95 protein-coding genes, 9 tRNA genes, 2 pseudogenes and 1 CRISPR repeat array (2 of these 107 running past the window's edge) are annotated in these 115,343 nt (G+C 35.3%); of the genes and pseudogenes, 49 read left to right on the top strand and 57 right to left on the bottom strand.

Annotation, left to right across the window (positions count from 1 at the left end; genetic code table 11):
* The 5 genes from J3U23_RS02055 to J3U23_RS02035 all read right to left on the bottom strand — a co-directional run.
* Positions 1–441, bottom strand: partial view of a Cof-type HAD-IIB family hydrolase gene (locus J3U23_RS02055; RefSeq protein ID WP_065734362.1) — the 5' portion only. The gene continues 366 nt to the left of window position 1, outside the view; the window shows 441 of its 807 coding nt (coding positions 1–441); the start codon lies at positions 439–441; its stop codon lies off the left edge, out of view.
* A gap of 116 nt (positions 442–557) precedes the next feature.
* Entirely contained in the window at positions 558–1,862 is a 1,305-nt protein-coding gene (locus tag J3U23_RS02050; protein ID WP_267338292.1) for a secretin N-terminal domain-containing protein, read from the bottom strand.
* 29 nt (positions 1,863–1,891) lie between these two features.
* Positions 1,892–2,245, bottom strand: a complete 354-nt coding sequence (locus J3U23_RS02045; RefSeq protein ID WP_267338291.1) for a hypothetical protein — start codon at positions 2,243–2,245, stop codon at positions 1,892–1,894.
* Positions 2,242–2,715: a hypothetical protein gene (locus tag J3U23_RS02040; protein WP_267330161.1), complete on the bottom strand. Its 474-nt coding sequence runs from the start codon at positions 2,713–2,715 to the stop codon at positions 2,242–2,244. Before J3U23_RS02040 ends, J3U23_RS02045 begins: the two co-directional genes overlap by 4 nt.
* Positions 2,708–3,607, bottom strand: a complete 900-nt coding sequence (locus J3U23_RS02035; RefSeq protein ID WP_267330160.1) for a PilN domain-containing protein — start codon at positions 3,605–3,607, stop codon at positions 2,708–2,710. Before J3U23_RS02035 ends, J3U23_RS02040 begins: the two co-directional genes overlap by 8 nt.
* A 194-nt stretch (positions 3,608–3,801) precedes the next feature.
* Here J3U23_RS02035 and J3U23_RS02030 point away from each other — a divergent pair.
* The 3 genes from J3U23_RS02030 to J3U23_RS02020 all read left to right on the top strand — a co-directional run bounded on the left by J3U23_RS02030 (position 3,802) and on the right by J3U23_RS02020 (position 4,079).
* A tRNA-Val gene (locus J3U23_RS02030) sits at positions 3,802–3,877 on the top strand.
* Positions 3,878–3,910: 33 nt separating this feature from the next.
* Positions 3,911–3,986: transfer RNA gene (locus tag J3U23_RS02025), tRNA-Val, on the top strand.
* 17 nt (positions 3,987–4,003) lie between these two features.
* A tRNA-Lys gene (locus J3U23_RS02020) sits at positions 4,004–4,079 on the top strand.
* Positions 4,080–4,300: 221 nt separating this feature from the next.
* Here the strand turns inward: J3U23_RS02020 and J3U23_RS02015 are convergent.
* Together J3U23_RS02015 and J3U23_RS02010 are read right to left on the bottom strand one after the other, a co-directional pair.
* Entirely contained in the window at positions 4,301–6,262 is a 1,962-nt protein-coding gene (locus tag J3U23_RS02015) for a glycoside hydrolase family 3 protein (protein WP_267337460.1), read from the bottom strand.
* 254 nt (positions 6,263–6,516) lie between these two features.
* Entirely contained in the window at positions 6,517–7,140 is a 624-nt protein-coding gene (locus J3U23_RS02010) for a LysE/ArgO family amino acid transporter (protein WP_141677480.1), read from the bottom strand.
* Between the two features lie 150 nt (positions 7,141–7,290).
* On the opposite strand from J3U23_RS02010, the gene J3U23_RS02005 reads away from it, so the two are divergent.
* A complete protein-coding gene (locus tag J3U23_RS02005; protein ID WP_220224990.1) occupies positions 7,291–8,091 on the top strand; it encodes a sulfite exporter TauE/SafE family protein in 801 nt (266 codons plus the stop codon).
* A gap of 303 nt (positions 8,092–8,394) precedes the next feature.
* On the opposite strand, the gene J3U23_RS02000 is transcribed toward J3U23_RS02005, so the two are convergent.
* The 7 genes from J3U23_RS02000 to J3U23_RS01970 all read right to left on the bottom strand — a co-directional run bounded on the left by J3U23_RS02000 (position 8,395) and on the right by J3U23_RS01970 (position 19,601).
* Positions 8,395–9,741, bottom strand: a complete 1,347-nt coding sequence (locus J3U23_RS02000) for a hypothetical protein (RefSeq protein ID WP_267338290.1) — start codon at positions 9,739–9,741, stop codon at positions 8,395–8,397.
* Between the two features lie 822 nt (positions 9,742–10,563).
* Complete coding sequence (locus J3U23_RS01995; RefSeq protein WP_267330156.1) at positions 10,564–10,917, bottom strand: hypothetical protein; 354 nt, start codon at positions 10,915–10,917, stop codon at positions 10,564–10,566.
* Positions 10,918–11,168: 251 nt separating this feature from the next.
* On the bottom strand, positions 11,169–12,485 hold the full coding sequence (locus tag J3U23_RS01990) for a hypothetical protein (protein ID WP_267338288.1): 1,317 nt from the start codon (positions 12,483–12,485) through the stop codon (positions 11,169–11,171).
* A gap of 735 nt (positions 12,486–13,220) precedes the next feature.
* Complete coding sequence (locus J3U23_RS01985) at positions 13,221–14,549, bottom strand: hypothetical protein (protein WP_267338287.1); 1,329 nt, start codon at positions 14,547–14,549, stop codon at positions 13,221–13,223.
* A 714-nt stretch (positions 14,550–15,263) separates the two neighbouring features.
* On the bottom strand, positions 15,264–16,613 hold the full coding sequence (locus J3U23_RS01980) for a hypothetical protein (RefSeq protein ID WP_267338286.1): 1,350 nt from the start codon (positions 16,611–16,613) through the stop codon (positions 15,264–15,266).
* An 858-nt stretch (positions 16,614–17,471) separates the two neighbouring features.
* Positions 17,472–18,545 (bottom strand): lytic murein transglycosylase B, encoded by a 1,074-nt coding sequence (gene mltB, locus J3U23_RS01975; protein ID WP_267330153.1) that lies wholly within the window; start codon positions 18,543–18,545, stop codon positions 17,472–17,474.
* Between the two features lie 54 nt (positions 18,546–18,599).
* A complete protein-coding gene (locus J3U23_RS01970; protein WP_065562123.1) occupies positions 18,600–19,601 on the bottom strand; it encodes a 2-hydroxyacid dehydrogenase in 1,002 nt (333 codons plus the stop codon).
* Positions 19,602–19,837: 236 nt separating this feature from the next.
* Between J3U23_RS01970 and J3U23_RS01965 the strand changes: the two genes are divergently transcribed.
* The 14 genes from J3U23_RS01965 (at position 19,838) to J3U23_RS01900 (ending at position 33,865) form a co-directional block, all read left to right on the top strand.
* Complete coding sequence (locus J3U23_RS01965) at positions 19,838–21,103, top strand: AmpG family muropeptide MFS transporter (protein ID WP_267331264.1); 1,266 nt, start codon at positions 19,838–19,840, stop codon at positions 21,101–21,103.
* Positions 21,104–21,111: 8 nt separating this feature from the next.
* Complete coding sequence (locus J3U23_RS01960; protein WP_267338285.1) at positions 21,112–21,765, top strand: NAD(P)H-dependent oxidoreductase; 654 nt, start codon at positions 21,112–21,114, stop codon at positions 21,763–21,765.
* Between the two features lie 521 nt (positions 21,766–22,286).
* Positions 22,287–23,246, top strand: a complete 960-nt coding sequence (gene trxB, locus J3U23_RS01955) for a thioredoxin-disulfide reductase (protein WP_065734348.1) — start codon at positions 22,287–22,289, stop codon at positions 23,244–23,246.
* Positions 23,237–24,970: a heme ABC transporter permease/ATP-binding protein CydD gene (gene cydD / locus J3U23_RS01950; protein ID WP_267338284.1), complete on the top strand. Its 1,734-nt coding sequence runs from the start codon at positions 23,237–23,239 to the stop codon at positions 24,968–24,970. The genes trxB and cydD overlap by 10 nt, the downstream gene beginning before the upstream one ends.
* A complete protein-coding gene (gene cydC / locus J3U23_RS01945; RefSeq protein ID WP_267338283.1) occupies positions 24,964–26,589 on the top strand; it encodes a heme ABC transporter ATP-binding protein/permease CydC in 1,626 nt (541 codons plus the stop codon). The genes cydD and cydC overlap by 7 nt, the downstream gene beginning before the upstream one ends.
* A gap of 157 nt (positions 26,590–26,746) precedes the next feature.
* Positions 26,747–27,064 (top strand): ribosome silencing factor, encoded by a 318-nt coding sequence (gene rsfS, locus J3U23_RS01940; protein ID WP_065734345.1) that lies wholly within the window; start codon positions 26,747–26,749, stop codon positions 27,062–27,064.
* A gap of 4 nt (positions 27,065–27,068) precedes the next feature.
* Entirely contained in the window at positions 27,069–27,539 is a 471-nt protein-coding gene (gene rlmH, locus J3U23_RS01935; RefSeq protein WP_220225000.1) for a 23S rRNA (pseudouridine(1915)-N(3))-methyltransferase RlmH, read from the top strand.
* Positions 27,540–27,552: 13 nt separating this feature from the next.
* The gene (gene ybeY / locus J3U23_RS01930) at positions 27,553–28,011 is read left to right on the top strand and encodes an rRNA maturation RNase YbeY (protein WP_065562131.1); all 459 of its coding nucleotides are present in this window, start codon (positions 27,553–27,555) and stop codon (positions 28,009–28,011) included.
* A 77-nt stretch (positions 28,012–28,088) separates the two neighbouring features.
* Positions 28,089–28,955: a CNNM family magnesium/cobalt transport protein CorC gene (corC, locus tag J3U23_RS01925; RefSeq protein ID WP_065734343.1), complete on the top strand. Its 867-nt coding sequence runs from the start codon at positions 28,089–28,091 to the stop codon at positions 28,953–28,955.
* A 10-nt stretch (positions 28,956–28,965) separates the two neighbouring features.
* On the top strand, positions 28,966–30,489 hold the full coding sequence (gene lnt / locus J3U23_RS01920; RefSeq protein ID WP_267338282.1) for an apolipoprotein N-acyltransferase: 1,524 nt from the start codon (positions 28,966–28,968) through the stop codon (positions 30,487–30,489).
* Positions 30,490–30,715: 226 nt separating this feature from the next.
* Positions 30,716–31,624, top strand: coding sequence for a glutamate/aspartate ABC transporter substrate-binding protein (locus J3U23_RS01915; protein ID WP_065562134.1), 909 nt, complete (start codon positions 30,716–30,718; stop codon positions 31,622–31,624).
* 81 nt (positions 31,625–31,705) lie between these two features.
* Positions 31,706–32,440 carry an amino acid ABC transporter permease gene (locus tag J3U23_RS01910; RefSeq protein ID WP_065734340.1) on the top strand — a complete coding sequence of 245 codons (735 nt, stop codon included), beginning with the start codon at positions 31,706–31,708 and terminating at the stop codon, positions 32,438–32,440.
* A 1-nt stretch (position 32,441) separates the two neighbouring features.
* The gene (locus J3U23_RS01905) at positions 32,442–33,143 is read left to right on the top strand and encodes an ABC transporter permease subunit (RefSeq protein WP_065562136.1); all 702 of its coding nucleotides are present in this window, start codon (positions 32,442–32,444) and stop codon (positions 33,141–33,143) included.
* Complete coding sequence (locus tag J3U23_RS01900; protein WP_065562137.1) at positions 33,140–33,865, top strand: amino acid ABC transporter ATP-binding protein; 726 nt, start codon at positions 33,140–33,142, stop codon at positions 33,863–33,865. Before J3U23_RS01905 ends, J3U23_RS01900 begins: the two co-directional genes overlap by 4 nt.
* Positions 33,866–33,914: 49 nt before the next feature.
* On the opposite strand, the gene recD is transcribed toward J3U23_RS01900, so the two are convergent.
* A complete protein-coding gene (gene recD / locus J3U23_RS01895) occupies positions 33,915–35,765 on the bottom strand; it encodes an exodeoxyribonuclease V subunit alpha (protein WP_267338281.1) in 1,851 nt (616 codons plus the stop codon).
* 24 nt (positions 35,766–35,789) lie between these two features.
* The gene (locus J3U23_RS01890; protein WP_267338280.1) at positions 35,790–37,367 is read right to left on the bottom strand and encodes a mucoidy inhibitor MuiA family protein; all 1,578 of its coding nucleotides are present in this window, start codon (positions 37,365–37,367) and stop codon (positions 35,790–35,792) included.
* Between the two features lie 228 nt (positions 37,368–37,595).
* Between J3U23_RS01890 and nadR the strand changes: the two genes are divergently transcribed.
* The gene (gene nadR, locus J3U23_RS01885) at positions 37,596–38,840 is read left to right on the top strand and encodes a multifunctional transcriptional regulator/nicotinamide-nucleotide adenylyltransferase/ribosylnicotinamide kinase NadR (protein WP_065562140.1); all 1,245 of its coding nucleotides are present in this window, start codon (positions 37,596–37,598) and stop codon (positions 38,838–38,840) included.
* Entirely contained in the window at positions 38,833–39,537 is a 705-nt protein-coding gene (gene pnuC / locus J3U23_RS01880; protein WP_065562141.1) for a nicotinamide riboside transporter PnuC, read from the top strand. Before nadR ends, pnuC begins: the two co-directional genes overlap by 8 nt.
* Before the next feature lie 54 nt (positions 39,538–39,591).
* On the opposite strand, the gene J3U23_RS01875 is transcribed toward pnuC, so the two are convergent.
* The 6 genes from J3U23_RS01875 to J3U23_RS01850 are packed head-to-tail and all read right to left on the bottom strand — an operon-like array spanning position 39,592 to position 43,079.
* Positions 39,592–40,218, bottom strand: coding sequence for a protein-L-isoaspartate(D-aspartate) O-methyltransferase (locus tag J3U23_RS01875; RefSeq protein ID WP_065562142.1), 627 nt, complete (start codon positions 40,216–40,218; stop codon positions 39,592–39,594).
* Positions 40,218–41,234, bottom strand: a complete 1,017-nt coding sequence (truD, locus tag J3U23_RS01870; RefSeq protein WP_267338279.1) for a tRNA pseudouridine(13) synthase TruD — start codon at positions 41,232–41,234, stop codon at positions 40,218–40,220. The genes J3U23_RS01875 and truD overlap by 1 nt, the downstream gene beginning before the upstream one ends.
* Positions 41,235–41,250: 16 nt before the next feature.
* Complete coding sequence (gene ispF, locus J3U23_RS01865; RefSeq protein ID WP_324169953.1) at positions 41,251–41,736, bottom strand: 2-C-methyl-D-erythritol 2,4-cyclodiphosphate synthase; 486 nt, start codon at positions 41,734–41,736, stop codon at positions 41,251–41,253.
* A 12-nt stretch (positions 41,737–41,748) separates the two neighbouring features.
* Positions 41,749–42,450: a 2-C-methyl-D-erythritol 4-phosphate cytidylyltransferase gene (gene ispD, locus J3U23_RS01860; protein ID WP_416380119.1), complete on the bottom strand. Its 702-nt coding sequence runs from the start codon at positions 42,448–42,450 to the stop codon at positions 41,749–41,751.
* Complete coding sequence (gene ftsB / locus J3U23_RS01855; RefSeq protein ID WP_065562145.1) at positions 42,447–42,740, bottom strand: cell division protein FtsB; 294 nt, start codon at positions 42,738–42,740, stop codon at positions 42,447–42,449. Before ftsB ends, ispD begins: the two co-directional genes overlap by 4 nt.
* Positions 42,741–42,761: 21 nt before the next feature.
* The gene (locus J3U23_RS01850; RefSeq protein ID WP_065562146.1) at positions 42,762–43,079 is read right to left on the bottom strand and encodes a TusE/DsrC/DsvC family sulfur relay protein; all 318 of its coding nucleotides are present in this window, start codon (positions 43,077–43,079) and stop codon (positions 42,762–42,764) included.
* A 193-nt stretch (positions 43,080–43,272) separates the two neighbouring features.
* On the opposite strand from J3U23_RS01850, the gene J3U23_RS01845 reads away from it, so the two are divergent.
* Positions 43,273–43,360 (top strand) — tRNA-Ser (locus tag J3U23_RS01845).
* A gap of 533 nt (positions 43,361–43,893) precedes the next feature.
* Complete coding sequence (locus J3U23_RS01840) at positions 43,894–44,250, top strand: tetratricopeptide repeat protein (RefSeq protein WP_267338275.1); 357 nt, start codon at positions 43,894–43,896, stop codon at positions 44,248–44,250.
* 94 nt (positions 44,251–44,344) lie between these two features.
* Here the strand turns inward: J3U23_RS01840 and J3U23_RS01835 are convergent, their stop codons facing one another.
* From J3U23_RS01835 to J3U23_RS01800, 8 genes and pseudogenes are all read right to left on the bottom strand, one after another.
* Complete coding sequence (locus J3U23_RS01835) at positions 44,345–44,497, bottom strand: hypothetical protein (protein ID WP_267338274.1); 153 nt, start codon at positions 44,495–44,497, stop codon at positions 44,345–44,347.
* Between the two features lie 1,034 nt (positions 44,498–45,531).
* On the bottom strand, positions 45,532–46,278 hold the full coding sequence (locus tag J3U23_RS01830; protein WP_416380118.1) for a DNA-binding transcriptional regulator YciT: 747 nt from the start codon (positions 46,276–46,278) through the stop codon (positions 45,532–45,534).
* A 282-nt stretch (positions 46,279–46,560) separates the two neighbouring features.
* Positions 46,561–48,993 carry a formate C-acetyltransferase/glycerol dehydratase family glycyl radical enzyme gene (locus J3U23_RS01825; protein ID WP_267338272.1) on the bottom strand — a complete coding sequence of 811 codons (2,433 nt, stop codon included), beginning with the start codon at positions 48,991–48,993 and terminating at the stop codon, positions 46,561–46,563.
* A gap of 33 nt (positions 48,994–49,026) precedes the next feature.
* Complete coding sequence (locus tag J3U23_RS01820) at positions 49,027–49,926, bottom strand: glycyl-radical enzyme activating protein (RefSeq protein ID WP_267338271.1); 900 nt, start codon at positions 49,924–49,926, stop codon at positions 49,027–49,029.
* Positions 49,927–50,157: 231 nt separating this feature from the next.
* Positions 50,158–51,561 (bottom strand): annotated as a pseudogene (locus J3U23_RS01815) (bifunctional aspartate transaminase/aspartate 4-decarboxylase); the annotation flags it as partial.
* 29 nt (positions 51,562–51,590) lie between these two features.
* Positions 51,591–53,291: an aspartate-alanine antiporter gene (aspT, locus tag J3U23_RS01810; protein ID WP_267338269.1), complete on the bottom strand. Its 1,701-nt coding sequence runs from the start codon at positions 53,289–53,291 to the stop codon at positions 51,591–51,593.
* A gap of 298 nt (positions 53,292–53,589) precedes the next feature.
* Positions 53,590–53,988, bottom strand: a complete 399-nt coding sequence (locus J3U23_RS01805) for a hypothetical protein (protein WP_065562156.1) — start codon at positions 53,986–53,988, stop codon at positions 53,590–53,592.
* Positions 53,989–54,014: 26 nt separating this feature from the next.
* On the bottom strand, positions 54,015–55,082 hold the full coding sequence (locus tag J3U23_RS01800) for a methyltransferase (protein WP_416380117.1): 1,068 nt from the start codon (positions 55,080–55,082) through the stop codon (positions 54,015–54,017).
* 136 nt (positions 55,083–55,218) lie between these two features.
* On the opposite strand from J3U23_RS01800, the gene J3U23_RS01795 reads away from it, so the two are divergent.
* From J3U23_RS01795 to J3U23_RS01720, 16 genes are read left to right on the top strand one after another with little or no spacing between them, the layout of a single operon-like run.
* Entirely contained in the window at positions 55,219–55,938 is a 720-nt protein-coding gene (locus J3U23_RS01795; protein WP_220225017.1) for a beta-ketoacyl synthase chain length factor, read from the top strand.
* On the top strand, positions 55,920–56,708 hold the full coding sequence (locus tag J3U23_RS01790; RefSeq protein WP_267330136.1) for a lysophospholipid acyltransferase family protein: 789 nt from the start codon (positions 55,920–55,922) through the stop codon (positions 56,706–56,708). Before J3U23_RS01795 ends, J3U23_RS01790 begins: the two co-directional genes overlap by 19 nt.
* 29 nt (positions 56,709–56,737) lie before the next feature.
* Positions 56,738–56,992 (top strand): phosphopantetheine-binding protein, encoded by a 255-nt coding sequence (locus J3U23_RS01785; protein WP_065562159.1) that lies wholly within the window; start codon positions 56,738–56,740, stop codon positions 56,990–56,992.
* A 15-nt stretch (positions 56,993–57,007) separates the two neighbouring features.
* Positions 57,008–57,256, top strand: a complete 249-nt coding sequence (locus tag J3U23_RS01780; protein ID WP_065562160.1) for an acyl carrier protein — start codon at positions 57,008–57,010, stop codon at positions 57,254–57,256.
* 34 nt (positions 57,257–57,290) lie between these two features.
* Positions 57,291–57,824, top strand: a complete 534-nt coding sequence (locus J3U23_RS01775; protein WP_220225020.1) for a hypothetical protein — start codon at positions 57,291–57,293, stop codon at positions 57,822–57,824.
* Entirely contained in the window at positions 57,794–59,170 is a 1,377-nt protein-coding gene (locus J3U23_RS01770) for an AMP-binding protein (RefSeq protein ID WP_267338267.1), read from the top strand. Before J3U23_RS01775 ends, J3U23_RS01770 begins: the two co-directional genes overlap by 31 nt.
* The gene (locus J3U23_RS01765) at positions 59,167–59,517 is read left to right on the top strand and encodes a hypothetical protein (protein WP_065562163.1); all 351 of its coding nucleotides are present in this window, start codon (positions 59,167–59,169) and stop codon (positions 59,515–59,517) included. The genes J3U23_RS01770 and J3U23_RS01765 overlap by 4 nt, the downstream gene beginning before the upstream one ends.
* Complete coding sequence (locus tag J3U23_RS01760; protein ID WP_267338265.1) at positions 59,508–61,241, top strand: glycosyltransferase family 2 protein; 1,734 nt, start codon at positions 59,508–59,510, stop codon at positions 61,239–61,241. Before J3U23_RS01765 ends, J3U23_RS01760 begins: the two co-directional genes overlap by 10 nt.
* The gene (locus tag J3U23_RS01755; RefSeq protein ID WP_065562165.1) at positions 61,234–61,656 is read left to right on the top strand and encodes an acyl-CoA thioesterase; all 423 of its coding nucleotides are present in this window, start codon (positions 61,234–61,236) and stop codon (positions 61,654–61,656) included. The genes J3U23_RS01760 and J3U23_RS01755 overlap by 8 nt, the downstream gene beginning before the upstream one ends.
* Positions 61,653–62,258, top strand: coding sequence for an outer membrane lipoprotein carrier protein LolA (locus J3U23_RS01750; RefSeq protein WP_065562166.1), 606 nt, complete (start codon positions 61,653–61,655; stop codon positions 62,256–62,258). Before J3U23_RS01755 ends, J3U23_RS01750 begins: the two co-directional genes overlap by 4 nt.
* A complete protein-coding gene (locus J3U23_RS01745) occupies positions 62,236–64,563 on the top strand; it encodes an MMPL family transporter (protein ID WP_220225024.1) in 2,328 nt (775 codons plus the stop codon). The genes J3U23_RS01750 and J3U23_RS01745 overlap by 23 nt, the downstream gene beginning before the upstream one ends.
* Positions 64,560–65,126, top strand: coding sequence for a DUF3261 domain-containing protein (locus J3U23_RS01740; RefSeq protein WP_220225025.1), 567 nt, complete (start codon positions 64,560–64,562; stop codon positions 65,124–65,126). The genes J3U23_RS01745 and J3U23_RS01740 overlap by 4 nt, the downstream gene beginning before the upstream one ends.
* Entirely contained in the window at positions 65,127–66,308 is a 1,182-nt protein-coding gene (locus J3U23_RS01735) for a beta-ketoacyl-[acyl-carrier-protein] synthase family protein (RefSeq protein ID WP_267338263.1), read from the top strand.
* Positions 66,308–66,781 (top strand): 3-hydroxy-fatty acyl-ACP dehydratase, encoded by a 474-nt coding sequence (locus J3U23_RS01730; protein WP_267330130.1) that lies wholly within the window; start codon positions 66,308–66,310, stop codon positions 66,779–66,781. The genes J3U23_RS01735 and J3U23_RS01730 overlap by 1 nt, the downstream gene beginning before the upstream one ends.
* 5 nt (positions 66,782–66,786) lie before the next feature.
* Positions 66,787–67,518: a 3-ketoacyl-ACP reductase FabG2 gene (locus J3U23_RS01725; protein WP_065562171.1), complete on the top strand. Its 732-nt coding sequence runs from the start codon at positions 66,787–66,789 to the stop codon at positions 67,516–67,518.
* On the top strand, positions 67,515–68,741 hold the full coding sequence (locus J3U23_RS01720; RefSeq protein WP_220225028.1) for a beta-ketoacyl-ACP synthase: 1,227 nt from the start codon (positions 67,515–67,517) through the stop codon (positions 68,739–68,741). The genes J3U23_RS01725 and J3U23_RS01720 overlap by 4 nt, the downstream gene beginning before the upstream one ends.
* A 169-nt stretch (positions 68,742–68,910) precedes the next feature.
* Here the strand turns inward: J3U23_RS01720 and purD are convergent, their stop codons facing one another.
* From purD to araC, 3 genes and pseudogenes are all read right to left on the bottom strand, one after another.
* On the bottom strand, positions 68,911–70,200 hold the full coding sequence (gene purD / locus J3U23_RS01715; protein WP_267338262.1) for a phosphoribosylamine--glycine ligase: 1,290 nt from the start codon (positions 70,198–70,200) through the stop codon (positions 68,911–68,913).
* Between the two features lie 26 nt (positions 70,201–70,226).
* Positions 70,227–71,819 (bottom strand): bifunctional phosphoribosylaminoimidazolecarboxamide formyltransferase/IMP cyclohydrolase, encoded by a 1,593-nt coding sequence (gene purH / locus J3U23_RS01710; protein ID WP_267338261.1) that lies wholly within the window; start codon positions 71,817–71,819, stop codon positions 70,227–70,229.
* Between the two features lie 195 nt (positions 71,820–72,014).
* Positions 72,015–72,860, bottom strand: a pseudogene (araC, locus tag J3U23_RS01705) (arabinose operon transcriptional regulator AraC); the annotation flags it as partial.
* Positions 72,861–73,063: 203 nt separating this feature from the next.
* On the opposite strand from araC, the gene J3U23_RS01700 reads away from it, so the two are divergent.
* The 4 genes from J3U23_RS01700 (at position 73,064) to J3U23_RS01685 (ending at position 78,537) form a co-directional block, all read left to right on the top strand.
* Positions 73,064–74,725 (top strand): ribulokinase, encoded by a 1,662-nt coding sequence (locus J3U23_RS01700; protein WP_065734318.1) that lies wholly within the window; start codon positions 73,064–73,066, stop codon positions 74,723–74,725.
* A gap of 36 nt (positions 74,726–74,761) precedes the next feature.
* Positions 74,762–76,270, top strand: a complete 1,509-nt coding sequence (gene araA, locus J3U23_RS01695; protein ID WP_267338260.1) for an L-arabinose isomerase — start codon at positions 74,762–74,764, stop codon at positions 76,268–76,270.
* A gap of 83 nt (positions 76,271–76,353) precedes the next feature.
* Positions 76,354–77,769 (top strand): sugar porter family MFS transporter, encoded by a 1,416-nt coding sequence (locus tag J3U23_RS01690; RefSeq protein WP_065734316.1) that lies wholly within the window; start codon positions 76,354–76,356, stop codon positions 77,767–77,769.
* Between the two features lie 75 nt (positions 77,770–77,844).
* Positions 77,845–78,537, top strand: a complete 693-nt coding sequence (locus tag J3U23_RS01685; RefSeq protein WP_267338259.1) for an L-ribulose-5-phosphate 4-epimerase — start codon at positions 77,845–77,847, stop codon at positions 78,535–78,537.
* Positions 78,538–78,618: 81 nt separating this feature from the next.
* On the opposite strand, the gene era is transcribed toward J3U23_RS01685, so the two are convergent.
* The 8 genes from era to J3U23_RS01645 all read right to left on the bottom strand — a co-directional run bounded on the left by era (position 78,619) and on the right by J3U23_RS01645 (position 88,002).
* A complete protein-coding gene (era, locus tag J3U23_RS01680; RefSeq protein ID WP_267338258.1) occupies positions 78,619–79,524 on the bottom strand; it encodes a GTPase Era in 906 nt (301 codons plus the stop codon).
* Entirely contained in the window at positions 79,521–80,198 is a 678-nt protein-coding gene (gene rnc / locus J3U23_RS01675; RefSeq protein ID WP_370632544.1) for a ribonuclease III, read from the bottom strand. Before rnc ends, era begins: the two co-directional genes overlap by 4 nt.
* Before the next feature lie 2 nt (positions 80,199–80,200).
* Positions 80,201–81,199, bottom strand: a complete 999-nt coding sequence (gene lepB / locus J3U23_RS01670) for a signal peptidase I (RefSeq protein ID WP_267338257.1) — start codon at positions 81,197–81,199, stop codon at positions 80,201–80,203.
* 20 nt (positions 81,200–81,219) lie between these two features.
* Entirely contained in the window at positions 81,220–83,016 is a 1,797-nt protein-coding gene (gene lepA / locus J3U23_RS01665; protein WP_065562181.1) for a translation elongation factor 4, read from the bottom strand.
* A 139-nt stretch (positions 83,017–83,155) separates the two neighbouring features.
* Positions 83,156–84,052 carry a MucB/RseB C-terminal domain-containing protein gene (locus J3U23_RS01660; protein WP_065734314.1) on the bottom strand — a complete coding sequence of 299 codons (897 nt, stop codon included), beginning with the start codon at positions 84,050–84,052 and terminating at the stop codon, positions 83,156–83,158.
* A gap of 99 nt (positions 84,053–84,151) precedes the next feature.
* Positions 84,152–84,709 (bottom strand): RseA family anti-sigma factor, encoded by a 558-nt coding sequence (locus J3U23_RS01655; RefSeq protein ID WP_065562183.1) that lies wholly within the window; start codon positions 84,707–84,709, stop codon positions 84,152–84,154.
* Positions 84,710–84,756: 47 nt separating this feature from the next.
* Positions 84,757–85,329 (bottom strand): RNA polymerase sigma factor RpoE, encoded by a 573-nt coding sequence (gene rpoE / locus J3U23_RS01650; protein WP_065562184.1) that lies wholly within the window; start codon positions 85,327–85,329, stop codon positions 84,757–84,759.
* 201 nt (positions 85,330–85,530) lie between these two features.
* Positions 85,531–88,002: a class I adenylate cyclase gene (locus tag J3U23_RS01645; protein ID WP_267338256.1), complete on the bottom strand. Its 2,472-nt coding sequence runs from the start codon at positions 88,000–88,002 to the stop codon at positions 85,531–85,533.
* Positions 88,003–88,109: 107 nt separating this feature from the next.
* Here J3U23_RS01645 and J3U23_RS01640 point away from each other — a divergent pair, with 107 nt between their 5' ends.
* The 3 genes from J3U23_RS01640 to J3U23_RS01630 all read left to right on the top strand — a co-directional run bounded on the left by J3U23_RS01640 (position 88,110) and on the right by J3U23_RS01630 (position 91,555).
* Entirely contained in the window at positions 88,110–88,736 is a 627-nt protein-coding gene (locus tag J3U23_RS01640; protein ID WP_065562186.1) for an NUDIX hydrolase, read from the top strand.
* Positions 88,737–89,053: 317 nt separating this feature from the next.
* The gene (locus tag J3U23_RS01635) at positions 89,054–89,854 is read left to right on the top strand and encodes a YdgH/BhsA/McbA-like domain containing protein (protein ID WP_065734310.1); all 801 of its coding nucleotides are present in this window, start codon (positions 89,054–89,056) and stop codon (positions 89,852–89,854) included.
* Positions 89,855–90,145: 291 nt separating this feature from the next.
* On the top strand, positions 90,146–91,555 hold the full coding sequence (locus J3U23_RS01630; protein ID WP_141677476.1) for a hypothetical protein: 1,410 nt from the start codon (positions 90,146–90,148) through the stop codon (positions 91,553–91,555).
* 115 nt (positions 91,556–91,670) lie between these two features.
* On the opposite strand, the gene J3U23_RS01625 is transcribed toward J3U23_RS01630, so the two are convergent.
* The 7 genes from J3U23_RS01625 to J3U23_RS01595 all read right to left on the bottom strand — a co-directional run bounded on the left by J3U23_RS01625 (position 91,671) and on the right by J3U23_RS01595 (position 94,040).
* Positions 91,671–91,745: transfer RNA gene (locus J3U23_RS01625), tRNA-Gln, on the bottom strand.
* 22 nt (positions 91,746–91,767) lie between these two features.
* A tRNA-Leu gene (locus tag J3U23_RS01620) sits at positions 91,768–91,852 on the bottom strand.
* Between the two features lie 71 nt (positions 91,853–91,923).
* Positions 91,924–91,998 (bottom strand) — tRNA-Gln (locus tag J3U23_RS01615).
* Positions 91,999–92,023: 25 nt separating this feature from the next.
* Positions 92,024–92,108 (bottom strand) — tRNA-Leu (locus J3U23_RS01610).
* Between the two features lie 37 nt (positions 92,109–92,145).
* A tRNA-Met gene (locus J3U23_RS01605) sits at positions 92,146–92,222 on the bottom strand.
* A gap of 117 nt (positions 92,223–92,339) precedes the next feature.
* Positions 92,340–93,431, bottom strand: a complete 1,092-nt coding sequence (locus J3U23_RS01600) for a hypothetical protein (RefSeq protein ID WP_065734308.1) — start codon at positions 93,429–93,431, stop codon at positions 92,340–92,342.
* Positions 93,432–94,040, bottom strand: a complete 609-nt coding sequence (locus tag J3U23_RS01595; protein WP_267336779.1) for a TIGR04211 family SH3 domain-containing protein — start codon at positions 94,038–94,040, stop codon at positions 93,432–93,434.
* Positions 94,041–94,266: 226 nt separating this feature from the next.
* On the opposite strand from J3U23_RS01595, the gene J3U23_RS01590 reads away from it, so the two are divergent.
* The 3 genes from J3U23_RS01590 (at position 94,267) to J3U23_RS01580 (ending at position 101,020) form a co-directional block, all read left to right on the top strand.
* Positions 94,267–96,384, top strand: coding sequence for an alpha-galactosidase (locus J3U23_RS01590; protein ID WP_267338255.1), 2,118 nt, complete (start codon positions 94,267–94,269; stop codon positions 96,382–96,384).
* A gap of 330 nt (positions 96,385–96,714) precedes the next feature.
* Positions 96,715–97,719, top strand: a complete 1,005-nt coding sequence (locus J3U23_RS01585) for a substrate-binding domain-containing protein (protein ID WP_065734305.1) — start codon at positions 96,715–96,717, stop codon at positions 97,717–97,719.
* A 202-nt stretch (positions 97,720–97,921) separates the two neighbouring features.
* Complete coding sequence (locus tag J3U23_RS01580; protein ID WP_416380115.1) at positions 97,922–101,020, top strand: beta-galactosidase; 3,099 nt, start codon at positions 97,922–97,924, stop codon at positions 101,018–101,020.
* A gap of 52 nt (positions 101,021–101,072) precedes the next feature.
* Here J3U23_RS01580 and recB read toward each other — a convergent pair whose 3' ends face one another.
* The 3 genes from recB to J3U23_RS01565 are packed head-to-tail and all read right to left on the bottom strand — an operon-like array spanning position 101,073 to position 105,272.
* Positions 101,073–104,528 (bottom strand): exodeoxyribonuclease V subunit beta, encoded by a 3,456-nt coding sequence (gene recB, locus J3U23_RS01575; protein ID WP_267338253.1) that lies wholly within the window; start codon positions 104,526–104,528, stop codon positions 101,073–101,075.
* Complete coding sequence (gene sixA, locus J3U23_RS01570; RefSeq protein ID WP_218058379.1) at positions 104,507–104,950, bottom strand: phosphohistidine phosphatase SixA; 444 nt, start codon at positions 104,948–104,950, stop codon at positions 104,507–104,509. The genes recB and sixA overlap by 22 nt, the downstream gene beginning before the upstream one ends.
* 25 nt (positions 104,951–104,975) lie before the next feature.
* The gene (locus J3U23_RS01565; RefSeq protein ID WP_065562196.1) at positions 104,976–105,272 is read right to left on the bottom strand and encodes a YfcZ/YiiS family protein; all 297 of its coding nucleotides are present in this window, start codon (positions 105,270–105,272) and stop codon (positions 104,976–104,978) included.
* A 146-nt stretch (positions 105,273–105,418) separates the two neighbouring features.
* On the opposite strand from J3U23_RS01565, the gene J3U23_RS01560 reads away from it, so the two are divergent.
* Entirely contained in the window at positions 105,419–106,816 is a 1,398-nt protein-coding gene (locus J3U23_RS01560; RefSeq protein ID WP_267338252.1) for an MFS transporter, read from the top strand.
* Between the two features lie 29 nt (positions 106,817–106,845).
* Here the strand turns inward: J3U23_RS01560 and J3U23_RS01555 are convergent, their stop codons facing one another.
* The 6 genes from J3U23_RS01555 to J3U23_RS01530 form a co-directional block, all read right to left on the bottom strand.
* Positions 106,846–108,606 (bottom strand): DEAD/DEAH family ATP-dependent RNA helicase, encoded by a 1,761-nt coding sequence (locus J3U23_RS01555; protein ID WP_081299458.1) that lies wholly within the window; start codon positions 108,604–108,606, stop codon positions 106,846–106,848.
* Positions 108,607–108,958: 352 nt separating this feature from the next.
* Positions 108,959–109,810 (bottom strand): lipoprotein NlpI, encoded by an 852-nt coding sequence (gene nlpI / locus J3U23_RS01550; protein ID WP_065734300.1) that lies wholly within the window; start codon positions 109,808–109,810, stop codon positions 108,959–108,961.
* A 25-nt stretch (positions 109,811–109,835) separates the two neighbouring features.
* Positions 109,836–111,950, bottom strand: a complete 2,115-nt coding sequence (gene pnp / locus J3U23_RS01545) for a polyribonucleotide nucleotidyltransferase (protein WP_065562199.1) — start codon at positions 111,948–111,950, stop codon at positions 109,836–109,838.
* Between the two features lie 317 nt (positions 111,951–112,267).
* Positions 112,268–112,537 carry a 30S ribosomal protein S15 gene (gene rpsO, locus J3U23_RS01540; RefSeq protein WP_065562200.1) on the bottom strand — a complete coding sequence of 90 codons (270 nt, stop codon included), beginning with the start codon at positions 112,535–112,537 and terminating at the stop codon, positions 112,268–112,270.
* 146 nt (positions 112,538–112,683) lie between these two features.
* Positions 112,684–113,607, bottom strand: a complete 924-nt coding sequence (locus J3U23_RS01535; protein ID WP_065562201.1) for a LysR family transcriptional regulator — start codon at positions 113,605–113,607, stop codon at positions 112,684–112,686.
* A 319-nt stretch (positions 113,608–113,926) separates the two neighbouring features.
* Positions 113,927–114,320: direct repeats of the CRISPR family, unit length 29 nt; unit sequence CGGTTTATCCCTATGTATATAGGGAACAC.
* A gap of 312 nt (positions 114,321–114,632) precedes the next feature.
* On the bottom strand, positions 114,633–115,343 hold the 3' portion of the coding sequence (locus J3U23_RS01530) for a TSUP family transporter (RefSeq protein ID WP_220225047.1). It continues 42 nt past the right edge of the window; the window shows 711 of its 753 coding nt (coding positions 43–753); its start codon lies off the right edge, out of view; its stop codon occupies positions 114,633–114,635.

Genomic DNA, 115,343 nt, shown 5'->3' with positions numbered 1-115,343 from the left:
AATTTTGGCAATATCATCAGTCTCAAAATTAGTTGGATCAAAAAATTGATATTTAAATTTTGTATCAACAAAAAAGCTAAGCGAATAGGCATCAGGTTTATTAATTAGCCAATCATCGCCACGGTAAACATGGGTATAAATATATGGACTGTCTTTACAAATTACCGCCAACTCTTTAGCTAAATTAGGATCAAAACTACGGCTAAAAACTAAATTACCATTACTATCGTGAACTCTTGCCCCATTTGATGTAATCATAAAAGCATCGATTTCCATATTTTCACGCATTTGAGTAACATCAATATGGTGTCGGCCTGTCGCAAAAGCAAAATGAATACCCATTTCCCGTAATGCCTGAAGAATTTTTTTTGTAAACGGCGATAAACTATGTTCGGTATTTAACAAAGTACCATCTAGATCAGAAGCAACAAAATGAAACATGATATTCTCAACTTTTATAATAATTGGTGATTAGAATAACGACACTTTGCAGAGAATCAACTAACTCAATACAAAGTCATAAATTATGGTAGAGTATGATACAACTCCATCGCTATTTACTCAACTAATTGCGGAGTAATAAAAATCACTAATTCCCTTTTTTGATTTTTTTTAGCATTATATTTAAAGGCATTCCCAATAATTGGCACTTGAGCAAGACCAGGTACTTTCTTTTTCCCATTACTATTAACTTGCTGAAAAATTCCACCCAAAACCACGGTTTCACCATCTTTAACTTTCACTTGAGTTTTAATTTCTTGCGTTTCAATGGCTAAAGCTTCTCCCCCATCACGGCGCTTAATCGAACGACCCGTAGTATTTTGTGTGATATATAAATCCAAGATCATTTGTTTATCAGCAACAATTTTAGGCGTAACTTCTAAACCTAATACCGCTTGTTTAAATTCAATGGATGTCGAACCATTCCCCCCCGTTGACACTTCGTACGGAATCTCTGTTCCCTGCTTAATCGATGCCATATTTTGATTTGCAGTTAATAAATTCGGACTAGCAATAATTTCTAACTGATTTTCTGATTCTAATGCTGAAAGTTCCAAATTCAACAAACTACCAGAAAGTTTAGCTAAATTAAAACCCACAGAAGAAGAAGGATTAACAACCCCAAGGTCAACATCCAGCTGATTAAAAAATTGTGAAGATTTACCCAAATATCCCCATTTAATCCCTAACTCCTCCATACTCTCATCACTCATAGTGACAATATGAGCGGAGATATGGACTTGTGGAATGGGTTGATCCAAAGCCTTAACTAACTTCTTAATATCCGCAAATTGTTTGGTCATATCAGTAATAAGCACTGAATTGGTTCGCTTATCAACTATCGCCTTTCCGCGTTCAGATAATAATCCTTGTTGCTGGATGGTCTCTACTAAATTATTAGGATCGCCATGTTTAATCGGAATGGTTAACAAAGTTAACGGCTGATTTAACTCCTGTTCCTTCTGCTCTAATAACTCTCTTTGCGCAAGCACCTCCGGCTCAATAGATTTTGAAACAAACAAAATGTTGTCTTCAATTTCGGCCTGTAAATTTGCTGAATTTAACACCACCTTTAAAGCTTTTTGCCAATCAACATTCTTAAGTTTGATGGTTTGTTTAGTTGATATATCATCTATCATCACTAAATTCATCTGCTTATTATCAGCCAGCGCTTGCAAAATAATTGCGACATCCGTTTGATAAAAATTCATTGAAATAAGATCATTTGATTCTTTTTGTGCTGAAATGGAAGGCTCAGCCAAACATGGAATTGATAAAAGCATAAGCAAAATCGTCAATTGCCTTAAATTCTTTGCTAATTGACGAACTAATTGACTAAATAGTTGGCTGGCTTGATTCATTAATTACAACCTCAAATATCGATCTCATCTTATTTAGTTAACGGCATTGTCCAAAGCACTTTATCGTTACAATACTCAGGTAAACTTGCTTGCCATAAAATTTTATCGCTGAACACAGCTTCAATTTCCCAAGGAAACAAAACATGAGGAACATTATTATCAGTAATAGCTAACCAATCATTATCTGACGAAAGCCATAATTGCTGATAATTAACGCGTTGAATAGATCCTTTAAACTGCCAAGCCTGAATCTGCATATTTAAAAGATCGGTCTGTTCTTGGCAACCTAGCTCAATCTTTTGCAAAAAAGGATCGCGATGACCATCAGCATTCACTATGAAACAACACATCATCAATGCAAAAACAAATAAATAGCGACTCATTGCATACCCTTCTTAAACAACAAACTAAATCTAATCCGCAAATAATTATCTTGCTTACCGATTGATAACTGTTGAAAGTTCAAATAGTAGAAATTTTCGTTAAAATCGCCAATAAATTTCATAAAATCAAAAAATTGCCCATTTAATTCAACATCCCAATAAGTTGCTGAATCATTTTGTTCCAGTTTGAACGACATCAACTTCAAATGATGACGATCAATAGCGTTAGCAAGTTCATGCTCGGTTATCAAAGTTAGCGAACTATTTTTAGCAGCATGATAACGTTCAATTCTTGCTTGAAGCATTTCAATTTCAACTTGCTTTTCTTGATACAACGCCATTTGCTGATCAGCTTGTTGCTTTAAGTCCTGAATAAAAAATTGATAACCAATAAAAAACAGTGTTAACGGTAATAAAATACAAACTAAGTATTGTTGCCAAATCGGCCTCTCTAGAAAGTCGTTATTCATTCAACTCAATATCCATTTGAAACAACAAACTATCCTGACTTTTCTCAATATTTTTTACCTGACTTTTCGTCACATTTGCAGAAAGTTGCTGATTAAAATTGATAATATCCACATAATTGACACTACGACCGGTAATTTTAATTTTTTCAGGCTCATATTCGTACAGATTTAACCAAATCGTTGCTGGTAGTTTGTTAGAAAGCATTTGTAGCGACTGTTGGATCTGTTTTTGACTTGGTGAAGGATTAGGAATATAAGATTCAGCCAACAACTCTTGTTGCAACACTTGTTGAGCAGATAGTTGTTGAGAATAGTGTTCGATGTCTGACTGTGTGTTCATCAAAAGATAAAAAAAATAACAGGTCAACACCCCGATAAAATTAACAACAAAAAGAAGTAACTTGAATTGGTGCTGTTTTGCCTTTTGTTTTCGCCATGGTAGAAAGTTAAATGAACTATTTTCAAAATGACTACCGACAAATGTTACTCCATATTTTTGGAACAAATCTAACCAGTCATTAACCGTTTTACGCTCACAAATAGCAATCATTAAAGTTTTAGGTGAAATGGATACATAATCAAAAAAAAGCTGATTGCCAGATTGTTGGAAAAGTTTGTATAGGGATGCTTCAACATAACTAGTCAATTCGCTTACCGTCAGTTTAACATCGGGATAAGTGGTTTTTTGATACTGTACAAAATCATCACTTAAATTTAATTCAATTGACGTTAATCTTGGTAGTTTTAGATTATGCATAAACTGATCGATATCAGCCAAATCTTGATAAACGATAAAATCCTCATTCACCTTACCGCTTGATTCGACTAACTGATAGTGCAGTTTTGTGGGTTCGATATAAATTACTACGCGACTTTTATTAAAAACCATCATACTAAATAGATTGAAAAACAATATCGCCCAATCTTAATCACAATTATCTAGATTCAAACCTACAAAATCCATTTTTGCGAAGTATCATCCAAAAAATGACTAAAATTACACCGAACAGGGCTAAATTTTAGGAAAAGTAAAAAAAAAGGTTGACTGAAATAAGACACGCCTTATAATGCACATCCACACGGTAAGGGTGATTAGCTCAGTTGGGAGAGCACCTCCCTTACAAGGAGGGGGTCACTGGTTCGAACCCGGTATCACCCACCAATTCTTACCGTGAAGTTTTCGAAAGAAACATTGGGGTGATTAGCTCAGTTGGGAGAGCACCTCCCTTACAAGGAGGGGGTCACTGGTTCGAACCCGGTATCACCCACCACTTACTACTTATTTTATGGGTTGTTAGCTCAGTCGGTAGAGCAGCGGACTTTTAATCCGTTTGTCGAGCGTTCGAATCGCTCACGACCCACCATTTTTTCTCTCTTGTCAAAACATCATTAATTAAACGCATCATTCAATATATTTATTATTTACCTCAAAAAATTTCGCTGAAGCGTCCCTTCAAAAGAAAAATAAAAGAAATAAGTGAGAACTCTTAATTAAAGATAAAATCGATAGAGAAAATGATGTAACGCAAAACAGCTATTGCCCTTAGGCAATAGCATAGAATAAAACGACATTAAAAAGGAGCGACTAACGGGTTACTCCATAACCTAACGGATAGAGCGCCTTCATATCGTTTGGTAAATCAGAAGATTGTTTGATAACACTATCCATTGAATCTGGTAATGCAATTGGCAATTTAGCATTATAAGGTTTGCTATCAAATAAACGTTTAAATAGCACCTCATCTTTAACACCAAAATTTGCTACAATCGCATTAGCACTTTGCTTAATAGGTGTTAAAACGGCTGGGCGATCCAAATAAACAGTTACTACAACGGGATGTGATTTTCTCGCCTCATTGATAAATTTAATATCTTTATCATCCGCCGCAAATTCTAATGAACCTTCATGATATCTTGCGCCAAAAAAGTAGTTCTTATGAGGTTGCTCAAAAGGTGCATTTACCCTAGCCACAACTACATCAGCTTGCTCTAACTTATCGACAATGGTGACTTTACCTTTAAGGGTATTTTTAGCGTCATCGGCAAAACCGTATAAAAAGACTTTACTTTTCGCTTTCAATGGCAAAACTTTATCATTATTTTCTAGTAAAACCATTGAATTAAATTGTGCTTCATCAGCAATCTTTTGGAAATTTTTATTGCCAACAAAACGACTAGCTTGGTTTGGATCGACATAAGGATTTTCAAATTGTCCTAAAGCAAATTTTTGCGTCAAAATCGCTAACACAGCACTATCGACTGCCTTTTCGTCCAATTTATTATTTTTTACTGCTGACACAATAACAGAACTATCACTCACGCCACCAAATTGTTGAACCCCCGCTTCGATAGCTTTAATAAACCGTTGCTCGACAGTCAAATCTTCAACGCCCCAAGGCATACCTTCTGGTTTAGACGGAACATCAGGCGGATTACCATTAATACAGACTTCATTACAATCTTTAGTGATATTCCAATCACTAATAATCACCCCTTTAAATTTATAAGTATCGCGTAGCAAATCTTTCAACAAATAACGGTTAAAGCCAGCACCAACTGCTTCGATTTTATGACCATTAATTTCCGCATTTTTTAAAATCGAATATGTCGGCATAACCGCTGCCACATTCACCTCAAAAGCACCTATAAATGGAATGATATGCTCTTCCAAACTATCTTTTTTCGAATAAAGTGCATATTTACCATAAGAACTGTGACTATCAAAACCATTCTCGGCGGCACCATAGCCAACCCAATGTTTAACCACGGCTGACACGCTTTGTGAATTTAGACCAAGTTTACCATTTTGCATACCAGAGATATAACCACGAACCATGCTTTTGCTCAGCATTGGATCTTCACCGAATGTCCCCTCAAAACGAGACCATCTTGGTTCAGTTCCCAGATCAGCCATGGGTGATAATGCCTGAGTGACACCCAATGAACGGTACTCTTGTCGAATGATATTACCATACTCATTAATCACAAACTCATTACCAATCGCCGCCATCCCCAAAGTTCCTGGCCATTGGCTAAAACCGCTTTTACTGGTCACTTTATCATCATAATAAAAGGTATTTCTAGGATCGATGCTAATCGTTAAAGGAATCCCCAATCGAGAAGACTCAGCAATTTCTTGTAATTGATTATTTTGCTTAGCAAAATCCTTAGGATTGACTTCTAAACGCGTAATTAAACTATTTACCTTATCAGTAAGCACTAACTGTTTAATTTCATCTAGATTATACTTATCACCATGCCCAATCTCACTACCATAAGCTTTGGCATTACCGTGCATCATTAAGCCTGCTTTTTCTTCTAACGACAATTTGGCAAGTAGATCTTGTGCACGAACTTCGGGAGATAAGCGCCAATCTTCAAAAGGTGATAACTTACCATCACGATCAAAGTCTTTAAATTTCAGATTATCAACTACAATATTTTTTAATTGATGACTCTTAAGCCCTATTTGTTTAAGCGCTAGTGCTTGCCCAGTGACTAGCGTTGCACTAATCAACAACGTCAACTTAACTATTTTACTTGTCATATAAACTCCTTATCTAAACAATCAACTTTGAACGCCTTATTCCATTGAGCGTTTTTTGGCAAAAATAATTGACTAAAAATGTTAATAATCAGCCGAAAAAAGCTTGGATCAAATTATTACTGACAAATTAACACCAAAATAAATATCGTATAAGAGAAGAAATCTGATAATTGTGATGGATATCACGTAAAAAATGAGTAAGAAATGAGGAAAACGAACAGATTAATAAAAAATGCAACGCCAAAAGCGTCACATTATTGACCACAAATCACATAAACAATAAGTCGATAAGCAATATAAAACATCACCAGCCCAACAACCGAATCCAATATGACCCACATTCTTTTTTGTCTAAATAGAGGCGTAAGCAACCTAGCGCCATACCCAATACCAAAAAACCAAATAAATGACACACAAACTGCGCCAATTAAAAACGCCCATTTTTGCTCAGTAGAAAACGTACCGGCAATCCCACCAACAATTACCACTGTATCCAAATAAACATGAGGATTAAGTAAAGTCACCGCAATTGTCGACAAAATCACTTTTGTTAAAGAACTCTTTCGTTGCTCGGCAGAATCAACCTGCATACTGCTATCACCTCTCACTGCGCTTTTAAATGCATTAAATCCATACCAAAGCAAAAACAATGCACCAAAGATGGCTAATGAATTAGTAATTATAGGATAACGACTAATAAAAGACCCCACGCCCCATATACCAATAGTCATCAAAGCGAAATCACAAAAAAAACAGATAGCAGCAACAAAAAAGATATGATTTTTTAACAATCCTTGCTTAAGCACAAACAAATTTTGCGCGCCAATAGCAATAATTAAACTCGCCGAAATCATTGCACCACGTAAAATATCGGTCAGCATTTAACCTAAAATCCTTAATCAACGAAAAGTAAGCATTATACAAAAACAATAAAGAATTTTGTATCAAAACCAAGAATTATTACGCACTTATAAAAAACAGTTATAATTATCTCCCTGAATTTAAAAAATGATAAAAAAGCACAAGAAATGGTTGTCGAATTTATAATCTTCTTAATGATAGGCGCATTTGCGGGATTGCTAGCAGGTATATTTGGCGTGGGTGGTGGATCGTTAATTGTACCTGCATTAATTATAGTACTTAATCACTTTAATCATGGTGGAGAATGGATAAACCACATCGCCGTCGCCTCATCGCTTGCCACCATTATTGGCACCAGCTTATCATCAAGTTGGGTTCAGAATAAAAATCATAATATCCAATGGTCGATTCTAAAAAAGATGGTGTTAGGATGCATGATTGGCACGATGGGCGGATCGTATATGACACCTTATATTCCCGGTGTTTGGTTAAAATGGATTTTTATCGTTTTTCTTATCTACACCGGAAGTAAATTTATTCTCAAAAGCACCAATGTCGCCCAAAATCGAAACGCTGTATCATTTCATGACACGATTTATATCATTATTGGTGGACTAATTGGCGTGTTTGCTGCCCTAGTTGGTGTCGGTGGAGGGGTATTGGTGGTTCCTTTCTTAAAAAAATGCGGGGTAGATATACGTAAAGCGATTGGCACCTCTGCGGCATTTACCTTACCGGTAGCGCTTGGAGGAACGATTGGCTACATTATTGCAGGATGGAATATTGAAGAATTACCAGAATATAGTTTAGGCTTTGTCTATCTACCAGCAGTAATATCCATTATGATCACCAGTATCCCCATGGCAAAAATGGGTGTACAAATTGCACAACGATTATCGATAAATAAATTGATAAAATACTTTGGTATCTTTTTATTGCTAATAGCTATAAAACTTATAATTTCGTGATTTGAAGCTTCAAAAACCCCGCTCCTCAACTTTTTTTGATGCAAAAATACAGCTACTAAAAAACGACACAGTTTAAAACAGAATTTAGAACCCCAAAACCCCACTCCTCAATTTTTTTTGAGATAAAATACCTCAAAAATAAACCCGCCGAGGCGGGTAATTGAAGCATCGCTTAGCCGCAAAATCGCTTTTTTTTATGGCTAAAAGACGTTGACTCCTTGAGTCAGCTTACTTTTAATGACTCAACACTATTTTTTATCACCCCCACCCCCGCCCTAAGGATTAAGGACGAAGGAATAAGAACTAAGGATAGGCACAAAGCCCGTAGTTGTAGTTGTAGGTGTAAAGCCAATTCACAGAACCGTTGTCTGAGTAGACGACAAACTGGTCACTACCATACGGGTCACTAGTCCAGTACCAACTGCTGACGAAGCCAACGCCTGAATAATCCTCCATACTACCCCACTCAGTGAAAAAACCTGAACCTATATGACGCATGTAAAAATTATTACGCGAGGAAGGGGTGGCGCCGACTGAACCCTGACAGTGAGAACCTGAATTAGTACCACGACAAGATGCATTGGTTAAAACCTTTACGCTAGGCATTCGATAACCAAGACTATTACACCAAGATAAGGTATTAGGATAAGTGTCCTCCTTATCACCACGGTTGACGAACCACTGCTTCAAAGTAAAACCATATTTGACGACTGGAGTACCATTACTATCACGACCGACCAACTCGAAGTTCTGAGGCAAAGAAATAGTGGAAAGAGGACCAGGATTGGCTGAACTAATCTGGGATGGAGTAGCGTAAGGACCAGTTAAAGTAACACGAACGCTTGTAGCAGTAGGATTAGACATTGTGACTGTGATACCACCCTGAGAAACAGGAGACCAAAACAATGGCTGACTACTACCACTAATGAGTAAATCAAAGTACAATCCATTAGCGCCAGTTGTAGGAAAGTTTCTACCGTAAGAGGATGGGCCAGTTGACTGAGGGATAAAACCATTAGCAGGGTCCCACATTGAAGCTGGGCCAGCATAATTACCTGTACCATTCCTTAAGTTAGGTCTGGCAAATTTAACACAAACTGAGGAACCAGGCTTAGGATTGACGTAATAAGTCACGCTACTTTCACGGAAAGTACTACGATTAGGAAATCCGTAACGTGTAGATAATATACCGTCAGAACTGGATAACGTAACCTTATAAGGTGCAGAATCAGTACACGTCGTTAACATTGTATCACGTGACACTGGTTGATTGTTTTTATCGACGATAGATAAACTTAAAGAACCAGTAGCAGTAACGTCAGCATCACCATCATCATCTCCCCAATAATTATTAGGAGGACCGATAAGAGCACTTAAATCGACTGAATTTGTATTAGTTGGGACGAACATACGAATATCAGCAAAACTCTGACCAGCAACCGGCAAGGTGATAGGTCTTGAAGAAGATGAAGTATTGGTTGAAGGCGTGTACCTAGTTCCGTCAGATAGAGTAATCCCAAGCAGACCGTTAGTATCAACCGCACGAGTACGACCACCGTCGAAAGTCAGATAAGGTGCACTACCCTGTATCACATTCCTAGTTGTCTGTGATGTCAATGCGTGACCCGAAAAAGGAAGGAAAAAGACCACGAAAAAAACAATCTGCCGGGATAATTCGGAAAAGGATCGAAAACAGGATCTGAAAGAGGATCCGGAAAACGATCGGAAAAAAGATCGAGAAGAGGATCGCGGAAGCGATCGCGCGAAAACTCGCAGAATTTCACTTGATTGCGTGGAAAAATAAGTTTCAGTGAAAAATTTAAGTTGGGAGTTGAACTTAGACGAATCTAAAAGATAGGTTGGCCAGGTTGCCTGTTGCCTGTTGCCTGTTGAAAATTATAATGCATTTTAGACTACCTTGTCAAGTAATTTTTTGATTAATTTAAAATTTTATACTTTTCTGTCAAATTTTAGCCTTGTAGCTAAAACCGTGTAAAAAGTATAGTGATTGGAAAAACACGATGCAACACTTTTTTTCGCTCATTTACGTTAACTTTTGTAAATAAGATCTAAAAAGGATCTAGCTTATGCTTACTTAATTTTTGTTTTAATTATATATATTGTAATTACAAATCTTTAAAATTAGAGCGATTGATCCTGAAAAATTTTATTTTAGGACTTAGAATTAAAAATTTAGTGATTTTGATATTTTAATAATTTTTTAAGTGACATTTAAAACCCCAAAAACCCCGCTCCTCAACTTTTTTTGAAACGCCTCAAAAACACCTCAATTAAGACGGATGGTTTAAGCTTCGTCTACACTAAAATGCTTTATCGCTAGATTCTGAATCTGGCTAATTATTGATAAGCATTTCCTCAGAGACGTCCCGTTCAACTCCGCCGAATATGTAGACAAAATAAGCTTATCAATACAATTATTCCATGCACTTTGATAAAGATTTTTAACTATAGCTATAAGCATCTCTCAATAGCTTCAGTTCGTTTTTGCTTCCCTTTCCATAAATCCATGTCACCACGATAAGAATAAAAATTCACTCGAGTAATTCCATTATCTTTAAAAGTGTCACTAACATCGATAAATTCACCAGTATAGACAGTATGATAAATACCTGTTTTTTGAAGAGTCGCATACGCCCACCCTAACCTTTCTTTTTGCCACTCAACAAGAATGCATTCAGAAACATTTTCAACAGATTTGTTAGATGTGTACGTTTTCCATACATCTAAATTTTTTCTATATTCTGAGGTAGTCGTACAAGCCGTTAGTCCTAATAAAATAAAAACGGTTAATATTATTTTTTTCATATATTTCCCTATAAATAACTTATAAATAATTTAAGCTAATAGTACGAAATTTATGATATTCCCACAATAAAAAACGACCTTTAGATGGTTTTTAGCTTTATTAATTAATTTCAATATGTTGTTTTCAATGATTGGCTAATCGTCAAAGATACTTTTAAGTTTATAGATGTTAAAAATTGTATAGTGAATAAACACTATTTTTTCTAGTCCTCAGTTCCGCATTTAAGGAATTAAGGACCAAGAAATAACTATCAAAGTTCTGAGGCGCAAAGCCCATAGTCACGATTGCTATGCCAACTCACCGTACCGTGGTAGGAGTATACAATAAACTGATCGCCACCATTTTTGTCACTCGTCCAGTACCAATAATCGTAGTTAAAGCCTACTCCTGAGAAAATGGTCATAGATCCCCATTCCGTAAAAAATCCCGCACCGATTCGACGCTGAAAATTATTACGAGATGATGCAGGTGTGGCACCTGGTACTACCACATCTGAACGAACTGCATTAGTTAAATCGCTAACCCTAGAAAGACGATAACCTATATTTGTACACCAAGCTGATGTATTAGAATAACTATCACGTACATCTCCGCGGTTGACAAACCACTGTTTTAACTCAAATCCATATTTAACTGCTACATTACCACTACTGTCACGACCGATTAACTCGAATGTCTGTGGTAAAGAGGGTTTTGGTATATAACCAGGGTTGCTAGAGCGCCATTGGGATTCGGTAGCAACAGGACCTGTTAGTGTGACACGTACGCTTGTACTTGATGAATGAGTCATAGTAGCGGTTATACCCCCATGAGAAACCGGCGCCCAAGACAATGCTTGATTACTACCACCAATATCTAAATCAAAGTACAAGCCATGAGCACCAGTAGTCGGAAAGTTTAAACCATAAGATGATGGCGTAGCTGATTGCGTGAGAAAACCCTTAGTAGGATCCCACATCGATGCAGGGCCGGCATATTTATCTGAACCGTATGTCATATCTGAACTAGCATAACAAATAACTGGTGATGCTTTAGGATTAATATAATAAGCAACATTACTCGCACTATAATAACGAGTAGCAGGAACACCATAACGAGTGCTTAATGTGCCATTGGTACTGGATAATTTAACTTGATAAGGTGCGTTACAGATTGTTAGCACACTATCACGTGATACTGCTTGGTTATTTTTATCCACAATAGATAAACTTAACGTGCCAGTGGCTGAAACGTCAGTATCTCCATCATCATCCTGCCAATAATTATATGGCGGACCAATAAGAGAACTTAAATCGATTGAATTAGTATTGGCTGGAACCAACATGCCTATATCAGCAAAACTCTGACCAGCAACTGGCAACGCTATTGGGTTGGATATTGATGAATTATTGGTAGAAGGTGTGTACTTAGCACCATTAGATAAAGATATCCCGAGCAGACCATCGGTATCAACTACACGAGTACGACCACCGTCAAGCGTTAAATACGGCGCGGTACCATGAATAATATTCGATGTTTTAGATGTTAATGAGTGGCAAGAAAAAGAAATAGGAAGTAAAAGTACCACACTTAGCAAAGTCTGCTGGGATAATTTGGAACGATGCAAGGATCGATAAAAGGAGCAAAAAAATGATCGCGCGAAAATTCGCAGAATTCTAATACATTTCGTGAAAAAAGAGGCTTTTGTGAATAAATTAAGTTTAGGGCTTAACTTAGGCGAATTTAAATTATAGGTTTGGCAAGTTGGCTGTTGGCTGTTGGCTGTTTAAAATTATAATGCATTTTGACTACCTTGTCAAGTAACTTTTTGATTAAATTTACTATTTTGTATTTAAAATATTAATCACTTATCTAAAGCGATGTAAAAAAAGTATAGTGACTGTAAAAACACGATGCAATATTTTTTTCTATCACTATTGTTAATCTTTGTAAATTCGTTAATTTATAACCCTAGAAAATAAATACTTATCTATTGTTTAATATAAAATTATGATTTCTTTTTAGTTCTTTAGAAAAAGTGTTTTTTATAGTGAATTTTTAGTATTTAAACTTAATGTTTTTGGTAATTATGTGATTTTTACATAAAGTTTGGAAACATCAAAAACCCCGCTCCTCAACTTTTTTTGCGATAAAAAACCTCAAAAATAAACCCGCCGAGGCGGGTAATTGAAGCGTCGCTAAGCCACAAAATCGCTTTTTTTATTGCTAAACGACGTTGACTCCTTGAGTCCGCTTACTTTTAATACTCAACACTATTTTTTATCACCCACCAGCCTAAGGATTAAGGACGAAGGAATAAGAACTAAGGATAGACACAAAGCACGTAGGAGGGGTTGTAGCTCTCGGTATCATTCATGAAACCTTGGTCTGTGATCACGAAAAACTGGTTACTATCATAAGGGTCACTAGTCCAGTACCAACCGTAGTAGAAGCCCGCGGAGTAATCCCGCATATAACTCCACTCACTGAAAAAACCAGAACCTATATGGCGCATAAAATGATTACCAGGTGAGGAAGGGGTGGCACCTAAACTATTACGATTTGAATTTGTTAAATCCTTTACCTTAGGAAGGCGATAACCACCAATACGACTACACCAAGATAATGCATTAGAATAAGCGCTCATCACAGAACCACGGATGACGAACCACTGCTTCAAAGTAAAACCATATCTGACGACAGGAGTACCATTACTATCACGACCGACCAACTCGAAGGTCTGAGGCAAAGAAATAGTGGGAAGACGACTAGGAGTGGATGAACTTTGCTGGGAGTAAGTAGTGTAAGGACCAGTTAAAGTAACACGTACGCTTGTAGCAGTAGAATTAGACATAATAGCAGTGATACCTCCATGAGAAACAGGAGACCAAGACAATGGCTGACTACTACCACTAATATCTAAATCAAAGTACAGTTTGTTAGCACCAGTTGTAGGAAAGTTTCTACCGTAAAGTGACGGGTCTGTTGACTGAGTGAGAAATCCCTTAGCAGGATCCCACATTGAAGCTGGGCCAGCAAAATCCCAAGATGGGATACTAGGATAATCACCAAGCTTACCAAACTTTAAGTTAGGCCGAGCAAAACAAACCACCGGCCCAGCCTTAGGATTGACGTAATAAGTCACGCTACTTTCACGGAAAGTACTACGATTAGGAAATCCGTAACGAGTTGATAATGTACCGTTAGAACTAGATAACGTAACCTTATAAGGTGCATTACAAACTGTTAGCACTGAATTACGTGATACAGACTGATTGTTTTTATCGACGATAGATAAACTTAAAGAACCTGTAGCAGTAACGTCAGCATCACCATCATCATCCCCCCAATAATTATTAGGAGGACCGATAAGTGTACTTAAATCGACTGAATTTGTATCAGTAGGAACGAACATACTTATATCAGCAAAACTCTGACCCTCAACCGGCAAGACGATTGGAGTTGTAGATGATAAATTGGTAGAAGGCGTATAATGTGTACCATCAGATAGCGTAATCCCAAGCAGACCGTTAACATCAACCGCACGTGTACGACCACCGTCGAAAGTCAGATAAGGCGGAGTACCCTGTATCTGATTTGCTGTTGTCTGTGATGTCAATGCGTGACCCGAAAAAGGAAGAAAAAAAGCCACAAAAAAAACAATCTGCCGGGATAATTGGAAAAAGGATCGAAAACAGGATCGCGGAAGCGATCGCGCGAAAATTCGCAGAATTTCACTTGATTGAGTGGAAAAATAAGTTTCAGTGAAAAATTTAAACTGGGTGCTAGATTTAGACGAATTTAAAAGATAGGTTTGGCAGGTTGGCTGTTGGCTGTTGGCTGTTGAAAATTATAATGCATTTTAGACTATCCTGTCAAGTAATTTTTTGATTAATTTACAATTTTATGATTTTCTGTCAAATTTTAGCCTTGTAGCTAAAACCGTGTAAAAAGTATAGTGATTGGAAAAACACGATGCAACACTTTTTTTCATTCAATTACGTTAACTTTTGTAAATAAGATCTAAAATAGCTTTAAATTATAATTAGTTAACTATTGTTTTAATTGAATATATCGCAATTACAAATCTTTAAAATCAGAGCGATTGATCCTCAAAAATTTTATTTTAGGGCATTGGATTAGAAATTTAGTGATTTGGATCATTTAAAACTTTTTAAGTGACATTTAAAACCTCAAAAACCCCGCTCCTCAACTTTTTTTCTGTAAAAGGCATAAACATAAACCCTCATAAACGGGTAGCATCCCTAAGCCACAAAATCGCTTTTTATGGCTAGGTGCCGTTGACCCTTGAGTCAGCTATCTCTTAATTACTTAATTCTATTTTCACCCTACTCTGCTTAAAGGATTACTGACTTCGACCAACAACGCAAAGCGCAGCGTAATGATAGATGTGTGACTGAGTATCCACTTTTCCATTTCCCATAAACACGGGAAAATAGTCGAGACTATTATTAATAAGACGAGCGTCTCGAGTCCAGGCAAAATCATTGCTGAAGCCTGGGTATCTCATGTTTCCCCACTCAGTGAAAAATCCTGCACCAATATGACGTTGATACCAATTATTAGGTGAACGAGGATTAGCACCAACAGCCCCCATACAAGGACTAAAATTATTACAAGATGCGTTAGTTAAATCTGCTACCGTAGGCATCCCATAAGTAATCCCTCCACACCAAGAGGATGCTCTGTAATAGCCGTTATAGAATCTAGCTGCACCGTCATGACGCACGACAAACCACTGTTTTAACGTAAAACCATATTTAACAACAGGACTACCACTACCATCTCGACCAATTAACTCGAAGGTCTGCGGTAAAGTAGGTTTATCAAGAGGGGTAGGATTGTCTGAACTTAGTTGAGCTCCGGTAGCTGCAGGACCGGTTAAAGTAACGTGAACGCTTGTAGCGGTAGAATTGGTCATCGTAGCTGTGATACCACCCTGAGAAACTGGAGACCAGGACAATGGTTGATCACTACCAGAGATGAGCAAATCAAAGTGCAAACGATTAGCACCAGTAGTCGGAAAATTTTGACCGTAAAAAGATGGGTCTGTTTTTTGAGTGAGAAAACCATTAGCAGGGTCCCACATCGAAGACGGACCAGCATATCGACTTGAACCGTAATTCAAATTAGGTCTGGCAAAACAAACCACCGGCGCAGCCTTAGGATTAACATAATAAGTCACTCTACTGGCACTGAAACTACTACTACGAGGAACTCCGTAACGAGTAGCTAATGTACCGTTATTATTGGATAATGTAACACGATAAGGAGAATTACAAGTCGTTAACACGGAATTACGTGATACTGATTGACCTCTTTTATCGACGATAGATAAACTTAAACGACCAGTAGCAGTAACGCCAGAATCACCATCATCATCTCCCCAATAATTATTAGGTGGACCGATAAGAGAACTCAAAGCGACTGAATTAGTATCAGTAGGAACGAACATACTTATATCAGCAAAACTCTGACCCGCAACCGGCAAGACGATAGGTCTTGAATCAGATGAAGTATTGGTTAAAGGCGTATATTGTGTACCATCAGATAGTGTAATCCCAAGCAGACCGTTAACATCAACCGCACGTGTACGACCACCGTCGAAAGTCAGATAAGGCGGAGTACCCTGTATCTGATTTGCTGTTGTCTGTGATGTCAATGCGTGACCCGAAAAAGGAAGAAAAAAAGCCACAAAAAAAACAATCTGCCGGGATAATTGGAAAAAGGATCGAAAACAGGATCGCGGAAGCGATCGCGCGAAAATTCGCAGAATTTCACTTGATTGAGTGGAAAAATAAGTTTCAGTGAAAAATTTAAGCTGGGAGCTGAACTTAGACGAATTTAAAAGATAGGTTTGGCAGGTTGGCTGTTGGCTGTTGGCTGTTGAAAATTATAATGCATTTTAGACTATCCTGTCAAGTATTTTTTTGATTAATTTACAATTTTATACTTTTCTGTCAAATTTTAGCCTATTAGCTAAAACCGTGTAAAAAGTATAGTGATTGGAAAAACACGATGCAACACTTTTTTTCGCTCATTTACGTTAACTTTTGTAAATAGGATCTAAAATGGATCTAAATTATAATTGATTATCTGTTGTTTTAATTAAGTATACCATCATTACAAATCTTTAAAATTAGAGCGATTGATCCTCGAAAATTTTATTTTAAGGCTTTGAATTAGAAATTTAGTGATTTTGATATTTTAATAATTTTTTAAGTAAAATTTAAAACTTCAAAAACCCCACTCCTCAACTTTTTTGGTGGGAAAAAGGGTTTCTAAAAAGCGTCATAGTTTAAAGCGGAATTACTTATTTGAGACAATATTTCAAAAAAAATTTTTGAACCCCAAAAACCCAGCTCCTCAACTTTTTTTGATGGAAAAACAGGGTTACTAAAAAGCGCCACAGTTAAAGCGGAATTATTTGTTTGGGACAATATTTCAAAACAGAATTTAGAACCCCAAAAACCCCGTTCCTCAACTTTTTAGAGAGTTTATTAGGATTAATAAAAAAGGTCGCAACTGCGACCTTTTGCTTTTAAGGTTAATTTTATCTAGCTTGTTTAACGGCTAATCCCAATTGCCATACTGCCATTGCATAATGTGTGCTATGGTTGTAGCGGGTGATGACGTAGAAGTTAGGTAGTCCATACCAAAATTGGTAATTATCACCCATGTCTAAACGTAATAAGCTGACTTCTTTATGACCGTCGATTGAGCTTTTTGGTTTTAATCCTGCTTTAGCTAGATGTTCAATCGTATATTTGGTGCTAAAGCCTGTATCGAGTTCGATCGCTTGACCATCAGCAACCACTGCGACTTTTTTGTTTCGTTGCCAGCCGTGAGCTTTGAAATAGTTTGCTACACTGCCGATTGCATCAACCGGATCCCATAAGTCGGTATGACCGTCATGGTTGAAGTCGATAGCATGATTTCTAAAGGCTGATGGCATAAATTGTCCGTAGCCCATTGCTCCTGCAAATGATCCATTTAAATCAAACGGATCAACACCTTCATCACGACACATAATTAAGAAGTCTTCAAGTTCCTTAGCAAAGTATTGTGATCGTCTTGGGTAATAAAATGCTAGGGTTGATAATGCGTCGATAATTTTGGTTTTGCCCATTACTCTTCCCCACCCGGTTTCAACGCCTATAATTCCGACGATAATTTCAGGTGGTACACCGTACTCTTTGTAAGCACGTTGTAGATCTTTGTCATATTTATTCCAAAATTCGACACCTTTAGGTAAGTTACCTGGGGTGATGAATTTATTTTTATAACGAATCCATGCGCCATTAGGTACGTTTGACGTTCCTGATTTTGGCGCTTGTTTGTCCATTAAACCAATAACCCAATCAAGTTTGTTGGTTTGTTCTAAAACATTGCGAAGTTGTTGGCGATTAAAGCCATGTTTATTTACCATCATTGTGATAAATTTTTCTTTATCGACCGATAAAGGGGCACTATTGGCTTTTGGTTCTTCGTGTTGTTTTTCTAGATAAACGCCACCCTTTACATTCGAATGTCCTCGATGCTGCTGCATTGGCGATTTCGATGATCCCCCACTCGAACAAGCAGTGAGCCATAAAACCATCATGACACAAATAACGATACGTTGCATAAATCATCCATATTCATTTAGTTAAAAAACGGCGACATATTAAATTATTTATTGTTATTTAACAATATTTTGACACTCTTTCCCTGCTGCTATTTGCGCTATATTATTTAAGGTTGTGTCAGAGATATTTAATAGTGCTTCTTGGGTTAAAAACGCTTGATGACCAGTAAAAATCACGTTATGGCAGGCTGATAATCGACGGAATACGTCATCTAATATGACATCATTAGATTTATCTTCGAAAAATAGGTCTCGTTCGTTTTCATAAACATCCATACCTAGTGCACCGATTTTGGTCTGTTTTAACGCTTCGATTGCAGCGGTTGCATCCAATAAACCACCTCGGCTTGTGTTGATAATCATCACACCATTTTTCATTTTGTTGAATGACTCTTTATTTAGTAGATGATAATTTTCAGGAGACATTGGGCAATGTAAGGTGATAACATCTGATTTGGCATAGAGTTCGTCTAATTGAACATATTGTGCACCTAATTCAACAGCAATATCATTTGGATAAGGATCATAAGCAAGGATATTCATGCCAAATCCTTTTAAGATGCGGATCACTGCTTGGCCAATTTTACCCGTTCCAATCACACCTGCTGTACGATTATGCATGTTAAAACCGGTTAAGCCGTCTAACGAGAAGTTAGCGTCGCGAGTACGTTGGTAAGCTTTGTGGGTTCTGCGGTTTAGTGTCATCATCAATGCAACCGCATGTTCAGCCACCGCTTCAGGAGAATAAGCTGGCACACGAACAACGGTGATCCCTAATTTTTTTGCTTCATCGAGATCAACATTATCAAAACCCGCACAGCGTAATGCTAAAATTTTAATACCATAATGGGCTAATTTTTGTAGAACTAATTTATCAACTTCGTCGTTAACAAATACACAAACAGCATCATAACCTTGCGCGGTGACAACCGTTTTATGGCTTAATTTATGCTCATAATATTCGATATCAAAACCAAAGTGTTTGTTGGCGATTTCGAGATGTTCTTTGTCGTAATGCTTACTGCTAAAAACAGCGACTTTGACTGTTTCTTTCATACTGCAATCCCCCTTATAGGCGTTTAATTAATGCATCTTTTAAGTTTTAATGATGATTGAAACGCATTGTTTACTTGATATTTTTTTGGCGAATGTTGATTAAATGCTTACTTTTGAAAGTTGAGTTAAAAATTAACCTGTATAGTAAAACGCTTTATGTTAGCTTTAGCAATTATTTTTTTTATTAATATGCTATGATAGCACTTTGCTATATAACTGACCGATAATGTTAACTAATGAATAAAAAACAAGTTTCTCTTCTTAGGACTATCTTTTCCACTAAAATGCTTATTTGTATTTTTACTGGTTTGGCTTCCGGTCTTCCTTTTTATTTGTTAATTCAACTTTTACCTGCTTGGTTAACCAGTGAAGGGCTGAATATAAAAGCTATTGGTGCATTTTCATTAACTCAACTGCCCTATATTTTTAAATTTGTTTGGGCGCCATTTATGGACAATATTTCACTGTTTGGGATGGGGCGTCGACGGGGATGGATGTTTCTGTCGCAAATAGTATTGCTCTTTTTTATTGCAATATTGGGGTGTTTTTCACCGACTCTAAATATTTGGATTATTGCTACACTCTGTTTCATTATTGCGCTGTTTTCAGCCACGCAAGATATCGCTTTAGATGCATTTCGCCAAGAAATTCTTTCTGATACTGAACTTGGATTAGGGAACAGTATTCATATTAACGTTTATCGTCTTGCCAGTTTGGTGCCCGGTTCATTATCGCTAATCTTATCTCATTTTTTACCTTGGAGTAGCGTTTTTATGGTCACGGCGCTATTTATGTTGCCCGTGATAATTATTACCTTGTTGATAAAAGAGCCAATTAATAAACCAATACCAAAATCCCATAATTTTGAAGATATTATTATCAATCCTTTTTTAGAATTTATTAAAAGAAAAGGCGTTAAATCTGCGATGATCATTTTGGCCTTTATATTTTTATATAAGTTAGGTGATAGCATGGCAACATCGTTAGCGACTACTTTTTATATGAAAATGGGATTCAGCCTACCAGACATTGGTTTGATCGCTAAAAATGCGCAATTATGGCCAGGGATATTAGGCGGGATTATGGGCGGCATTTTGATGATAAAAATAGGGATTAATCGGGCTTTATGGTACTTTGGTTTTGTTCAAGTCTTTTCTATTTTAGGTTTTGCCTGGTTATCAATTGAAGGCCCTTTTAATGATATTGGTGTCAGTGAAAAAATAATGTTAGCGATAGTGATCAGTGTTGAATCCTTGGGGGTTGGTCTTGGTTCGGCAGCTTTTGTTGCTTTTATAGCCAAAACCACGAATCCATTATATACTGCAACACAGTTTGCGTTATTTAGCAGCATCGCTTCTATTCCTCGAACATTGATTAATTCAACAACAGGAATTATGGTTGAATATTTAGGATGGACCAACTTTTTTGGTTTATGTACGCTATTAGCAATACCCGGCATGGTGTTACTATTGAAAGTGGCACCATGGAATAAGAAATCTTAGGAGACATTATGGACAAACTATCGTTAGCTTTGGAGTTTAGACATGCTTGTAAACGGTTTGATGAATCAAAAAAGATTAGTCATAGCGATGTTGAAATTATTTTAGACGCGGGTCGTTTATCGCCTTCTTCGTTTGGTTTTGAGCCTTGGCATTTTGTCGTTGTCGATAATGCAGATATCAAAGCTGAATTGCGTGCTGCTTGTTATGACCAAGAACAAGTTACTAGCTGTTCACATTTTGTGATTTTACTTTACCGTAAAGCGAATAATTTTACTTTGCAAAGTCCATATTTACGTCAAGCTATAGGAAGAACATTGCCAGATCAGAACGATCAAACGGCAATTGATAAAGCTAGCCAAGATTTTCTTAACTATATTGCTTATGGTTTACGAGAAGGTTTAAATGCTGATAGCTGGTCAGAAATGCAAGGTTATATTGCTGCTGCAAATATGATGACCACAGCGGCTTATCATGGTATAGATTCTTGTGCGCTTGGCGGATTCCAATATGATAAGGTGATTAATATTTTAGAAAAATATATTCCAACATTTAGTCGTGAGGTATTTGGTGTTGGGCTGTGTTTAGCATTTGGTTATCGTATTGATGAGCAACCACCTCATATTCGTTGGTCACTTGAAGATGTCACCACTTTCTTATCTTAATTGCTATTAGTCTTATGTCGCCAACTGGCGGCATTAACTCTTTTTTTAACAATTATTCAGACGTGTTATTAAGCGCTTGCGCATCTGCTAATAGTGAATCTAAAATAAATTCAACACCCAATAATATAGTTGCGATTTTTGGATCGTTAATATTCTGCTGAGTTGAGTTTAAAATTTCTTTTACCCACGTAATTTTAGCTGATTACATTTCCATTTTTTTGAATGGTGGCTTGTCGTATTTCGAGTGAAGGCGTTATCGCCTAATGATTAAAACAGTAATAATTAATTATTAAAACTTATAAAAACTTTAGATAAATAAAATCAATTTGTTAAAAACATAAATTAATTTAACAATTTGAAAATATAAGGAAAAATAACGTTACTCCGTGTTATTTATCACCTTCACCTATTGCTGTAATAAACATTTTTTTTACAAGAAAATAGTTGATAATGTTAGACTTATCATCTATAAATTGCGCTAATCATATTTTATTTAGCCAGAATAATAGGAAGGATACAAAATGAAAACCAAACATGCCCGTTTATTAATTTTAGGGTCTGGCCCTGCTGGCTATACCGCAGCGGTTTATGCCGCGCGAGCAAATCTCTCTCCAGTATTAATAACTGGTACTCAACAAGGTGGACAGCTAACCACCACGACCGAGATCGAAAACTGGCCAGCGGCAAATCCAGAATTAACGGGTCCTGAACTTATGGTGAAAATGCAACAACATGCCGAACGATTTGATACCGAAATTATTATCGATCATATCGATAGCGTTGATTTTAGCCAAAAGCCATTCAAACTATTTGGTAGCGATACGGAATATAGTTGTGATGCGTTAATCATTGCAACTGGTGCCTCCGCACAATATCTCGGGTTGCCTTCTGAAGAAGCTTTTAAAAGTAAAGGTGTGTCAGCCTGTGCTACATGTGACGGTTTCTTTTATCGTAATCAGAAAGTGGCTGTTGTCGGTGGCGGTAATACTGCTATTGAAGAGACCCTTTATTTGGCTAATATTGCCAGTGAAGTCCATTTAATCCACCGTCGCGATAGTTTTAGGGCTGAAAAAATCTTAATGAATCGTTTAGCTGAAAAAGTGCAAGAAGGTAAAGTCATTTTGCATACTCATCAAATCGTCGATGAAATTCTTGGCGATAATATGGGCGTAACGGGTGTAAGATTACGAAGTACTATCGATTCTGATCTAACCGAAGAGTTATCAGTAATGGGGGTATTTATTGCTATTGGTCATAAACCCAATACTGCAATTTTTGAAGGCCAACTTGAACTTGATAATGGTTATATCAAGGTGAAATCAGGTACTGAAGGTAATGCAACACAAACTAGCGTAGAAGGAATTTTTGCTGCGGGCGATGTTATGGATCATATTTATCGACAAGCCATTACCTCGGCAGGAACAGGCTGTATGGCTGCCTTAGATGCTGAACATTATTTAGATAAATTAAAATGTCACTAGATAAAAAACGTCAAAATTATTTACTTAGCTGGTTAAAACAGCACACAAAAATGCATAAACCAGATTTGCGTGCTTCAGTTTTATTTGGTTTTTTGTTGAGTCTATTAATGATCGGCCAAGCTGCTTTATTGGCGATTATTTTGCAGAAGTTGATCATCGATCAGACTCCTTTTACCACCGTTTTCCCTTATTTTTTATCTTTAGTTGTCATCCTATTGGCGCGTGGCTTGCTTATTTACTTCCGTGAAAAGATTAACTTTGCTTTAGGCCAAAAAATCCGCCAACAAATTCGGCAAAAAATTATCGATCAGTTTGAATTGTTCGGCCCTGCATATTTAAGTCAAAGTACTACAGGAGCTTGGAGTACCTTAGTTATTGAGCAGGTCGATAATTTGCATGATTTTTTTGCTCGCTATTTACCGCAAATGCGCCTGGCAAGTATGGTGCCGATATTAATTTGTATTGCTATTTTCCCTTTTAACTGGGCCGCGGCCGTTATTTTGCTTTGTACTGCTCCGCTAATTCCTATTTTTATGATTTTAGTGGGAATGGGAGCCGCGGATATTAATCGCCGTCATTTTAAAGCACTCTCTTATTTAAGTGGGCACTTTTTAGATCGCCTTAAAGGACTGAGTACTATTCGCTTATTTAATCAAGGCAAACAGCAAACCGAGCAAATTGCCAAGGCGTCTGAAGATTTTCGAATTAAAACGATGCAAGTATTAAAGATGGCGTTTTTGTCATCAGCGGTTTTGGAATTTTTTACGTCGATTTCGATTGCAATTGTGGCGGTCTATTTTGGTTTTTCGTATTTAGGGGAGTTTGATTTTGGTGCTTATAATGGCACAGTCACGTTATTTGCTGGTTTTTTTGCCTTGATTTTAGCACCTGAATATTTTCAACCGCTACGTGATTTGGGCGTCTATTATCATGCCAAAGCAGAAGCCATTGCCGCAGCTGATAATATTGAAACTTTTTTAAATAAAAAATTGCCACTTGATAGCGTTCAGAAAAAAAACGCGTCTAATCAATCATCATCAACCATTCCTTCTGAAATAAATGTTTTAAAAACAATTGAAGCGAAAGATCTTATCGTGTTATCTAACGAAGGGATGCCTATTGTTGGCCCGCTTAGCTTTTCATTACAAGCGCCATTTAAATTAGCGTTAATTGGTACTAGTGGTGAAGGTAAAAGTTCTATAATGCAAGTATTGCTTGGCTTTTTACCTTATCAGGGTTCGCTAAAAATTAATGGGATTGAATTTAATCAGCTTGATTTAGTAAGTTGGCAACATCAAATCAGTTGGATTGGGCAAAATCCTTATTTGATTAATGGTTCGATTCGTGAAAATATTCTACTGGGTAAACCCATGGCGAGCGCCAATGAAATTGACGAGGTTATTGCAAAAGCGCAATTATCTGATGTTATTGCTCAATTACCAGAAGGCGTCGATACCCAAGTTGGTGAAGATGCGGTTAGATTATCAGTCGGACAAGCTCAGCGCATCGCCCTTGCTAGAGCAATGCTGAAACCTTGCCAATTACTGATACTTGATGAACCGACCGCAAGTTTAGATAAGCAAACAGTTCAGCAGTTGGCACCCTATGATATTGCGACAAATAGTATCACTATCACCCATCAACATGATGATATGCATGAATTTGATCAGGTATGGAAATTGTCGAAGGGTCAACTTAACGCCATCAAGGAGAGCTTATGCTAGCGCTATTACGTCCCTATATTGCACTTTATAAGCACTACTTTTGGCAAATTGTTATTGGATTAGGTTTAGCTATTCTTACATTATTTGCCAGTGTTTTTTTACTTTCTTTATCTGGATGGTTTTTAGCTTCTACCGCGGTAGTCGGTGTGGCGGGTTTATATACGTTTAATTATATGTTACCTGCCGCGGGCGTAAGGGCTGCTGCCATTATGCGAACGGCATCCCGTTATGCTGAGCGCTTGGTTGATCACAATACCACCTTTAAAATATTAGCGTATTTAAGAACATTAGCATTTAAAAAGATCCTTCCTTTAAGCGCTAACCAGTTATCCCAATATCAAAAAGCCGATCTTCTTAATCGTTTTATTGTGGATATTGATGCCCTTGATCATCTCTATCTAAAACTCTTTTCACCTATTGTAACGGCACTGGTAATTATTGTGCTCTTGTTTGTCGGATTAAGTTATATCAACTTTCCTATTGCATTAATTATCAGCATGGTACTAACTACTACTCTACTTGCTATACCGGTGATCTTTTATTATGCAGGTAAACAATTAGGCGAAATACTGGCTAAACAGCAAAGTGAGTATCGCGCATTGTTGGTTAATTATCTACAAGGCCAAGCTGAACTGACTTTATTTAATGCGCAAGATCGTTATCGCTCAAAACTCGACAAACTTGAATCAGATTGGCTTTATCATCAACAAAAGCAGTCTACTTTAATGGCTCTCTCGAGTGCTCTTGTGGTATTAATTGCTGGCTTTTTGACTTTGTTAGTGCTTTGGCTTATCACTCAATATACCTTATCGCCTTTAGTTGCCCTATTTGTGTTTGTCAGCCTTGCTAGTAGTGAAATTTTAGCGCCAATCCCTACTGCATTTATCTTTTTAGGGCAAGTATTAGCGTCAGCCAAACGAACAACCGCTTTATTTGATCAAACACCAGATATCCAGTTTGTCGAGCAAGGCAGTTCGATAGATTTGACTACCGCAAAACTGCGGTTTGAAGATGTTTGCTTTAGCTACCCAAATCAACCTTTTGCAGTTTTAAGCCATTTTTCATTAACAGTTGAAGCCGGTAAACATATTGGCTTAATTGGTAAAACCGGTTGTGGCAAATCCACATTACTTAATTTAGTCACGCGCGCGTGGGAACCCACTTCAGGTAATATCTTTATCAACGATATACCGATTAATCAACTTGACGAGCCAACTTTACGTCAGGCGATTGCTGTGGTTCCTCAAGTGATTACTATTTTTAGTGACTCGCTTAGACAAAATTTGTTAATCGGTAATCCAAACGCTTCTGATCAACAGTTAATGGATATTTTACATCAAGTTGGGCTTTCCAAATTGATCTCAACCGATCAGGGTTTAGATTTGCCATTAGGGCAAGGAGGACGATCATTATCAGGTGGTGAAACTCGACGTATCGGTATTGCTCGGGCATTACTACATAATTCACCATTAATGTTGATGGATGAGCCTACCGAAAGTCTTGACCAACAAACTGAACTGCAGATAATTGAACTTATCAAAAACTACGATAAAACTCTGCTGATGGTTACACATAGATTAACGGATAATCCATTGTTTGATCAGGTGGTTGAGTTGTAAGATTTGGGGTGTCAAAAACCCCGTTCCTCAACTTTTTTTATTTTAAAAAGTGCGCTCCTCACATTTTTTGATTTGTACTGATTGAGATGTGCTATTTTCAAGGCGATTTTGAAAAAATATGCTATACTAGCGCTTTATGTATATTAGTAGAGAGTATATTTTGCAACAATCATTACAAGACTTTATTATTGATAAAATTGATGATTTAAAAGGCAAGGATATTGTTACCCTTGATGTGCGTGGTAAGTCAAGTATCACCGACTATATGATTATTTGTACTGGAACTTCAAATCGTCATGTTTCGTCAATTGCAGGGCATCTACTTGATGAAGCTAAAAAGCAAGGACATGTGGTATTAGGCAGTGAAGGCCAAAATGATGCGGATTGGGTAGTCGTTGATATGGATTCGGTGATCGTTCATATAATGCAAGAAGAGAGCCGACAATTATACGAACTCGAGAAGCTTTGGAGTTAGTTACGTGAAACTACAGCTTATTGCTGTTGGCAACAAGATGCCAAATTGGGTAACCACCGCTTTTGATGATTACCAATCTCGATTCCCCAAAGATATGCCTTTAGAACTCATTGAAATCCCCGCAGGAAAACGGACTAAAAATGCCGATATTGCGCGTATTTTAGATAAAGAAGGTGAGCAGATGCTGGCTTCTTGTAGTAAAGGTAATCGCATTGTGACGCTAGATATTCCCGGTAAACCTTATACCACTCATGATTTAGCTAAGCAACTTGAACGTTGGAAAGCAGATGGGCGTGATGTTAGTTTGTTAATTGGTGGACCTGAGGGGCTATCTCCCGCTTGTAAAGCTGCTGCTGAGCAGAGTTGGTCGCTATCACCTTTAACGCTACCACATCCACTAGTTAGAGTGATTGTATCTGAAAGCCTTTACCGTGCTTGGAGTTTAACGGCTAATCATCCTTATCATCGTGAATAGGTTGGGTATTTGAATGAATATTTTAGATTTGCAAATTGCCACCGAGCAGCAAGATAATCTGCCAAGTGAGCAACAAATTATGCAGTGGTTAGAGGTAATTTTACCGCAGTTTGTGGAGAATGCTGAAATCACTATTCGGATTGTCGATAAGGAAGAGAGTCAACACCTTAATCATACTTATCGCAATAAAGATAAGCCAACCAATGTTTTGTCGTTTCCGTTTGAATCGCCAGTTGAAATTGATGTTCCATTACTTGGCGATTTGGTGATTTGTAAGCAAGTGGTTGAAGCTGAAGCAATTGAGCAACATAAGTCGTTAACATCACATTGGGCGCATATGATTGTTCATGGCTGTTTGCATTTATTAGGATATGATCATATCCTTGACGAAGAAGCCGAAGAAATGGAAAATATCGAAATCGATATAATGGCACAGTTAGGATTTGATAATCCTTATTTATTAATTGATTAGATGACTAATTTTTAATAGTCTGTTTAATATAAAATTATAACTCAAAATACATTTGATATATGAAAGGAAGAGAGCAAATGAGTGATGATAATCACCGGAGACCCAAAAAAGGGTTTACATTATGGTTAAGTCAATTATTCAATTCAGAACCAAAAGATAAAGATGAACTTATTGAAGTAATTCGTGAAGCAGAAGAAAACGAACTTATTGATCCAGATACCCTTGATATGATCGAAGGTGTAATGGATATAGCTGATCAGCGCGTTCGCGATATCATGATCCCCCGCTCTCAAATTGTAACAATCAAAGATAATTTTTCCCTTGATGAATGTTTAGATATTATTTCTGAACACGGTCATTCACGCTACCCGGTTATTAGTGAAGATAGAGACCATATTGAGGGAGTACTTTTAGCTAAGGATTTACTTATTTATATTCGACAAGGTGTTAATGATTTTGACTTGAAGAAGATCCTTAGACCGACTGTTGTTGTTCCTGAAAGTAAACGCGTTGATCATATGTTAAAAGAGTTTCGTATGCAGCGCTATCATATGGCGATGGCCATTGATGAGTTTGGTGGCGTTTCAGGTTTAGTGACTATCGAGGATATTTTAGAACTTATTGTTGGCGATATTGAGGATGAATACGATGAGGTTGAAGATCGAGATATTCGTCGTTTATCACCAACTATGTACTCCGTTCGTGCCCTTACGCCAGTTGAAGATTTTAATGAGATCTTTGGCACCTCATTTAGTGATGAGGAGATGGATACTATCGGCGGTTTGGTGATGCAACATTTTGGGCGTTTACCAATTCGTGGCGAGACAATTACTATTGATGGCTATCAATTTAAGGTAACCATTGTTGACCGTAGACGAATTATTCAATTGCATGTCACAATCCCTGAAGATGCAGTTGTTCCTAATTTAGAGCAAAATGCTTAAGCATATTCTATTGAGCCTTTTTTTAGGCGCCATTGCCGTATTTAGTTACGCGCCCTTCCATTTTTGGCCAATTGCCTTTGTGTCTTTTGCTGGGCTTTTATGGTTAGTTGCTGATAAAACAAAAAAGCAAGCTATGCTAGTTGGCTTTAGTTGGGGTGTAGGCTACTTTTTAGCTGGTGTTCACTGGGTTTATATCAGTATTAAACAATATGGCGAAGTGCCAACGTCAGTTGCGATTATTATTTTGGGGCTGTTAGTTAGCTATTTAGCGCTCTATCCAATGCTATTTGCTTGGTTATTGAGAGCCTGTGACCGTTTTGCAACTAAGTGTTCAATAAAACAATTGGTTTTACTGGCACCAATTTTGTGGCAAGTTACCGAATTTTTACGAGGCTATATTTTAACAGGATTCGCTTGGTTAGAATTAGGTTATAGTCAACTTGATAGCCCTTTACGAAATTATTTCCCAATCGTTGGAATTAATGGGGTAACGTTACTCTTTACTATATGCTGTGGATTGGGTGTTTATTATTTGTACCATTTCAAGCAATCAGCCTTTATAAAGCACACATTTGGTGCAATTGTCGCACTATTTGCGATCATTTTTGCACCAATTTCACTCAATTCAATTAATTGGACAACCATTGATCATTCCCGGACAGCTAATTTCAGCTTAATTCAAGGAAATATTTTACAATCACTACGTTGGAGCAGAGAGCAGTTAGATAACACTTTACAAACCTACGCTTCATTAACCGAAAAGAATTTCGGTAAAGATAAAATTATTATTTGGTCAGAAGCCAGTGTTACTGATTACGAGATAAATCAGCAACCTTATTTACAGTTTTTAGATAATGAAGCCAGAGCAAATGGCAGTGAAATTGCAGTTGGTATTATTGATTATCGTATTGGTAATAATGGTTATCAAGCAAATCCAGATATTTATAATACTTTACTCGTTTTAGGTGAACATACCCCATATCAATACCCTACCGCAAATCGATATCAAAAACATCATTTGGTACCTTTTGGCGAGTTTACACCACTCCAATCGTTGTTAGATCCTATTGCAGATATCCTTGATATCCCTATGTCGTCAATGCAAGCGGGAGCAGAAAAGCAACCTCAGCTTACAATGAAGGGATTTAAGTTTACTACTGCAATTTGTTATGAGGTAATTTTATCAAATTTGATGTGGAAGAATTTTGCACCTGATACAGATTTTTTATTGACCGTTTCAAATGATGCTTGGTTTGGTGATAGTATTGGGCCAAAACAACATTTGCAAATGGCGCAAGCTAGAGCGTTAGAGTTTGGTCGACCAATGATTCGTAGTACCAATACCGGCATTACAGCAATTATTGACCATCATGGTTATATTATTGAGCAGTTACCGCAATTTCAAACCAATGTTTTAAATTATACGTTATCTCCAACTGTTGGTTTGACTCCTTATGCTAGATTTGGCGATCTAGCTTATTATCTTATTCTTTCTTTGCTATTTATTTTGGTTTTTGTAAAAAAACGTCGATAATCAATTTTCTGGCATAAATATTGCTTGTATATTATTGAAATTCAAAAAATTGTCTGAGTTAAATTTTTGTGAAAATCTAGATAAACCTAGGTTGTAGCTTGTCCTTTTAATCGATAAATATACAGTAAAAAGTACTTTTATGATGAAAAATAAGTTATAATATACGCCCTTTGTAAAAATATTAAATTTATTTAATATGATACAAATTAAACAGTAGGAGATGAGTATGAACAAAAAGACAAAATTAACCAAATTAGTGTTATCATTAGCAATGCTTGGACTAATGAGTGGTGCCGCTGTTGCTGAAGAATTAAGTGGTACATTAGCCAAAATTAAAGATAGTGGTGTGATTGTTGTTGGTCATCGTGAATCTTCTATTCCATTTTCCTACTATGGTGAAAAACAAGAAGTTATTGGCTATTCACAAGATTATTCTAATTTAATTGTCGATGCAGTTAAAAAAGAGTTGAATATGCCGGATCTTAAAGTTAAATATTTACCGGTTACTTCTAAAACGCGTATTCAATTACTTAATAACTATACTTATGATTTTGAATGCGGTTCAACTACTAACAATCTTGAGCGCCAAAAGACAGTAAGCTTTTCTGATAGCATTTTTATTGTTGGTACTCGATTCTTAGTGAAAGCAGACAGCAATATTAATAGTATCGAAGATTTAAAAGGTAAAAATGTGGTAACTACTGCGGGTACTACCTCTGAAGTCCGATTAAATCAAATTAATAATAAAGATAATTTAGGTATTCGTATTATTACGCCTAAAGATCATGGTGATGCATTTAATGCCCTTGAAACAGGCCGTGCTGCTGCATTTTTAATGGATGATGCACTTTTAGCTGGTGAACGTTCACGCGCTATCAATCCAGCTGAATGGAAAATTGTTGGCGAGCCATTATCTTACGAATCCTATGGTTGTATGTTAAGAAAAGGCGATACCCAATTTAAACAATTGATGGATAAAGCTATTGCTGATGCACAAAAATCTGGTAAAGCATTAGAGTCTTATAACAAATGGTTTACTCAACCAGTTCCACCTAAAGGTGCGAATATGGCTCTTGAAATTTCACCTAAAATGGTTGAGCTTTTTGCAAATCCAAATGATAAAGCATTAGATTAATACTTTTCATATCTTTCTAATCCAATGTACTAAGTGTTTTTGCATTTAGTACATAATCTAATTTAGTGAAATAAATATATTATGAGTTTCAATTGGACACTATTTTTTGAATCCACCCCTTATGGTGATGGAATTTACTTAAACTGGCTTTTTGACGGTATTATCGTTACCGTTTCATTAGCAGTAACAGCTTGGATTATTGCATTCATACTAGGATCACTAGTAGGGATTTGCAGAACTTTAGAAAATAAATTTCTAAATAGCTTTGCTGCCGGTTATATCCAGCTTTTCCGTAATATCCCATTACTTGTTCAGATGTTTTTATGGTATATGCTTTTTCCAGAAATTTTATCTGGTAGCTTAAAAACATGGTTTATTTCTGGCATTTCTCCTAATGTCAGCGCATTTATTACTGCGGCAATCGCTTTAGGTTTGTTTACTTCTGCACGTATTGCAGAACAAGTTAGAACAGGTATTCAAACTCTACCTAAAGGCCAACGTTATGCGGCAATTGCGCTTGGTTTAACCAATCGACAAGCTTATATGTATGTTTTATTACCTAATGCTTATCGTCGTATTATTCCACCATTAACATCTGAAATGACCAACATCATTAAAAACTCATCAGTGGCTTCGACCATTGGGCTTATTGATTTGATCGGTCAAATCGATCGTATTAATGATGCAACTAATAGTATTATTGAAATATTATGTGGCGTTACCATTGCGTTTATGTTGATAAACTATGCTGTGTTAACGATTATGCGTTTTGTTGAAAAACATACACGCTTACCTAATATGAGTCATGGAGGTTAATATGCAAATTTTAAGTTGGATTGCAGATATACCTTCATTGGTTTTAAACAATTATCATTTATTGTTATCTGGATTATGGCTAACAACTAAGATCACCTTTACCGCTGTTGTATTCGGTATTATTTGGGGAACTGTGCTAGCTTTAATGCGTTTATCAAACAATAAAATTTTAAATATTTTTGCTAAATGTTATGTCAATTTATTCCGTTCCATTCCATTACTATTAGTGTTGTTATGGTTCTATTTAGCATTACCACAAGTTATTAAGCATGTATTTAATTTGCCACCATATGCTGATGTTAGGGTTGTTTCAGCAATGATTGCGTTTGCTTTATTTGAAGCAGCCTATTATTCAGAAATCATTCGTGCTGGTATAAATGCCGTTGCTAAAGGTCAGTATCATGCCGCTTATGCGTTGGGTATGACTAAAGGCCAGGCAATGCGTTTGATAATATTACCGCAAGCATTTAGATCAATGGTACCATTGTTATTAACCCAAGGTATTATCTTGTTCCAAGATACATCTTTAGTTTATGTGATGAGTTTAATTGATTTATTTGGTGCAAGTGTGACACAAATTGGTGTCGTTCAAGGTGGCACAGTTAAGTATTCAATGATTATTTTTGCAGCAATAAGTTACTTTATAATTTGTTATACTGCTTCTCGTTTAGTTAATTATTTCAAGAAAGGGATAAGTAGATGATCTCCTTAGAAAATGTATCAAAATGGTACGGAAAATTTCAAGTATTAAAAAACTGTACTACTAAAGTAGGTAAAGGCGAAGTTGTTGTTGTCTGTGGACCATCAGGTTCTGGTAAATCAACATTAATTAAAACCGTTAATGGTTTAGAGCCTATTCAGAAAGGTAAAATTACGATTGATGGTACTGAGATTACTGATCCATCGACTAATTTAGCAAAACTACGTTCTAAAGTGGGTATGGTGTTTCAGCATTTTGAGCTTTTCCCACATCTGACAATTTTGAAGAATCTGACACTAGCTCAAGTTAAAGTGCTTGGCCGATCAAATGAAGAAGCACGTGAAAAAGCCCTTTCTCTTTTAGATCGTGTGGGTTTGTTAGCACATGCCGATAAATTCCCTGCTCAACTTTCAGGTGGACAACAACAACGTGTTGCGATTGCTCGTGCACTTTGTATGGATCCAATTGTTATGTTATTTGATGAACCAACTTCAGCACTTGATCCAGAAATGGTTAACGAAGTGTTAGACGTTATGGTTGAATTAGCCTATGAAGGGATGACAATGATGGTTGTGACCCATGAAATGGGCTTTGCTCGCAAAGTTGCCCATCGCGTTATTTTTATGGATGCCGGTGAGATCATTGAAGATACTTCTAAAGAACAGTTCTTTACTAATCCACAATCTGATCGTGCTAAAGACTTTTTAGCGAAGATCATCCATTAATATATAAAAAGCACCAGCTATTATTAGTTGGTGCTTGCTTATCTTTTCTTTAATTCTTTTGCGAATAATTTGCTATTTGCTCAACTAATCCACTTTCCCGATGTATTTGACTTTTAACCACGCGCTCTAATATTTTGGCATCAGCATAAATGGATACGGACTTTTTCGCCCTAGTGATTGCCGTATAGAGTAGAGAGCGATTAAGTAACGGTGAGAATTCAGTGGGTAGTATTATATTTACATGATCAAATTCAGAACCTTGTGATTTGTGTATTGTCATTGCATAGGCTGTTTCATGTTCAGGTAGTCGATAAGGTGAAAAACCTTTAATGACTCCATCCGAAAATGGAAAATAGACTCGCAGTTTTGAACTATCGTGTTCAGCTGTTAGTGTAATGCCTATATCACCATTGTATAAACCTAACGATGTGCTGTTACGTAAAATCATAACTGGTCGACCGATATACCATTGTTCACGTTGATTTAATTTGATCAATTTATGCTTGGCTAGTAGCAGTTCAATTTGTTTATTTAATCCTTCTACGCCAAATTTTCCTTCACGCACAGCACATAATAAACGGCATTGAGCGAATTTAGCTAAAACTGTAGCGATATCATTATTATCGTGATACCTAATGGCATTTAAGTAATCTTTATAGTGTTCAACACAGTCTTCTAAAAGCGCTTGGTATGTTTGATTTGATGAAAGTTCATAATAACTGACATCTTGTAATGTATTATCAGCAAGTAGCTTTTTAACATTATGATACTGCCCTTCTTTTACTGCATTTGCTAACAATCCAATACCGGATGATTCGTTAAATCGATAACTTTTTTTCAGTAAACAGATGCTATCAGCGATTGTTGTTACAGGTTGATCCGTGATTGGGATGGTATAGCCGGTTAACTTGCTTAGCTCATCAGCTCTTGATTGGCTATACCCATTTGAAATAAAGTGACATAAATCTCCAAAGACCGCTCCTGCCTCAACCGATGAAAGTTGGTCTTTGTCACCTAATAAAATTAATCGGGCAGAAGTTGGTAAGGCTTCAATAATTCTCGCCATCATATTGAGATCAACCATTGAGGCTTCATCAATTACAAGAACATCGATATGTAATTGATTGTTCTTGTTATAACTAAAAGAGCGATTATCAGTCTTTGCGCCCAATAGTCGATGAAGTGTTACCGCTTCGGTTTTAATATTTAATGATTCAAAAGATAGCTGTTCAATTGCTCGCCCTAATGATTCAGTTAATCGTGATGCAGCTTTGCCGGTTGGCGCAGCTGCTACGATTCTTGTTGCTGGGTTGTTTAATACGATTCCAGCTAGAATTTTAGCTACGGTAGTTGTTTTACCTGTTCCCGGTCCACCAGAGATGATGGCAACTTTCCGTGTTAATGCAACAGCAACTGCAATTTTTTGCCAGTCAATACTTGCGCTGTTGTGAGTAAAGAGTTGGTCGAGTATTTTTTTTAAGTCGATACTCGACGTAATATCCAATTGAGTTTGATTGAAATATTGCGCAACAAAACGTTCATCTAACCACATGCGTTGAAAATAGAGTTTGTTTTCAATAAAAACTAAAGGTGCTAGTTGATCTCCAAAACTGACAACATGTTTATTAGACGCTAACTTAAGTACATTAACCCAATCGTCATTCGTCGGTGAATTAAGTTCTGACCAGATTTGTGGTTCAATATTTTCTAATCGAGTAAGATCAAGGCACACGTGCCCTGCTCTTACTTCCATACTTAAGGATAAAACTAAAAAAGCAAAACGTTTAGCAATGACTTCATCTTCACAATCAATTTTATTAACCAAAAATTGAGCCAAATGAAGATCTAATAAACTGATCTGACTATTTTGCTTAAATTGTTCTAACCACGTAATTAACATACTTTATTCTTTGTTTTATTAGGTTTATAAACCATATATATCTCGTTCTTTACCATCTGGATAAGTGATTTTAAAACTTAGATTAAGGTTTTTAGTTTCACTTGGGTTTAAGTTGAATTGCCACGTTAATAATCCGGTTTGTTTGTCATATACTGCGCCATCATATTTGGCATCATCAAGTGTTACCGCTTTATTTAAGATAACAGGTACTTGATCCTTCACAACAATATTTATTGGCAACGCTTTGGTATTTTTGACATCAATAGTATAAGCATATTTTTCTGAAACATCATTACCAAATAGTGTAGGAGTCGAGGTCTCTTTTATATTACGATTTCGAGAAACTAAGATATTTTTATCACGCCCTAATGAAAAATCCAATGAGCCTTTAGTATTTTTGGTTGAAATGATAGTTTCCCCCATAAAATCACCACTGAAAAAGATATTGGCTTTTCCTGATAATAAATTCAGCTTATCCCAATCATTTATTTGCGCTAGTAAGTATACGCTACTATCAAATTTTGGTATTGAAACATATTGGTAATTTGCTTTAACATCTTTAGTTTGTAATGTGATTATGTTACTTTTACTATCATTTTTGATTGTATAAGGTAATTTGATATCAAAATGGGTATTGATACCTAATGTATTAACATTGCCAATTTGACTAGGATTAACCAATTGCGATTTGGCATCGCGTTCATAATAATCTTCTTTATCAGATTTGGAAAAAAATAAACCGCTTTTTTCATTATAAACGTCAATATACCAGGGATTAAAATCTGGTGGAGTAATATCTATGCTCGGATTAGATGTTGATAAACTAAAATCAACATTTTGCCAATCTAAACCCGTGTTTTGGTGGATTTCTGCTTTATATGTTAATTGGAGTGGCGAATTGATATCCGCTACTCGCACATCATAAGCAGGTTCCCAACCTGCTTTAGTTGTGATATATGAAAGCGTGATAGGTAGCGTTATATCTTTGTCAGAAGCAACTTTGACTATAACGGCATTGTGTAATTTTCCATTGTTAGTTTGATTTTCATCTAGTTGTTTTTCATATTCGCTTATCTGCCTGTCTAACTCATCGACTTCTTTTTGTAATCGATTTTGTTCATTTAACGCAGTGGTCAAATTGGTTTTCACAAAATCTAATACATTTTTCATTGCTGTTAAGTCATCAGGACCTTTTTTAGCTAAAGTATCTAAACGGTTACCTTGTAAAAGCATAATTTGTTCATTAACAGCTTTGAGTTCGATTTCTAATGTATCGCGATCTTCTTGTAACTTATTCATTTTTTTAACAGTTAATAGAGTATCTTCACCGTTACGAATATTAGCCAAATAGTTATCACTAAATGATGTAGATAATACTCTGACGTCACTATTATTACCAAAACCTACATTGATTGTATTTGGTTTAACATCATTAGCAATACCAGTTAATACTATTTCACTTTCACCTTTAGTTAATGAAACAGTTGACTGACCTTGTAATTCTGCTCCCTGAATAAATAATGTCACTTTATTTAATTTAACGTTATTATCTGCCAAAGCACTACCTGAAATTAATGCAATTGCTAATGCAATTTTTTTCATTGAATTATTTCCTTATATCATTCTGATTTTAATTATTAAATTATAGATGTTACTTAAAATGAAGATTGCCTATTTTTAAGATTATAAAAGTATCTCCTATTTTATATTTAATTACTATTAGATTTAAATTGATTAGGCAAAATTATTTTCCTTGTTTAATATATTGAACATTTATTAAAAATGATGTAAATTTAGTTCCAGATAAAAAACAAAAGGTAAGGAGGCGATATGAATGGTTTTAGTTATTTGAAAACTGCCATAAAACGCAAAAATTTATCGTTACAGACAGTTGCTGATGCCTGCCAAATGACCAAAGGTTATTTGAGCCAATTAATTAATGATAAAATCAAAAATCCTAGTGCTCAAAAATTACAATCACTACACCGTTATTTGCAAATTGATCCCAACAGTAAACATAAAAAGGTAGGTGTCATTTTTGGTAAGTTTTATCCATTACATACCGGACATATTTATCTTATTCAAAGAGCGATTAGCCAAGTTGACGAACTTTATGTGATTCTTTGTTCCGATACGATGCGAGATATGGCACTATTTAAAGAAAGCGCAATGTCACGCCAACCAACAATTAACGATAGGATTCGTTGGTTATTACAAACGTTTAAATATCAAAAAAATATCCATATTGAGCTTTTAGAAGAAGATGGTATTCCTTCATATCCTAATGGTTGGAATGAGTGGAGTGATCGCGTTAAAAAGTTATTCAAGGAAAAAGGCATCAATCCTAGTTGCGTTTATTCGAGTGAACCACAAGATGTAGCGATGTATAAAGATTTATTCGATTTAGATACTGTGCTTATTGATCCTACCCGCCGATTTATGCAAGTTAGTGGTACACAAATTCGTCAAGCGCCTTTAAAAAATTGGCAATATATTCCAACTGAAGTTAGACCGTTTTTTGTACGAACTGTTGCTATTCTTGGTGGTGAATCGAGTGGTAAATCAACATTAGTTAATAAGTTAGCCAATATGTTTAATACCACTAGCGCTTGGGAATATGGTCGTGATTATGTGTTTTCTCAACTTGGTGGCGATGAACGAGCATTGCAATATGCTGATTACGATAAAATTGCATTAGGACATGCACAATATATCGATTTTGCTATCAAACATGCGAATAAAGTGTCGTTCATTGATACTGATTTTATTACCACGCAAGCATTTTGCAAAAAGTATGAAGGTAAAGAGCATCCTTTTTTACAAGCCATGATCAACAACTATCGCTTTGATTTGGTTATTTTATTAGGTAATAACACGCCTTGGGTTGCTGATGGCTTACGTAGTTTAGGAAGTCCAAAACAACGGAAAGATTTTCAACAACTACTAATCTCATTATTGAAAAAGAACCATATCAGCTATGTTCAAATCGACTCATCTGACTATGATGAACGTTATTTACGCTGTATTGAATTAGTCAATCAACTTATTAATGATAAGAGTATTAATTATGAATAATTTAAGAGATGTTATCATCGCTATTGGACGAAACAAGTTTTATCCACTATTTTGTATTATCTGCGTCACCCTTGCATTTTTGTATACTGATCCATTTAATAATTTCAATTTACGCTATGCCGTATCGTATGCTGGTGCATTTTTGGGATTATTATGTGTCATTTTATTAGCTAAACGAAAAAACTTAGGAAATGTGCTGGGAATGCTTGCTGTAGTAGCTGAGTGTTGTGCCAATTTTCTTGGTGGCAATATTGGGGCAGGCTTACCTACTTTTTACTATTTTGGTTCACATATTTATGGATTATTTACTTGGCAAAAAAATCTCGATCAGAATAAAAATGTTAAAGTTCGTTCCTTAAATGAAAGTGCATTTTTATATGCGTTGATATTTTTAATTGTTGCAGCATTTTTTAATATCTATTTAACTAACGAAATCGGTGCGAGCAATACTTCATATCAACTCATTACAAATTGCTTTATATTCGGCTTAGGTGTAGTTGCGCAACTATTATTAATGATGAGGTACGCCTTCAATTGGTATTTGTGGGTATTGTTAAATGTATTAGTGATCGGTTTGAATATTTATACTGACAATATTGTTATTGCAACTCAATATTTAATTTACCTATTTAATGCATTATACGGTATTAGTGAATGGAAGCTTTCAGAAGAAAAAGCAAAAGAAAATAAATTATAGAGAACATTCAATCAAAAAATAGAAAATAATTGATTATTTTCTATTTTTTGCGATTTATTCAACATCCCCATCAACAAGCGGTACAAATTTTACTTCCCCAATATTTGTAGTTATAAAATTGTCTCCATCACGCTCAATTAATTGTAACGTTTGTTTGTTTTTACCAACAGGTAAAACTAAGCGCCCTTTGTCAGCAAGCTGTTCTAGAAGGCTTTGAGGAACTTCTGATGCTGCGGCAGTAACGATTATGCCGTCAAATGGACCTCGTTCAGGCCAACCTTGCCAACCATTACCATGACGAGTTGAGATGTTATGAATATCAAGTTGCTTTAATCGCCGTTTTGTATTCCATTGTAAACTTTTTATTCTTTCTACTGAGCAGACATGATCAACCAGCTTGGCTAGTACTGCGGTTTGATATCCTGAACCTGTACCAATTTCAAGCACTTTGGCTGTCGGCGTTAACCTTAGTAATTCAGTCATTTTGGCAACGATATATGGCTGAGAAATGGTTTGACCGCTACCTATTGGTAATGATCGGTCATCATAAGCTTGATGAGAAAGCGCTTCATCAACAAAATTCTCACGCGGTATTGAAGCTATAGCATCTAAAACACGATCATCTTTTATTCCCTGCTGGCGCAATAAATTAATCATAGCCTGCATTTTTGAATTTTGCATTACTCATTTCCAATTATCAATTCGCGTAAAACACTTGTAGCATAGCAACCAGAAGGTAAGTAGAAATTGATTTCAATATCATTTTCGCCTATCCATTGCCATTCAAGTTGCTCGGGGCGCAATAATATTGAGCGCCTGATTGTTTCCATTCGTTCTTTCTTGAATAATTCCTCAAAGCAAGACCAATGTTTTAAACAATTTGTTTCAAATTCTAATGCAACTGATGTTGTGCCCAATGGCGAATCACCAACCATTGGTGCAGTAATATTAATTTCGCCATTTTGCAAACGTTGTTGTAAAAGTGATAATTCATCAGTTTTAGACAAAAACCAACTATTACTTTTAGATAGTTGTAATATATCACCATCGAGCACCGTTTGCTGAATATTTTGTTTAATTCTTTGACTGACAATATCATTGAAAATAGCACTACGAGCAGCAGAAAGATAAAAACCTCTTTTTTTACGATCTTTAACTGAAATTTCGCCAGTTGCCCATTTTTTTGCTTGGGTTATGTTATTTTGATCTCGTCCAAATCTTTGCTCACCAAAATAATTAGGGACACCATATTGTTTAATTGTGTTTAATTTAGGCTCAATATTATCGGTTAAGTTTCTTAAAATAATTTTAAAGCGATTACCTTTTAAAGCCCCTATTTTTAATTTTTTATTATGACGAGTAATCTGCAATATTCGACAGCCCGTTAAATCAAATTTTGAAAAATCAGGTGTTTCTTTACCTGGCATATGTAAGCTAAACCATTGCTGGGTAACTGCTTGACGGTCTTTAAGACCAGCATAACTGACATTTTTAGCTGAAATACCGACATATTTAGCTAATTGTTCGGCGACAAAGACCGTATTGCAATCTTTCTTTTCAAGATAAACTAAAACATGTTCACCTTCACCAGTAAGCTCAAAACCAAGCTCTTCAATAACGATGAAATCTTCAAATTGCTGTTTATATAAACCATGAGTTGTCGGTTTACCATAAAAATAATTAAGTTCTGCTAACACTTATTTTGCCTATCGTTTATTTTGTATTTGTTTTTTTTGCTAATAGTACTACTGCCTCACAAGCTATCCCTTCTTTACGGCCTGTAAAACCTAGTTGCTCGGTGGTGGTTGCTTTAACACTAATTTGGTCAAAATGTACATTCAAATCTTCAGCAATATTAACGCGCATTTGATCTACATGAGGTCTCATTTTAGGTTCTTGGGCAATAATAGTTGTATCTAAATTAACTAATTCATAACCTTTAGATTGAACAATTTGGTAAACTTCTTGTAATAACAATCGGCTGTTTATATTTTTGTATTTGGGATCATTATCAGGAAATAGTTTACCAATATCGCCCAAAGCTAATGCGCCAATTAAAGCGTCAGTGATAGCATGTAAAACTACATCGCCATCAGAATGAGCAATAAGTCCATATTGATAAGGAATTATTACTCCACCTAGGATAATTGGTCCTTCCCCACCAAACTTGTGTACATCAAATCCATGACCTATTCGCATAATCTACCTATATTAAATTTGATTAGTTAAATAAAACGTAGCCAAGCTTAAATCTTCTGGGCGAGTGATTTTTATATTATCTCGACGACACTCAATTAATAATGGATGACCACCACAATACTCTATCGCTGATGCTTCATCAGTGATGGCGACATGATTATTTAAAGCCTTACTCAAACATGCTTTTAGTTCACCAGCATTAAACAACTGAGGTGTAGCAGCACCCCATAAATATGTACGATCCACAGAGTGGCTAATGATATTGGCATCATCTGTATAAGCTTGCTTGATCGTATCACTGAGTGGGGTTGCCAATATTCCACCTTTGTTTTCATGTAAAACTCGATTTATTAATTTAGTGATATCTTCATGACTAACACAAGGCCTTGCGGCATCATGGACTAATGCCCATTGATTTTCAGCAACTAAGTTTAAGCCTGCTAAAACAGAGTCAGCACGAGTTTCACCACCATAAGTCACTTTAACTTTTGATGCAACATCAAGTGTTTTAAAAAGCTTATCTTCTTGGTTTATCACCACTACTACTTGACTGATTTTAGGGTGGGTTAATAATTTTAGTAGGGTGTGTTCTAAAATGGTCATTTGACCAATTTTTAAATATTGTTTAGGTAATTGACTATCCATGCGACAACCAATTCCTGCGGCAGGAACGATTGCGATAATATCACTATTATTTGCCACGTAATACCTTATTGTTGTGAGTTGGAATCAATAATTATTCGATAAAAATACTCATTAGGTTTAACCATACCCAAATGACTTCGAGCTCGTTCTTCTATTGCTTCATAACCTTTTTGTAAATCTTCAACTTCAGCAAACATCTGTTCGTTGCGAGCTTTTAACTTATCATTCTCTTGATGTAGGTTTTCAAGCATTTGCACATTTTCTTGGTAATCATAAAAATTATTTTTACCATACCATAATGAGTACTGCAAATACCCCAATACAAGAAGTAATATAAATGGGAGTTTCCATCTAATCATGAGTATAATTGTTCTCTTAACTTAAATACATTTCACAGGTTTAGGTAAGCCTGCAAGTTTAGTTGCTTGTTTAGCTGGTCCGTCAGGAAATAATTTATATAAATAGCGACTATTACCTTTTTCTGGACCAAATTTTTTCTCCATTGCTTTAACTAACGCACGGATTGCTGGTGATGTTTTATATTCTAAATAAAAATCACGAACGAATAAAATGACTTCCCAGTGAGCATCAGTTAATTCAATAGACTCTTTAATAGCTAATTCAGGCACCAAATCAACAGACCAATCCTGCCAATTCTTTAAATAGCCTTTTTCATCGGTTTCTATTTGATTTAACATATTTCAAAACATGGTTTGATATTTGCGGTGTATTATACTCAAATAATAAGATTCCAACACTAATTTTGGTAAGTAAACCATATCAATTTACCTAAATTGACCTGAATTTGGCGAAAATTAGAGCAGTTGATGAAAAATATTAAATTAGCTATTTACAAATAAGTCCGTCTCCTTTAATATTCACAGCCATTGCGGAAGTGTGGCTGAGCGGTTGAAAGCACCGGTCTTGAAAACCGGCGAGGGGCGACCCTCCCAGAGTTCGAATCTCTGCGCTTCCGCCATCTTTCCTAGAGATTAATCAAATAGTTACAATTCAAAACTCAATAAATAACTCTCTTCCAAAATATATCACTTAGAATATATCTATTTTCCCTAAAATACCTGTTTTACGTACAGTGAAAATCATCATCAATTTTTTTGCTAGGGTAAAACTCATACCATTTTTAGCAAATTTCTGCGATCCGCTTTCCAACTTTTCACTTCAATTCACACTCCAGAAAAATATTAGTTATGATGAATAAAACTAACTAATCTTTCATAACATGATCACAATAAACTACACAAAACAATTTACATACTAACCGACCCAGACACCGATTCAATTTACGATTGCGAAAATGATTCGTATTTGATTTTTCCTCTCTCTCGATATACACAATGACTGGTAGTGCTTTTATCGGAATAACGGATTAAACAAAATCGGAATTTTTGAATCGTATCAAGATGAGGTAGAGTATGTTAAGTTGAAGATTGAAGATGGATCTTTTAACTGGATATGATTTAATAATCATCTTATTAATTATTGAGATCAACCATGAAAAAAATAATAGCGATATTTTTTATCTTATTTTCGTTTAGTGTTTATTCTTATGATATTGATGAGTTAATTAAGAAAGCAAACAACGGAGACGCAGAAGCTCAAAATAAGTTAGGTAAGATATATTCTGATGGCAACAGTACAATTACAGATTATGAGAAGGCTATAAATTATTTTAAATTATCCGCAGAGCAAGGTAATTTATATGCTCAACACAACTTAGGCGTAATGTATTATTTTGGCCAAGGAGTACCTAAAAATTTATCTATTGCAAAAGAATGGTTTAAAAAATCTTGTGACCAAAAATTTGTAATTGCATGTGGTTATTATAAAAAATTAAATAAGTTTAATTAATAACTTGACCTGCACCGTCGGTTAAAACTCCCGAAATTTTTGCCATAATTTTAATTTCTCCAGATAATAAAAAACCACTACTAAAGCGGTTTTTTTATTTTTTTAATGCCATAAGCGTAATGATGTCAGGAATGCCCGTTTTATGATGTTTATCGCTCTCGTGCATACTAACACTAAATGTTGCGTGCGCTGGAATGACAACATAATATGTGTTGCTAGCAATATGATTATAATTTATTGTTTCCATTGTTTTTACCAAAACAAATCTACCATTAGTATTATCGAATGTAACAACCAGCATGGTTATTTATGAAATTATAAGCTTAAATCAGAGTTTCTAGGAAACAAATAAACTTTATAAATTATTGCCCTATCTTAAGATTGATGAGTTAATTATTAAAAAGGTAGAGGCTGATGAAGCTAATCTTTTAGAAGATTACTTTGGAATCTCAGAAAATAAATTCGTGCCAGTGCTGGATAATTTAAGAAATAATGAGTTAGATAATATTACAGATTATCAACATTTATGTTCTTTTGCTGCATTGCAGCTAATTAGAACAATTAAAATACAAAAAATACAGACAGATATCATGCAAAGGTGTATGAAAAATTTTCATATTCATGTCAAAAGGAATGTTTTATTTATTGTTCAAAACATGCTGAAAAATTAACTACAGATACCAGCTAAAAATAAGTAAACTTTGCTATACTACATTTGTTAAAAAATAAAATTTATGTATGCTAGTTTCTGTTTAGATCAGTTAAGGTACAGACAGTGAACGGATACTAAGACGGGTGCAGATTTATTTTTTATTTAAAATATGATTTTAAATCAATCGTATAAAAATAATTTTGATAAGTTAGCCCTTCCGCCATCTTTCCTTGTTACCATTCCATTCAAAAACCAACGGGATAAATACTATTATTGTCCAATGTGCTGTTCGGTATAACATTTAATTTCGAATAATATTACCTAAGTTACCCTGCATTAACGGTTATCACGCTTGTTTTATTTAGTTATAGTAGGTCGAAACAAGTAGCAGAATTAGCAACATTATTAGTGATAAATAATATCTATCTTATCAATTTTACTCCACCGTAGTTAGTTAGGCCACTGTAATTGATTACGAGTTTCCGTTTAATTCTCATTAGGTTGTGAATAAGATTTAAATATTAATTTTTCTAGTTAGGCAATATATAACAGCAAGAAGAGTCTAAAATAGGCAATTTTTAATGGAGAGAGAAGTATAATAGCCAATTTAACTCGATGTTTGTAATAGTTTAATTTTTTACTTTATCAACGATAATATTACTATTATATAAATAATTTTCACTATCAACATCAATACTATAATCAGTAATTACACGATTAATAGAATTTAATGGTTGAAATTGATATTTTTGTTTTATTCCAAATTTAGACGAATCAGTAATAATAATACTTTCACTAGGTTTAGCTAAAATAGTATTAACTAATTCGGTACGCATTTTATCTCTTCCAGTGAATCCAGTTTGCTTTGTAAATCCATCAACCCCAATAAATGCTTTATCGAAAGAGAGATGCTTAATTGCTAAACAAGCCAATTCGCCAACAACACTATCACTTTTTTTCTGATATTCACCACCAATTACAACCACATTTAGATCTGTTGATTTAAGTAATTGAGCAATATAATAGCTTGATGTTATTAAGGTGACCCGACGAGTATAAGCAAGATGCCTTGCTAATAATGCATTGGTACTTCCACCCTCAATAAAAATATATTCATCATTATTAACTAATGAAGCGGCATATTCAGCAATTTTTTGTTTAAGTGGAAATTTAATTTTCATTCGTGCATCTAAATTATCACTGTCAACAGTTACCGCATAACCATGTTCACGTTTTAAATAACCATTTTTTTCTAAAAAATTAAGATCATGACGAATAGTGACAACTGAAACCGCTAAATCTTTAGCAAGACGAGCAACACTCACTTGCCCAATTTCATTAACTTGATAAATAATTTCTTTTTGGCGTTCATTCATTAAATAAAGCATTTATTTCTAACCTTTTTAGATTGCCTTAATCTTAACTTATTTACTATTCAGCTGAAAATCATATAAGAATGTAAAACATTTTTGAACAACTCTTTAGTGTTGATACCAAAAGCTCAAGTTAAATGGTCAAACAAGTCAGAGACTATCCTACAACAACATGATATTTCATAAACAAAACGGATATTAAAATGATCCGCTTCGTTTATAAAAATGATGAAACTAAGCCATATCGCGATGTCTTAGTTTTTTGGAAGTATATCATACTACTTATCAAATAACATGCTCAGTGCGAGCAATTATGTCATCTTGTGCATCAGGTGATAATGCAGTAAAAAAAGCTGAGTAACCTGCTACACGAACAACTAAGTCTCGAAATTGATCGGGATTAGCTTTTGCTGCCATTAATGTCTCACGAGATACCACATTAAATTGAACATGCCATCCCAGATGGAATTCGAAAAAAGTACGTAACATTGACATTAATTTTTGTCTATCTCGAACATTATCAAGAGTAGAAGGATTAAGTTTTTGATTTAGTAATACTCCGCCCAGTATTTTATCTGTAGGTAATTTTCCGACAGAATTAAATACAGCTGTCGGTCCTAATGTATCTGTACCTGATGATGGACTTGCACCTTCAGCTAACGGTGTCCAAGCTTTACGTCCATCGGGTGTTGCCGCCGTTTGCGCACCAAATGGCACATTGGCCGAAATAGATGAGGTACCAGCATAATAAGTGCCTCCAATAGGACCTCGGCCATAGCGAGGATTTTTATAATTCTTGAGTTCATCTATATAGCTGTTATAAGCGTCAACTAACAATCGATCAACTTCATCATTATCGTTACCATATTTAGGAGCACCATTTAGTAGACGTTGACGTAACTGCTCACCACCTAGTCCTTCAAAATTTTCAGCTAATGATTTAGCTAGTTCTTTTTGACCTACCACACCTTGATCAAAAACTAATTTTTTCACTGCTTCGAGACTATTCGCAGTGTTAGCTAAACCAACTTGTAACCCAGAAACCCAATCATATTTAGCTCCACCTTGTTTTATAGTTTTTCCACGCTCGATACAATCATCAACCAACACAGAGCAGATAATATCATGTGCATTTTCTTCTAACATTGTGTCAATAACATATTCAATTTCGATTGATTTTCTTGTGTAATAACGAATTTGCTCACTCCATGAATACATCACTTCATCAAAGCTAGTAAAATTGCCTTTACTTAACGCTTTTTCTTGTGGTAAATAAACTACGCCACTTGTTGCATCTTTACCTCCTTCAAGTGATGCCAATACCACTCTTGCAAAGTTGATAAAACTCATCCCTGTACAACGATATCCCCATTTGCCCGGCACAGCTGTTTCAATACAACCAATTGCAGAATATTCATAGGCATCTTGTGGTTCAACTCCGAGTTTAATAAATTCAGGAATAACAATTTCGTCATTATTAAATGCTGGCATACCAAAACCACAACGGATAACTTGAATACACGCATCTAAGAATTCGTTACTTAAACCAGCATGATAACGCACACTTAAGTTGGGTTGAGTTGATTTTAAACGACCACATGATTCTAAGATCGCAAAAGACAAGCCATTTACTGCATCTATTGGTTTTCCATCAACTAACTTTTGACCACCAATTGTTACATTCTGATACATCGGACTTCCTGCTGAAGATTTTGAATGAGAACCAGAACGGATCTTATTCACTTCAAGTAATTTCAACCAACAGCTATGTAATAATTCAATCGCATTTTCACGAGTAATGGTTTTATTTTGTTCAACATCTTTCTGGTAGAAAGAATAGAGATATTGATCCAAACGTCCAAAAGAAACTGAGTGCCCATTAGATTCGATTTGTAATAATAACATCACAAAATAACAAAGTTGCAATGCTTGCCAGTAGGTCTGTGGTGCTTTATGAGCTATTAATTGACAATTTTCAGCAATTTGTTGTAACTCTTTTTTACGCCAATCACGCATTTCAATTGCTGCCATTTCTGTTGCTAGTTTAGCATAACGATCTATATACTCACTCATTGCAACCATTGACATATCGGAGGCTTTTAAAAATTGATCTTTATAAAAATCGTCTAAATTCGTTAAGTCTAGACGACTACGACGTTCTCTTATTTTTTCGATAAGTCCATCAATACCATTATTCAAAATCAGAGGAAAATTAACTGCTAGATGTGCATCACCAGCATTCATATTGCCTTCAGCTTTAATCATTACTGTATCAAGTAGTGATTTTTGTTCATCAGTAAAAAGTGCATAACAGCGGTCTAATACTGTTTGACCATTCCACCATGGGCAAATTTCATGTAACACAGCCTTATCATGTTCAGTGACTTCAAAACCAGCACCAGGCCTGTCACCTAATTCATCAATTTCTTTTTCGATCCAACCTACTGTATATTCGGGGAATATTGGTGCAGCTCTGGGTTGATTTGCTTGATTACCCACAATAAGTTCATCATGTTTAATCCAAATGGTTTTTTTTGCTAAGTGATTCGCTAAAGCAAAAGCTCGGCGAATAATGATAGGTTGATCAAGATGAGCTTTATAAGATTCAGTATAATGCTCGGCACGTTCAACGCAAATATTTGGTTTAATAATATGAATTAATGCATCTTTATGTGCTTTAATTCGTGGGGTAATTGTAGTTAAGTCTAAGTTTGCCATTGTTGTCTCCTTTTTTAATTCCTGTGACAAATATTATCCACGCAAAATCACATTTAAATTTTTATCTTTCGCATATTGCATAGCATATTCAATCAATTCATTGTCGTTTAATGGTTCAGTAGGTGCGTAATAAGGCTTGTCCAACATTTTATATTTATTAATACCTAGTGTATGGTATGGTAAAAAATGGATCTCACTAGTCAAAATCTCACCAACCGTGAAATCAACAATTGAGCGAATAGATTGTTTATCTGCATTGAAACCTTGAATCAGAGGAACCCTTACTATAATGGTTTTATCTGCTTTAGATAGTAAGCGAAAATTATCTAAAACACGTTTTGCAGAACCATTGGTCCACGCTTTAAATATTTTCTCATCCGTATGTTTTAAATCAGCCAAAAAAAGATCTACATAAGGTAAAGATGATTCAATATATTTCCACGGTACGTGCAAACAAGTTTCAACTGCAGTGTGGTATTGATGTTCCTTACATCGTTGTAGAATTTGTTGGCTCAACTTTGGCTGCATAAATGGCTCACCACCAGATAATGTCACACCACCATCTGTACGTTTGTAAAAAGGTGCATCTTTATCAACAACAGTCATTATTTCATCCACCGAATAAAGTTCACCACAAACTGTAAGAGCCAAACTAGGACAAAGATACTTCATGTTTTCGATTAACTGATCATCCAATTTTGAACGTTTAATCTTCAATTCACCTTTTACTTTACAAAATACATTAGGTGAATGTTTTACACATAATTCGCAATCTTGGAGACATAGACGATTGTCATACAAAAATTCTTGCTTGGTTAATTGACTTTCAGGGTTTTGACACCAAACACAACTCAATGAACAGCCTTTTAAAAATATGACAGTTCTAATGCCAGGACCATCGTGAGTTGAATAGCGTTGTAAATTGAAAATCATTAATTTACTCCTTTTTGTTTTATTAAATATGTTTCGAAAGAAAGTTACCGTGATCAAGATCACATTTTTTAAAATAATCTTTGATTTTATTTTTATATTAAAATGGAGGAATAAAACTAATTTCTACTTATAAAAATATAAGCTAGAATAGGTGATAAATAAATTTGTTACCAAAGGGATTTGGTCGATAAATCTATAATAATATTGATTTTTTTGATGGTATTAATTTAACGGATTTTTATTTTTTAAGATCCATTTAGCAAACTTATCATCATAAAGTTCACGACAAATATGTTCTAGATCAATTAAGGTATAATAATCGACACTATTTTCATCAGTATGATGTTCAAGTCCTAAATGTTGATACAATGATGCTGCTCGACGACGAATTAATGATTTTAATGCGGCTTTATAACTTTGATCAGTATCCATCATTTCACACAATGCAAATAACACCATTTGAACCTGTTGTGGCGTAGAAAGACCAGCAGTGTGATTTAACGCAACCGCACGGCTATCTGCTACTAAACGATCGATAAATTTAAGATTTTCAGGATCGGTCACAATTGAGCTGTAACGTTTATCTAAAATCTGTCTAGCCTTGCTTGGTAATGCTTTAATTTTGTTATCTAAAATATTATCGTGTGCTATTGCAATCACACCTAAACGCCAACCTGTTGCACCAAAATACTTAGAGAATGAATAAACTAAAATCGTATTTTTAGGGCAAATAGCAAATAAGGATTGGAAATCATCAGCAAATGTACCGTAAACATCATCAGTTAAAATAATTAAATCTGGACGTTTTTTCACAATATCAGCAATGATTTTCAAACTTTTATCATCAATTTTTACTGATGGTGGATTAGATGGGTTAACTAAATAAAATGCTTTGATGGAAGGATCTTCTAATTTGCGCAATTCGGCTTCTGGATATTGCCAATTTTTATCAGGATCAGAATTAACTAACACTTCAACCAATTGATAATCATTAAGCTCTGGAATTTCCAAATACGGCGTAAAAATAGGTGCACCAATTGCAATTTTATCACCTTTTTGGATTAAGTTATTTTCTTTCATTGAATTGAAAATATAAGCCATTGCAGCAGTACCACCTTCAACAGCAAATAGATCAAGATCATCTCGTCTTAAATATTGCGCACCCATTTGAGAAAGAACATAGGCTTTAACCACCTCTTCACTAAAATGCAGCATTCTATCAGGTACTGGATAGTTACAGCCCAAAATACCTTCCACCATCTCTTGTAAGAAGGCATTTTCATCTAGACCAAGTTGATCGCGAATATATGAAAATGCTTTACCTAAAAATGACACGCCAGGAGTTTGATAATTTTGACGGACAAAATGTTCAAAACGACCTGTTAAACCAGCCTTAATTGGCATTCCTCCTATGCCTTCATTCATATATGAAAAAGACATTTCAGACTCTTGCAAAGCAAAAACACCAAGTTGGAAAAAAGCTTGTCGTGGCCATGTTGCCAAGAAATTAGGATTACCACGCCCCGCATTTAACATTACACGGTCAGTATGGCTTTGTGCTAGTTTAATTAAATTATCTTTCAATTCAAAAGGACTTAAATTCGCATATTTTGCATATTCATTATTACTTTTCATAACCATGTATCCTTAATTTGAGATGTCAATTAAACAAAAGCAACAACTAATGGCCCTAATAAAGTTAGGAAAACATTAGCTAAAGCATAGGTAATAGCAAAAGAGTTAGTAGGTGTTGAGTTACCCGCTTTATTTAGTACTTCACCAAAAGCTGGATTTGCACTACGAGAACCCGCCAAAGCACCAGCGAATACTGCAGAATTTTTATAACCCAGCACATACTTACCAAAGTAAATACCAAGCAACATAGGCAATAAAGTAACTACAACACCAATTAGAAATAAAGAAATACCTTGATCTTTAATGGTATCAATAGCTTGCAATCCAGAGCTTAGACCAACTACGGCTACGAAGCCAGCAAGACCGAAATCTTTAAGTAATTGCACCGCACCCGTTGGGATGTTCCCAACAGTTTGATGTAAAGATCGATACCATCCAAATAATAAGCCTGATAACAAAGCACCACCACCAGCACCTAAGGTAATTGGAATACCACTAACACGAATTACAATAAGACCAATAATAAGGCCAACGACAAGACCTAAACCATGGAATATCCAGTCAGTTTTTTCGCTTTTTGTTATCGGCGCACCAATTTTATCAACTACTCGCCTTAAGTCACCATCAGTACCATAAACCGTAATAATGTCACCTAATTTGAACACCATATCATTATTTAATGGCAATGGTTGCCCATCGCGATGGACAGCAATTAAATAAATACCATGTTTTAGTTTCATTACTTCATCAGATGAAAGTACTTGCGTTAAGTTTTGACCAACATAACGTGTATTACGCATTTCGACATCTTGAGTATTCATAACCACATCCATACCCTGTGCCGAATTCACCTCTTCACCTAATAAATCAGTGGCTTTAATCATGGCATCACGATGACCAACAACTAAAATAATATCTTTGGCCTTTAATATAGTTTCTGGCCCAGCTTCAATAATACGATTACCACGTTTGATTCGTTCGATACTTATGCCATTAATCACCTTTTCTAAACTTTCAACGGTTTGATTAACTTTATTGGTAATACGATATAAACGACCAGTTACATCTGATAAGGCAAAGTTCTGACCACTACCTAATAAAAGTGAACCATGTAATTGTTCTGCTTCTGCCTGAATTGCATCATCGTTAATTTCACGACCCATAATTTTAGGTAAAATATTAACACAGACAATTATGGCTCCGAGTGAACCAAAGATATAAGTTACGGCATATCCAATAGTCACATTACCTTGTAATCGGCTTAACTCTTCAGGGCTTAAACCTAGCTGAGTAAGCGCATCTGATGCCGTCCCCATTATTGCTGATTGGGTTAATCCTCCTGCAGCTAAACCAGCAGCAAGGCCTTTATCTAAATTGAATAATTTGGCTAAAACGAGCACCGTAACAAAGCCAACAACGGCAATAAATAGTGCTAAAAAGATTTCACGAAGGGTTTTAACCCCCAATGAACGAAAGAATTGAGGTCCACTTTCGAACCCTACTGCATAAATAAATAAAGCAAAAAGTACAGCTTTGACACCAGCATCAACCGTAACACCAAACACGCTTAATGCGACAGCAACTAGTAGGGAACCAGCCACTCCACCTAATTGAAATTTACCAATTCGAATACCACCAATCAAATACCCTAAGCTCAGTGAGAGAAATAAAAGTATTTCTGGTGAATGTTTAAGTCCATCTAAAATCCAATTTGAAAGCCATTGAAACATAATAATTGTCCTCAAGTGCTAAAATTTATGAAATAGAAAAAGATAGAAAAGAAAAGATTGGAACTTGAACTTTAATATTCATCACATTTTATGAATACTGTTATATATTAAACTTCAATGCAAAGAATAGATAGTTAATTTTAACGATTAATACTATTGTTAGGAGATAACAAATTATTAAAAAAGTAACATATTGTCATATTACAATATCTATAAATTGTTCTTAAAAAGAAGCCCAAACAATTTTTGGGCTTAAAGGTGGTTTAATTAAAAAATAAATTTCATTAAGTTCAAAGCGTTATTTTGCTCTGAAAATATTTTCTCTAATTTTAGCATCAAGATTGTTTATCCAACGATTGTAGTTGCGATGAACTTTTCCATTACTACCTTGTAAGTTTGAACTAACTGAAACATACTTAATTGAATACCCTGTTGCAGAGTAAGGGATATCAACAACAACTTCAAATTTACGATTGAATAATTGACCTCGGATAGTATCATTATTTAATGCTTGCATTTTCCAAGTACCAAATGCTGCTCTACCTTTAGTACCACTATCTAAAATAGCTTGTTTAACTTGTGCTTTAGTCAAACCATTAACTGGGGTACTAATACTATTTGGCGCTTGATATTTACTTGCACAACCGAATAATATTGAAACTAAAAAGAATGCTGCAATATATTTAAAAAATCTCATTGTTTACTCCTTAAGGATAATTTTAATTAACGTTTTTTACATATTAATAAAGTGTGTCCAAATCCAATCCCATCAATATCTTCCTCAACGTGAAACCCTGCTTCATTTAGACATTGATAAAATACTTTTGAATGGTAAAAACGGCTATTACCATTTGCTAAACAAGTAAAATAGAGAGAAGAAGCATTTAAACTTAATGCTCCTGCCTCAAAGTTTTGGCGATCCCAAAAAAGATCCATAATACAAACAGAAGCATCATCATTCATACTACGGTGTATTGTTTTCAAAATATGGACAATTTGATCTGAACTAAAACAATCTAAAAACTGGCTCATCCACCAGATATCAGCTTGGTTAGGGAAAATATCAGTTTCCAGTACATTTACACCAATACCATCAATACGATCTTCAAAGCCCGATTTTTTAATATTTTCTTTTGCAACTGAGATTTGTTCAGGTAAATCTAAGATTGTCACTTGAGTTTCAGGCAAATGTTTAGCTGAAAAAATTGCCCATTTACCTGTATTACCACCTATATCATAAACATGTTTAGGGTTCAATTTCATGATGTAAGGTAAAACAGCAGGAAAAGCGTGATCTGAATAAAAATGGTCGAAATCAAACCAACTTTTTTTTGCTTGTTCAGGCAGAGACTGCAACATGGGGTAAATCGTTTTACCATCACCAAAAACTTTGAGGCCACTCGGTTCGCCTTTTTCAAGTGCTTCTTGAAGAAAAAACATACTTTGGTAGCAGATATCTTGGGAAAAATTAAGGTTAACTTCTGTCATTTTATCATGCAATAAAAAATGACCAATTTTACCTAAAATATAGTTGGAGTCTTGCTGATAAATAACACGCATACTAAGTGCAACATCCAGCAGAAGTTCAAGTGCATAAGGTGATAAAGAAACTTTTTTAGTTAAATCCTCTAAATTAATACCAATTTTACCAGATTGATCAATAGAAGATAAAATTCCTTTGTTTTTCATGCACATTATGGCTTGGAATAATATAGGAGCAAAGGCAATTTTTTGAGCTTCAGTAATTGCTTCTAATGCTGTATAAATTTCCTTATTGAATCCATACTTGATGTTTTCTTGTCCAGTCAATGTATTGCCTTTTTATTGTTTTACTGTATTGTATAAATAAATCAGATTTTTTCAGTATTATCGAATTAATAATATTACAAAAAGTTGCTAAGTAAAGAATTAATTAAAAAATATTAATATGAGACTTTCTTTTTCAATCGAAAATTGGTTTGCTTTATCTGCTGGTTTATCCTCCAAATCTGACTGGCAATTATGGTCAAAACAGATTAATCACAATTGGGATTTACACATACCCAAACTCAATAAACTGCCTATGATGCAAGCAAGAAGAATGAGCATTTCTTCACGCCTTGCTGTTGAAGTTGCTTTAGAGCTCATAGAAAATAATAATGTGGATTTAGCGATTTTTTCAAGCCAACATGGTGAACTTGAAAAAACATATAAAATACTAGTTTCACTTAATCAAGCTAATGACATTTCACCAACCGATTTTGCATTATCGGTCCATAATACTGCTTCAGGTTTATTCACAATTATTGCCAAGCAAGCTATCCCTATCACATCGCTTAGTGCGAATAATGATGGTTTTCAACAAAGTTTGATTGAGGCTCTACCAACACTACAACAAAAAGATAAAAAAGTACTATTGATTGATTTTGATGGGATGGTTCCTGAATCTTACCAAACAGAAATTCATCAAATAATTCCATATTATGCGGTAGGTTATATCTTAACAAATGGCAATCAGTTAACATGCCAAAGTATTAATAAAACATCACAGAAAAATCCAATCAATTATCCTCAATCATTGGCTTTTTTACATGCTTATCTAAATAAAAAACAAAATTTCATCATACAAGGATTATCTCAAGACTGGCAATGGACGATAAATACATAAATAAACAAAAATTCTATACTATAAACCAGTGGTGGCGATTATTTGCGACCGCACTGGGTTTTATTATATTTGGTCTTTTTGGATTATTCGTTTTATCGTTGATATGGTTTAGTTTATTGAGATTATTTGTTTGGAAGAAACAAAAAAGAATTATTATTGCTCAATACAGCATAAGTATTAGCTTTAAAGTGTTTTTATGGATAGTAAAATCATTATGTATTTTCAACTATCAATTTAATGAAGTTGAAAAATTAAAGCAAGATGACGGATGTTTAATTGTTGCTAACCACCCATCTTTGCTAGATGTTGTTCTTCTCGTTTCAGTTATGCGTCGATGTGATTGCTTAGTTAAGGGTGCGTTACTCAATAACCTTTTTATTAGCCGCATTATAAAAACAGCAGGTTATATACTAAACGGTGAATCAGGCCAAATACTACCACAATGTAATGAAATCTTATCAAACAAAGGAAGAATTTTGATATTTCCCGAAGGAACTAGAAGCATACCTAATCATCCTATAACATTACAAAGAGGAGCTGCTAACATAGCATTAAGGTGTCATGCTGATATCCGAATAATACATATTCAATGTAATCCACCATGGTTGATAAAAAAACAAAAATGGTATGACATCCCTGAAAAAAAAGCATTGTTTAATATTACAGTAGGTGAAAAAATCAAAATAGATGACTTTCTAGAAGAAAATACAACTGTTGCAGCAAGAAAACTTACCAGACATCTCACAACATTATTAACGCTGGAACCATAAAAAAGAATAATAGATAAAAGGGAAATTAAATGGAAAAATTACATCATGATATAAAATCATTAATAATCGAAGTGCTTAATTTAGAAGATATCACATCTGAAGATATCGATACCCAAGCTCCATTATTTGGTGATGGTTTAGGTTTAGACTCAATAGATGCATTAGAACTAGGTCTTGCTATCAAAAATCAATATGGTATTGTTTTATCGTCAGAAAGTGAAGAAACCAAAAAAGCATTTTACTCAGTTAAAACGCTAGCTGATTTTATTAATTCTCAACAGTAATAAGGAAGATTTTTAATGGATAAGCAACAAATTTTTCAACAAGTACAATCAGCACTAGTTCAGCTTTTTGAATTATCTGCCGATGAGATTAAGCCAGAATCTAAACTTTTTGAAGAATTAGACTTAGATAGTATTGATGCAGTAGATTTAGTTGTACATTTACAAAAAAAGATAGGCAAAAAAGTTGATCCTGAAACGTTTAAAGCAGTAAGAACTGTTCAAGATGTGGTTGATGCAGTGTACAATTTGCTAAATGCTAAATAGCATAATGAATAAATTTAAGTTAATAATAAAAGCAATGACAGGAATAATCCTGTTTTGCTATCCGATAGTTATTTACTTATCTTTAAAATATCAAATTATTAATATCGCTGTTTTATGCATTGCTGCATTATTAGTGTTAAGGCTAATCGCCTTACCTAATTTATTTTCAAATATTGGTTGGTTAGCAAAAGTAACAACTTGCTTTGGTTTGCTTTTAGCATTAACCAGCTGGATATTTAACAAATTTCAATTTTTGCTCTATTACCCCGTAGCAACAAATCTTCTATTCTTAATATTTTTTGGATATTCATTGTATCAGCCACAAAATATTATCGAAAGATTCGCCAGATTAAAACATGATAATTTACCAGCAAGTGCAATTAACTATACAAGAAAAGTAACTATATGTTGGTGTCTATTTTTCATACTAAATGGTTTAATCGCATTAATAACTTGTCTTATTAATGATATTTATTGGTGGACAATGTATAACGGATTAATAAGTTATATTCTTATCGGATTATTAATGGGGGGAGAATGGATTGTTCGTCAAAAAGCAAAACATTAGTTTTATTATCCGAGCAATTATTACGACCAGATAATGAAATAATTGCATTTAGAAAGCAACTAGCTTTAACTGTTGGAGATCTAAAACAACAAATTAGCATAATTGTTAATGAATTAGACAATCATACTGAAGAAAATTGGGTTTTATTCATGGATGATAGTTTTAATTTTGTTGCAGGATTTCTCGCTCTCTTATATTCAGGAAAGCATCCACTTTTACTAAATCCTAGGCATGTCGAATTATTACACTATTATCAAGCTGTATTAACCGATACACATCTTACAAATATTAATTTGCCAACTAATTTGCCAATTATCAACATCAGCAATATTAATCAACATCAATCAGTTAAATCAGTAAAAAATAATCCGGATTTTAAACAAACATCATTTACATTATTCACCTCTGGCTCAACAGGTTTGCCAAAACCAATTAAAAAATCTATTTCTCAACTTGAGCGAGAAATTAATATATTAATAGATAATTTAAAAGTTTCACCTTGTGACTTACTTATTGCTTCTGTGTCACATGAGCACATGTATGGATTAACCTTTAAAATAATGCTTTCTTTAAGCTCCAAAATACCTTTTGTTTGTGAAACAATACTCTATCAAGAACAATTAGCAACTTATCAATCTAAAAACATTACTTACATCACAACGCCATCAATTATCAAAAATTTAGATCATAATTTATCTACTATTAACTGTACTTGTGTATTTTCATCTGGTGGAGAGCTTAGTTTTGAAAATGCCCAATTTTGTTTACAGAATTTCAATGTTTTACCTTATGAAATTTACGGTTCAAGCGAGACTGGTATTATAGCCAAAAGACAACAAAAATCGCTTAATACACCTTGGGAACTCTTTTACCCATTACAATTAAAATATACCCCCAATCAACAACCATTATTAATATCACCTTTATTACCACAAGCTGAATTACTAAATGATAAATTACAAAAAATAGATGACATTAAATTTTATTTAAAAGGCCGGATGGATAAAATAGTCAAAATTGCAGAACAACGCCTATCTTTAACCTATATAGAGAACCAGATCAATAAAATTACAGCCGTTGAAAAAGCAATTGTTATTCCCTTAGAAAAAAACAATAGAACAATATTGGCCGCCATCATTAAAATAAAACCATCTCATAGTAAGGAAATAGATAACTTTAATTATTTCAAACTTACACAATATTTTCGACATTTACTTAAAGATACATTATCATTAGTTGAAATACCTAAGAAATGGCGTTTTATTGAAAGTTTTCCGGAAAATTTGCAAGGAAAATGCACATATACTGACTTAAAAGCATTATTCGATACTCCAAATAAGATATGAAAAAAGAGTTTCCCAACGAAATAAGCATTAGTAAAACTGAAACAGAAGCTAATATTGAAATCACAATACCGCCAGATCTTTTTTGGTTTAAAGGACATTTTCCTACACAACCAGTGTTACCAGGTGTGACTCAGGTTAATTGGGTAATTGGTTATGCCCAAAAATTAATTAATCCAAACTTATCAATATCGTCCATCGAGGTGGTAAAATTTCAATCGCCAATATTACCTAATGATCGCCTAAAACTAACGCTACTCTGGAATGAAAATAAACTAAAATTCACTTATAGTTTTATTACACAGCATGGCAACATAGCAAGTACAGGAAAGCTTACACTATGTCAGTAATTGAGCCTTCGCTATCAAAAAACTATTGCTTTATTATACCTTGTTACAATCATAGTGATGCTTTACCGCGTGTTTTACAAAATATTGAACATTATCAATTGACTTGTTTTCTAATTGATGATGGTAGCTCGTATGAACATGCACAAAGACTGACAGAAATAGCAAAACAATATGCATGGGTCAATTTAGTGCGTTTAACTAAAAATGAAGGTAAAGGTGCGGCAGTAATGTGTGGTTTTAGTCACGCATTAGATCATGGTTTTGCTTATGCCATTCAGATAGATGCTGATGGCCAACATGATAGCCAAATTGTCAAACAGCTTATTGAACAATCACAATTAAATCCCAACACTTTAATATCTGGTTGTCCTATCTATGATGATTCAGTTCCTAAACACCGACTTATTGCGCGATATATTACCCATTTTTGGGTATGGATTGAAACCTTAAGTTTTAATATTAAGGACAGCATGTGTGGGCTTCGTGTCTATCCATTAAAACAGACTTGTCACCTCATCAGTCAACAACAAATTGGTAAAAAAATGGATTTTGACACCGACATAATGGTTCGATTATATTGGCAAGGTACTGATTCTATTTTTGTACCAACACATGTCACTTATCCCGCTGATGGTGTTTCTCACTTTAACGCATTCAAAGATAACCTATTAATTACTTGGATGCATACTCGACTATTTTTTGGCATGTTGCCACGAATTCCAGCATTAATAAAACAAAACCGACGTAAGAAAAATAAAGATAGTCACTGGTCTCAAACTGACGAACGCAAAGGTTTAATGGGGATCAAGTTAATTTTAATGCTTTATCGCCTTCTAGGAAGACGTGTTGCTCAAATGTTCATGTTCCCAGTTATCAGTTATTTCTGGTTAACAGGGAAAAAACAACGACAAGCATCCAAAGCATATTTAGAAAAAATCCTTAAACAATATCCTAATGTGCCATTGATTGAAAAGAAAAAATTAACCTCTTTCCGACACTTTCAACAATTTGGTGAGTCACTGTTAGATAAACTAGCCAGTTGGCAAGGCGATATTAAGCTTGATGATATCTATTCACCAAACAAAGGCGAATATTTAAGACTAATTTCTGAAAAAAAGGGGATTATCTTAATTTGTTCACATTTAGGTGATATTGAAATGTGTCGAGCACTAGCAGAATTATCCCATAATGTGACAATAAATGCTTTAGTGCATAAAGGTAATGCTGTACGATTTAACAAAGTATTAAAACAGGTTAATCAAAATTCAATAATCAATCTAATAGAAGTTGCTACATTAGGAGCGGATACTGCCATAATACTGCAACAAAAGCTAGAAGCTGGTGAATGGGTAGCTATCATTGCTGACAGAACATCAATTAATCCTTACCAAAGAGTGCCAGAAAATGCTATTGTTTGGGCCAATTTCCTTGGTAAACCTGCACCTTTTCCTAAAGGGCCATTTATACTATCTTCTGCATTAAAGTTCCCCGTTTACTTTTGTTGGGGATTAAAACCCAATGGTCGATTCCAAATATATCTAGAACATTTTACTGATGAGCTAAAGTTATCTAGAAAAAATAGACAAGCGGAACTAGAACAAACCATTGAGTATTATGCCAATCGATTAGAATATTATTGTTTACAATCACCACTTGATTGGTTCAATTTTTTCGATTTTTGGCAATTTAATCCACCTGAAATAACGAATAATAAAAATGAATAATTTTAATCACTGTCATATCACCATCGACTATAAACCATCTTTCCATGACACAGACGCCATGGGCGTGGTTTGGCATGGTAATTATCTTAAATTTTTTGAAAAAGCTCGCGAAGCATTATTTCGAAAATTTAATTATGGTTATAAAGAAATGGTTGATTCGGGTTATATTTGGCCTATTGTCGATGCAAGAATAAAATATACAGCACCCGCCCTTGCAGAACAAACTTTAGAAATCTTTGCCAAACTAGAAGAATATGAGCATCGCATAAAAATTAGCTACCTAATAAAAGATAAAAAAACTGGTAAAAAAACAACTTCTGGCTACACAACTCAAGTTGCGGTCTCTACAGATACCAAGGAAATGTGTTTTGTTACACCTGATATATTTTTGAATTGCTTTGGATTAATTAAATGAACAAATGCCTAGTTGCTTTCGCAACAACACTATTATTAACTTTCTCAACAATAACGAGTGCAATCACGCTAAGTGATATACAACTGCTATTTAGCAAAAACCAAGTTGTTCGAGCTGATTTTACCCAAGATCGCTATATTAATGGTTTAACCTCACCCATCCATTCAACGGGAAAGATGATAATATCTAAGGAATTAGGTCTATGGTGGCAACAAAATACACCATTTGCTATGACATTGAAAATGAATCAACAGCGAATGGAACAACGCATAGAAGACCAAACTCCAGAAATAATAACTGCAGAAAAACAACCTCAGCTATTTCAGTTCAATCATTTATTAACGGCAATTTTCACTGCAGATAAAGAGATGCTTGAAAATAATTTTGATATAACAGTCACCGAACAAAATAATATTTGGACATTAACGCTAAAACCTAAATTAGCACCGCTAAATAAAATTTTTAAACAAATTATTCTTAGTGGAAAATCCTATTTAGAAAAAGTCACTATTAATGATATGCAAAATGACAAAACAGAGCTTACATTCAAAAATCATAAAACGACAAAATTAAATCAAGATGAACAATTGCTATTCAGATAATCAATTAACATTAAAAAGAAGAGCAATCTTATGGTTGATGATGGTCGCTTGTCTGATTCTTGCTGCTTATTACCTTTTAGCTAATAGTAAAATCAACAGTAGTGTTTTATCTCTATTACCTAAAGAGCAAACCAACAATGTTCCTACTGAACTTATTGATGGTTTTCAAAATCGATTAGATAGACAACTTGTCTGGTTGATTAAGCCCACTAATGGCGAATTAGAACCAGTTAATTGGTGGTATCAAACCCTAAAAAAACAATCTTTTATTAGCCAAGTAAACGGTTATTTTGATGAAACATTTCAAAAAAATTGGGGAAAATTTGCTTTTCAATATCGTTATCAGCTACTGGACTCAAAAACTAGTGAAAGATTAAAAAATGGCACTCAGCTGAATTGGATAAAAAGCCAGCTATATTCTCCTTTTAGCGGAATAAGTGCAACTGAATTGGAAAATGATCCATTATTATTAACTCGTTCATCTCAATTAAATCAACTGGCTAACTCAGGTGGGTTGACCATTCAAAATAATTGGTTATCAGGACAAGATGACCAAGGCAATCAATGGTACATGATTTTTGCTGAGTTAAATAATTCATCATTTAACATGAGCCAATCTCACCAAATTACCACACAATTAAATGAACTTACCAAACAATTACATGAAAAGTGGCCAAATGTTGAAATTTTAAAACGAGGCGTGCTTTTTTATAGTGATTACGCAAGCAGTGAAGCTATAGATGATATAACAACCATCGGTAGCTTATCAATTATAGGCATTATCATATTGATAATTAGTGTATTTCGATCGATAAGACCAATTATTTTATCGATACTATCAATTTTTGTTGGAATTATTTGTGGTTTAGTGGCTGTTTTAAGCCTATTTGGTGAAATTCACATAATGACAATTGTTATGAGTACTAGTGTAATAGGAATAACTGTCGACTATTCACTGCACTACTTAACTGAACGACTGCTACATGGTAATCAAGAATCACCTTATGCAAGTTTAAAAAAACTCATTTCAACTTTGACGTTAGCGTTATGCACAAGTTTTATTGCTTATCTAATCTTATTAATTGCGCCGTTCCCGGGCTTAAAGCAATTATCAATATTTGCAGTTTTTGGTCTACTCGGTGCTTTTTTAACTGTAATATGCTGGTATCCTCTGCTCGTTAACAAATTACCAGTACGTGAAGATGTTGGTTATAAGTTACTAAGTAGCTGGCTAAATTTATGGAAAAATAAACAGATGCAATTGATAATGGTATCAATCGCTCTATTATTTATCGGTTATGGGTTTATTAATTTAAAAGTTGATGACGATATTGCCAAACTACAAGCATTGCCAGAACAATTACAACTACAAGAACAAAAAATTATCAGTATTACCCGTCAAACAACAGATCAAAAATGGTTTGTTGTTTTTGGTGATACAGCTGAACAAACCTTACAACGACTTGAACAATTTTTACCTAAACTTGAACTTGCAAAATCAGAAGGTTATTTTGAACAATATCAGAGCATAAACTTACCTTCATTCCAAAAACAGCAAGAAAATATCGAATTTGTTAAACAATATAGTCCTGAAATTATATCCTCTTTAACACAAATGGGAATTAAGGCTAACTTACCTACTTTTGAACAACCAATTATTACACCAGAACTATGGCAACAAAGTGAACTTAGCCAAGGTCGAAAACTACTTTGGTTAACCTTACCAACGGGAAAAAGCGCGACTTTAATTCCAATAAATGGAATTAAAAATATCATTGAAATAAAAAAATTATCGGAAGTAGATAAAGGAATCTATTGGCTTGATCGCCGTGAAGAATTTAACACTATGTTTGCCCATTACCGAATACAATTATCCCAGCTGATTGCTGGTGCTGTGATTCTTATTTGCTCTTGCTTTATCTTCTATCATCGCAAATATGGTTTAAAAGCTGCATTAAAAAGCACATTACCTACATTATTATCAACAGGTATAGCATTAGCTATTAATGGCATAACCAATCAAACTCTTAATTTATTCTCAATGTTAGCACTAATTCTTGTTATTGGTATTGGTATCGACTATAGTCTATTTTTGAGCAACAATAAAAGCCAAAACCAAAGTGCATTATTAGCAGTAAGCATGGCGGCATTGACTACTATATTATCTTTTGGGTTATTAATAATAAGCCATACCGTTGCCATAAAAGGATTTGGATTAGTATTAACTGGCGGTATTTTTACAGCATTTTTATTTGCACCACTAGTCATCAATAATAGACAAGAAATATTAGGGACAAAAGGATGAAGAAATATTTATATTTAACTTTTTTATTATTAAGTATGTTGATTTCAGCCTGCTCGTCCCAACCTAAATCAGAAGCTTGGTTAACCAAAGAAACCAAAGTTAACTTGCCTAAGATAAATCTAACTCAAGACTATCACGATCAACAACTATTAACCTTTAAATATAACAATCAAGAAAACTCGGTAATAGTAATCGTTGATATTAAAGATAACCAATTGAAAGTAATTGGGTTATCCACTATAGGTATTCGTTTGTTTGAAATTGAATACGACGGTAGTAAAGTTAAAGCAAAACAACATATATTTGTTAAGCAACTTCCCCCTCCTGAGCAAGTATTATCAGACATAATGCTAAGCATATTACCAACAATTTCATGGCAAAACGTATTACCGGCGAATTGGCAACTCATTGATAACGACTTATTTAGGACCCTTGTCAATGATAAAAAACAAACAATCATTAAGATAACTTATAACCAAAAATCTTCAACAGACATTAGAAAACCAATTAAAATTCAACATGCTATATTTGGTTATCAAATTACAATTAAGAGTATGGAATAGATGATTTATGTTGCTGCGCTTGGCGCGATAAACACATTAGGACACGACAAACAACAGATAATCGATAATTTATCCCAAAATTATTGTGCAAAGCACTACTTGACTCAAGAAAAGGGTTGGTTATTAAATGGCCAAAATACTTGGTTAGGTAAAGTAACGGGGGAGCTTCCCTCCATTCCTCACAATTTGACGCAATATGCGACAAGAAATAATCAATTACTTTATGCTGCATATTTACAAATTAAACAGCAGATACAACAAGTTATCGAAAAATATGGACCAAAAAGAATTGCGGTTATAATGGGTACTAGTACTTCTGGAATACACGAGGGCGACGTTAACATTGAGCACTATTTAAAGACACATCATTGTCAACCCCATTTCTATTATCACCAACAAGAACTTGGTAATCCATCGTGTTTTTTAACAGAATTACTCAATTTACAAGGTCCTAGCTATACCATTTCCACTGCTTGTACATCTAGTGCAAAAGCCGTAATAAGTGGCCAACGACTGATTGAATCAGGATTGGTTGATGCTGCCATTGTTGGTGGTGCTGACAGTTTAAGCAGAATGCCAATAAATGGTTTTAATGCGCTTGAAGCACTATCGAATAATCCCTGTATGCCATTTGCACAAGACCGTAACGGCATAAACATTGGTGAAGCCAGTGGATTAATGTTAATAACTAAAGAAGAATCAAGTGATATTGCATTATTAGGTGTAGGTGAATCATCCGATGCTTATCATATCTCCTCCCCTCATCCAGAAGGAATAGGAGCACAAGTTGCGATGGAAATGGCATTAGAAAATGCAAACTTAAAACCAAATCAGATTGGCTATCTTAATTTACATGGCACGGCAACGGTGCTTAACGACCAAGCTGAAAGTAGAGCTGTTTATCGAATATTTGAGCAAAACTTACCTTATTGTAGTTCAACAAAACATTTAACAGGACATACATTAGGTAGCGCAGCTATTACTGAATTGGCAATTAGTTACTTATTACTTAAACAAAATATTAATTTACCACAGCAAGATTTTTCAGTATCACCTTATGATAAAAATCTAGATAAAATTAATATTGTTACAGAAAAAATGATGCTACAAACACCAATCATTATGTCAAACTCTTTTGCTTTTGGTGGCAATAATGCATCTCTTATTATTGGAAAAGTATAATGCAATATCAATCAGCAAGTTACTATTTGCCACACAGAACTCCCATGATCATGATTGAGAAAGTTCATTTAGTCGATGAAAAACAATGCATTTGCAGTGTTCAAGTTACCAAAGATGGCATACTTTCTCCATTTTTAACTGATAATTATCAGCTACCCAATTTTTATGCTATCGAATTAATGGCACAAACTATTGGTGTTTGGAATGGATATCATGATTCCAAAAAAAATCACTCACCACAATTAGGCATGTTACTTGGAGGGCGAGCAATAAAAACCAATTTACCTTCATTTGAGCTTAATAGTGAATTAATTATAACCGCCAATTTAGTTCTTTTTGATTCTAAACTAGCTAACTTTGATTGTGATATCAGTATAAATCAACAATGTGTTGCATCAGGTAAATTAAATGTTTATGAACCTGATCCTAGTGAATTAGACCAACTTTTTGGTTCCCAGCGATTAAAAGGATAACAATTATGAGTCGAACAGTACTTGTAACTGGAGCAAGCAAAGGAATTGGTAAAGCAATTGCCTGTAAACTAGCGTCCGATGGTTTTGATATCGTCATACATTATCATAGTGACAAAAAAGGGGCGATTGAAACTCAAAAAATTATCGAACAAACCGCCCAAAAAGCTAGACTAATTCAATTTGATGTAAGCAACACTGAGCAATGTCAGCAAATGATAGAAGCAGATACTGAACAATATGGAGCTTATTACGGTGTTGTTAATAATGCAGGTATTATCCGTGATGGTGCTTTCCCTGCTTTAACACAAGATGATTGGAAAGCTGTAATTCATACCGATCTTGATAGTTTTTACAATGTATTACATCCTTGTATTATGCCCATGATTGGACTTCGTAATGGTGGAAGAATTATAGTTATATCATCAGTTTCTGGCATCGTTGGAAATCGTGGTCAAGTCAATTACAGCGCGGCCAAAGCAGGCGTAATTGGTGCAACCAAAGCGTTGGCACTTGAATTAGCTAAACGAAAAATTACCGTCAATTGCATTGCCCCGGGTCTAATAGACACGGGTATTTTAGATATGGAACCAATCGCTTTAAAAGAAGCAATGAACATGATCCCTCTTAAACGAATGGGGCACGTTGACGAAGTCGCAGGACTTGCAAGTTATTTAATGTCAGATAATGCGGGATATATAACAAGACAAGTCATTTCTATTAATGGAGGAATGGTATGACAAAACGAGTAGTCATAACTGGCGCAGGTGGCGTCACCGCATTTGGCAATGAATGGGATGATGTTGAGCTCAAACTAAAACAACTTCAAAATGCTGTTCGATATATGCCAGAATGGGAAATTTACGATGGATTGCATACCAAACTTGGTGCCCCAATTGATGATTTTGTTTTACCAGATCACTATACACGGAAGAAGATTCGCTCAATGGGAAGAGTATCATTACTCTCAACTAAAGCAACTGAAATCGCATTAGAAAAAGCAGGATTACTAGATGAGCCTGAGCTAACTAATGGTGATACAGGTATTGCGTTTGGGTCATCAACAGGTAGTACTCAACCCGTTGCATCATTTGCAACCATGTTAAATGAAAAGCATACTAACAACATCACCGCAACGACCTATATTCAAATGATGCCACATACAACTGCAGTTAATACAGGTTTATTTTTTGGTTTAAAAGGTCGATTAATTACCACATCAAGTGCTTGTACATCTGGAAGTCAAGCTATAGGTTATGCATATGAAGCTATAAAATACGGTATGCAAAAAATCATGGTAGCAGGTGGAGCCGAAGAGTTATGCCCTTCGGAAGCAGCTGTTTTCGATACCTTATTTGCCACGAGCCAACTTAATGACACACCAAAGTTATCACCAAGACCATACGATCGGGATCGCGATGGGTTAGTTATTGGTGAAGGAGCCGGTGCATTAATTTTAGAGGAATATGAACACGCCATGGCTCGAGGAGCAAAAATTTATGGAGAGATTATAGGCTTTAAAACTAACTGTGATGCGAGTCATATTACCCAACCAAGGCAAGAAACAATCCAATATTGCATTGAACAATCACTCAAAGATGCAGGATTAGATCCAAGCCAAATTGGTTACATCAGTGCTCACGGTACCGCAACTGCTCGTGGAGATATTGCTGAAAGTAATGCTGTTGCCAATATCTACGGTAATAAAACCCCAATATCATCTTTAAAAAGCTATTTTGGTCATACTCTTGGTGCATGTGGCGCGATAGAAGCATGGTTAACATTAGAAATGATGCATACTGGCTGGTTTAATCCAACTATCAACTTAAATAATGTCGATCCTCAATGTGGTGATTTGGATTATATCGTTGGTTCAGGACGAAATTTAGATATTGAATATTTTCAAACTAATAACTTTGCTTTTGGCGGAATTAACACCTCAATTGTGATTAAAAGAATATAATTTGAAATTTCTTATCATAAAAACAAGGCAAAAAAAGTTGAGGAGAGGGGTTTTTGAGGTTTTTTTCAAACCACAAAAAACTTTTAGGGCTAAAAAACCCCGTTCCTCAACTTTTTTGGCTTAATGGTAGATAAAAAAATAGCGCTATATAGCGCTATTTTTGTGAAATTTATTTATTTTTTTCGCGTTCAATAGCTCGATAGCCAATATCATGACGATAGTAACAACCATGCCAATAGATACTTTTAATTTGTTCATACGCACGTTTTTGAGCGCCTGAAACACTATCGCCTAAAGCTGTAACACATAGAACTCTCCCACCATTGGTATAGACTTGACCGTTTTCTAAACAGGTGCCGGCATGGAAGATTTTGCAATTAGTATCTGTTTCAGTAGGTAGACCTAATATAACATCTTTGGTGTTGTAATCGCCTGGATATCCGCCAGCAGCAAGAACTACACCTAAAGCAGGCCTTATATCCCATTTTGATTTTACTGTATTTAGTTCGCCCTTTGTGGCAACCAAGCAGAGCTCAACTAGGTCTGATTGCATTCGCATCATGATTGGTTGAGTTTCAGGATCGCCAAATCGACAATTGAATTCGATTACTTTAGGATTTCCTTGTTTATCAATCATTAATCCGGCATAAAGAAAACCAACATATACATTGCCTTCTTTTGCCATGCCATTGACGGTTGGGTAAATGATTTCTTCCATAACTTTATTGAAGACGTCATCGGTTACTACTGGCGCTGGAGAGTAAGCGCCCATTCCACCAGTATTCAAACCAGTATCACCATCACCAACACGTTTATGATCTTGGCTGGTTGCCATTGGTTCGACATGTTTACCATCGACCATTACGATAAAACTGGCTTCTTCGCCATCAAGGAACTCTTCAATTACGACTCGATGACCGGCATCACCAAAGGCATTTCCCGCTAACATATCGTGTACTGCCTCTTCGGCTTCCTTTTGTGTCATGGCAACAATCACGCCCTTTCCTGCCGCTAAACCATCAGCTTTTATCACTATTGGTGCGCCTTTTTGACGAATATAAGCAATGGCTGGTTCAATTTCTGTGAAGTTTTGGTATTCAGCAGTTGGGATGTTATGTCGAGCTAAAAAATCTTTAGTGAAAGCTTTTGATCCTTCTAGTTGAGCAGCCGCTTTTGATGGGCCAAAGATAGTTAATCCAGCTTTTTGAAAACTATCGACAATACCAATCACTAATGGCGCTTCTGGTCCAACAATAGTTAAGTCTATTTGTTGCTCTTGAGCAAAGTTGAGTAGACCAGCAATATCTGTTGCTTTGATGTTGATATTTTCTAAATTTGGCTCAAGTGCGGTACCTGCATTACCTGGTGCAACAAACACTTTAGAAACTAATGGCGATTGTGCTGCTTTCCAAGCTAAAGCATGTTCGCGCCCACCATTACCAATTACTAATACTTTCATACAAGGTCCTTTCAATACTTTTATAATTAATGCCTAAAATGACGCATATTGGTGAAGATCATGGCAATATTATGCTCATTAGCGGCTTGAATTACTTCGTCATCACGGATTGAACCACCCGGCTGAATAACACAAGTGACACCAACCGCAGCCGCGGCATCAACACCATCTCTAAACGGGAAGAATGCATCAGAAGCCACCACTGAACCAGCAACTTCTAGATTCTCATCTTGTGCTTTTATTCCAGCAATTTTTGCCGAATAAACACGACTCATTTGCCCTGCACCAATGCCAATAGTCATCTTATCTTTAGCGTAAACAATAGCATTAGATTTCACAAATTTTGCCACTTTCCAACAAAATAGTGCATCAGATAACTCTTTTTCAGTCGGTTGTCGTTTGGTAACTACCGTTAATTGGTCTTTGGTTACCATACCTAAATCACGATCTTGTACAAGCAATCCGCCATTAACGCGTTTTAAATCTAAACTGGCTTTTGTGCTCGCTGGCCATTCGCCACATTCTAATACTCGAACATTTTTTTTCGTTTGTGTAATGGCCAAAGCATTTTGATCAACCGATGGTGCAATAATTACTTCAACAAATTGTTTATCCACAATAGTTTGGGCTGTTTTAGCATCTAATGGACGATTAAAAGCAATAATGCCCCCAAAGGCAGAAGTTGGGTCGGTTTTAAAAGCATTAAGATAGGCATTTAAGATGTTATCACTCACCGCAACACCACATGGGTTAGCGTGTTTAACTATTACACAAGCTGGTTCATCAAATGATTTTACACATTCTAATGCAGCATCGGTATCGGCAATATTGTTATAAGATAGCTCTTTACCTTGTATTTGTTTGGCTGTAGCAATAGAACCTGGCTCAAGATGTTCTTCCACATAAAAAGCTGCATGTTGATGTGAGTTTTCGCCATATCGCATATCTTGTTTTTTAACAAATTGTAGATTTAAAGTGCGAGGGAATTCACCAGCAGGCTTTTCAGTATCGCCATAATATGGAGGTACAAGTTTACCAAAATAGTTAGCGATCATACCGTCATATTGAGCAGTATGTTCAAATGCTTTTATTGCTAAGCTAAATCGATACTTGAAAGAGAGGCAATTTTGCTGTTTATCTAACATATCAATGATTGTGCTATAGTCCTGACAATCAACAACAATGGCGACATCTTTATTATTTTTAGCTGCAGATCGCACCATAGTTGGTCCGCCAATATCAATTTTTTCTATCGCATCTTCTAAACTACAATTTGGGTCAGCTACCTTTTTCGCGAAAGGATATAAGTTGACAACCACCATATCAATCGGTGCGATCTGATGTTGTTGCATCACTTCGTCATCAATCCCTCGACGCCCTAAAATACCACCGTGTATTTTAGGATGTAACGTTTTGACTCGACCATCCATCATTTCAGGGAATCCCGTATAATTCGATACTTCGGTAACAGGAATGTGGTTGTCGATTAAAAGTTTGGCGGTGCCACCAGTAGAAAGGAGTTCAATATTACGTTCAGATAAAGCTTTAGCAAATTCAATGATTCCTGTTTTATCAGAAACACTGAGTAAAGCACGACGGATAGGACGAAACTGCTGCATGAAAAAGCTCCGAAATTGATATTCTAAATCCAAGTCTGTGAGCGGCTATTATATATAAAACGAGGAGCGATGTTTAGTATTAACTTTCTGAAAAAATAATTACCTAATAATTTGTATTTATTCAATGATATGGTCATTTTGCTTATCATAAAAGTAAAGCGAGTTGACACTTTGGATTTTTCTTTCATTTTGTTCTCGAGTGCTATTGCGATATTTTTGAGGACATAGACCAATTCTTTTTTTGAAGATTCGCGAAAAATAAAGTTGATCATCAAATCCGATTGAACGGCTAATTTCTGCGATACTCATATTAGTGGTTTGCAATAACAGTTTTGCACGATTTACCCGTTGCTCTTGTCGCCATTCTCCAATAGACATACCAATCTGGTCTTTAAATATATGAGCAATTCGCGATGTCGACAAACACACTTTCTGCGATACGATATCAAGCGTAAAATTATTTTCATCCAGAGTATCAATTAAATAGTTGCAAACTTGTAGTACTCGGGTATCTATTTTAGGGGGATTAGTGCAAGAAGTCTCTTGTGCGCAACGTATCAAGAATTGCTCTAACATGCTCATAGCTAAATTTTCAGAATATATCGTATTTGATTGCCCTACCTCGACAATTTTTATAAATAGCTGTTCTAGTTCATCTTTTACTTGGGTATTAGGGCGATAAAATCCCGTTTCTTTTAATCGGTTTTCCCAACTTAATAAATATTTCCATGTTGATTTTGGTCTGAAATATACCCAAAAATGAAACCAATTATTCTCATCTTCTTTACGTCCGTATAAATGGGGTTCTTTGGGAGGAAAAAGAACAAAGTCACCGGGATAACAATTAAATGATTCATCATCACGATAAATAGTACCTTGGCCTGCATAAGTGAGGTTAATAATGTAACCATTTAATCCATTAGGACGATCAATGAAAAAATCAAATTTTCCTCCTTTTTCGATCGGTGTTAAACCAGATACAAGATGGACATTAAATGAATAACCAGGTAACAAAGGGTTATTTTGTTGTTTATTGCTCATTTGTCATCACCAATTTTTTGAAACTATTTTATTTTTACATAAAAATTTTTTTTGAATAGTGATAATTGTGAGATCTACATCACAAAACAAATTAGGTGTGCAGAATCGTCTATATTTATAGCAACAACATACCTACTTGTTTTATCGATAATTATTTATTCTTCCAAAAAACTCCATTTAATTAGTCTTTGAGGTGTTAGCGGATGAATAAAAAAATAACCATTGGATTGGATTTTGGTAGTGATTCTGTCAGAGCTTTAGCGGTCGACTGTCAAAATGGGAAAGAGTTAGCTACAGCAGTAGTTTATTACCCACGCTGGTCTAAGGGCCAGTTTTGTGATCCGCAAAAAAATCAGTTCAGGCATCATCCCCTTGATTACATTGAGTCAATGACTCAATCAATACAATCTGTTGTCAATCAACTTAAATCTGATGCACAAAATATAGTTGCTATTGGTGTGGACTCAACAGGTTCTACCCCAGCACCTATTGATGAAAATGGCGATGTGTTAGCTTTAAAACCAGAATTTATGAACAATCCTAATGCAATGTTTATTTTATGGAAAGATCATACCTCGGTACACGAAGCTGAAGAAATTAATAGAGTGTGCAAAACTGAACCATACTCTAAATATTTGGAATATTGTGGTGGAGTTTATTCTTCAGAATGGTTTTGGGCGAAGATTATGCATATTTTTCGTCAAGACAGTGCTGTAAAAAATGCTTCGGCTTCTTGGATTGAACTCTGTGATTGGGTACCCGCTTTACTTTCTGGAACGACAGCGCCAAATGCAATAAAGCGTGGTCGATGCGCTGCCGGTCACAAATGTTTTTGGAGCGAAGAATGGAATGGTTTACCCCCTTATGAGTTTTTTGAAAAACTCGACCCAAGTTTAGTTAATAACTTACCTTATCCTTTATTTGAAAAGACTTATACCGCAAATCATAAAGTGGGCACTATTACCCAAGAGTGGGCAGAAAAATTAGGATTACCAACATCGACCGTAATTTCTGGTGGTGCATTTGATTGTCACATGGGTGCCGTTGGTGCGGGTGCAAAACCTTATACATTAGTTAAAGTAATTGGCACCTCTACCTGCGATATTTTATTGGCAGAACAAAACGTTATAAATAATCGTTCAATTAAAGGCATTTGTGGTCAAGTAGATGGTAGTGTAATACCAAACTTTATAGGTCTTGAAGCCGGGCAATCAGCTTTTGGAGACATCTATGCATGGTATAAAAAACTCTTGTGTTGGCCTCTTGAAAAGTTAGTTTCAATCTCACCAGAATCTCAACCAATAGTGAAGGAGTTAAAACATAAATTATTAAATGATATTGCTCAAGCTTGGGCAGAAAATCCAAATCTAGACACAATCCCTATAACGCTTGATTGGTTTAATGGTAGACGAACCCCTTATGCCAATCAACGAATCAAAGGTGTTATAACCAATTTAACGATTTCAACTGATGCTGCAACATTATTTGGAAGCTTGGTTTTATCAACAGCCTTTGGCGCTAGAGCAATTATGGAATGCTTTATTAATCAAGATGTGCCTGTTAATGAAATTGTCGCTTTAGGAGGAATAGCTAAAAAATCCCCGGTTATTATGCAAGCTTGTGCAGATGTAATGAATAAACCGCTGACCGTTGTGAGTTCAGAACAATGTTGTGCATTAGGTGCAGCAATCTTTGCGGCTGTAGCGGCCAATGTTTACGCCGATATTTCCACCGCTCAAAGTAGCATGTCTAGTAAGCTAGAAACCACCTTTACCCCTGATGAAAACAGGGTCCCTAAATATGAAGAATTATATAGAAAGTATTTAGTTTGGTCAGCATCTAGTGAACCCAACTATAACGCTTAACTTAAAAAATATGAATAAATTATAAAGGAGTCCATTATGTTTGTTTATTCAGAAGCTGAAATTTGGTTTGTTGCAGGTAGTCAACACCTTTATGGGCCAGAATCACTTGAACAAATTAAAAGAAATATTCAAGAGGTAACAGATTATTTTAATCATGAAGCAAATCTACCCGTTAAAATTGTTCTCAAACCACTCGCAACAAAACCTGAGGATATATATAACCTTTGTCAGGAAGTAAATTATTCTTCAAAATGTGTTGGATTAATCACATGGTTACATACATTTTCGCCAGCTAAGATGTGGATTAATGGATTAACTCATCTGCAAAAACCTCTTCTACAACTTCATACTCAATTTAATAAAGTCGTTCCGTGGGATTCAATGGATATGGATTTTATGAATCTTAACCAAACTGCACATGGAGGACGTGAATTTGGTTTTATCGGTTCTCGTATGCGCCAACCTCATTCTCTGGTAACAGGTTACTGGAAAGATAAAGATGTTCATGAGCAAATTGGGAAATGGATGCGAGTTTGTGTGGCAATTAATGCAGAAAAAACCATGAAAATCGTTAGATTTGGTGACAATATGCGCGAAGTTGCTGTAACAGAAGGAAATAAAGTTTCTGCACAAATTAAATTTGGTTACTCAGTCAACACTCATGCAGTTGGTGATTTGGTTTCAGTAATTAACTCAATTGCTGATGGTGATGTCAATCAGCTAATTGATGAATATGAAACACTTTATAAACTTGCTCCCGTCGCCCAAATTGGTGGAGAGAAAAGACAAAACTTAATTGACGCAGCGAGAATCGAATTAGGTATTGAGCAATTCCTTAAACAAGGTAATTATGGCGGATTTACCACAACGTTTGAAGATCTATACGGTATGGCACAATTACCAGGACTTGCTGTCCAACGATTAATGGCTAAAGGTTATGGCTTTGCAGGTGAAGGTGATTGGAAAACCGCAGCATTACTAAGCACAATGAAATTAATGGCCAAAGGACTTCCTGGCGGCACCGCATTCATGGAAGATTATACCTATGATTTTACTGAAGGTAATGAGTTAGTTGTCGGCTCACATATGTTAGAAGTTTGCCCATCTATCATAGATGATGATGTCAAACCTTTACTTGATATTCAACATTTGGGCATTGGTGGTAAAGCCGATCCTGCTCGACTTATTTTTCCTGCAAAACCTGGTTTAGCAATCAATGCCAGTTTAATTGATATTGGTAACCGCTTTAGATTAGTCGCTAATGAACTTGAGACAATCAAGCAACCTTATGCACTACCAAAATTACCTGTAGCATGTGCAGTTTGGAAACCAAAACCATCGTTAAAAGTATCAGCTGAAGCCTGGATTCTTGCTGGAGCAGCACATCATTCTGTTTATACCCAAGCACTTTCTATGGATTATTTTAAACTTTATGCACAACTGCATAAAATTGAACTGTTGGTTATTGACGAAAGTACTCGAATCGATGATTTCAGGAATGAGTTACGTTGGAATGAGATTGCGTATTGTAATCCTTATGCTTGATAAATTTATTTTAGTTCAATGATTGGAAATATTTTTTCCAATTATTATCAAAATTACAGAATAAAGGGAATAAAGAGGTGGATATGAATACGTCTTTAACAACGAATAAAATGGAAATAAATTCTGCAAAAAAAATGACCTTTCTAATCGGCTTTTCAGCTGCAATGGCCGGTCTACTATTCGGTCTAGACATAGGTGTAATTGCAGGAGCTTTACCATTTATTACTATTCAGTTTGAACTAACTACTCAGCTACAAGAGTGGGTAGTGAGTTCAATGATGTTAGGAGCTGCTTTGGGGGCTCTATCCAATGGTTGGTTATCTTTTTATTTAGGTAGAAAATATAGCTTATTAGCGGGCGCCTTATTTTTTATTATAAGTTGCTTTGGATCAGCTTTAGCTCCTAATGTAGAAGTTCTTTTAGTCTGGCGAGTTATTTTGGGGTTTGCTGTTGGTATTGCATCCTATACGGCGCCACTTTATCTTTCTGAAATGGCGCCAGAAAACATTCGCGGTAAGATGATTGCTGCTTACCAACTTTTAGTCACAATTGGTATTTTAGTTGCATTTTTATCAGATACCTATTTTAGCTACACAGGTGATTGGCGAATGATGCTTGGTATCATTTCTATACCTGCAATCATATTGTTTATAGTAGTGATTTTCCTGCCTAATAGTCCTAGGTGGTTGGCATCAAAAGGACGATTAAATGAAACTGAGAAAGTTTTAAAATCAATTCGTAGCGATCCTGTAAAAATTCAACAAGAATTTAATGATATCAAGGATAGTTTACAGGAAAAACAGGAAGGCTGGACACTGTTTAAAGCAAACAAAAATGTACGCAGAACAGTTTATCTTGGTATGGCATTACAAGCGATGCAACAATTTACCGGTATGAATATTATTATGTACTATGCACCAAAAATCTTTAGCCTTGCAGGATTTGAAAGTACCCAGCAACAAATGATTGCTACAATTATTGTTGGTCTTACTTTTGTGTTAGCTACATTTATTGCAATTTTTACTGTTGATAAGTTAGGACGAAAACCAATTCTAAAAGTTGGTTTTGGTATTATGGCTTTAGGTACATTAGTACTAGGTATTTGTTTGCAACTTATCGAAAATGGTAATCCATCATCATTTACATCCTATGCAGCAGTTGGAATGGCAATTATGTGTATTGGTGGTTATGCAATGAGTGCAGCACCAGTGGTGTGGATTTTATGTTCTGAAATTCAACCTTTAAAAAGCCGTGATTTTGGTGTGACTTGTTCAACTGCGACCAATTGGATTTCAAATATGATAATTGGTGCAACATTCCTTACATTATTAAATCATATAGGTGTTGCTCAAACATTTTGGTTATATACCGGCATGAATGTTTTATTTATCTTCATTGTAATTTTCTTTGTACCTGAAACCAAAAATATTTCATTGGAACGTATCGAAAAAAATCTGATGTTAGGTAAAAAACTTCGTCATATTGGAGATGATCATTGAGGTTTATATTAGAACAATTGATATTGTTTTATGTTTATTCCTGATGTTTTATTTATTATCAAACAGGATGTTAATATGTTTACTGAATTAAAAGAACATGTTTTAGCAGCAAATTTATTATTACCTTATTATCAGCTTGTGACATTTACTTGGGGGAATGTATCTGCAATTGACAGAAGTAACGGTGTTATTGCTATCAAACCGTCAGGAGTCGCTTATGATAAGTTGCAAGTGAATGATATTGTTATTGTCGATCTTGATGGTAAAAAAGTCGAAGGTAAACTTAATCCTTCAAGCGACACACAAACGCATATTGAGCTTTATAAGGCTTTTGAACAAATTGGGGGAGTTATTCATACTCATTCAAGAAACGCAACAATTTGGTCTCAAGCAGGGTTAGATATTCCAGCTTTAGGTACAACTCATGCAGATTATTTTTATGGAGATATTCCTTGCACTCGCCAGTTAACACCAACTGAAATAATTAACAATTATGAACTCAATACAGGTAAAGTGATTATTGAAGAGTTTAATAAACGATCCATTGATGTATTGGCAATACCTAGTGTATTGGTATCCGGACATGGTCCTTTTAGTTGGGGAAAAAATGCAGATGATGCTGTTCATAATGCTGTTGTCTTAGAAGAAGTCGCTGCTATGGCATTAGCTACACGCAATCTAAATGTCGGCATAAAAATCCAACAAGAATTATTGGATAAACACTATTTCCGTAAGCATGGACAAAATGCTTATTATGGGCAGGGTTAGATATTTTTGGATAATATCAATCTACTACAAGTAGATAAAAAAAATCAGGCAAACTTTTGCCTGATTTTTTAGAGAGTTAGATTAATCGTCACTATAACCTAAACTACGTAATGCTCGCTCATCATCAGCCCAACCAGCTTTGACTTTAACCCATAATTCTAAATGCACCTTGTTATCAAAGAAAAGTTGCATATCTTTACGGGCTTCAATACCGATTTTTTTGATTTTTTCACCTTTGTTGCCAATGACCATTTTCTTTTGTCCATCGCGTTCAACTAGGATTAAGCCATTAATGCGGTACATGCCAGTACGTTCATCAACTTTAAATTGTTCAATTTCAACCGTAACCGAGTAAGGTAATTCATCACCTAAAAAACGCATTAGTTTTTCTCGGATGATTTCTGAAGCCATAAATCGTTGTGATCGGTCAGTGATATAATCTTCAGGAAAGTGGTGTTCACCAACGGGTAAATGTTTTTTGACAATATCTTTGATGATGTCAATCCCTTCACCTTTTTCTGCACTAATTGGCACAACATCTAAAAAGTTAATTTTTTGACTAATTTCTTGGATATGCGGTAACAGTTGGGTTTTATCTGTTACATTATCAATTTTGTTGATAACTAACAGTATAGGTGCCTTGCAATCTTTGAGTTTGCCTGCAACCATTTCGTCATCTCCAGTCCAGTGGGTTCCTTCCACGACAAAAATAACTAATTCAACATCACCAATTGAACTGCTAGCGGCACGATTCATTAAGCGATTAATCGCTCTTTTTTCTTCAATATGTAAACCGGGTGTATCAATATAGATAATTTGATCATCGCCTTGGGTATCAATTCCGACAATACGGTGACGCGTTGTTTGCGCTTTACGTGAGGTGATTGATACTTTTTGACCAAGTAGTTGGTTTAATAGTGTTGATTTGCCGACATTTGGTCTTCCAACTATGGCAACAAATCCACAATGTTGTTTTGATTCTGTCATTTTATTCCTAATTGGTTTAATGCTTCTTGAGCTGCGGCTTGTTCAGCCTTGCGACGGCTTAAACCTCGCCCTAAGTATTGGTGATCATCGTTTTCAATTTTACATTGAATTAAGAACTCTTGCTCATGATTGTCGCCAGTAACTTCAAGAATTAAATAACATGGTCTTTCATGTCGTATACCTTGCAAATATTCTTGTAAACGTGTCTTAGCATCTTTTTGCTTAATACCAGGTTGAATTTCATCTAAGCGTTTTTGATACCAAGATAAAATTATGCGGCGAATGTTTTCAATTTCACTATCTAGATAAATAGCGCCAATGATAGCTTCTACTGCATCAGAGATAATGGATTCACGGCGAAAACCACCACTTTTTAATTCACCTTGACCTAAAATTAGGTAATCACCTAATTTGAATTCTTTTCCCATTTCAGCAAGTGTCTGTCCACATACTAAACTTGCTCGCATTTGACTAAGATCACCCTCATCTTGCTTGAGAAATCGATGATAAAGTTCATCAGCAATGACAAAACTTAATATCGAATCACCTAAAAATTCAAGGCGTTCATTATGCATTTTATTAGCACTACGATGAGTTAGTGCTAACTGAAGTAAAGATGTGTTTTTAAACTGATATCCAATAGCTTGTTGTAGTTGATTCAAATTTTTCATCACAGTTAGTGGATTCCACCTATACGGCTAAAACGAATTCCTGTTGGCCATTGATCAGGTTGTTTTTCAAAACTGATCCAAATAGTTGTAGCTCGACCAACAAAGTTTTTTTCCGGAACAAAGCCAAAATATCGACTGTCACCGCTGTTATCACGGTTATCACCCATCATAAAATAGTTATCTTGTGGAACAACCCATGTTCCGATCGGTTGACCATTTTGATGATAAAAATAACTTGTATCTTCCATTTTTCCAGGCGTTGTTAGAACATCGTGAGTAATTTCACCTAAGGTTTCTTGTTGAATTTTCATATCTAATGTAATTCTAGAGTTAGAATCAACAATACCTTTGTCTTTATATTGTTCTATTGTATAAAAGCCTGGGTTTTTCCCCATTTCGTTCACTTCTTTCCAATTACTTGGTTGTGGTTGAGTGTAATGTAAATCTAATGGTTCAGAACGCTGACCAACACAATTATTATCGGTTGATTGGCAAGCTGGATAAATGAGAATTTTCTTTTCATTAGACAAATAGACAATTTTATCGCCAGGTAAACCTACAACGCGTTTAATAATATCTATATTAGATCCATTGGGGTGTTTGAAAACCGCAATTTCACCACGTTTTGGATGACCGGTTGAAATTAAGACAGTATTGGTGATCGGATCACGTAATCCATATGAAAACTTTTGAACAGCAATAAAATCACCAACTAATAGTGTTTGCATCATTGACCCAGAAGGAATTTGAAATGGTTCATATATAAATGATCGAATAACAAAAACCACAAAAAGAACAGGGAAAAACGATGCTAAATTTTCAATCCAGCCTTTAGGTTTTCCAACTTCTGCCAAAATTTTACCATCAATTTCACCATTAGCTTGCTTACGAATCTCTTCAACTTTACGTTGTCTAGCAGGTTTCCATCGGTACTTCTCTAAAAACCAAAAGATCGCAGTAATGAATGTTGCTATTGTTAATATGATGGCGAATAAGTTAGCCATTTTTTATCCTCTTTAACTGATTAATCTTTACCAACATGTAGAATAGCTAAAAACGCTTCTTGCGGTAATTCTACATTACCTACTTGTTTCATGCGCTTTTTACCTTCTTTTTGTTTTTGTAAAAGTTTTTTCTTACGACTTACATCACCACCATAGCATTTAGCTAAAACATTTTTACGAAGTTGTTTAACTGTTGAACGAGCTATGACGTGGTTGCCAATTGCAGCTTGAATCGCGATATCAAATTGCTGACGCGGAATAAGATCTTTCATCTTTTCGACTAGTTCACGCCCACGGTATGGTGCATTGTCTTTATGGGTAATGAGTGCTAATGCATCAACACGCTCACCATTAATTAATACATCAAGCCTAACCATGTCAGCGACTTGGAAACGTTTGAAGCTGTAATCTAAAGAGGCATAACCACGTGAAGTTGATTTCAGTTTGTCGAAGAAATCTAAAACAACTTCAGTCATTGGAATTTCGTAAGTTAATGCAACTTGATTACCATGATAAACCATATTGGTTTGTACACCGCGCTTTTCAACACATAGAGTAATTACATTACCTAAATACGTTTGTGGAACTAATATGTTACATTCAGCTATAGGTTCACGAAGTTCTTGAATGTTATTCACTGCAGGTAATTTTGCAGGGCTATCAACATAGATAATTTCATTTTGAGTAGTCAAAACCTCATAAACTACTGTTGGTGCAGTAGTGATTAAATCAAGATTATACTCTCTTTCTAATCGTTCTTGAATGATTTCCATATGCAATAAGCCAAGGAAACCACAACGGAAACCAAATCCTAACGCACCAGAATTTTCAGGTTCATAAAAAAGCGAGGCATCGTTAAGGCTTAGTTTTCCTAATGCATCACGAAATGCTTCGTAATCATCAGAACTGGTTGGAAATAATCCTGCATATACTTGAGGTTTAACTTTTTTAAATCCTGGTAGTGGCTTGTCTGCTGGAGATTTTGCTAAAGTTAACGTGTCCCCTACAGGTGCTCCTAATATATCTTTGATTGCACAAACAACCCAACCTACTTCACCACAATGCAAGCAGTCTTTATCTATTTGTTTTGGAGTAAAGATCCCTAGGCGATCAACATTATAAGTCATTCCTGTACTCATAACTTTGATTTTATCACCTTTATTTAACTCACCATTCTTGATACGAATTAGTGATACAACACCTAAATAGTTATCAAACCATGAATCAATAATTAGTGCTTGTAGTGGTGCATTCGAATCACCTTCTGGCGCAGGGATATCATGAACGAGTTGTTCAAGCACATCAACCACACCTACTCCGGTTTTAGCCGAGCATCTTACTGCATTGCTAGCATCAATACCAACAATGTCTTCAATCTCTTCTGCCACTCTTTCAGGTTCGGCTGCCGGTAAGTCGATTTTATTAAGTACTGGTACAACCTCAAGGTCCATATCAAGTGCTGTATAACAGTTTGCAAGAGTTTGCGCTTCAACACCTTGCCCTGCATCAACAACAAGTAATGCACCTTCACATGCAGCAAGTGAACGAGAAACTTCATATGAAAAATCCACATGTCCTGGTGTATCGATGAAGTTTAGCTGATATGTTTGGCCATCTTTAGCATGATAATCTAAAGTAACACTTTGTGCTTTAATTGTAATACCACGTTCACGTTCCAGATCCATTGAGTCTAAAACTTGAGCTTCCATTTCACGATCAGAAAGTCCTCCACAGATTTGGATAATACGATCAGAAAGCGTTGATTTACCATGGTCAATATGAGCAATAATTGAAAAATTGCGGATATTTTTATTCATATCAATAAGTTATATTTTAGTTATGTACTGTTAATTATCGTTAGTGTTATTGGCTATAAATAACAAGTCAAATAATCACGAAAATAGAAGCAAACATTCTACACATTAATGGTCAGTAAGCATAGTGTTATCGAGAGGTTTACGGCGATTTCTCAACAATATTTTGGGCAATTCTTTCAATTGTCCCTTCAGGTAAATTACCAATAATAATAATATTTTTGTTACCCAGATTAGTTGAGAATATTGTTCTTCCGCCCTGCTGAATAAGTTGATTAGGTTGACTTGCTTGCTCTAAAGAGACATTCACTGTAAAAGAAAATACGCCATCAGAAAACAATTTAGTTGCAATATCAGAACTATAAAAATTGACATTATACGCCGCTATTTCTTTAAATCCTTTTGGCAACCATGCTAAGCGCCAAGCATCAAGTAAATTATTCTGTTTTTCAATTGATAATAAAATTGGGTAAGTTCGATTATCAATATAATTTTTGAATTTTTTAACATCGAAATCAACATCGATATCAACAACTTTTAATTGATTAACAATGTCATTATCATCATCAATTAAGTCTATTCGTAATGGTAAGAAAGTCTCATCATCGATCCATATAACATAGCTATAGCGATCTTTGTCTTTTGCAATTATTTTAACTAATTGAGCACCACGATTTGCCGTTCTAGTTTTACCTAATAAAATAAAATCATAAATATTCGCTAATGAATTAAAGTCATTATAAATTACATCAGGAAATGCCTCTGTTATGCGAGAACTAGCAATCGAAAATGAAGGGCTATCAGGTTGAAAATAACTGGTGGTGTTGTTATGCAAGATAATCTCTTTTGCTGGACCTTCAAGATAAAGCAATTGCGCATTAATATTTTCTTTTTTAGCTGCGCCTAAGTGATTATATTCAAAAGTTGAGCCAAATTGTTCTCTATCTTGTGATACAAAATGAATTTGATAATCATTGATTTGCACCGCTTTACTCATTTTATTTAATAAATTTAACGCTTCATTTGTTTCTGTTGCCATGGTTGAGGCAGAAAACAATATAAAAAACAGAGTAATAATAAAATTATTACTCTGTTTTAGCTTTATTTTTATTAAAGAAAATAGAAAATTCATTTTTATTTAACGGGCATTTAACCTTTTTTGTAATTCATAATCTTGAACGAGCAATCTAATTTTATCGTATTGTCTTTTTTCAAGTAATTGCTTGTCATTATGTTGTATTCCACCAACAGGAGCTACATTAACACCCATAGGAACAGTATTAAGCGTTGGAGCACCACTGGCATCGTCCGATTGACCTTGATGATATTGAACACCAGCAATAATTGCTAATGTAACACAAGCAGCAAGTCCAACTTGGCTAACTTTAGCCACAACATCTTTAATTCGCACCCAAAATAGATTTTCAGCTTTAGGAATTGAAATCTCATCTTGAGAAGGTTGCTCTGTTAATTGTGGGTATAAATCATCATCCGCAATCGCCATAGCAACTTGATTGCTAATATCTAATGTTAATGAACTACCGTGCAATTCTCCTCGCATTGCTTCTCTTGCGATATGATAGCGATGCCAGCAGGATTGCAAACTTTCATCATGGCTAACGACATCAACAAAGTTATCGTCTGTAAACTCACCATCCATCAATAATGAAAGTTGCTGCTTCTGTTCTATTTGCATAGTAGATACCTTAATTTCTTGCTACCTATTTTAATTTGTTCAAACCACTAACTAATTAATGGTTTTATTTTTTCATCAATAGCATCACGTGCTCTAAAAATACGTGATCTCACAGTTCCGACTGGTGTACCCATAATTTCAGCTATTTCCTCATAACTTAATCCATCAATTTCACGTAGTGTGATGGCGGTTCTTAAATCATCAGGTAATGCTTCAATTGCTTCAAATACTACTCTTTCAACTTCTTTAGAAAGAACTAAACTTTCAGGGTTATCGACATCTCTTAATGAGTCTGCACCTTCGTAACTTTCCGCTTCACTTGCATCAATATCCGAAGATGGTGGTCGTCTGCCTTGCGAAGTTAAGTAATTCTTTGCAGTATTAACCGCGATTCGATACAACCAAGTATAAAAAATACTTTCACCTTTAAAAGAGCTTAATGAACGATAAGCTTTAATAAAAGTTTCTTGCACAACATCAGGTATTTCAGAAGGTAAAACATAACGTGATACCAAATGAGCTAGCTTATTTTGATAACGTACCACAAGTAAATTAAACGCATTTTTATCTCCGTTTAAAACGCGATCTACTAAAACTTGGTCTGTTATTTGCTCCCCCATTAAAGGCCATCCCTCATTATATTATCACTATTAGTGTGGCCCAAAATTGTGCACTCTAACAGTTAGATTCATAAATTTAAAAAAAGTTCCCATTATTTTAATAGAAATTTCATTTTCATTGCTAATTCTTTTATTTTTTATCATGTTGCATACTAAAAAAGTACGTTCCTCAACTTTTTTTAATATACTTTTTGAACAAAATTAATTAAGTAAGAAGATTTCGCGTTCACCAGCATCGTTATATGTAATTTGGTAAAATTGCGGTAAATTAAAATTAACAGAGCTACTGGTGGTAAACGTAAAGCGGTCATCAGATAATACATAAAAATCATTAATATCCTTGACCATGTTCTCTTTGGTACCGTTACAATTACGGTAAATTTCGATCTGATTATGCTCGTTTAAAATGTATAAATCAAATCCATTTGCGGTATCTTCAAAAAAGAATTGAATAATACCTTCATAAGCGACGCTATCTATCTCTTTAGGTAATTCATTACTTTCATCTAAAATATTTAGCGGTCTACCTTGAACTTTGTTGTTTGATACTGCACCATAAAAATCGATAGCATTTTCAAATTGATGGAATGACACGCCAAACCGTTCGAAGAATAGATACCAAGACGCCCCATCAATTCTCAATGGCTTAACTTGTGTTGAATTATTTTTAGTTGTCGATAATCTCAAATCAACACAATTGTACATCAGCCTTTTCATTTGATTTTTAATTTCATTACTTAGCTGGTTACTATAACAAAAAATTTCGACCGAATTAGGTAAATCAGCATCTTTGTGCATACGATTGAGTAAAGCTTTTATAGCTTCTAGCACGCACAAAGTACCACTAAAATGCAAGACCCGAATTTCATTCCATGAATTACGATAAAGCAAATCAATTGAGCTAACCAAACTTAATTCTTGCTTACCATAGTTTAGAACATTAGTGCTGATTTCATCTTCTAACTTTAAATTAACCGTTGGATCGTTTTCTAAATTCAATATGATTGCTAAATGGCGTATTTCACACGGACCATATAATTGTTCTTCTGTTGCTGTTGGAACATCAATTGGAAAGTAATTTTTCAGATCTTCAATCAGTTTGGTGATTTTTTTGTTATCACGGTCATCACCATCATAATAGTAAAATTGAGTTGAATCTGAAATCAAACCATTAAAGTAACACCAACCAACTAATTTGACTAAGTATTTACTATATTCTAGATATTGATGTCCAACAATCGAATTGAGTTTAGGTTTTTGGTTATAAACATACCAACCAGCTCGGTTAATCCGGTCTTCTTTAACATGGATAAAAGTTAAAACATCTTCCTGTAAATTATCAGAAATATTTAATTTCAATGTAGAGATTTTACCAGGAAGAACTTCAAAAGAGGCATATAATTTGCGAGTCAGTATTGCTAGATCTTGTGGGCTAATCAATGAATCTAAATTGTTACGACGGCCAAAATTGAGCAAATTTCGATAACCCGTCATCATAGTATGTAGTAATATTTCGTGTATTTCACGAACTTGTTCTATTTTCCAAGTTTTACTAGCATCTAATTTTTCCAATAATGATTGTTGCCACCCCCAATTTTGCACAAATTCATTTAATATGTCACGTCGCCATGACGATGAATTAGCTTTTTGTGACAATTTTTCATTCACTTTTAAATAAAAGCAATGTCTAACTAATTCCAGTCGTTGAAAATCTCTAATCTTTGTTAAATAGTTTGAGATCCTATCCAATAACATCGAGTATGAATCAAGATAGTGATGGGAATGGATTTCTCCTTTTTGAATTAATTCACGCATATCAAACGCGATAGGCCTATTTTTTGGATAGATCGAAGAATAAGCTTCAAGTAATAATGTTTTTAATACTGCTTTGAATGGTGAATCGATACTTTTATACAGTTGCCATAAACTTGCACCAAAGTACTCTTCAGCAGATAAACCCGTCAAAGGTCCAAAATCAATCCATTCTTCGCGTTTGATGATATTCGATACAACTAATGCCTGGACACATTTTTCATAGGTTGGATAAGTGACGTCATTGACTGTAAAATCAGAAGGAATCGCAAACCATAACAGTCGTTTACCTGCTAAAAGGTTGGCTGAACGGTAGAATTCTTCGAGTAGTAATATGTGCTGTGCAGATCCACAGTTTTCCCCCATTAGACATTCATGATGTTGGTTAATAAACCGATCGACGTCAACAACAAATAAAGTAAGTTTAATGCCGAGATCTTCAGCCCAAGTTTCTATTAATCTGCATTTCTTTATTAATGCTTGCTTTTTAACATCAGATAAACTATTTTCGATACAGATCCATATATCAAGATCTGATGAGGTAGATTGCCCGATGGAACATGTGCTACCCATTGAATATAATGCTGAAATATTGGCGTGATTTTTTTTATTTACCTCACTGAAATTGAACTCATTTTTTAACTGTTCAACAATTTCATTGGATGGTTGATAATACGCAATACCTAATGGAGTCTCTTCGCCCGCATAACCTGGCAGATTGGGATGGTTAAAATGAAAAAGAACTGGCAATAATGAAAAGACACACTGAAATTCCAGAGACATACCACTTTGAGCACGTTCGTGTTTTAGTATTGCAAGATCATCAAGTTCTTTTTTTATATTATTTATATCGTATTGCATAGCATTATTCAGGTGAAACAGATGTACTATTGACGAACAATTTCTCCAATAATTTTCTATTATAGCGTAAAAAGAATGTAAATTTACAAATAAATGAAATAAATATTATGATCACCCTAGAAAAAATATCACAATCTTTGAAAAATACCAAAAACCAATTTCAATTCATGAATAAAGCTGCCGTGTTAATCCCTATTATCACTATTGAAAACCAATTGCACCTGCTTTTTCAGGTACGTTCAAAAAAACTTAAATGGCAACCAGGGGATATTTGTTTTCCTGGAGGACGAGTTGAGTTATCGGATATCAGCCCTGAATATACCGCCAAACGTGAAACTTTCGAGGAGTTGGGTATTACGCTTGATCAAATTACCCTATTAGGACAATTACCTAAATTTTATGCCTCATTAGGCATGATAATTTATCCTTTTGTTGCAAAAATTGAGCATGTAGATAAATTGGATAATTTACAAATTAATCATGATGAAGTTGAGTCGGTTTTTACGGTTCCATTAGAATGGTTTATTGAGCATTCCCCCAAAAAAGCAACTATGTTTGTTGGCTTTAAACCTGATGATAATTTCCCTTTTGAATTAGTTCCAAATCGCACAGCAAATTGGCAAAAGAAATCGCAACATGATGTACACTTTTATCAGTATGGTGATTATGTCATTTGGGGATTAACTGCACAGATAATTAATTGTTTTATAAGCACCATAAATATAAATGCTTAGCTATAATATGATGATTTATTACAAAAATAATATTATTTAATATCGTAATATTTCTTTAGCATAAAATGCTTAAAAATATATTCTTTACAAAAATTTAAAGTGATACCTACACAAATATTCTAATTGATATATACTATTTAACGGTTATTTTTCTTTTCCACAATTTCCACATTGTTTTATCTAGCTGTTTGAAAGAATTAGTAAAAGATAGATCCCGAGAGCGTTTTTCGTTTTCATACTCTCATGCAATACCCTCATAGAATAAGCGTTACAGATTGTTTTTTTATTTTTATAACATAAATACAAAGGACATTATTATGAAACGTTATAATAAATCATCTATTGCATTAGCTTTACTATTATCTCTACCTATTGCCAATATTTATGCGGCTTTACCATTAACAGCAGAAGAAAGTAATAACTTAATTCCCTTCAAAGAAATCTCTGTAACCGGTAGCTACTTACAAGCACAAAATGCAGCAGATGATATATCAAAAGCTGCAGACGAAGTTGGTGCTAAATATTATCATATAACTGGTATTGAACAACCTTCTACAGGCACATCAACTGATCGTGCAATTGTTTATGCCGATGTTTATAAATCAAATGCACCTATTGCGGTAAGCAAAGAAGAAGTTACTCACAACGGTGTTGTGCTTTATCCTCGTTCAAAAGCCCTTTATTATTTACCATTTGCAGTCGTAAAATTTAAAGGCGATTATAATAACACTTCTGAAATTTTAGATGCAGCGAGTAAAATCGCTTCTGAAAAAGATGCCTATGCGTTTTATGTTTACTCAATTATTGCTGATGATGTAAAAAATCGTGAACAAGATGTTGATGTTGCATTATACAAAAAAGAGGCGCCAGTTCGTGACTTTATCATTTCTAAAGCAATCGCAGGCCAAGATGCTTATGAAATTACGAGCGAAGCATTCAAAATCATGAAGCCATATAAAACAATCGTTTTCCATGGAACATTTAATAATACCAGCGAAGTTAGCGCAGCAGCACAAAAATATGCTATCGCTAACGATGCACACTTCTACTATGTAAAAGAAATATCAAATAACCGTGCTGAAACAGCGCAAACTGTTTATGTAAATTTATATAGATAATCATTTTTTCAAGGCTGTCCATGCGTAAAAACTCTTTTTTCCGCATGGATAGTTTTTATTCAATTTTTGCATGTCAGTAATAAAAAATATCTTTATCAATAAATTAATTTTCCCACATTTTTAACATTGAAATAAGTATCAACTTAATTGAAACGTAATGATTGTATCTTTCTATTAAATTTAAGAATTAAAAGGTAAGGTAACATGATGTTATTGAAAGGATTTAAATTTAAAAAGTTTTCTCAATTTTCAATAAGGTTTATTGTTTTATTAACAAGTTCGATATTTTTAATGAGTAATTTAGCTTTTGCACTGGTAGCAGTCACAGCACAATCTATTAATGGCAATCGCCCATATTTTATCGATCCTGATGCGGTTGGTGTTAATGGTTCCCGAGAGTATGATCAACAAAACTTCCAATATTTTGGGATAAAATTCCAATCTCAGGTTTTTACGGGAATCAATGACCTAAATCGTCAACTAAAAAATATCAATTTCCCTCAAGTTGATCCCAATGCCACCACACCTAATCAATTAATGACATCGTTAAAATCTAATTATGGTCTTGACGGTACAATGATACCTTTTTCCATGTCTAATCCAGTTGACAGTCAATTAGTTGCTGATGATGATGGAGATAGTATAACTCAAATAACCCCACCCGATGGGGGATTTAAAATAGATTGGTTCTATCGCTATGATAATAAATCCTATTTATTACTTGAATCAGATAGAAACAGAACTTTTTGTGAGTTGGCAAGATTAGGTTGGAGTCCTTATATTAGAATTTCAGGCTCTATTGCTTTAGTAACGCAATATGGTGTTCCAAATTATAAAGTTTATCCAGGAGCTAAAAAAGATTTTTTGATTTACAATGCAATCAAACCAACTGTTTGTGCCAATCGTCCATCAATTGTGCATTCATTCCTCTTCGAAAATCGGGATTATACTGGTGATTGGGTCTATTTAACTTGGGGGGATGCTAATCAACACGTTATTGATTCTGGTTTCGTCAATAAAGTAAGTTCTGGTGGGTTTCCAACAACGGGATTTGATCAAGCCCGATTCCTTATGTTTATAGCTGGAGCACCATTTGATTTATCGACGATAACATCATCAAATAGTTCAAAAGGCGTGAATATAGAAATAAACCAAATTACTGTTGGCGATATAGATAGTCATCTAATTAATACAGGGCTTCAAGTAAAATTGACAGGTGAAGCAACGGATGTAAATCCTACCTTTACCATAAAATCTGATGGCGAAGATATATACACGTTTACGATTAAGAAATGGTTCACATCGCCAAGCCAAGATGTTTACCATTACAACCAAAGCGCAAGTGTTTGCAATGGTAAATATGTTGTTCCTACTATTGAGGATTTGACCAATAGCGACCAAAACCTTATAACCAATGGCCCATGTAAGTCAGATAATAATTCTGATAACTGTTTGGCTATTACAACTAATCACTATTATCGTAGGATTGGTAATAGCCTTCTAGGAGAATGGGGTAATATAACAAACGAAGGAAAACTTTATCACCACACCTACCCGGGTAACCATTTTCCTAAAGGTCATCTATATTGGACATCTGATGAACGAGATGCTACCAACCAATATACTGTTGGTACGACTATAGGAGCGATTGAGTGGCAACCAAAAAATAATGAATTATATTTCGTCTGTGTACTTAAATAATAATTGTTCTAATCATTGCGCTTGTAGATTAAAGTGCGATGATTATTACTTTTAAGTTTGACTGCACATTAATTCATTTCTCGACAGCAAACTAAACTATTAAGTTAGGTCTTAATGGCTGGGGTACCAGGATTCGAACCTGGGCATGGCGGGATCAAAACCCGCTGCCTTACCGCTTGGCTATACCCCAATTATAAAGGAGAAAAGATATCTGGTACGGGTAGTGAGATTTGAACTCGCACACCTTTCGGAACTAGAATCTGAATCTAGCGCGTCTACCAATTCCGCCATACCCGTGAAAAGGAATAACTAAGAATGTAAAAAGCAAAACAGATTAGTTAATAGATATCAAAATTTGCAGATTGGAATGGCTGGGGTACCAGGATTCGAACCTGGGCGTGGCGGGATCAAAACCCGCTGCCTTACCGCTTGGCTATACCCCAATAAAGGATAGATATTAAGATTAAATGGTGCGGGTGAAGGGACTTGAACCCCCACGCCTCGCGGCGCCAGAACCTAAATCTGGTGCGTCTACCAATTTCGCCACACCCGCATAATATACTTTCGGTTAAAGTATAACTTAATCTTAATGGTGGCTACGACGGGATTCGAACCTGTGACCCCATCATTATGAGTGATGTGCTCTAACCAACTGAGCTACGTAGCCATTTCATTCGCAACGTCATAACCAACACTGCGAGGCGCATTATGCTTGTGTTACGGCAAATCGTCAACCCTTTTTTTTAGATATTTTGAAAAAAAGTGACAATTGATTAAGATGCAATCAAATACCGTTTAATAACGCTTCAATTCGCCTTTTTTGTAACTCATCTTGAATCAACTTTCCTTTATAACCTTCAGCAATAATATTTTGAACATTAACGCCATGAGCTAATTTATATGCCCTTTCTAGGTACTTTGCTTGTGGAAATGATTCTGTTTTAGCATAAGATTGGCTAGCAATAATTAATTGATTAAGATGATGAGGATTACGCCAAACATCTATTCGATTGAATAAATCAATAATTTGTTCAGCTGTTAATTGTGTCACGTTTTCAACTTTAAGACGGTATTGCTGCACCATTATCGCTAATTTTGTATATTGATTTGGTGCTTTAATTTGTGAACAAAGTTTCTCTGCTTCAGTTGCTAATTCACCAAATAATACTGCAAAACGAACCGTTAAATCATCGGTTAATAAAGTAGATTTCTTTAATGCATCTGCAACAGTATTAGAAAGAATTAATGATGGAAATAATATCGCCAAAGCACCACATTGTTTTAACACTTGAAAATAAACTTGTGGATCGGCACTTGCTAATGCCTTCTCGGTCTCTTTCCAAACACGCTCTGGAGTAAGAGTATTTATTTCTCCAGCTAAAACCATTTCTTCCATTAACTTTTGTGTTTCAGATGCGATTCTAAAACCTAAATGATAATAACGAGCAGCAAATCGAGCAACTCGTAACACTCGTAAAGGATCTTCTCTAAACGCAGGGGAAACATGACGCAATAATTTAAGTTTGATATCATCAATACCATGATAAGGATCGACAAGATTACCATCTTCATCCATGGCGATAGCATTAATAGTCAGGTCTCGGCGGATAAGATCTTGCTCTAAGGTAATATCCTTACTAAAGTCACAAATAAATCCAGTATAGCCTTTACCCGATTTTCGCTCGGTTCGAGCTAAGGCATATTCTTCTTTTGTTATGGGATGTAAAAAGACTGGGAAGTCTTTACCAACTTGTTGATAACCTAGAGCTAAAAGCTCATCGGGTGTAGAACCAACTACAACCCAATCTCGATCAACAAGAGGAAGATGTAATAATCTATCTCGAACAGAACCGCCAACAAGATAGAATTTGCTCATTTAGCGCATCCAGCGATCTTTTTTGCGGCGACCCGGCATAATAGCTGGCAAAATTAAACCTAATAGGAATCCACCACCAGCTACTAAGCCACCATAAGTAAACCAAGTAACAATAAGGTCTCGTCGCTTGTCATCAACTTGATTTAGCATTGATTCAAGTTTAGTGTCTTGTGATTTATTGATTTGTTCTAATTCTTTATTTCTAGCTTGTAGGCTTTCAATTGTTTGTTCGGCTTGTTTTAATTTTTCGGAATAATCATTGATAGCATTTTGTCTATACTGCTCTGCGTTATCAACCTTATCTTTATATTCCGCAAGTTTTGACTCTAACGTTGGGACAAGTACTTTAAGGCTAGGTTGATCTTTTAGTTTATTTGATTCAATCCAAGCCGAGCTACCGTTAGGAAGTTGTATCCGGGTGTATTTACCGTCAGCGCTTTTCTCTAGTTCTGCAACTTTTTCCCCTGCTTTAACAGCATTCGAATAGGCATATTGAGAACCTGGACCGCGGCGAAGATAAATATCAACATTTTCAGTCACATATTTATCTGCTGCTTCAACACTAAAAACCAGCGTAATTAAAGAAAATAAAGTAATAATATTTTTCATAATATTTTAAAATTTCACCCATGATTAAAAATCATAATAACACAAAATACTGCCTTTTCGCACAACCATTTGCAATAAAAATTGCTTAATTAACCATTTTAGAAAAATAAAATGGAAACGATTACATTAATTGAGATCTTAATCACAAAATTAAAAATTAATCATATTAATTAATGAAAATTATTATTATTCTATATCGGAAAAGTGATTAACCTTTGGAGAGAATATGAATTGCCATCTTAGAACCCGCGATATAGATATTATCTTACGCACCCAACCTTATGCTGAACTCTGCTATTTTGGTAAACGATTACAAAACGTAAATCTTGATGATATCGATATGCTTATACCTGCCGTACCCAATTCACGTATTGATATCGATGTCCCGTTCACCCTTTGTCCTGAGGAAGGAGTAGGAAACTTTAGCACTCCAGGACTAGAAGGTCATCGAAATAGTAAAGATTGGTCACCAGTTTTTGTTACCAAAAAAGTAACCAAGAAAAAAAATGATATAACTATAATTAGTGAAGATAGTATTGCAAAACTTCGTTTGACTAGTAAGCTGATTTTAGACGAAACCGGTGTATTACAATGTCAAAATAGTCTGACTAATCTAGGTAAAGAACCATATCAAGTCAACCGTTTATCTGTAACATTACCAATTCCTGAACGTGCACAAGAATTAATGGCATTTAGTGGTCGTTGGATTAAAGAGTTCTTCCCTCACAGAACAAAAATCGAACATTGTGGATACCTGCAAGAAAACCGCCGTGGTCGTACTTCACACGAATACTTTCCGGGTATGGTAGTTGGTACCGATGGATTTAAAGAACAAACTGGTGAAGTTTGGGGTATCCATTTAGGTTGGAGTGGTAATCATCGTATCCAAGTTGCAGTGAAAAGTAATGGTAAGCGCTTCATCCAAGCCGAAGCGCTTTATCTTGCTGGAGAAATATCATTAGCTAAAGGTGAAACTTTAAGTACTCCTTGGCTTTATGCAACCTATAGTAATGAAGGCTTAAATAAGATGAGCCAGCATTTCCATCAATTTTTACGCCAAAATATTATTCATTTCGCAAGCGATAAACCTCGTCCTGTCCATCTTAATACTTGGGAAGGAATCTTCTTCGATCACAACCCAGATTACATCATGAAAATGGCGACAAAAGCAGCACAACTGGGTGTTGAACGTTTTATCATTGATGATGGTTGGTTTGGCAAACGTGATGATGATTATCAAGCATTAGGCGATTGGTATTTAGATAAACGCAAATATCCAAAAGGACTTGAACCAGTTATCAAACATGTAAAAAAACAAGGAATGGAATTTGGTATCTGGGTTGAGCCAGAAATGATCAGTAAAAACTCTGATCTTTATCGAGCACATCCTGATTGGTTACTTGAATTACCTGGCTACAATCAACCTGAAGGCCGTCATCAATACTTACTTGATTTACAAAATCCAGCGGTATTTGATTATCTACTCGAAAGATTAAATTGGTTACTCAGTAGTTATGATATTGACTATATTAAATGGGATATGAATAGAGAAATTGTTCAGGCAGGCCACGAAGGTCACCCAGCTGTAGTTGGACAAACTAATGCGGTTTATCGTTTAATGGATATTCTGCAAGAAAAATATCCTAATGTTGAAATTGAATCATGTTCTTCTGGTGGTGGTCGTATAGATTTTGAAGTGTTAAAACGTACTCAACGTTTTTGGGCCTCAGATTCAAATGATGCATTAGATAGACAAATCATACAACGAGGTATGAGCTACTTCTTCCCACCTGAGGTAATGGGTGCTCATATCGGTGGCAAAACTTGTCACACCACCTATCGTGAATTAGATATGAATTTACGAGGTTTAACAGCATTATTTGGACATATGGGTGTTGAGCTCGATCCAGTGAAAGAATCGGCAGAAGAACAAAAAGGTTTTACTCATTATATCCGTTTACATAAACAGCTACGCCCATTATTGCATAGTGGTAATAGTGTTCGTTTAGATGTTGATGATAGCGCAGCTATGCAAAGCTATGGTGTGGTCAGTCAGGATAAAAAAGAAGCAGCATTTATTATAGCGCAATTGGCATTACCGACTTATGCATTAAGTGGTAACTTACGCTTAGTTGGATTATTAGCTGATAAGCAATACAAAATCGAAATTCTAGATCTACCTGATCACATTGATCCGAAAGTAAATGGTCACGCCATGAAATCATTTCCAAAATGGATGACAACAGATACCACACTGTCAGGAGATTGGTTAATGAATATCGGCTTACCATTACCTGTACTCGATCCTGCTACCGCAATGTTAATAAAAGTTACGGCAAAATAGCACGAACTGGTTAAAATTTAACTAATTTGAGGGGAATTTAGTCAATTAATCATTCCCCTTATTAATAAATTACAACTGAAACGATTCAGGCGTCAATACTTTGTTGGCAAAGCCAAAATTTTGCTTTATTATCATACATTAAGTCATAAAAGTGAGCAGATATCTGTATCAGCTATTTAAGATAAGTAAGAACGTATTCTGTAATATTTCATAACTTCATTATGAATCATTTTTGGCTTAGTTATTAACAGTTCTACTTAACTTGATACCAACACCAAACTAATAATAAACTTTAAAAAAGTTACGGTAATAATTTAAAAGGTTTTTTTTATGGCGACAATAAAAGATGTTGCACATTTAGCTAAAGTTTCTGTTGCGACAGTCTCGCGAGTGATTAACAACGCCGAAAACGTTAGTGATACCACACGCGAAACCGTAAAAAAAGCCATGGAAAAATTAAGTTATTATCCTGATGCTAATGCTCGTGCATTATCACAACAAAACTCTAATACTATTGGAATTGTTGTGGCTGACGTATCCGATCCATTTTTTGGCGCTATGGTTAGCACGGTAGAAAAAGTTGCATCCAAAACAGGACATTTTTTGCTAATTGGTAATGGTTACCATAATGAACAACAAGAATATAATGCAATAACTCACTTAATAGAGCATCGCTGCTCATCACTAGTCGTTCATGCAAAAATGTTACCCGATAGCAGATTGATAAAATTAATGGAGCAAGTGCCAGGGATGGTATTAATCAATCGGCTATTGAAAGGTTTTGAAAAGCGTTGTATTGCTCTAGATGACCGTTATGGTTCATATCTAGCCGTAAAACATTTAATCCAGCATGGACATACTAAAATTGGATATTTATGCTCTAACCATGAAATTTCTGACTCGTCCGATCGGTTACAAGGCTATAAAGATGCATTAATTGAACACAATATTGATGTTAATGAAAACTTTATTGCCTTCTCCTCACCTAATGAAGAAGGAGGAGAACAAGCAATGATGTCACTATTGGAACGTAATCGAGAAATTACCGCAATTGCCTGTTATAACGACTCAATGGCCGCTGGTGCAATGTCAGTGTTATATGATAACGACATAAAAATTCCAGCAGAAATTTCCATTATTGGATTTGATGATTTGCTACTTGCGCGCTATTTACATCCAAAATTAACCACCATCCGTTACCCACTTCATACAATGGCTGAACAAGCTGCGGAACTGGCATTATGCTTGGCAAAAGGCGAATCACCTTCAGCAAATTTAATTAATATATATACGCCCACCCTCTCTAAACGGTATTCAGTCTATCCAATTGAATAATTGATACAAAGTATAAATTAATCAAAGTATACCTACCAATGTAATCGCATACATAAAAAATTAAAATTATAAAAATAAAGTCAATCAAATAAAAATGTATTCGATTACACAAATGTTAACTTGATCACTGTTTTCAATAATTGAATCATTATAATTAAAAAGTCAAAAAAGATTTTAGACATTATCAGATATACTTGAACAAATGGAGAGGCTTATGAATCCGTCCCTAGATGATATTATCAACAGACAAGATTGGAATAATCTATCTGTATTAAGCATGAACAAACTTGATACCCATCCAAAATTTCATAGTTGGCGAAACAAGCAAAGTGCTAAAAATAATGCTGATTCAAGTGCCATTATTTCACTTAATGGTGACTGGTTTTTTAGTTATTATCAAAATCCTAAACAAGTACCTGTATCATGGTTAAAAAAAGAAATAGATAAAAATACTATTCCAGTTCCATCAAATTGGCAATTACATGGCTATGATGCACCTGTTTATACTAATATCCGATATCCATTTCCTTATAATCCCCCATTTGTTCCTGAAGATAACCCAACTGGTTGCTATTCTCGCTATTTTAAAATTGATAAAAAATGGTTAAATAAAGGGGACACAAGAATTATATTTGATGGTGTCAGCTCAGCATTTCATCTTTGGTGTAACGGCAATTGGGTTGGCTATTCACAAGACAGTCGCATCGCTGCTGAATTTGATTTAACGCCTTTTTTAAAAGAAGGTGAAAATCGAATTGCTGTATTAGTATTGAAATGGTGTGATGGTAGTTATTTAGAAGATCAAGATATGTGGCGATTAAGTGGTATTTTCCGTGGAGTTTCACTACTTAACAAACCAAAATCACATTTGAGTGATATTCATGTTAAAACGGAGCTTGACGCTTGCTATCAAAATGCAATATTAACATTGCAAGTTAACGTAAAGCATGACAGTGAGATGGACATGCTAAATGTCGGTATTGAGTTATGGCAAAAAGACAAACTCATTCTTGAACAAACGCAACCAATCGGAGTATCTTTTGTTGATGAAAAAGGTGGATATAATGACCGAATGACATGCCATATCCCCGTCAATAAACCACAATTGTGGAGTGCCGAAACCCCAAATCTTTACCGACTAGTTGTTAGCTTAAATCATAAGAAAACCGGCTTGATTGAATCAGAGGCTTATAATATTGGTTTCCGAACTGTTGAAATCAAACATGGGCAACTCTGTTTAAACGGTAAACCACTTCTTATTAAAGGAACTAACCGCCACGAATTTTATCCTGATATGGGCTATGCTGTTACCGAACAAGCCATGTTGCACGATATCAAGTTAATTAAACAGCACAACTTCAACGCTGTACGTTGCAGCCATTACCCTAACGATCCTCGTTGGTATGAACTTTGTGATGAATTTGGACTATACGTAGTTGATGAAGCCAATATTGAATCGCACGGCATGTTCCCAATGTCTCGATTATCTGACGATCCTCGTTGGTTAGCAGCTTATAGTGAACGAGTAACTCGCATGGTTCAACGTGACCGAAATCATCCTGCCATAATTATTTGGTCATTAGGAAATGAATCAGGGCACGGGGCAAATCATGATGCACTATATTCATGGATAAAAAGCAATGACCCAACTCATCCAGTACAATATGAAGGTGGTGGTGCCAATACTAAAGCTACTGACATTATTTGCCCTATGTATGCCCGAGTTGAACAAGATCAACCTCATCCTAATGTGCCTAAATGGGCGATAAAAAAATGGATATCCATGCCAGATGAAGAGCGACCACTCATTTTATGTGAATATGCTCATGCAATGGGAAACAGTCTAGGTGCATTCTATAAATATTGGCAAGCCTTTAGACAATATCCTCGATTACAAGGAGGATTTATTTGGGAATGGGCTGATCATGGTATTCGTTGCCATACCAAATCTGGCGAAAGTTATTGGGCTTACGGTGGTGATTTTGGTGAAGCATATCATGACAGACAATTTTGTTTAGACGGTTTAGTGTTTCCTGATCGCCAAACACACCCAAGTTTAATTGAAGCTAAAAAAGTACAACAACCTTTCCAATTTAAACTTGTAAACCAAAAACCATTAGTTATTGAAGTAAAGAGTGAGTATTTATTCTATACTACTAGCAATGAAACATTAGAATGGGAATTGTTGGTTGATGGTAAAATCCAACTGAGTAGTAAAGTTAAACTGACTATTTCTCCTAATAACCCTATTGAACTCAAACTTATAGATGACATTGATAATAACTTTGATGGTGAAGACTTACACTTATCACTCAGAGTCATCCAAAATAGAGCTACTACTTGGTCTCCAGCAAAACACGTTGTGGCTTGGGAACAATTTAAATTAACCAATAGGTTTATTCCACAATTAGCATTTAGTAACAATAAAACATCACTAAAATTAACTGAAAATAAAAACGAATTTGTTGTTAATTGGAAGAACCAAAGTTGGCAAATCAACAAAAAAACTGGCCAACTTAGTCAATGGAGCAAAAACAAAAAACCATTATTAGCCAGCGCTATTGCAGATCAGTTTATACGAGCACCAATCGATAATGATATTGGAATTAGTGGTGACTTTGACAGTAATAACAATCCATATGCATGGGTCGAACAGTGGAAGGCGGCGGGTTACTTTGATTTAAGCCACAAATGTTTAGCAATAAGAGCATCACAAACTGAGAATTATGTGATCATTGAAGTTTTGCACAGCTACTCGGTGAAAAAACGCAAAGTTATTCAAAGTAAGTGGGTACATCAGTTTGATCTAGATGGTATCTTAACTATCTCAGTTGAAGTGGACATTGCCAATGACATGCCAGCACCAGCTCGTATAGGTTTGACGTATCAATTAAAAGGGATACCAAAACAGGTGAAATGGCTTGGCTTAGGACCACATGAAAATTATCCAGATCGAAAAACTTCAGCGATTTTTGGTGATTGGTCATTACCATTTTCTGAACTTTACACACCTTACATTTATCCATGTGAAAACGGCCTACGCTGTGATGTAAAACAATTAACACTTAATGAGATGATGATTACTGGTCATCAATTTAAATTTAACATCAATCAATATGGAACAAAACAGTTGATGGAAAAAAGCCATAGACACTTATTAGAACCACAACAAGACGCCTATGTCAGTATTGATGCTTATCATATGGGAATAGGCGGTGATGATTCTTGGACACCAAATGTTCACAGTGAATATTTACTAACCGATAAACATTATCGATATCAACTAAAATTTACATGTTGATTTACATAATTTCTTCAAAAAATTAAAGGCACAACTATTTGTGCCTTTTTATTTAAGTTAAATTCTCACCATCAAACAATTTATCAAGTTTCTCAATAAACTCTTGTTTTGGTAGGTGGTAAAAAATACCTTTATCAGGAAGCCCACGTAAGAATAGATAGTAAACTCCGCCAAAATAAGTTTCATATCGATAGTCTGGTAAACGACTTCGCAAAAATCGATGCAACGCCAAACAATAAAGTTGATATTGCAATTCATAACGATGCTCACACATTACTTGATTTAATGCTTGCTCAGTATAGGCCTCTATACCATCACCTAACCAATTTGATTTATAGTCAACAATATAATATTTACCTTGATACTCAAACACTAAATCGATAAATCCCTTTAACATGCCTTGTACCGTTTCAAAATCTAAAGGTGGACACTGTTTAGATAAATCATCGTATTGTTTGCATAAACTATCTAGTTGCGAGCTAGTCACGGCATGGCGAATAGGAAAATAGAATTGTAGTTCATTAATGCATTTGCTATTTAAAATACTGGCTAATGTCGAACAATCTTGATGTAGCTTAGTTGTTAATACTTGTTGAAGCCAATCATTTAGTACCCTTAACCAAGGTTCATCTAAACCCAATTTTTTAATCGTAGTTGTACATAATTCATCGGCATTACTTGGCGTTAAATTTTCCATAATGGAATGTAACAATGTACCAACATAAGCACCTTTGGGGAAATGATGAATGTCATATTGCACCTCAGATAATAAAGAAGCATCTGGCGGTACACGACTCTCACTCCAATCACTAGCTAAATTAAAACCATTGTTATGTTTTTGTAACTCGGTATAGCTTGTCACTCGCCAACTATTAGATAATTTACGTTTAAATTCATTAGCAGCCAGTAACATATTAGGAGCTTCTGTGGCATTATACTGCTCCCCCAATATAGGTAATTGTAGTTCAACCAAATCAGCAAATTTACCAATCGAGCGTAATTGGCCTTTTAATAAATAATCAATTGCTGATTGACTCTTTTTCAATGATGCTAAGCCAACACTACAATGATAGATTGAGCGCGTCATCGCCACATAAAGTAATCGTAGATCTTCAGCTAAACGTTCATCTTCAATTTGTTGTTTGACATCATCGGTTAATAACCAAGCATAAGTGGGTTGATAATCATTATTTTTATCATGATAAAACTGACTATCTGAATTACGAAATTGGGCAGCAAATGGTAACCATACAATAGGAAACTCTAAACCTTTTGATTTATGGATCGTAATAATTTTTACTAAATTTTCATCGCTTTCTAAGCGTTGTTCATGATTTTCTATATTAGAGTCAGGGCTGACAATTTGCCTAGATAACCAACGAACCAAAGCATGTGGGCTATCTAGTTCATCAGCGGCTTCTTGCAACAATTCGCCTAAATGCATAAAGTTAGTTAATGTACGCTCACCATTTGGGCTAGCTAGGATATTTTCAGCTAACTTACGCTTTTTCATCATCCGCCGCAACATTACTAATACACCATAATATTGCCAAATAATCTGGTACTGTTTGAACTCCTCTATCAACCCTTCCCATTTATCTTGATCATCGATAATTTGCTCCAGCTCGGCCATTGTTTGCCCTAATAGGGTCGTCATTAAAGCTAAACGCAAAGCCGCTTCATTTTCGGGCATTAAAACAGCTTGTAATAGATAAAGAATCTCTTGTGCTTCTTTAGATAGGAATACGCTATTGCGATTGGATAAATAAACGCTTTTAACCCCAAAAGCAGCCAATTTTTGTTGGATGATTTCGGCTTCGCGCCCAGTTCGGACTAAAATCGCAATATCAGCAGTGGTGATTGAACGATGCTCATCTTTATCCTTTATCAAAATTGTTGGATCTGTCAACCAAGTCACAATTTGCTTAGCGCAACAGCTAGCAATATGTTCTTGATAATCTGTTTTTGTGGTAACTTCATCAGGTAATAAATAGGCTGTTAACGCATTAACTTCACGTTGATTGATGATCAATCCTTTATGCTGATTTCTTTCAGCACTTTCCATTGGAAAAAAAGAAATATTTTCAAAAATAAAAGGATTATCATGATTGCTAAATAGTGCATTGACTGCATCAACCATAGACGATGAGGAGCGATGATTAACCTGCATAGTAAAATTATTATCACCGGTTGATAATTTCGCTTTTAGATAAGTAAAAATATCCGCACCACGAAAACTATAAATAGCTTGCTTCGGATCACCAATAAACAGTAAACCGGTTGATTCAGGATAACGACCATAGATACGATCAAAGATTTTATATTGCACAGGATCAGTATCTTGAAATTCATCAATCAGAGCCACGCAATATTTTTGCGCAATACTTTGTGCTAATCGCTTTCCATTTCTAGCTCGTAAAGCGCAATTTAACTGGCTTAATAAATCGTCAAAACTTATCTTACCAAGTTTAACTTTTTGCGCATAAATACCTTTTTGAATGACGCTAACGATATCCATTAAAATTTCGCTACGTAAATCAATAGCACTATTGCATAACCGATCGATCTTTTCAAAAACAACATGAACAGGAGGATCTTTATCTTGCTTAGTTTTTTCAATTAAAATCGATTGGCTAAATTTAGTTAATTCACTAGGTATTTTGAATGATTGGGTGGGTAATTGGGCCCAAGCAGTCACTTTAGCAAACCAATTCGGTAAAAAGCGGTTATTATAAGATTGTTTATTAACTCCTGATCGAGCAATGATTTCAGGAAGATCTGCAACAGAATCTAACCACAGTTTTTTAACTAATTCGATCTGCTCAAGATGTTTTCGATAAAACTGCTCGATCTTTTTAGTAATGTCAAAATTCTCTTCTTGCGATTGATCAAATTCAAAATTTAAATAAGGATTAATATCTGATAATAACGATTTTGGATCTTGCCAATAATCAAGAATTAAATAAACTAACGCTCTATCAAGCGGAACAAAATAGTGACGCCAAAAATCTTGGACAACTTGTAACTTTAGGTCTTGCTCATCAGTAATTAGCGTCTGCTCAAACAGTACCCCAGATTCAAAAGCATGGCTAGTTAAAATGCGTTGACAAAAACCATGGATAGTATAAATCGCTGCATCATCCATTGATTGTTGAGCTTGAGTTAGTCTTTGTATAGCATCATCTGTATCTTCAACTAAATCAATTAGCTGTTGATAGATAGGATCTTCATGACGACCTTGTAAAAGTCCTAAACGCAGTTCTTGGATATTTTGTCTTATTCGCGATCTAAGTTCTTGAGTTGCAGCTTTTGTAAAAGTCACAACTAAAATTTGATTAACCTCTAGCGGTGTAGGATAGTTATTTTTACCAATCCCAAGTAATAACCGGAGATAAATGAATGCGAGCGAATAGGTTTTACCAGTCCCAGCCGACGCTTCGATCAGCGTTCGACCTGTTAACGGTAAATCAAAAAGATTAAGTTTTTTTATTCCACTACATGAAACCATTCTAACTTTCCTGCCGCATTGGATGATAGTTCAACACAAGCAATAGCAGCTGTAGGAAACATTGGTGGTGAAACATCTGGACATAATTCATTAACCAAATAACCAACTAAAGGAAGATGGGAAACAATAATTACATTCTCGATCCCTCGAGCGGGAAGTGTCATTAATAAATCGGCAATATGGGAAGGACTTCCACCTGGCACCAAAAAATTATCAGTTTCAACTTTAGGTATGTGGCAGTATGAAGACAATTCAGAGAAAGTTTGTTGTGCTCTTAGATAAGGACTAACTAACCCTAAATCAAATTTGAAATCTTGCTGATTAAGCCATATACCAGCCAAACTGGCTTGTTTTCTACCAAAATCAGTCAATGATCGACTTGCATCAGATGAAGCAGAAAAACCTGCTTCACCATGCCTCATAATACAAATCTTCATAAAACAGGGATTAACGTAATTTTAATTGGAAGATCATACATTCTGCACCACAACAGAAAGTAAATTTAGCTGTCAATTTATAGCCATTTTCTACTTTATCGATGCTGCTATTGATTTCGCAAGGTTCTGTTTCAACATCTTTAGCTGCTTGTGTCAAAGAGGCTAATTTTGCTTTTGCTTCTGATTCAGTTGTGAAAATATTTTCATATTCTGCACTACAATCTTCATTATCAATAATTGTGCCGACATCAACACAACAACAAGCTGGTGTTTCATTAGCTTTACATTTATTTAGAGAATCTGTCATCCTATACCTCTGTTCACCAATTGAATTGGTATTAGTATACTCTGAATAAACACCAAGGGCAAAATGTAAAAAAGCTTTACCACGGCAAAAATTTTTAGCGTATATTAGTTCCTAATTTTTATATTTTTGAATTAATTTGTAATATTATGGAACAGTATAATCACGTTCGTAAAATGGCTATTTTAGTAGCGGCAACCTTCTTCATGGAAAATCTAGACGCTACGGTGATAACCACAGCAATTCCCGCAATGGCGAAATCATTTTTAACTAATCCACAAGATTTATCTATCGGTATTAGCGCCTATATGTTAGCACTTACAATTGGCCTTCCCGCGAGTGGCTGGATCGCAAATCGATTTACAGCTTATCGTGTCTTCTCGATTTCAATTATATTATTTATGTTGGCATCAATATTGTGTGCTTTATCGACTAACCTAACCATGTTTACTATCGCAAGATTGATTCAAGGTTTAGGGGGATCATTAATGGTGCCAGTAGGTAGAACAGTAGTACTAAGTCGAACTGAAAAACAGCATCTTGTTAGCACAATATCAATTCTCGTTTGGCCAGGTTTAATTGCACCATTGATGGGACCAATTATTGGTGGATTCTTTGCCCAATATCTCACTTGGCATTGGATATTTATCCTCAATATTCCATTAGGCTTTATTGCATTATTTTTCGCTCATCACCTATTACCTAAAGAACTACCTGAAAAACGCTCATTTAATATTGTTGGATTTATCGCTTGTGGCTTAGGCTTATTATTGTTTGTGTATGGACTTGAAATGGTTTCCCACTCAAATAGTCGTTTATGGCTAGCTCTCGGCACTTCCTTTGCAGGTTGCCTAATATTAATCTTCGCCTATTATCATCTCACGCATACACAATACCCATTAATTAGCCTATACGCATTTTCAAAACGCACATTTAGAATGACCTTCTTTGGAGGTTCACTAATACGGATGGGTTTAAACAGTGCTCCATTTATTTTACCACTAATGTTTCAAGTCGGTTTTGGATGGTCACCATTAACAGCTGGTTCCTTATTACTTTCACTATTCGCAGGAAATATCATTTTCAAAACCATTAATACAACTTTAATTCACAAGTTTGGGTTTCGTAAAATTCTAATCGTTAATGGTCTATTATTGTCATTTAGTTTTGTATTGTGTGCGCTCTTCACGCCAAAAACACCAATCATTTGGATTATATTGGTTCTATTCTTTTCTGGTGGTGCACGTTCGATCCAATTTACTACAATAACAACCTTAAGTTTTTCAGAAATTGAAAAAAACGAAATGCAAAGCGCTAATATTTTATCAACCCTTTTTCAACAACTAAACAACGTGCTAGGCATTGTTTTAAGTGCCTTATTTCTATTTATTGCGTCAAGCTATAATGGACATAATCAGATAATGGTTGAAGATTTTCGGTTAGCATTATTTATGGTGGCAGGAATGACTTTATTGGCGATGATTGATTTTATCACGTTACCCAAAAATGCTGGCAACAATTTAAATGAAAAAAAACCTCTGCCATAAGATGCAGAGGTTTAAGATGAATTAAAGTCCTAAAACTTAGGTGCTGATGGGCGACCCCGTTTTTTCGCAAAACCTTTATCCTTAGACTCAGGTTTACTACTTCTACTTCCACGCTTAGCTTCAGATGGTTTACCTGTAACTAAACTCATTTTCATCGGTTGATTTAGCACTCTAACGCGCTCAAAGTGCTTAAGGATATCTTTAGGCATACCTTTTGGTAATTCTACTGTTGAATAAGTCTCGTAAAGTTTGATATTACCAATATAGCGACTACTAATATCAGCTTCATTGGCAATTGCACCAACAATATGGCGCACTTCAACACCGTTTTCTTTACCAATTTCAATACGGTACATATCCATCTCGCCAACATCTCGACGCTCACGACGTTTTGGAGACTCACGATTATCGCCTCGTAAACGACGCTCACCACTTCGACCATCACGATACTCTCTTGTTGGTTTAAAGACCGGATCAGGAGGAAGAATTAACGGACGATCACTTTGTGCTAAACGTAACAGTGCAGTTGCAATCGTTTCAAGATCTGCACCACTATCAGCTTGGATTTGAGTTAATAACGATTGATACTGATCTAAATCCGCACTCTCAAGTTGTTGTTGAACTTGCTGAGTAAATTTAGCCAAACGACGTTTTTCAAGCAATTCTTTAGATGGTAGTGCCACTTCCGGAATGGGTTTCTTGATAGTTTGCTCAATATTTTTAAGCAAACGACGCTCACGACTATCCACAAACAAAATCGCTCGCCCTGCTCGTCCAGCGCGTCCAGTTCGTCCGATACGATGAACGTACGATTCAGAATCAAGTGTAATATCATAGTTAATTACTAAACTAATACGCTCAACATCTAACCCACGTGCTGCAACATCGGTTGCAATTAAAATATCTAACCGACCATTACGTAAACGATCGAGTGTTTGTTCTCGTAGTTGTTGCGTCATATCACCATTTAAGGCTGCACAACTATAACCATGTTTTTCTAATACTTCTGCTACTTCTAAAGTTGCAGTTTTAGTACGCACAAAAACAATCGCAGCATCAAAATCTTCAGCTTCTAAGAAGCGCACAATTGCTTCATTCTTACGCATACCGCGTACTAACCAATAGCTTTGATCAATATCGGGAGCCGTTTGATTAGTCCCTTTGATTTGCACTTCTTTTGGATTATGCATAAAACGTTTAGTAATACGACGAATTGGGGCTGGCATAGTTGCTGAAAACAGCGCCGTTTGATGATCTTCTGGAATTGAAGCCATAATGCTTTCAACATCATCAATAAAGCCCATTCTTAGCATTTCATCAGCTTCATCTAATACTAAACCTTTAAGATTAGAAAGATCTAAAGTCTTACGGTTTAAATGATCTAATAAACGACCAGGTGTCCCCACAACAATTTGAGGGCCTTGTTTTAATGCACGCAATTGCACATCATAACGTTGACCACCATAAAGAGCTAATACTTTAACCCCTTTTACATATTTAGAATACTCAGCACAAGCATCAGCAACTTGAATAGCTAGCTCACGTGTTGGTGCTAAAACCAATAATTGTGGCGCTTTCAAATTAGCATCAATATTCATTAAAAAAGGTATTGAAAAGGCTGCAGTCTTACCACTACCTGTTTGAGCCATACCTAATACATCATTACCCTCTAAGAGTAAGGGAATACATTCAGCTTGGATTGGTGATGGTTTCGTAAAACCAAGATCATTTAATGCATTAAGGATTTCCTCAGATAAACCAAGGTCAATAAAAGATATTTCTTTTGTCATGTAAACTCGCTTATAAATTTGCCTATATACGCTTAATATTTGGTTAGGATTACATTTGATCGTTATTAATCAAGATAATTCATGAGGATTACTGCATACATCACAAATTATGACTATACCAAAATAAAGAAGCCTATATAAATTTATGCCAGCTCACTAAATTGAAAATTTACAACTCACCCCAATAACTAACAACCAATACTTACTCAATCAAATAGCCATTTATTCTAATGCAATTGATATTTGAAAAAATACAATTGATAAGAAACATGTAAAGAATCGAGAATATATTTTGGGCAAATCAGAACTACGCTATAACAATATTTTCACTTTTAAACTGGCATGACCCTTGTTACTTTTCGTCAAGTAACTTAATTTCATAGAGCGCCTGTTGATGTTCAACAAAGTTATAAATATTATTTGCTAAAGCATATTTAAATAACATTTTGGCACGCTCATTGTTACCTTTACTTTGGTAATATTTACCTAAATAAAAGTAAGCTTCACAAAGGCGCTCGGCTAATTGCCGATCATTTTCAACACCTTGTTGAAGGTTTTGCATTAATTTAGATTCGCTTATCTTACCTAAATAAAATGCAATGATATTACTGCCATAACTCGATTTATCGTTAATAAGATCGTAACGTTTTTGTAGCTGAGTTAAGGCAGCTTGTTTATCTATTTCTTTTTCAATCAAATAAAGCCATAAAATTCGAATAGGCTCATTGACATCATATTTATAAAATTTTTCTGCATCAAGCTTTGCAGCTTGATAATGCCCTGTACGATACAGAGTTACTGCACGATTAAAATAGGCATAAGCATAAGAAGAATCCAGCTCTAATGTTGTATTAAACGCCATCATCGCATTATCGAAATCACCGTCTCTTAACGCATAAGTACCCAGAAAATTATATACATCTGGAATTTCTGGGTTAAAGCTTAAAAGATGGTTAAAATCACTTTGTGCAAATGCTTTAAAACCTAATGAATCGTAAATAATTCCTCGTTCAAAAATAAGCTGCATCCTAGATGGGGTATCAAGATCGCGACTTGATAACTGCTGACTAATTTGCGCTATTTTCAATTCATCGTCATAGGTAACTTGCTCAGGAGCAACAAGTAACGGCTGAGAATTTGAACAACCTGACAAAATAATGACTGCAAGAATACAGCACAACATCCTCAGGTTGAATAATCTCATTTTTTAACTCCTGGTGAATAATATCTTATTCAGCTGCTGGCTCAACATCAGAATTCGGCTCAACAGCATCTTTCATACTTAAACGAATTCGACCTTGGCGATCAATTTCAAGTACTTTAACATTCACTTCTTGACCTACTTTCAAGTAGTCTGCAACTTTCTCAACACGGTGATCAGCTATTTGAGAAACATGAACAAGTCCCTCTTTACCACCAATAATTGATACAAAAGCACCGAAATCAACAATACGGGTTACCTTACCAGTATAGATTTTACCAATTTCAACATCAGCAACTAAATTGTTAATACGTTCGATTGCATCTTTAGCCTTATTGCCATCAGTTGCCGCAATTTTAACTGTACCATCATCAGTAATTTCAATGGTAGTACCAGTCTCTTCAGTTAGTGCACGAATCGTAGCACCACCTTTACCGATAATATCGCGTATTTTATCTGGATTAACATTCATCGTATAGATACGAGGAGCAAATTCAGAAATTTCCTGACGAGGTTTATTAATTGCTTGTTCCATCACCCCTAAAATATGCAAGCGAGCACCTTTAGCTTGATTTAATGCAACTTGCATAATTTCTTTAGTGATACCTTCAATTTTGATATCCATTTGAAGTGCACTCACACCTTCACGGGTACCGGCTACTTTGAAGTCCATATCACCTAGATGATCTTCATCACCTAAAATATCAGATAACACCACAAAGTTATCGCCTTCTTTCACAAGCCCCATTGCGATACCTGCAACAGAAGACTTAATTGGCACACCAGCATCCATAAGCGCTAATGAAGCACCACAAACTGAAGCCATTGAAGAAGAACCATTAGATTCAGTAATCTCTGAAACAACACGAACAGTATATGGGAACTCTTCTTTACTTGGCATTACAGCAGCAACACCACGCTTAGCTAAACGACCATGACCAATTTCGCGACGTTTTGGCGAACCAACCATGCCAGTTTCACCTACTGAGTATGGAGGGAAGTTGTAGTGTAATAAGAATCGCTCAGTATACTCACCAGTTAACTCATCAATAATCTGAGCATCACGTTCAGTTCCTAATGTTGCTGTCACTAGTGCTTGAGTTTCACCACGCGTAAATAAAGCACTACCATGCGTTCTTGGTAATACATTGGTACGAATATCAAGCGCACGAATCATATCTTTTTCGCGACCATCAATACGTGGCTCACCAGCGATAACACGTTGACGAACGATTTGACTTTCTAAATCAACAATAATATTGATAACTTCGTTTTCATCAAGCTCTTCGTCTTTCTCTTTAAGTACCGCTAACACTTCTTCTTTAATCAAATCGATTTGTGCATAACGAGCTTGTTTTTCAGTGATACGATAAGCCTCACCTAAACGAGCTTTAGCTAAGTCAGAAACAGCATTAAACAGCTCTTCATTTTTAGCTGGTGCAACCCAATCCCATTTTTCACAGTTCGCTTTCGCTACAAACTCATTAATATTATCAATAACAACTTGTTGTTGATCATGACCAAAAACCACCGCAGCTAACATCTGATCTTCAGTTAACAAATCAGCTTCTGATTCAACCATTAACACGGCACTTTTGGTACCTGCAACAACCAAATCTAAACGGCTTGATGCTAGCTCTTTAACTGATGGATTTAGCACAAACTCATCATTGATAAAACCAACACGTGCTGCACCAATTGGGCCATGGAACGGTACGCCAGATAAACAAAGCGCAGCCGATGCACCAATCATCGCCACCAAATCAGGGCTAACATCTGGGTTAACAGAAACCACTGTTGCAATGATTTGAATCTCATTAACAAAACCTTCTGGGAATAAAGGACGAAGCGGACGGTCAATTAAACGAGCAATTAACGTTTCGCCTTCGCTCGGACGACCTTCTCGTTTAAAGAAACCACCTGGAATACGGCCTGCTGCATAAGTACGTTCTTGATAGTTAACGGTTAAAGGAAAGAAGTCTTGCCCTTCTTTCACTTTCTTATTAGCTACTACAGTCACAAAAACCGCAGTATCGTCCATATTGACCATAACCGCAGCTGTTGCTTGACGCGCCATAATACCCGTTTCTAATGTAACTGTATGACGACCATATTGAAATTTTTGATATGTCGGATTAAACAAAATAAATTCCTCTTGTTATAAATCATGTTGAAGTTTGATATTTCGACAGGAAGCAGCGCAATGCTGGAACATATTGATACACACTTCAACCATGTGGGGGATACTCAACAAAAGATTATTTCACTGTCACGACTAATGACAAATCTATAAATTATAGAGCTCTCATTAGTCGCGCGAAACATGAGACATAATCTTCTATTTTTATTAATTTTTCTCTACAAAGCAATTAAACATGCTTTTCGAGCTCAGCATTATAGCAAAGCCCTAAATTTATACAACGAAAAAGAGGCCTAAGCCTCTTTTCAAGTAGATAAATATTAGCGACGTAAACCTAGTTTTTGAATCAACTGGTTATAACGGTCAAAGTCTGTACGACGTAAATAATCTAATAATTTACGACGGCTAGAAACCATACGTAATAAACCACGACGGCTATGGTGATCTTTCTTATGCTCAGAAAAATGACCTTGTAAATCATTAATACGCGCAGTTAAAAGAGCGACTTGAACTTCAGTTGAACCAGTGTCGTTAGTACCACGACCATATTCAGCAACGATTTTCGCTTTTGCTTCTACAGTTAGAGACATAATAAACCTCTTAAAATAAATAAAAAAATGGAATGACCGATCTCTAATTCAGACATTCCTCGGTATTCATATAATCAATATATGAATTGTGCGCAATTATACTGGAATTTATTGAAATAGCAATTTGATTTAGTAATTTAAAACGCTTATTTAAGTTTAAAACCATATTCTTCTTGGATAAGCTTTTTCAACGCTTCAATATAATTTTGCGCCGACAAACTTAATTGCGCTTTTTGCGAAGTTATCCAACCGATTAAAATCTTCTCATCAACGGCCAAAGGAATAGACAAAATATCCGAACCATTCAAATCAGTACTGAGCACGCCAGTACTAATTGTATAACCATTTAACCCATGCAATAAATTAAACAACGTCGCTCTATCACTTACATGAATACTTTTCTTATGATAGACGGTACTTAAAATCTCTTCCGAAAAATAAAAAGAGTTATATTCACCCTGTTCAAAAGAGAGATATGGAAAATCCTCCAAATCTTCAAGCGTCAACGACTTCATAGCAGCTAAAGGATGATGGGTGCTAATAAACACATGAGGATCGGCTTCAAACAAAGGATTAAAAGTAAGACGATGCTCTTTAAGCAGTCGCAAAATCACCTTTTGATTAAAATCGGTCAGATACAAAATACCCACTTCACTACGCAAATTGGCAACATCAGTAATAATGTCGTAAGTCCGCGTTTCTCGTAAGGTGAACTCATATTCATCTGTATGATTCTTCTTGATTAAATTAACAAACGCATTAACTGCAAACGCATAATGTTGCGTTGAAATACTGCATAACTGCTTAGAGGGTTCTTTTTTTGAAAAATGTTGCTCCAACAATTGAGCTTGATCTAAAACCTGCTTAGCATACCCCAAAAATTCCACACCATCAGCCGAGAGTGAAACCCCTTTTGATGTTCTTACAAAAATCTCGATACCGAATTCGGCTTCCAAATCCTTAACCGCAGTAGAAAGACTAGGCTGAGTAATATAAAGATTCTTAGCAGCCTCATTAATCGAGCCTGAGCGAGCTATTTCTAAAATGTAACGTAATTGTTGAAGTTTCATGGCATCACTTAATGGATTGTTATAAGCAAATCATTTTGCAATATAAATTTAACTATATATTAAATATAATTATATGTGCAGTAAAAACTATAGCTCAAAAAACCAATTTAACAAAATAGATAGACTAGTTTAATTTAATATAGCATTTTGTTTACAATATAATTCATTGCTGTTATTCACCTTTGGATCGTCGATAATTATCATACTTACTCAATTATCTAGTATCAATATATCTTACCAGTTTCCTATATAGATACCACAATGATAACAAATCACTTCTTCAATTTAGTAATTAAATAAATTTTTACTGAATTTTGTACGATTTATCCCTATGTATATAGGGCCCCCCCTTCGGTCAGACTGCGACTTGCGGTTTACACGGTTTATCCCTATGTATATAGGGAACACGGCGTTACGGTTACTAATTTCAAGCAGACGCCCGGTTTATCCCTATGTATATAGGGAACACGATTTAATCAATAATAAGCAAACTGCGTTACGCGGTTTATCCCTATGTATATAGGGAACACTACTATATCCCCTGGAACTCGTTTCAATTTTTCGGTTTATCCCTATGTATATAGGGAACACTAATTATGTTCGCTGCTGATTCCGGGGCCCGACGGTTTATCCCTATGTATATAGGGAACACGTAATAACCAGAATATATTTGATTTATCTTCGCGGTTTATCCCTATGTATATAGGGAACACTCTTATTATAACCAATTGTTTTATAATTAAAATATTAACCTGGATTTTTCTACCAACTTTTTTGTGTTTTTTTATATCTAAGATAATAATCATAACAACAAAGATATAGTGCTACAGTTTTGTACAAGAAATTTAAGAAATATTTATGGTTTAGAAGAAGATATTTAATATGAAATTATTCAATACCAAATAATTTTTGTAAAAAAGATTGAGGAGTGTATACCGTTTCATTTTTGTAGTCTTTTAACTTCAACTACAAAACAACAACAAGTTTGTTATGAAAACCCTACTTATTAGTATAAAACGGAATAACTAAAAGAAGTTTTCATAGATAAGTTTGATACTCATAATGGTGGAAACGGTAATAAGCATTGGCCTTATCAATTTTCGCCCTTTAGCGATAACCATTTTTGCCCCTAATCTTGCGCCAATAAATTGACCAACAAGCATAACAAGACCAATTGACCATACCACTTCTCCACCAACAATAAAAAAGATTAAGCCCGCTAAGTTAGAGGTAAAATTGAGTACTTTGGTATGTGCAGTGGCTTTGGTTAAATTAAAACCGGCAAGGGTGATATAGGCGAGTGCGTAAAATGAGCCAGCTCCGGGCCCAAAAAAACCGTCATAAAATCCGATAGCTAATGCTGGTAATAAGGCGAATTGGATTATGGTTAGGCGACTTTTACGGTCATTTTCACCAATGGTCGGGGAGAGTAAAAAATAGAGCCCGACACTAATAGTTAAGATCGGTAAGAGTAATTTTAAGAAGTCAGCTTGTATATGCATGACGGATAATGTGCCAAGCGCCGAGCCAATAAAGGCACAGGTAATTGCGAATTTTTGCTGTTTTAAATCAACCATGCGTTCACGAATAAAGTAAAGGCTGGCAGAGAAAGATCCCCCAGTACTTTGTAATTTATTGGTGGCTAAAGCGCTGGCTGGCGGTAAGCCTACCGCCAAAAGAGCCGGTACCGTTAATAGCCCACCGCCACCAGCGATAGAATCAATAAAACCAGCCAA

It is taken from the genome of Gilliamella sp. B3367 (assembly GCF_026536825.1).
GTDB lineage: Bacteria > Pseudomonadota > Gammaproteobacteria > Enterobacterales > Orbaceae > Gilliamella > Gilliamella apicola_E.
Note: the sequence above shows the minus strand (reverse complement) of the source record. Positions and strands in the feature narration are given on the sequence as shown.

Bases quoted from the DNA above. Each gene is read 5' to 3' on its own strand.
- J3U23_RS02050 (WP_267338292.1), bottom strand. From the start codon at position 1,862: ATGAATCAAGCCAGCCAACTATTTAGTCAATTAGTTCGTCAATTAGCA.
- J3U23_RS02045 (WP_267338291.1), bottom strand. From the start codon at position 2,245: ATGAGTCGCTATTTATTTGTTTTTGCATTGATGATGTGTTGTTTCATA.
- J3U23_RS02040 (WP_267330161.1), bottom strand. From the start codon at position 2,715: ATGAATAACGACTTTCTAGAGAGGCCGATTTGGCAACAATACTTAGTT.
- J3U23_RS02035 (WP_267330160.1), bottom strand. From the start codon at position 3,607: ATGATGGTTTTTAATAAAAGTCGCGTAGTAATTTATATCGAACCCACA.
- J3U23_RS02015 (WP_267337460.1), bottom strand. From the start codon at position 6,262: ATGACAAGTAAAATAGTTAAGTTGACGTTGTTGATTAGTGCAACGCTA.
- J3U23_RS02005 (WP_220224990.1), top strand. From the start codon at position 7,291: ATGGTTGTCGAATTTATAATCTTCTTAATGATAGGCGCATTTGCGGGA.
- J3U23_RS01995 (WP_267330156.1), bottom strand. From the start codon at position 10,917: ATGAAAAAAATAATATTAACCGTTTTTATTTTATTAGGACTAACGGCT.
- mltB (WP_267330153.1), bottom strand. From the start codon at position 18,545: ATGCAACGTATCGTTATTTGTGTCATGATGGTTTTATGGCTCACTGCT.
- J3U23_RS01970 (WP_065562123.1), bottom strand. From the start codon at position 19,601: ATGAAAGAAACAGTCAAAGTCGCTGTTTTTAGCAGTAAGCATTACGAC.
- J3U23_RS01965 (WP_267331264.1), top strand. From the start codon at position 19,838: ATGAATAAAAAACAAGTTTCTCTTCTTAGGACTATCTTTTCCACTAAA.
- J3U23_RS01960 (WP_267338285.1), top strand. From the start codon at position 21,112: ATGGACAAACTATCGTTAGCTTTGGAGTTTAGACATGCTTGTAAACGG.
- trxB (WP_065734348.1), top strand. From the start codon at position 22,287: ATGAAAACCAAACATGCCCGTTTATTAATTTTAGGGTCTGGCCCTGCT.
- cydD (WP_267338284.1), top strand. From the start codon at position 23,237: ATGTCACTAGATAAAAAACGTCAAAATTATTTACTTAGCTGGTTAAAA.
- cydC (WP_267338283.1), top strand. From the start codon at position 24,964: ATGCTAGCGCTATTACGTCCCTATATTGCACTTTATAAGCACTACTTT.
- ybeY (WP_065562131.1), top strand. From the start codon at position 27,553: ATGAATATTTTAGATTTGCAAATTGCCACCGAGCAGCAAGATAATCTG.
- corC (WP_065734343.1), top strand. From the start codon at position 28,089: ATGAGTGATGATAATCACCGGAGACCCAAAAAAGGGTTTACATTATGG.
- J3U23_RS01915 (WP_065562134.1), top strand. From the start codon at position 30,716: ATGAACAAAAAGACAAAATTAACCAAATTAGTGTTATCATTAGCAATG.
- J3U23_RS01910 (WP_065734340.1), top strand. From the start codon at position 31,706: ATGAGTTTCAATTGGACACTATTTTTTGAATCCACCCCTTATGGTGAT.
- J3U23_RS01905 (WP_065562136.1), top strand. From the start codon at position 32,442: ATGCAAATTTTAAGTTGGATTGCAGATATACCTTCATTGGTTTTAAAC.
- J3U23_RS01900 (WP_065562137.1), top strand. From the start codon at position 33,140: ATGATCTCCTTAGAAAATGTATCAAAATGGTACGGAAAATTTCAAGTA.
- recD (WP_267338281.1), bottom strand. From the start codon at position 35,765: ATGTTAATTACGTGGTTAGAACAATTTAAGCAAAATAGTCAGATCAGT.
- J3U23_RS01890 (WP_267338280.1), bottom strand. From the start codon at position 37,367: ATGAAAAAAATTGCATTAGCAATTGCATTAATTTCAGGTAGTGCTTTG.
- nadR (WP_065562140.1), top strand. From the start codon at position 37,596: ATGAATGGTTTTAGTTATTTGAAAACTGCCATAAAACGCAAAAATTTA.
- pnuC (WP_065562141.1), top strand. From the start codon at position 38,833: ATGAATAATTTAAGAGATGTTATCATCGCTATTGGACGAAACAAGTTT.
- J3U23_RS01875 (WP_065562142.1), bottom strand. From the start codon at position 40,218: ATGCAAAATTCAAAAATGCAGGCTATGATTAATTTATTGCGCCAGCAG.
- ispF (WP_324169953.1), bottom strand. From the start codon at position 41,736: ATGCGAATAGGTCATGGATTTGATGTACACAAGTTTGGTGGGGAAGGA.
- ftsB (WP_065562145.1), bottom strand. From the start codon at position 42,740: ATGATTAGATGGAAACTCCCATTTATATTACTTCTTGTATTGGGGTAT.
- J3U23_RS01850 (WP_065562146.1), bottom strand. From the start codon at position 43,079: ATGTTAAATCAAATAGAAACCGATGAAAAAGGCTATTTAAAGAATTGG.
- J3U23_RS01840 (WP_267338275.1), top strand. From the start codon at position 43,894: ATGAAAAAAATAATAGCGATATTTTTTATCTTATTTTCGTTTAGTGTT.
- J3U23_RS01835 (WP_267338274.1), bottom strand. From the start codon at position 44,497: ATGGAAACAATAAATTATAATCATATTGCTAGCAACACATATTATGTT.
- J3U23_RS01830 (WP_416380118.1), bottom strand. From the start codon at position 46,278: ATGAATGAACGCCAAAAAGAAATTATTTATCAAGTTAATGAAATTGGG.
- J3U23_RS01825 (WP_267338272.1), bottom strand. From the start codon at position 48,993: ATGGCAAACTTAGACTTAACTACAATTACCCCACGAATTAAAGCACAT.
- J3U23_RS01820 (WP_267338271.1), bottom strand. From the start codon at position 49,926: ATGATTTTCAATTTACAACGCTATTCAACTCACGATGGTCCTGGCATT.
- aspT (WP_267338269.1), bottom strand. From the start codon at position 53,291: ATGTTTCAATGGCTTTCAAATTGGATTTTAGATGGACTTAAACATTCA.
- J3U23_RS01805 (WP_065562156.1), bottom strand. From the start codon at position 53,988: ATGAGATTTTTTAAATATATTGCAGCATTCTTTTTAGTTTCAATATTA.
- J3U23_RS01795 (WP_220225017.1), top strand. From the start codon at position 55,219: ATGAGACTTTCTTTTTCAATCGAAAATTGGTTTGCTTTATCTGCTGGT.
- J3U23_RS01790 (WP_267330136.1), top strand. From the start codon at position 55,920: ATGGACGATAAATACATAAATAAACAAAAATTCTATACTATAAACCAG.
- J3U23_RS01785 (WP_065562159.1), top strand. From the start codon at position 56,738: ATGGAAAAATTACATCATGATATAAAATCATTAATAATCGAAGTGCTT.
- J3U23_RS01780 (WP_065562160.1), top strand. From the start codon at position 57,008: ATGGATAAGCAACAAATTTTTCAACAAGTACAATCAGCACTAGTTCAG.
- J3U23_RS01775 (WP_220225020.1), top strand. From the start codon at position 57,291: ATGACAGGAATAATCCTGTTTTGCTATCCGATAGTTATTTACTTATCT.
- J3U23_RS01770 (WP_267338267.1), top strand. From the start codon at position 57,794: ATGGATTGTTCGTCAAAAAGCAAAACATTAGTTTTATTATCCGAGCAA.
- J3U23_RS01765 (WP_065562163.1), top strand. From the start codon at position 59,167: ATGAAAAAAGAGTTTCCCAACGAAATAAGCATTAGTAAAACTGAAACA.
- J3U23_RS01760 (WP_267338265.1), top strand. From the start codon at position 59,508: ATGTCAGTAATTGAGCCTTCGCTATCAAAAAACTATTGCTTTATTATA.
- J3U23_RS01755 (WP_065562165.1), top strand. From the start codon at position 61,234: ATGAATAATTTTAATCACTGTCATATCACCATCGACTATAAACCATCT.
- J3U23_RS01750 (WP_065562166.1), top strand. From the start codon at position 61,653: ATGAACAAATGCCTAGTTGCTTTCGCAACAACACTATTATTAACTTTC.
- J3U23_RS01745 (WP_220225024.1), top strand. From the start codon at position 62,236: ATGAACAATTGCTATTCAGATAATCAATTAACATTAAAAAGAAGAGCA.
- J3U23_RS01740 (WP_220225025.1), top strand. From the start codon at position 64,560: ATGAAGAAATATTTATATTTAACTTTTTTATTATTAAGTATGTTGATT.
- J3U23_RS01735 (WP_267338263.1), top strand. From the start codon at position 65,127: ATGATTTATGTTGCTGCGCTTGGCGCGATAAACACATTAGGACACGAC.
- J3U23_RS01730 (WP_267330130.1), top strand. From the start codon at position 66,308: ATGCAATATCAATCAGCAAGTTACTATTTGCCACACAGAACTCCCATG.
- J3U23_RS01725 (WP_065562171.1), top strand. From the start codon at position 66,787: ATGAGTCGAACAGTACTTGTAACTGGAGCAAGCAAAGGAATTGGTAAA.
- J3U23_RS01720 (WP_220225028.1), top strand. From the start codon at position 67,515: ATGACAAAACGAGTAGTCATAACTGGCGCAGGTGGCGTCACCGCATTT.
- purD (WP_267338262.1), bottom strand. From the start codon at position 70,200: ATGAAAGTATTAGTAATTGGTAATGGTGGGCGCGAACATGCTTTAGCT.
- purH (WP_267338261.1), bottom strand. From the start codon at position 71,819: ATGCAGCAGTTTCGTCCTATCCGTCGTGCTTTACTCAGTGTTTCTGAT.
- J3U23_RS01700 (WP_065734318.1), top strand. From the start codon at position 73,064: ATGAATAAAAAAATAACCATTGGATTGGATTTTGGTAGTGATTCTGTC.
- araA (WP_267338260.1), top strand. From the start codon at position 74,762: ATGTTTGTTTATTCAGAAGCTGAAATTTGGTTTGTTGCAGGTAGTCAA.
- J3U23_RS01690 (WP_065734316.1), top strand. From the start codon at position 76,354: ATGAATACGTCTTTAACAACGAATAAAATGGAAATAAATTCTGCAAAA.
- J3U23_RS01685 (WP_267338259.1), top strand. From the start codon at position 77,845: ATGTTTACTGAATTAAAAGAACATGTTTTAGCAGCAAATTTATTATTA.
- era (WP_267338258.1), bottom strand. From the start codon at position 79,524: ATGACAGAATCAAAACAACATTGTGGATTTGTTGCCATAGTTGGAAGA.
- lepB (WP_267338257.1), bottom strand. From the start codon at position 81,199: ATGGCTAACTTATTCGCCATCATATTAACAATAGCAACATTCATTACT.
- lepA (WP_065562181.1), bottom strand. From the start codon at position 83,016: ATGAATAAAAATATCCGCAATTTTTCAATTATTGCTCATATTGACCAT.
- J3U23_RS01660 (WP_065734314.1), bottom strand. From the start codon at position 84,052: ATGGCAACAGAAACAAATGAAGCGTTAAATTTATTAAATAAAATGAGT.
- J3U23_RS01655 (WP_065562183.1), bottom strand. From the start codon at position 84,709: ATGCAAATAGAACAGAAGCAGCAACTTTCATTATTGATGGATGGTGAG.
- rpoE (WP_065562184.1), bottom strand. From the start codon at position 85,329: ATGGGGGAGCAAATAACAGACCAAGTTTTAGTAGATCGCGTTTTAAAC.
- J3U23_RS01645 (WP_267338256.1), bottom strand. From the start codon at position 88,002: ATGCAATACGATATAAATAATATAAAAAAAGAACTTGATGATCTTGCA.
- J3U23_RS01640 (WP_065562186.1), top strand. From the start codon at position 88,110: ATGATCACCCTAGAAAAAATATCACAATCTTTGAAAAATACCAAAAAC.
- J3U23_RS01635 (WP_065734310.1), top strand. From the start codon at position 89,054: ATGAAACGTTATAATAAATCATCTATTGCATTAGCTTTACTATTATCT.
- J3U23_RS01630 (WP_141677476.1), top strand. From the start codon at position 90,146: ATGAGTAATTTAGCTTTTGCACTGGTAGCAGTCACAGCACAATCTATT.
- J3U23_RS01600 (WP_065734308.1), bottom strand. From the start codon at position 93,431: ATGAGCAAATTCTATCTTGTTGGCGGTTCTGTTCGAGATAGATTATTA.
- J3U23_RS01595 (WP_267336779.1), bottom strand. From the start codon at position 94,040: ATGAAAAATATTATTACTTTATTTTCTTTAATTACGCTGGTTTTTAGT.
- J3U23_RS01590 (WP_267338255.1), top strand. From the start codon at position 94,267: ATGAATTGCCATCTTAGAACCCGCGATATAGATATTATCTTACGCACC.
- J3U23_RS01585 (WP_065734305.1), top strand. From the start codon at position 96,715: ATGGCGACAATAAAAGATGTTGCACATTTAGCTAAAGTTTCTGTTGCG.
- J3U23_RS01580 (WP_416380115.1), top strand. From the start codon at position 97,922: ATGGAGAGGCTTATGAATCCGTCCCTAGATGATATTATCAACAGACAA.
- recB (WP_267338253.1), bottom strand. From the start codon at position 104,528: ATGGTTTCATGTAGTGGAATAAAAAAACTTAATCTTTTTGATTTACCG.
- sixA (WP_218058379.1), bottom strand. From the start codon at position 104,950: ATGAGGCATGGTGAAGCAGGTTTTTCTGCTTCATCTGATGCAAGTCGA.
- J3U23_RS01565 (WP_065562196.1), bottom strand. From the start codon at position 105,272: ATGACAGATTCTCTAAATAAATGTAAAGCTAATGAAACACCAGCTTGT.
- J3U23_RS01560 (WP_267338252.1), top strand. From the start codon at position 105,419: ATGGAACAGTATAATCACGTTCGTAAAATGGCTATTTTAGTAGCGGCA.
- J3U23_RS01555 (WP_081299458.1), bottom strand. From the start codon at position 108,606: ATGACAAAAGAAATATCTTTTATTGACCTTGGTTTATCTGAGGAAATC.
- nlpI (WP_065734300.1), bottom strand. From the start codon at position 109,810: ATGAGATTATTCAACCTGAGGATGTTGTGCTGTATTCTTGCAGTCATT.
- rpsO (WP_065562200.1), bottom strand. From the start codon at position 112,537: ATGTCTCTAACTGTAGAAGCAAAAGCGAAAATCGTTGCTGAATATGGT.
- J3U23_RS01535 (WP_065562201.1), bottom strand. From the start codon at position 113,607: ATGAAACTTCAACAATTACGTTACATTTTAGAAATAGCTCGCTCAGGC.